Genomic DNA, 112456 nt, shown 5'->3' with positions numbered 1-112456 from the left:
GGCTCATCGGCTGGGACCTGCTCCTGGAGTACACGGCGATCGTCGCCGTGGTCGCCATCGCGGTGTCCGGCTACTTCTCGTACATCCTGGAGCGGGTCGGGATCGACCTGCCGTCCTGGATGCTCGGCGCGCCCGGCACCGGCCCCGGGCACAAGGTCGACCTGTTCGCCGCCGCGCTCTGTCTGCTCCTCGCGTTCGTGCTGTCGCGCGGCACCAAGGAGTCGGCGCGCTTCGAGACGATCCTCGTCGTCGTCAAGCTCGGCATCGTCGCCCTGGTCGTGATCGCGGGCGCCTTCCACATCTCGGCGGGGAACTACACGCCGTTCCTGCCGTACGGGCTCGGCGGCGCGTTCACCGGCGCCGCGACCGCGTTCTTCGCCGTCTACGGCTACGACGCGATGAGCGCGGCCGCGGAGGAGAGCGCCGAGGCGAAGAAGGTGCTGCCGAAGGCGATCGTGATCTCGCTGGGCATCGCCGCCGTCATCTACCTGCTGGTGTGCCTCGTGCTGCTCGGCATGCAGGACTACCGGGACATCGACACGCAGAGCCCGTTCTCCAGCGCGCTCGGCGCCGTCGGTCTCGGCGGGCTCGGCATCGTCGTCGCGGTCGGCGCGATCATCGGCATCACGACCTCCGCGTTCGCCAACATGCTGGCCGTCTCCCGCGTCTGCTTCTCGATGAGCCGCGACGGGCTGCTGCCGCGCTACTTCGCGAAGAACCACGAGAAGCGGCACGTGCCGACGCGGGTGATCTGGCCCGTGGGTGTCGGTTCCGCGCTCATCGCCGGGTTCCTGCCCATCCGGGAGGCCGCCGACCTCACCAACATCGGCATCCTGGCGGCGTTCACCGTCGTCGCGATCGCCGTCGTGGTCCTGCGCCGCACCCGCCCCGACCTCCCCCGCTCCTTCCGCACCCCGCTGGTCCCCCTGGTCCCGGCGATCGGCGTGGCCTTCTCCCTCTGGCTCATCGCCAACTTGGACTGGGTCACCTGGGTGCGCTTCGCCGTGTGGATGGTGCTCGGTCTGATCCTCTACTTCTCCTTCGGCGTCCGGCACTCGGAGGAGAACAAGCCCCGCGTCGCCGCGCAGGAAGACCTGCCGGAAGGGACGGCGTCATGAGCTCGGACAGCGGCACGAACACGGTCGCACGGGACCCCGGCGAGGCCGTGACCGCCGCCGGCGGTGCGGTCGGAGGGTGGGCCGGGGCGGCACCCCGGGAACGGGCGCGGGCCCTGGAGGCGGTCGCCGACGCGCTGGAGGCGGCGCGGGACGAGCTGGTCCCCCTCGCCGACTCCGAGACGCGGCTCGGCACGGCCCGGCTCACGGGCGAGCTGAAGCGCACCGCCTTCCAACTCCGCCTCTTCGCCGAAGAGTTGCGCGAGGGCGCCTACCTCGACGTACGGATCGACCGCGCCGATCCGCGGTGGCCCACCGGGCCGCGTCCCGAACTGCGCCGGTTCCGCACCGCGATCGGCCCGGTCCTGGTGTTCGGGGCGAGCAACTTCCCGTTCGCGTTCAGTGTGGCCGGCGGCGACACGGCGTCGGCCCTCGCGTCGGGCTGCCCCGTGGTCGTCAAGGCGCACCCGGGACACCCCGGGCTCTCCCGCCGCACCGCCGAGATCGTCGGCGAGGCGCTGGCCGAGTCCGGTGCGCCGGACGGCGTGTTCGCGCTGATCGAGGGTGAGCGGGCCGGGGTGGAGGCGCTGCGTCACCCGCTGCTGCGCGCCGCCGCGTTCACCGGTTCCGAGCGCGGCGGCCTGGCGCTGGCCCGGATCGCCGCCGAGCGGCCCGAACCCATCCCGTTCTACGGGGAGTTGGGCAGCGTCAACCCGGTGGTCGTGACCCCGGCGGCGGCTCGGGCACGCGGTGCGGAGATCGCCGAGGGGTACGTCGGGTCGCTGACCCAGGGTGCGGGACAGTTCTGCACGAACCCGGGGCTGCTGTTCGTGCCCGCCGACGGTCCGGTGGACGAGATCGTACGACGGCTGCGGACGGCACCCACCGCGCCGATGCTCGGCGACCGGATCGAGGACGCGTACGTCGCCGGAGCGGACCGGCTGGCCGCGCTGCCCGGGAGCAGGCGGCTGGTGTGGCCGGACGACGGGGAGTCGGCGGCGCCGCGGCTGCTCGGCATGGCGCTGGCGGACTTCGCCGGGGACGTCCGGGCCGCGGCCACGGAGTGCTTCGGCCCGCTGGGCCTGGTCGTGACGTACGAACGGCTCGCGGACGTGGCTGCCGTGATCGCGTCGCTGCCCGGGCAGCTCACCGCCTCGCTCCACGGCGAGCCCGAAGAGGGCGACGCGCTCACGGAACTGGCGGCGGCGCTGGCCGAGCGGAGCGGCCGGGTGCTGTGGAACCAGTGGCCCACCGGCGTTTCGGTCACCCACGCGATGCAGCACGGCGGCCCGTTCCCCGCGACCACCGCGCCGGCCACGACGTCCGTCGGCACCGCCGCGATCGAGCGGTTCCTGCGCCCGGTGGCCTATCAGGCATGGCCGCAGGATCTGCTGCCGCCGGCGCTGCGCGACGCCAACCCGTGGGGGGTTCCGCAGCGGATCGACGGACGCCTCGCTACGTGACGGGGTCCTCCAGCGTCGGGACGCAGGGGGACAGCAGTGGCTCCGTGTGCGCGTCGACGCGGGTGCGGAGTACGTCGACGGTCAGCGCGCGAGCGTCTGGTCGCGCCAGCGGGTGTACTGCTCGTCGGGGTCGCCCGTGTAGGACCAGGGCACGTCGGTGGCGCGGTTGTCGAGCAACTGGAAGACCTCGCCGAGGCGTTCCGTGAGGCCGGCCTTGGTCAGGCCGTGGGCCAGGTGGTTGAGGTCGGCGACGTCCTGGGCGCCGGGGACGCGGTGGGTGATCCACTTGTCCAGCGCGGTCGTCAGGTCGCGGCGCGCCTGTTCGTCGCTCCAGTGGTGGCTCAGGCCGAGCGAGCCGCGGCCCTCCTCGGCGACCCGGTGCCGGTAGTGCTCGGCGCGGGCCACCTGGGTGAGGACGGCGAGCGGGGACCCGTACGGCGCGTAGGCGGCGGCGTCCCAGGCGAAGTTGAGAGCCTGCCCGTAGGAGCCGTGCCAGCGCGCGGACAGGAACCGCAGGGCCTGGTGGTGGCCCTCGCGGTGGTACGGGTCCCGGGCGAGCAGCTCCTTCCACCAGGCGTGCATGTCGGGGTGGCCTCCCGGGTACAGCCGGCCCAGCGCGACCAGCGAGACCCAGGGGTAGGGGTCGGCGGGGGCGAGGGCGGCGGCCCGATGGCAGAGCCAGGCGGCACTGTCCAGCCGTTCGGCGCCCGCGTCCTCCCCGGCCCGCGCGGCGGCGAACATCCGCATCACCTCGGTCTCGGCCCGCAGCACGGCGGCGTCCGGGTTGTGCGGTTCCGAGGCCTGCCAGAGGTCGACGGTGCGCCGCCCGGCCGCCGCGTCGGCGAGCAGCCGGATGCGATGGGCCCGCCGGTCCCAGTCGCCGGGCGTACGGGCCAGCAGGTCCCGGGCGCCCTCCCACCGGCCGAGCAGCATGTCCTGCCGGCCGTCGGCCAGCGCCCGGTCGCCGAACGCCGGGTCGTAGTCCGGTGTGTGCCGCTCGCGGCGCAGCCAACCTGCCATGACGGTTCCCCCTGGATGCGTGGCGTACGGGACGGATCAGAAGTCGGTGAGGACGCCGTCCCTGCGGCCTCCGGCGGCGGCCGTGACCGGCTCCGCACCCTCCAGGGCCTGCTCCGCGGCCTCGACGTCCCGCGGATTCAGCGGCCTCGGGCGGAAGTACGACCGGCCGCCCTGGACCCGCGCGACGGTCACCGGGATCAGGCCCAGGGCCAGCGACCCGAGTCCGATGGCCAGTTGGGCGGTGTTCATGTCCGGGATCGACACGGCGAAGATCCAGACGTTGAACAGCGCGCCGGCCAGCGGCCAGAGCCCGAGCAGCAGCAGCTTGCCGGCCGAGCGCAGCAGCTCGCGGCGGTAGGCGACGACGACGGCGATGCCGGCGAGCGCGTAGTAGAAGGTGATCAGCAGGCCGATGCCGACGAGCGCGTCCTCGAGGATGCCGAACCCCGTGCCCAGTACGGCGATCAGACCGAGGACGAGGACGGAGAGCGCGGCGACGAGGAGCGTCGACATCATCGGCGTCTGCCGCTCGGGGTGGATCCGTCCGAGGAAGGACGGCACGGTGCGGTCGCGGCCCATGGCGAACAGCGTGCGGGTGGCCTGGAGCAGCGTCGTCTCCAGGGTCGCGACGGTGGACAGCAGCAGGGCGAGGACGAGCAGGTCGCCGCCGAAGCCCGGCAGGGCCGCGTCGCCGAAGGCGGTGAGGAAGCCGGCGCTGTCCGCACCCGCGGCCGGTCCGAGCAGGACGTTCGCGCTGACCGCGACGAGGAGGAAGCTGGCGGCGGTGACGAGCAGGCCGATCAGCCCGCCGCGTCCGGCGCCGCCGCGTCCGCGCCGGGTCTCCTCGCTGAGGTTGGCCGTCACGTCCCAGCCCCAGAACAGCGCGCCGGCGATGAGGGCGCCCGCGGTGAAGCTGTGGGCGGCGTCGAAGTGCCCGAAGCCGAACCAGGAGAGGGAGAAGGACGCGGCGTGCTTGCTCCGCAGGAGCGCGGCCACGGCCACGACGACGAGCAGGAGGAGCTGGCCGCCGACGGCGACGGCCCGGGCCCGTGCGCCGAGCCGGGTGCCGAACGCGACCAGGGCCGCGATCAGCAGGAACCACCCGAGGCCGACGCCGGTGGCGAGACCCTCGTTGCGGGCCAGGTCCTCGCCGAACAGGGACAGCGTGGCCGCGCCCGCCGGCTGGGTGGAGGAAATCATGAAGACGGTCGTCGCGACGACCACGGCCCAGCCGCAGAGGAAGCCGAGGAACGGGTGGAGGGTGCGCGCCACCCAGGAGTACGTGGCGCCGGAGTTGACGTCCAGGCGGCCGAGGTGGCGGAACGCGAGCGCGATGCCGAGGGTGGGCACCGCGCAGTAGAGCAGCACGGCGGGGGCGGCGAAGCCCACGGCGGCCATCAGCGCGGGGGCCATGGCCATCGCCGTGTAGGCGGGACCGCAGCCCGCGATCGCGAGGACGACGGAGTCGAACGTCCCCAGACTCCCTGTTCTCAACCCGCTTTTGTTGCTGGCCCCGTTGTGCACCGGTTGCGCCTCTCCTAGACGTCCCTGGCCGTTGTCGGCCGTTCTCGGCCGTTCTCGGCCGCGACGTGAGCCGGATCATGCCCATGACCGGTGAGTAGCACAAGACCAGATCTGCGCTTTCGCGCAGAACGAGGCCGATTCGACGCTTGTTCCGTCGAGTTGATCATCGATGCCTACGGATTTCGTTGTGGCCCTGCATCGCTTTTCGGACGGCTCCCGCTGACCGGGAGCGGGCGTGGCCCGCACCCGGGCCCGCTGCCTAACGTCGCCGGACCACATCCCACCCCGAGGAGTCCGGCCATGTCGTCCGAGTCCACCGCCGGCCTCGCCGAGCGCGTCGCGCGCATCGAGGCGCGGCAGGAGATCGAGGAGCTCAAGTACCGCTATCTGCGGGCCTGCGACCAGAAGGACCCCGAGGGGTTCCGCGCCTGTTTCGTCCGCGAGGGCGCCGACATCGACTACGGGGAGCTGGGCGCGTTCGCGACCGTGGACCAACTGGTCGATCTCTTCCGGCAGATCGCGCTGGCCCGCGACGAACAGGGCCACCGGGTCCTGGACATGCACCACGGCGTGCACCCGGAGATCACCTTCCGCTCCCCCACCGAGGCGACCGGCCGCTGGACCCTGCGGTTCCGCCAGCTGAACCTCGTGGACCGCACGGAGCGGGTGCTGTGCGGCGAGTACGACGACCGGTACGTCGTGGAGGACGGGGCCTGGCGGCTGGCCAGGCACCACTTCCGCAGCCTCTGGTCGCTGACCCGCCCGCTGCCCGAGGGGTACGTCGTCGACGAGGGAGGACTGCTGTGAACGACACCGCCACGACACGCGTCGCGCTGGTCACCGGCACCGGAAAGGGCGTCGGCCGGGGCATCGCCACCGCGCTCGGCGCGCAGGGCTGGACCGTGTACGTCACCGGCCGCGGCGAGCCGGACCCCGGCGGCCCGCAGGCGGAGACCGCGCGCCGGGTCACCGAGGCCGGCGGCGAGGGCGTCGGCCTGCGCTGCGACCACCGGGACGACGCCCAGATCGAGGCGCTGATCGCGCGGATCACGCAGGAGCGGGGCCGGCTCGACCTGCTGGTCAACAACGTGTGGGCCGCGCCCGAGGACATGGCCGGTTTCGAGGACCCGTTCTGGACCCGGCCCGTCGCCGACTGGGAACCGCTGATCGGCGTCGGCCTGCGCGCCCACTACGTCGCCTCCGTCCACGCGGCCCGGCACATGGTGGAGCGCGGCAGCGGACTCATCGTCAACATCTCCTCGTTCGGCGCCCGCGCCCCGCTGCACTCCGTGCTCTACGGCGTCTCCAAGGCGGGCCTGGACAAGATGGCCGCCGACATGGGCCACGAGCTGGCCTCCGCGGGCGTCTCGGCGGTGTCGCTGTGGCCGGGCCTCGTCCGTACGGACGGCCTGGTCGAGGCCGGGGTGGAGGAGGTCGCCGGGTTCAAGCTGGCCGACGCGGAGTCCCCCGAGTTCGTCGGCGCGGTCATCGCGCGCCTCACGGACGACCCCCGGCTCCCCGAGCGCAGCGGCCACACCTTCGTCGTGGCCGAACTCGCCGAGGAGTACGAGGTCACCGAGCCGGACGGCCGCCGGGCCGTCTCGCACCGGGCGGCCTTCGGCGGCGGCCCGCTGTACTGACCGCGCCGTCCGCCCGCTGCGGATTTCGTCGTCCTGCGCTTCGGCTCCGCCGGGGGCGCGTCGGGGGGCCGGGCCGCTTCCCTGTCCGGCCCCCTCGGTCCTTACAGGCCGGGGTACAGCGGGTGCTTGTCGGCGAGCGCGGTGACGCGGGCCTTGAGCGCGGTGGCGTCGTAGGACGGCTTGAGGGCCTCGGCGATGACGTCGGCGACCTCGCGGAAGTCGTCGGCGTCGAAACCGCGGGTGGCGAGTGCCGGCGTACCGATGCGCAGACCCGAGGTGACCATCGGGGGGCGCGGGTCGTTCGGGACGGCGTTCCGGTTGACCGTGATGCCGACCTCGTGGAGGCGGTCCTCGGCCTGCTGCCCGTCCAGGTCGGACTCGCGCAGGTCGACGAGGACGAGGTGGACGTCGGTGCCGCCGGAGAGCACGTTCACGCCGTGCTTGCGGGCGTCCTCGGAGGTCAGGCGCTCGGCGAGGATGCGGGCACCCTCGATCGTGCGCTGCTGGCGCTCCTTGAAGTCCTCGCTCGCCGCGACCTTGAAGGAGACCGCCTTGGCCGCGATCACGTGCTCCAGGGGACCGCCCTGGAAGCCCGGGAAGACGGACGAGTTGAGCTTCTTCGCGAAGTCCTTCTTGGCGAGGATGATGCCGCCGCGGGGGCCGCCGAGCGTCTTGTGCGTCGTGGACGTGACGACATCCGCGTACGGGACCGGGTTGGGGTGCAGTCCGGCGGCGACGAGGCCGGCGAAGTGGGCCATGTCGACCCACAGGAACGCCTCGACCTCGTCGGCGATGCGGCGGAACTCGGCGAAGTCCAGCTGACGCGGGTACGCCGACCAGCCGGCGATGATCACCTTCGGGCGGTGCTCCTTGGCCAGGCGCTCGACCTCGGCCATGTCGACCAGACCGGAGTCGTCGACGTGGTAGGCGACCACGTCGAACTGCTTGCCGGAGAAGTTCAGGCGCATGCCGTGGGTGAGGTGACCGCCGTGCGCGAGGTCCAGACCCAGGATCGTGTCACCGGGCTTGGCCAGCGCGAACAGGGCCGCCTGGTTCGCCGAGGCACCCGAGTGGGGCTGCACGTTCGCGTACTCGGCGCCGAACAGGTCCTTGACCCGGTCGATCGCGATCTGCTCGGTGACGTCGACGTGCTCGCAGCCGCCGTAGTAGCGGCGGCCCGGGTAGCCCTCGGCGTACTTGTTGGTGAGGACCGAGCCCTGGGCCTCCATGACGGCGACCGGAGCGAAGTTCTCCGACGCGATCATCTCCAGGGTCGACTGCTGACGCTTCAGCTCGGCGTCGACAGCGGCGGCGACATCCGGGTCGAGCTCACGCAGGGAGGTGTGCAGCACGAATACTCCTCGGCTCAGAGATACGGAGAACGCAGATGCGCGACTACGGTCAGAGCGCGGCCGCGACCGGCGCGGCGGGCCCGGCGGCGACGGCGGGCGCCGCCGACTGCGCCTCGGCGCGGGACAGTTCGCGCCGGACGCGGGTGAACGGGCGCGGCCGGTTCATCGCGAGGGCGGCCGTCGTGCGGCCCTCCCGCTCGTAGAGCGCGAGGAAGCTGCCCTCCTCGATCGTGCCCTCGACGATGCGCGGCACGTCGCCCTCGCGGCGGCGCCCGGCGAACTGGATGCGCGAGCCGTACTGGTCCGACCAGAAGTAGGGCAGCGGGCGGGCGTGTTCCACCGTGCGGCCCGCCAGGAGGTTGCGTACGGCGACCCGGGGCTGGGCGGTGGCGCTGGTCCAGTGCTCCGCGCGGGCGCCGGCGACCCGGGCCACGTCGCCGACCGCGACGACGTGCGGCAGGGCGGTGACGCAGCCGTCGTCGCACAGGACGCCGTCGTGGACGGCGAGCGTGGACCCGGCCAGCCACTCGGTGTTCGGGACCGCGCCGATGCCGACGACGACCACGTCCGCCGGGAGCACCCGGCCGTCGGCGAGCCGCACTCCGGTGATCGCCGGGTCGCCTTCGAGGGCGGCGACGCCGGTCCCGGTGAAGAGCGTGGCGCCGCCGCGCTCGTGCAGCGTGGAGCAGACGGCGGCCATGTCGGGGCCGAGCTGCGGCAGCAGCGGCAGGGGCGCGGCCTCGACGACGGTGACGTCGTGGCCGAGGGCGACACAGGAGGAGGCGGTCTCGGCGCCGATGAACCCGCCGCCGATCACCACGACGCGCTGCGGGCCGCGCAGCAGGTCGGCGCGGAGCGCGCGGGCCTCGTCGAGGGTGCGCAGGGTGTGCACGCCGGCCGGCGTGGGGCCGGGCAGGCGGCGGGCGCGGGCGCCGGTCGCGATGACGAGGCCGTCGGTGGAGACGGTGCGGCCGTCCTCCAGGAGGACGACGCGGCCACGGGCGTCGAGGCCGCGGGCCCGCACCCCGAAGATCCACTCGGCGCCCAGTTCGAGGGTCTCGGCGTCGTCGGAGAGGGCGAGGTCGCTCTCCTGCGCCTTGCCGGACAGGAAGTCCTTGGACAGCGGGGGGCGGTCGTAGGGGCGGTGCGGTTCGTCGCCGACGATCACCAGCCGGCCGTCGAAGCCCTGGGCCCGCAGTTCCCGGGCGGCGTACAGTCCGGCGAGCGAGGCGCCCACCACGGTCACGGTCCTCATGAGTCTCTGCCTTTCGCGTCCGTCGTGCGGTGTGGTGCGGTGCGCCCGGCGGGGTGTGGAGCTCGCCGTTCCCGGGCGGGGTGCGTCAGGCCGCGGTGGTCGCCTCGGCCGCGGGGTGGACGTGGATCATGCCGTCGTCGACGGTCACCCGGTGCGTGCGGACCGGGCGGCGGGCGGGGGCGCACGTGGGCACGCCCGTCCGCAGGTCGAACGACGCCTCGTGGAGCGGGCATTCGACCAGGCAGCCCTCGAGGAATCCCTCCGAGAGGGAGGCATCCTGGTGGGTGCAGGTGTCGTCGATGGCGTACAGCGAGCCGTCGGTGTGGAACACGGCGATCGGCGGCATGCTGTCGATGCGGACGGACTCTCCCTCGGGGAGGTCTTCAAGGCGGCAGACGGGAATCATGCGTCCCCCTCGTTGTTCTGGACCGACCGGTAACCTATTGTTTCGCATCACGCACTCAAGAGCGCCATGCGCAACAGAATCCGGTCGGGATGCCCGCCGAGTCAAGGGCTTCTCGCAGATGCGGCCCGCCAAGGTGCCGCCAGGTGGTGAGAATTCAGCTATGCCCCACGAGAAGAAGCAGGTCAGGAAGGGTGCAGCGAGTAAGTCCAGCACGGGCGGAAACAGTCGCGTCAGAGCCGTCCGGACGCCCTCCGAGGCGTCCGAGCTCCTGAACCCGGCCCCCGACAAGCCGGCCAAGGGTGCCGCCGGCTCCGTGCAGTCCGTCGACCGGGCGATCAGCGTCCTGGAGAGCCTCGCGCGGCGCGGCGAGGCCGGCGTGACGGAGATCGCCGACGAACTGGGGGTGCACAAGTCCACGGCGTTCCGTCTGCTCGGCGTCCTGGAGAACCGCGGCCTGGTCGGCCAGGCCAAGGACCGGGGCAAGTACTACCTCGGCGCCGCGATGCTGCGCCTGGCGGGAGCCGCGGCGGCACGCCTCGACATCTCCCAGGAGGGCGGCCCGGTCTGCCGCGAACTGGCCGACGAGCTGGGCGAGACGGTGAACATCGCGGTCCTGGACGACGACGCCGCGGTCAACATCATGCAGGCGCGCGGCGCCGCCTCCGTCACCGCGCAGAACTGGCTCGGCCGGCGCACCCCGCTGCACGCCACGTCCAGCGGAAAGGTCCTGCTCGCGCACCTTCCCCCCACTCTGCGCGAGGGCATGGCGGCGCGCAGCCTCGCGCGGTTCACCCCGCACACGATCGTGGGCACTGCGGCGATCCGCGGCGAGCTGGAGACCGTGGACCGGCAGGGGTACGCGATCGCCGTGGAGGAGCTGGAGATCGGGCTCGCGGCGGTCGCGGCGCCGGTCCGTTCGCACGACGGCAAGGTGATCGGCGCCATCAGCGTCTCCGGGCCGGTGTACCGGATGACCGAGGAGCGGCTCGCCGTGATCGCCGAGCACACGGTGGCGGCCGCGGCGGAGCTGTCGCGCCGGATGGGATACGCCTGCTGAGGGCGTCTTTCACGCCGTACGCACGCCGTACGCACGCCGAAAGCGCACGGAACGCATACTGAACGCGGAGTCAGGAAAGCCTGACTCCGCGTTCTTTTCGGTTTCCGCCGCGTTTCCGATGCGCTCTCGCGCGCCGGGGTGCGCCGGGTCGTGCGCCCGCCGGTCTCGCACCTCTTGAGAACAACCTCTTGACGGACCCCCGCCGCGTTCCCAAGATGTGTCTCGTCGTTCCTCATAGCGCAACGATTCGTACGATGCGCAACAGCAAGGGGGTTGGGTCGTGCCACACGAGGTCCGTGCCGTCGTCGCTCTGCAGAAGGGCGCACCCGTCGAGGTGCAGACGATCGTCGTTCCCGATCCCGGACCGGGCGAGGTCCTGGTCAACGTGCAGGCCTGCGGGGTCTGCCACACGGATCTGCACTACCGGGAGGGGGCCATCAACGACGAGTTCCCCTTCCTGCTCGGCCACGAGGCGGCGGGCACCGTCGAGGAGGTCGGCCCCGGCGTCACCGACGTCGCCCCCGGCGACTACGTGGTCATCGCCTGGCGCGCCCCCTGCGGCTCCTGCCGCTCCTGTCGCCGCGGCCGGCCCTGGTACTGCTTCGACTCGCGCAACGCGACGCAGCCCATGACCCTGCTCGACGGCACCCCGCTCACCCCGGCCCTGGGCATCGGCGCCTTCGCCGAGAAGACCCTGGTCGCGGCCGGGCAGGCGGTGAAGGTCGACGCGGCGGCCCGCCCGGAGGCCGCGGGGCTCATCGGCTGCGGCGTGATGGCCGGTTACGGCGCCGCGGTGAACACCGGCAACGTGCAGCGCGGCGACACGGTCGCGGTCATCGGCTGCGGCGGCGTCGGCAACGCGGCGATCGCGGGCGCCTGCCTCAACGGCGCGCGCAAGGTGATCGCCGTCGACATCGACGACAAGAAGCTCGACCAGGCCGAGAAGTTCGGCGCCACGCACACGATCAACTCGAAGGGCACCGACCCCGTCGAGGCCGTGCGGGCGCTCACCGACGGTTTCGGCGTGGACATCGCGATCGACGCGGTGGGCCGGCCCGAGACGTACAAGCAGGCTTTCTACATGCGCGACCACGCGGGCACCTTGGTCCAGGTCGGCGTCCCCGACCCGGAGATGAAGGTCGAGATCCCGCTCATCGACCTGTTCGGCCGGGGCGGCGCCCTCAAGTCCTCCTGGTACGGCGACTGTCTGCCGACCCGCGACTTCCCGTTCCTCATCGACCAGTACCTGTACGGGCTGCTCGACCTGAACGCGTTCGTCACCGAGACGATCTCGCTCGACAAGGTCGAGGCGGCCTTCGAGAAGATGCACCACGGCGACGTGCTGCGCTCGGTGGTCGTCCTGTGACGGCGGCGACCGCCGGCTCCGTGCGCGTCGAACGCGTGGTCACGTCCGGGACGTTCAGCCTCGACGGCGAGACCTTCGACGTCGACAACAACGTCTGGCTGATCGGCGACGACAGCGAGGTGCTCGTCGTCGACGCCGCGCACGACGCGCCCGCGATCCTCGCCGCCGTCGCGGGCCGCCGGATCGTCGCCGTGGTCTGCACGCACGGCCACGACGACCACATCGGCGCCGCTGTCGCCCTCGCGGAGGCGAGCGGCGCCCCGGTCCTGCTGCACCCCGCCGAGCAGGAGCTGTGGCAGACGGTCCACGGCGACCGGAAGCCCGACGCCGAACTCGCCGACGGGATGCGCCTGTCGGTGGCCGGCGCCGAGGTCCGCGTGCTGCACACCCCGGGCCACACCTGGGGCAGTTGCAGCCTGTACGTCCCGTCGCTCGGTGCCGTGTTCACCGGCGACACCCTGTTCCACGGCGGTCCGGGCGCGACCGGCCGCTCCTACTCCGACGCGCCGACGATCGTGGCCTCGATCCGCGACCGGCTGCTGACCCTCCCGGACGACACCGTCGTCCACACCGGCCACGGCGCGCACACGACGGTCGCCGCCGAGCGGCCCCACGTGCCCGCGGCCTGACGCGCGCTCCCGCCTCCCCGGAGGCGGGAGGCCGCCACCTTTCTCCCTGCCGTCCCCACCACCTGAGGAGGGGCATGTCCAGCACGTCCAGCACCCCCGAATCCGCCGCCGCCCGCGGCCCCCGCGTCGTCGTCATCGGCGCCGGCATCGTCGGCTGCTCCCTCGCCGACGAACTCACCGCCCGCGGCTGGTCCGACGTCACCGTCCTCGAACAGGGGCCGCTGCCCGCTCCCGGCGGCTCCACCTCCCACGCCCCGGGCCTCGTCTTCCAGACCGGCCCGTCCAAGACTCTCACCGCGTTCGCCCGGTACACCGTGGAGAAGTTCAACTCCCTGGAGGTGGACGGGCTTTCCTGCTTCAACCCGGTCGGCGGCCTGGAGCTCGCCACCACCGAGGAGCGCTGGGCCGACCTGCACCGCAAGGCCGGCTGGGCCGCCTCCTGGGGCGTGCGCGGCGAGCTCGTCTCCGCCGCCCGCTGCAAGGAACTGTGGCCGCTCGTCGACGAGTCGAAGGTCCTCGGCGGCTTCCACACCCCCGACGACGGCCTGGCCCGCGCCCTGCTCGCCTCCCGCGCGCAGATGACCCGCGCCCAGGAGCGCGGCGCCACCTTCCTGGAGCGCCACACCGTCACCGGCATCGAGCAGGAGAACGGCCGGGTCACCGGCGTCGTCACCGACCGCGGCACGTTCCCCGCCGACCACGTCGTGTCCGCCGCCGGCTTCTGGGGCCCCGTCGTCGGCCGCATGGCCGGCATCGACATCCCGCTGCTCCCGCTCGCCCACCAGTACGCGAAGACGAAGCCGCTGCCGGAGCTCGACGGCGTCAACGACCCGCGCACCGAGGCCTCGAAGCCGATCCTGCGCTTCCAGGACCGCGACCTGTACTTCCGCGAGCACACCGACCGCATCGGCATCGGCTCCTACGCCCACCAGCCGCTGCCCGTCGACCCGTTCGCGGTGCCCGGCTACGACGCGGCCCGCGCCAAGAACATGGACATGCCCTCCTCGTACCCGTTCACCGAGGAGGACTGGGCGCCCAGTTGGGAGGACTGCCGCTGGCTGCTCCCCGTCCTGCGCGACGCGGAGATCGAGGAGGGCTTCAACGGCGTCTTCTCCTTCACCCCCGACGGCATGCCGGTCCTCGGCGAGAGCCGCGACCTGCGCGGCTTCTGGCTCGCCGAGGCCGTGTGGGTCACCCACTCCGCCGGGGTCGCCAAGGCCGTCGCCGAGTGGATGGTCGACGGCAGGCCCTCGCTCGACCTGCACGAGTGCGACCTCACCCGCTTCGAGGACGCCCAGCGCTCCCCCGCCTACGTGCACGACCGGGGCGCGCAGCAGTTCGTCGAGGTGTACGACGTCATCCACCCGCTCCAGACGATGGAGCAGCCGCGCCCGCTGCGGGTCTCCCCCTTCTACGCCCGTCAGCAGGAGCTCGGCGCGCACTTCCTGGAGGGCGGCGGCTGGGAGCGTCCGCACTGGTACGAGGCCAACGCCCGCCTGGCGGCCGATGTGCCCGAGCGCGACGCGTGGGCGGCCCGGCACTGGTCGCCGATCGCGGCGGCCGAGGCACGGGTGACCCGCGAGAAGGTCGCTCTGTACGACATGACGCCGCTGCGCCGCCTGGAGGTCACCGGGCCCGGCGCGCTGGACTTCCTGCAACGCATGACGTCCAACAACCTCGCCAAGAAGCCCGGCGCCGTCACCTACACCCTGCTCCTCAACGAGGCCGGCGGGATCCGCTCCGACCTCACCGTGGCCCGGCTCGCCCCGGCCCGCTTCCAGGTCGGCGCCAACTCCCCCACCGACCTCGACTGGCTGCTGCGGCACGCCACGGACGGCGTACAGGTCAGGGACATCACGTCGGGCACCTGCTGCATCGGTGTGTGGGGCCCGCTCGCCCGCGATCTCGTCCAGCCCCTGACCCGCGACGACTTCTCGCACGAGGGCTTCGGCTACTTCCGCGCGAAGGAGACCTACCTCGGCCATGTCCCCGTCACCGCGATGCGCCTGTCGTACGTGGGGGAACTGGGCTGGGAGCTGTACACCACCGCGGACCTGGGCCTGCGCCTGTGGGACACGCTGTGGGAGGCCGGACAGGAGCACGGCGTCATCGCGGCCGGCCGCTCCGCGTTCAACAGCCTGCGCCTGGAGAAGGGCTACCGCTCCTGGGGCCACGACATGACCGAGGAGCACACCCCGTACGAGGCCGGCGTCGGCTTCGCCGTCCGCATGGACCGCGGCGACTTCGTCGGCCGGGCCGCCCTGGAGGCGCTGCCCGAGCCGCGCCGCAGGCTCACCGCGCTGCTCCTCGACGACCCGGCGGCCGTCGTCCTCGGCAAGGAGCCCGTCCATGTCGACGGCGCCCCCGCCGGGTACGTCACCAGCGCCTCCTACGGCTACACGCTGGGCCGCTGTGTCGCGTACGCGTGGCTGCCGCCGCTGGAGCCGGGCACCGGTGTGCACGTCGAGTACTTCGGCGAGAAGGTCCCGGCCACCGTCGCCGAGGAGCCCCTGTTCGACCCGAAGATGACCCGCATCCGCCGCTGAACCCTCCCCCTGCGATCCCCCCGGAGGCATCCAGAATGTCCCCCACCTATGACGTGATCGTGATCGGCCTCGGCGGCATGGGCAGCGCCGCCGCCCACCATCTGGCGGCGCGCGGCGCCCGTGTCCTCGGCCTGGAGAAGTTCGGCCCCGCCCACAACCGCGGGTCCAGCCACGGCGGGTCCCGGATCATCCGGCAGGCCTACTTCGAGGACCCCGCGTACGTGCCGCTGCTGCTGCGCTCGTACGAGCTGTACGAGGAGCTGGAGCGGGCCACCGGCCGGGAGGTCGCCACGCTGTGCGGCGGCCTCATGCTCGGCCGGCCCGACTCCCGCGCCGTCGCCGGCTCGGTGCACTCGGCGCGGCAGTGGGACCTGCCGCACGAGATCCTCGACGCGCCGGAGATCCGCCGCCGCTTCCCGACCCTGAACCCCCAGGACGACGAGATCGCGCTCCACGAGGCGCGCGCCGGCCTCGTCCGCCCGGAGAACACGGTCGTCGCCCACCTCCAGCTCGCCACCCGCCACGACGCCGACCTGCACTTCAACGAACCGATGACCCGCTGGGAGCCCCTCGCGGGCGGCGGTGTGCGGGTGCACACGGCCGAGAACACGTACACCGCGGGCCAGTTGGTGATCTGTCCCGGCGCCTGGGCGCCGCAGCTGCTCACCGACCTCGGGGTGCCGTTCACCGTCGAGCGGCAGGTCATGTACTGGTTCCAGCCCACCGGCGGCGTCGAGCCGTTCCGCCCCGACCGGCACCCGGTCTACATCTGGGAGGACGTGCGGGGCGTGCAGATCTACGGGTTCCCGTCGATCGACGGCCCGGACCTCGGCGCCAAGGTCGCCTTCTTCCGCAAGGGCACCGAGTGCAGCCCGGAGACGATCGACCGGGAGGTGCACGTCGACGAGATCAACGCCATGGCGGAGCACATGTCCCGCCAGATCCCCAGCCTGCCGGGCACCTTCCTGAAGGCCGCGACCTGCATGTACTCCAACACGCCCGACGAACACTTCGTGATCGCCCGGCACCCCGAGCACCCCGGCTCCGTCACCGTGGCCTGCGGTTTCTCCGGCCACGGCTTCAAGTTCGTGCCGGTGGTCGGCGAGATCGTCGCCGACCTCGCCCTGAACGGCGCCACCGAGCACCCCATCGAGCTGTTCGACCCCAACCGCCTCGCCGCCGCGCCCGCCTGAGGAGTACGCACGTGACGACGTCCCCCGTCGCCCCCAGCCTGGTGTCCACCCTGCCCGGGCGTTACTACACCGACCCCGACCTGTTCCGCCTGGAGCAGGAACGAATCTTCGAGACCATGTGGTTCTGCGCCGTGCGCAGCGCCGACCTCGACAAGCCCGGCGCGTTCCGCACCGTGCAGATCGGCCGGGAGAGCGTCCTGATCACCCGGTCCCGCACCGGTGAACTGCGCGCCTTCCTGAACACCTGCCGGCACCGCGGCGCCCGGATCTGCACCGAGGAGTCGGGCGAGGTGCGCCGCAACCTCCAGTGCCCGTACCACGCCTGGACGTACGACCTCGACGGCAAGCTCGTCGCGGCGCCGAACCTGACGAAGATGCCCGACGTCGACCGCGCGCAGTACGGCCTGGTGAAGGTCGCGCTGCGGGAGTGGCTCGGCTACGCCTGGGTCTGCCTCGCCGACGAACCCCCCTCCTTCGAGGAGACGGTGATCGGCGCGGCCGTGGAGCGCCTCGGCGACGTGGCCGCCATCGACCAGTACCGCACCGAGGACCTGGCGCTCGGCAAGCGCATCACCTACGACGTGGAGTCCAACTGGAAGCTGATCGTCGAGAACTTCATGGAGTGCTACCACTGCGCGACGATCCACCCCGAACTCACCGAGGTGCTCCCCGAGTTCGCGGACGGGTACGCGGCGCAGTACTACGTGGGCCACGGCGCCGAGTTCGGCGACGACGTCAAGGGCTTCACGGTCGACGGCAGCGAGGGCTTCGGCCGGCTGCCGGAGGTCGCCGACGGCCAGGACCGCCGCTACTACGCGATCACGGTCAAGCCGACCGTGTTCGTCAACCTGGTGCCGGACCACGTGATCCTGCACCGCATGTTCCCCGTGTCCGAGGACCGCACGATCGTCGAGTGCGACTGGCTGTACGCCCCCCAGGTCGTGGAGTCGGGCGCCGACGTGTCGAAGTCGGTGGAGCTGTTCCACCGGGTCAACCTCCAGGACTTCGAGGCCTGTGAGCGCACCCAGCCGGCGATGTCCTCGCGCGCCTACCGCGACGGAGGTGTCCTGGTGCCGACCGAGCACCACATCACGATCTTCCACGCATGGCTGACCCGGCAGCTGGGGGTGGACCATGCCTGAGCTGTACATCGACGGCGCGTGGACCTCCGCGCGCGAGGGGCGCGGCCGGGAGATCCGCTGCCCCGCCGACGGTGCGCTGGTCGCCGTCGTCGACGAGGCCGGGCCCAAGGACACCCTGGAGGCGATCGGCGCCGCACGGCGCGCCTTCGACGAGGGGCCCTGGCCGCGCACCACGGCCGCCGAGCGCGGCGATCTGCTGCTGCGCGTCGCGGACCTGCTGGCACGGGACAAGGCCGCGCTCGCCCGCGCCGAGTCCCTCGACACGGGCAAGCGGTTCGTCGAGAGCGAGTACGACATCGACGACATCGTGAACTGCTTCCGGTACTTCGGGCGGCTCGCGGCGATCGACGACAGCCGCGTCGTCGAGACGGGCGTGCCCGACGCCGAGAGCCACGTCGTGCACGAGCCGGTCGGCGTGTGCGCGCTGATCACTCCGTGGAACTATCCGCTGCTCCAGACCGCGTGGAAGGTGGCGCCCGCGCTCGCCGCGGGCAACACCTTCGTCCTCAAGCCGAGCGAGCTGACCCCGCACACCGCGATCCACCTCATGCGGCTCCTGGAGGAGGCCGGGCTGCCGGCCGGCGTCGCGAACCTGGTCCTCGGGGCGGGCCCGGAGGCGGGCGCCCCGCTCGCCGACCACCCGGACGTGGACCTGCTCTCCTTCACCGGTGGCCTGCGCAGCGGACGCCTCCTGATGGCGGCAGCCGCCGGAACGGTCAAGAAGGTGGCGCTGGAACTGGGCGGCAAGAACCCCAACATCGTGTTCGCCGACGCCGACTTCGACACGGCCGTCGACATGGCGCTCACCGCGGTGTTCCTGCACTCGGGGCAGGTCTGCTCGGCCGGGGCGCGGCTGCTCGTGGAGGACGCGCTGCACGACCGGTTCGTGGACGAGGTGGTGCGCCGGGCCCGGGAGATCCGGCTCGGCGGCCCCTTCGACGAGCGGGCCCAGACCGGTCCGCTGATCTCGGAGGGCCATCTGGAGAAGGTCGAGGCGTACGTCGCCCGCGGTGTCGCGGAGGGGGCGGTGCTGCGGTGCGGCGGCGCCCGTCCGGACGGGGAGGCCTACGAGAAGGGCCACTTCTTCCCGCCGACCGTGCTGGACGCGTGCACGGCCTCCATGTCGGTCGTCCAGGACGAGTCGTTCGGCCCGGTCCTGACGGTGGAGCGGTTCACGAGCGAGGACGAGGCGGTGCGTCTGGCCAACGACACGATCTACGGGCTGGCCGGCGCCGTCTGGACGAGCGACGAGGCCAAGGCCCGCCGGGTCGCGGCGGGGCTGCGGCTCGGCACGGTGTGGATCAACGACTTCCACCCGTACGTCCCGCAGGCCGAATGGGGCGGCTACAAGCAGTCGGGCACCGGCCGTGAGCTGGGCCCCGCAGGGCTCGCGGAGTACCGCGAGACGAAGCACATCTGGCGCAACACCCGCCCGGCCCCGCAGGGCTGGTTCGCCTGATCCAGACGTGACTCCCCCACTCAAGGAGACGTCGATGAAGCCGACTTCCCACAGCAGCACCTCTGACGACAGCACTTCTGACGACAGCGAGCTCGCCGAGTTCGGGTACCGGCCCGAACTCAAGCGCACGCTCGGCAGCTTCCACACCTTCGCCGCGGGCATCAGCTACATCTCGATCCTCACCGGCACTTTCCAGCTCTTCTACTTCGGCTACGCGAACGGCGGCCCGGCCTACTGGTGGTCCTGGCCCATGGTGTTCGCCGGGCAGGTCATGGTCGCCCTGTGCTTCGCCGAACTGGCCGCCCGCTATCCGGTCGCCGGCTCGGTCTACAACTGGGCGAAGAAGGTGGGCAATCCGCACATCGGCTGGCTCGCCGGCTGGATGATGCTCCTCGCCTCGGTCGTGTCCATCGCGGCCGTCGCCCTCGCCTACCAGCTGACGCTGCCGCAGATCTCGTCCTTCTTCCAGTTCGTCGGCGACGGCACGGGCACGTACGACGTGGCCACGAACGCCGTGATCCTCGCTTCCGTACTGATCCTTTTCACCACGCTCGTCAACGCGTTCGGCGTGAAGCTCATGGCCACCATCAACACGGCCGGTGTCTTCATCGAACTGATCGCCACCGTCGTCCTCATCGTCCTGTTCGCGGTGCACATCGTGCGCGGGCCGCAGGTGGTGACGCAGACCGCGCACACCGGGGACGGCCAGTCCTTCGGCTATCTCGGCGCCTTCCTCGTCGCCTCGCTGGCCTCCGCGTACGTCATGTACGGCTTCGACACCGCGTCCTCGCTCGGCGAGGAGTCCCTCGACCCGTCGCGCAACGCGCCGCGCGCCATCATCCGCTCGATCGTCGCCTCGTTCGTCCTCGGCGGGCTGATCCTGCTGCTCGCCCTGATGAGCGTCTCCTCGCTGCACGGCGAGAAGCTCTCCTCGGACGGACTGCAGTACGTGGTGCTCGACGTGCTCGGCCCGACGGCCGGCAAGGCCGTGCTGTGGTGCGTGCTCATCGCGGTGACGGTGTGCGCCCTTGCCGTGCACACGGCGGCGATCCGGCTCGCTTTCGCGATGTCCCGCGACAACAACCTGCCCGCGTCCTCGCTGCTGGCCCGGGTCAGCCCGCGCTTCAAGACGCCGGTCGCACCGGCCGTGATCATCGGGGTGCTGTCGCTCGGGATCCTCGTCGTGAACATCCGCCAGCCGCAGATCTTCACGGTCGTCACCAGCATCGGCATCGTGATGATCTACATCGCCTATCTGCTGGTCACCGGGCCGATGCTGGTGGCGCGGCTGCGCGGCACGTGGCGGCCCGCCGACGGCGGCCGGTTCTCGCTCGGCCGCTGGGGCCTGCCCGTCAACATCCTCGCCGTGCTGTGGGGCACGGGCATGACCGTCAATCTGCTCTGGCCCCGCGCGGCCGTCTACAACGCCACCGCGCCGTTCCACTGGTACCTGCGCTGGGGCGCGTTCCTGTTCGTCGGCGTGATCGGCGCCGGCGGGTTCGTCTACTACTGGTTCGTCCAGCGCCACCGCACCTGCGTGCTCGCCGAACACGCCGCGCGGGCCGCCGAGTCCACTCCTCCCTCCCTCCCCGACGCCCACCCGGAAGAGGTCACCACCCGATGAGCACTGAAGCCGGCAACGACGCCACCACAGCCACCGATGTGTTCGACTACGTCGTCGTCGGGGGCGGCACCGCGGGCAATGTCGTCGCGGCCCGCCTGACCGAGGACCCGGACGTCACGGTCTGCGTCCTGGAGGCCGGACCGAGCGACGTCGGCGACGACAACGTGCTGCGGCTCGACCGCTGGATGGGCCTGCTGGAGTCCGGCTACGACTGGGACTACCCGGTGGAACCGCAGTCCAGCGGCAACAGTTTCATGCGGCACGCCCGCGCCAAGGTGCTCGGCGGCTGCTCCTCGCACAACTCGTGCATCGCCTTCTGGGCACCCGCCGAGGACCTCGACGCGTGGGCCGCCGGCGGTTGTACGGGCTGGAGCGCGGCCGACCTGTTCCCGCTCTACCGGCGTCTGGAGAACAACGACGCCCCCGGTGACCACCACGGCCGCTCCGGTCCGGTGAAGCTGCGCACCCTCAAGGGCGCCGACGACCCGTGCGGCACGGCCCTGCTGGAGGCCTGCGCGCAGGCGGGCATCCCGACGGCGCCCTTCAACACGGGGACGACGGTGGTGCGGGGCGCCAACTGGTTCCAGATCAACTCGGACGAGAACAACGTCCGCCAGTCGTCCTCGGTGGCGTACCTCCACCCGATCATGGGCCGGCGCCCCAACCTCTCCGTCCTGACCGGTGTCCGCGCCAAGAAGCTGGTCTTCGAGGGGCGGCGCTGCGTCGGCGCCGAGTACCTCGACCCGGACCAGATCCACACCCGCACGGTCCGCGCCCGGCGCGAGGTCATCGTCTCCTGCGGCTCGATCGACACCCCGAAGCTGCTGATGCTGTCCGGCATCGGACCGGCCGCGCACCTGCGCGAGACCGGCGTCGACGTCCTCGTCGACTCGGCGGGCGTCGGCGAGAACCTCCAGGACCACCCCGAGGGCGTCATCATGTGGGAGGCGAAGCAGCCGATGCCCACGCGGTCCAGCCAGTGGTGGGAGGCGGGCATCTTCTACGACACCGAGCCCGGCCTGGACCGGCCCGACCTGATGTTCCACTACGGCTCGGTGCCCTTCGACATGAACACGGCCCGGCACGGCTACCCCACCACCGAGAACGCGTTCTGCCTGACCCCGAACGTGACCCGCGCCCGCTCCAAGGGCACCGTGCGGCTGCGCACCCGCGACTACCGGGACAAGCCGAAGGTCGACCCGCGCTACTTCACCCACGAGCACGACGTCCGCGTGATGACGTACGGCCTGAAGCTGGCCCGGCGCATCGCCGAGCAGCCGGCCCTCGCCGGCTGGAAGGGCGCCGAGCTGGCCCCCGGCCCGGACGTGCGCACCGACGACGAGCTCCTCGACTACATCCACAAGACCCACAACACCGTCTACCACCCCGCCTGCACGGTGAAGATGGGCGCCGACGACGACCGGCTCGCCCCGCTCGACGCCCGCCTGCGCGTCAAGGGCGTCGAGGGCCTGCGCGTCGCCGACGGCTCGGTCATGCCGGACCTCGTCACGGTCAACCCGTGCATCACGACGATGATGATCGGCGAGAAATGCGCCGACCTCCTCAAGTCCGACCAGCACTGACCCCGCACCACCGACGGCCCGGGCCCCCTGCACGCCGACCGGCGCCAGGGGGCCCGCCCGCGCGTGCCATTTCGCGGGGCGCGTAGTCGGGCCCGGTCCGGGGCGGGCGCGGCGCAGGATGCCCGTATGACGACCGACACGCCCCAGGGCCTCTCCTTCGACCGGGCCGCCGCGCGGTACGCGGCGAGCCGCCCCTCGTACCCGCCCGAACTGCTCACGGTGATCGAGGAGTTGGCGGGGCGGCCGCTGCGCGGGGCGCGGGTGGCCGATGTCGGGGCCGGTACGGGGCTGGGGACCCGGCTGCTTCATGACCGCGGGGCGCGGGTCGTGGCGGTGGAGCCGGGCCCCGGGATGGCCCGTGAGTTCCGGCGCCGGCTGCCGGACGTCCCGCTCGTGCTCGGTGACGGCAACCGGCTGCCGCTGGCCACCGGCTCCGTCGACGTGCTCACGTACGCCCAGGCCTGGCACTGGACCGACCCGGGCCGCTCGGTGCCGGAGGCCCGCCGGGTGCTGCGGCCCGGGGGGGGCGCTCGCGCTGTGGTGGAACGACTCGGACGCGACGGTGCCCTGGATCGCCGACCAGGACGCGCGTCTGCTCCGCCTGTTCGACAGGAACGGCGGAACCGGGCCCGATCCACAGGCCCGGTTCCGCCGGCTGCCCGCCGGGGTCGATTTCGCGACCCGGCAGGTGAGGTGGTCCCGCGAGGTGCCGCTCGACGTGCACCTCGCGAATCTGAGCAGCTTCTCCGACTTCCTCGTGCTCGGCGAGGAGCGCACGGCCGCGTTTCTGGCGGCCGAACGTGCCCTGCTGGCCGAGGTGTTCCCGTCGGGCACCGTCGAGGAGCGCTACGTCGTCAGCCTCGCCGTCGCCCGGCCGTGACGGGTCCGGCCGTCACGGGTCAGCCGGCCTTCTCGACGAAGTCGGTCGTGTAGGTCTTCTTCAGGTCGATCGTGGCGTCCTTCAGGTTCGGGTTGAAGGACTTCAGGACGCGCTGGACCGTCGCGGGGCCGTCGGCCGGCATGCGGCCGTCCTTCGTGAACATGGGGAGGGTGCTCTCGATGGCCTGCGCGTAGAGGCCCTCGCCGCCCTGCGCGTAGTCGCTGGGCATCTTCGCGGCGATCTCCTTCGCGCTGTGCGTGGACATCCACTTGAGGGTGCGGACGAACGCGTTGGTGAGCTTCTGGACGGTGTCCTTGTGGCCGTTCACCCAGTCCGTGTTCATGTAGAGGCTGGAGGACGGGTACAGGCCGCCGAGGGCCTGCTTCGAGCCCTCGGGGGTGCGCATGTCGACGAGGACCTTGCCGAGCTTCTTGTCGAGGATCTGCGCGACGGTCGGGTCGGTGGTCATGCCGCCGTCGATGGAGCCCTTCTGCAGCGCGGAGATGAAGGTCTGGCCCGCGCCGACCGCCACGTTCGTGAACTGGTCGACGGCGACGCCGTCGTGGACGGCGAGGTACTTGGTGAGGAAGTCGGTGGAGGAGCCGAGGCCGGTGACGCCGAGCTTCTTGCCCTTGAAGTCCTTCGGGGACTTCAGGTCGCCCGCCGCCTTGTTGGACACGATCTCGACCTCGCCGGGCGTCTGGGCGAGCTGCACGACGGACTCGACGGACTTGCCCTTGGTCTGGAGGTCCAGGGTGTGGTCGTAGAAGCCGACGACGCCCTGGACGTTCCCGGCGACGAGAGAGGTCGTGGCGTCGATGCCGGCGGGCTCGCTCAGGAGCTCCACGTTCACGCCCTCGTCCTTGAAGTAGCCGAGGCGCTGGGACAGCATCGCGGGCAGGTAGATGACCTTGTCGATGCCGCCGACCATGATCTTGACCTTCTCGCCCTTGCCGCCGCCCCCGCCCTCGGTGGCCTTGGAGGAGACCTCGTCGGCGCAGCCGCTCAGCGCGGTGAGCGCGACGAGGGCCGCGGTGGCGGCCGTCAGACGGACGGTCAGCTTGTTACGGGACATGGGTGCTCCTGAGAAAAGGGGACGGAGGTGCGGAGGGAGGTCAACGGGCTTCCGTGGCGGCCGGCTTCCAGCGGAAGAGTTTGTTCTCGAGGAAGGTGAGCAGCGCTTCGGCGAGTAGGGCGACGACGGCGAGGATGACCATGGCCGCGTAGACGCCGGCGGAGTTGAAGGTGCCCTGGGACGCGGAGACGAGCAGGCCGATGCCCTTGGTGGCGCCGATGTACTCGCCGACGATCGCGCCGATCAGGGCGAAGCCGAAGCTGACGTGGAGGCTGGTGAAGATCCACGAGGTGGCGGCGGGGATGACGACCTGGAAGGTGACCTGACGGTCGCGGGCACCGAGGATGCGGGCGTTGTCGATGAGATGGCGGTCGACCTCGCGGGCGCCCTGGAAGGCGTTGAAGAAGACGGGGAAGAAGACGAGGACGACGGCGGAGGCGACCTTCGAGGCGGGGCCGAGGCCGAACCAGATGAGGAAGATCGGCGCGAGGACGATCCGCGGCAGGGCGTTGAGGACCTTGATGTACGGGCCCATGACGTCGGCCAGGAAGCGGACGCGGCCGAGCGCGATGCCGAGCACGACACCGGCGATGACGCCGACGACCCAGCCGAGCAGGGCCTCGTAGAGCGTGTACCAGATCTGTTCGAGCAGGGATCCCTGCGGCGTTCCGTGCAGGGCCCACTGCTGGATCTGGTCCCAGATCTTCGAGGGCATCGAGAAGTTGAACGGGTCGATGATCCCGGCGCGGGAGAACCACTCCCAGACGCCGAGGACGAACACGAGGACGGCGGCGCGGGCGAGGAGGACGACGGCGCGGCGGCGGCGTGCGGCGCGGGCCCGTTCGGCGGTGCGGGCGGACACCGGGGCGTCCGTCTTCGCGAGCGGTACGGCGCTCGCGGTGGTGTCAGGCGACATGCTGGGCGCCCCTTTCGCGGGTGATGCGGACTTCCTCGCCGAGCGAGGACCAGATCTCGCGGTAGATCTCGACGAAGCGGGGTTCCAGGCGGATCGACTCGACGCGGCGCGGGCGGGGCAGGTCGATGGTGAAGACCTCCTTGACCGTGGCGGGGCCCGCGGTCATGACGACGACCTTGTCGGCGAGGGCGATCGACTCCTCCAGGTCGTGGGTGACGAAGACGACGGAGGAACCGGTGCCGGCCCACAGCTCCATGAGCTCGTCCGACATGAGGGCGCGGGTCTGGACGTCGAGCGCGGAGAACGGCTCGTCCATGAGGAGGATCGACGGGTCGTTGACGAAGGTGGCGGCGAGGGCGACGCGCTTGCGCTGGCCGCCGGACAGCTGGTGCGGGTAGCGGTCCTCGAAGTCGGTCAGGCCGACGCGGGCCAGCCAGGCGCGGGCCCGCTCCTTCGCCTCCGCCTTGGGGACGCCCCGGAAGCGGGGGCCGGCCATGACGTTGGACAGGACGGTCCGCCACGGGAAGGTGGCGTCCTGCTGGAAGACGAAGCCGACCCGCTCGTCGATGCCGCGCACCGGGGTGCCGGACAGCATCACCTCGCCGTCGGTCGGCTCCTCCAACCCGCTGACGAGGGTGAGGGTGGTCGACTTGCCGCAGCCGGTGGGACCGACGACGGCGACGAACTCGCCCTGCTGGACGGTCAGATCGAGATCGTGGACGGCGGTGTGGGAGGCGCCGGAGGGGGTGCGGAAGGCCTTGCGCACCCCGCGCAGTTCGATGGCCGGACTGGAAGTCATGCCGCGGAACTTAGGAAGGGCCGGAGCGCGGCGGAAGTTTTCTCCGGCAACCGCGGATTGTGCGCGTAAAAGGGATTCTGCTCATTGTGCCGACGGCGGCGGCACCGGGTCCCGCCGGAACTCTTCCCAGGTCAGACCGGGCCGGTTACGGTGCGGACACCCTCGCGAAACGTCTGGTCGTGCGGGAAAGTTCCCGAAGGCAGGTGTCAGAAAAGTGGCCCGCTTGCGCATCGGCTGGCCGAGGCAGGTGTTCGCCCAGGTCCTCATCGCCCAGTTGCTCATCACGACCGGGGTGCTGCTGCTCCTCACGGGCCTGTTCCTGCAACCGCTGCGGACCCAGCTCGACGACCAGGCCGAGCATCAGGCGCTGGCCGTCGCGCAGACCACGGCGGCCGACCCGCAGGTCGCACAGGGGCTGCTGACGACGCGGGCCGACGCCGGCGGGCCGGTGCAGCGGCAGGCGGAGCGGACACGGCGGGCCACCGGCGCGCTGTACGTCGTGGTGATGGACCGGCGCGGGATCCGCTGGTCGCACACGGACGCACGGCAGGTCGGGCACCGTGTCTCGACGGATCCCTCGATCCCGCTGCACGGACGGGTCGCCCTGGAGGTCGACCGGGGCACGCTGGGGCGCTCGGCGCGGGCGAAGGTGCCGCTGCGGGACGCGACCGGCGAGGTGATCGGGGCGGTGTCGGTGGGCATCGCGTACTCCGGGGTGCAGGACCGGCTGCTGTCGGCGCTGCCCGGGCTGCTGCGGTACGCGGGGACGGCGCTGGCCGTCGGGGCGTGCGCCGCGTTCCTCGTGGCCCGCACCCTGCGCAAGCGCACGCACGGGGTGTCCGTCGCCGACATCGCGGCGCTGCTCTCGGAGCGGGAGGCGATGCTGCACGCGGTGCGCGAGGGCGTCATCGCGCTGGACGGGCGCGGGCGGGTGCGGCTCGTGAACGACGAGGCCGCGCGGCTGCTCGCGCTGGAGGACGGGGCGGAGGGGCGGGGCCTGGACGAGGTGCTGCCGCCGGGCCGCTCGCGGGACGTGATCGCCGGGGAGGTGACCGGGCGGGACCTGCTGACCGTGCGCGAGAACCGGGTGCTGATCGCGAACCGGATGCCGACCCCCGACGGCGGCGCGGTCGTCACGCTCCGGGACCGCACCGAGGTGGAGCTCCTGGGCCGCGAACTCGACTCCATCAAGGGCCTCCTGGACGCCCTGCGCGCCCAGGACCACGAGCACGCCAACCGGCTGCACACCGTCCTCGGCTTCCTCGAACTCGACCTGACCGAACGGGCGCGCAGCTACGTCGCCGGGCTCACCCGGGCGCGGCGCGCCTGCGCGGAGGAGTTCGCGGAGCGGGTGCGGATGCCGATGGTGTCGGCGCTGCTCGTGGGCAAGTCGGCGATCGCGTCGGAGCGGGGCGTGACCCTGCGCCTGTCCGACCGCACGCACCTCCCGACCGGGCTCATCGACGCGCGGGACGTCGTGACCGTGCTCGGCAATCTCATCGACAACGCGCTGGACGTGGTCGGCGGCGGGCGCACGGCGCGGCCGGTGGTGGAGGTGGAGGCGTTCGTGGAGCGGGACACCGTCGTCGTACGGGTCAGCGACAACGGGCCGGGCGTGCCCGTGGAGTTGCGGGACACGATCTTCCAGGAGGGCTGGAGCACCAAGGAGTCCCCCGCGCACCGCGGGCGCGGGCTCGGCCTCGCCATGGTGCGCAGTCTCGCCGAGCGCTACGGCGGCACCGCGCGGATCGCCGCGCGGGCCGGCGGCGGCGCCGTCTTCACGGTCACCTTCCCCGACATCGTGTCCCGGCCCGCGCCGGCCACCCCGCACCCGTCCGTCCTGGCTGGAGAACCCTCATGATCGATGTCCTGGTGGTGGACGACGACTTCCACGTCGCGGAGATCAACGCCGCCTATGTGGAGAAGACCCCGGGCTTCCGCGTCGCGGGCACGGCCCACACGGCCCTCCAGACCATGCGCCTGCTCGAGTCCCGCGAGGTCGACCTGCTCCTCCTCGACCACTACCTGCCCGACCGCACCGGCCTCGACCTCGTGCGGGCGCTGCGCCGGCAGGGCGTGCGCAGCGACGTCATCATGGTCACGGCCGCGCAGGACGTCGAGGTCGTGGAGGCGGCGCTGCGCTACGGCGTCCTGCACTACCTCGTCAAGCCGTTCACCTTCGACGGCCTGCGCTCCCGCCTGGAGAGCTACGTCGAACTGCGCCGCTCCCTGCGGGACGCGGGCGGCCGCACGGCGCCGGGACAGCAGCGCATCGACCGCATCTTCGGCGCGGTCCGCACCCCGCCGGGCGGCGCCACGCCCCCGGCGAAGGGCTGGTCGGGCCCCACCGCGGATCTGATCTACCAGGTCATCGCCCGCTCCGAGACCCCGCTCTCGGCCCAGGAGGTGGCCTTCCGCGCCGGCCTCAGCCGCTCCACGGCCCAGCGCTACCTCCGCCACCTCCAGGACACCGGCACCCTCCAACTGACCCTCCGCTACGGCGACGCGGGCCGCCCGGAGCACCGTTACCGGGCGAGCGGCACGCTCTGAGCGGAGCGCCGGCGGGTCCGTCTCAGGGCTTCGGGGCGCGGTGGAGCTTGATCTCGCGGTTGACGAAGAGGTGGACGTAGCCGCAGCGCCAGCAGATCAGGCCCGTCGCGGTCTCGTCGGCCCAGGCCAGGTTGAAGAGTTCGCCGCCGGTGCTGTTCAGTTTCACGCCGCGCTCGCGGAACAGGTCGCTCTCGCAGACCTGGCACGTGATCCACATCTCGCCGAGTGAGGCGCGTACGGGCTTGGCCATGGTCGTTCCCCCCCGTCGTTCGGTCCAGCGATCATGCCTTGGGCCCGCGCACCGGTGAAGCCACTTGAGCAACTCCTGAGCTACCGGGGCGGGAAGCGGAACGGGACGCCGAGATGCGTGGCCAGGGCCTGGCCGGCCTCGGTGGCGCGGGGGCCCGGGTTCTCGTGGATCAGTGCCAGGGAGGCTTCGCCGGGCGGGGAGTCGAGGACCGCGACGAGTTCCACGAACCAGTCGTGGACGGTGTCGCCGTCCCAGACGGCCTCGATCGCCACGACCCGGCCGGGGTGCGCGGCGGCGCGGGCCGTGAGGGCGGGGACGTCGAGGGGGTCGGGGCGCCGGCGCTGGACGCGATCGCCGAGCGTCTCGTAGCGGGCGGCGACCACGTCCTGGGCGGCGTTCAGGCCGAGCCCCTCGTGGCGCAGGGCCTCCCAGAGGGTGCGGACCGCGAACAGGAAGCGGTCACGCAGCACATCGGCGTCGACCGCGCGCCGGGTCGCTTCGTCGGCGCGGGCCCACCAGCCCGCGGGGGCCGGTGGGCCCGCGTCGTCGTTCATGCCGCGGATCTTGTCATGTCTGCGGGGCGGTCAGACAGCCGTGCCGTAGACGCCCATCTCGTAGATCGAGTAGCCCCAGGTCGAGTTGCGCTTGACGCCCTGCATGCGGACGTACGAGGCGGCCTCGCCGCCGGTGAGGCGGACGACGTCCGTGCCGCAGGCGGCCGGGGTGCGGGTGGCGGCGGTGGTCCAGTGGACGCCGTCGGCCGAGGTCTCGACGCGGTACTCGGTGGCGCAGGCGCTCTCCCAGGCGAGGGTCACCGCGGCGACCTTCGTCGGGGCGGCGAGTTTGATCTGCACCCAGGAGTCGTCGGCGTAGCCGGAGGCCCAACGGGTCTGGTTCGAGCCGTCGTTGACGTTGGCGGCCTTGAGACGGTCCAGGTTCTGCTCGACGCTGGAGGCGGTGGCGGTGCCCTTGAGCGCGAGGTTCTCGGAGCCGTCCGCGGAGCCCCACAGCTCGATCACCATGTCGGCCTGGACGAGGAACGTGTCGAGGACGCCGTCGGCGACCTTCACGGGCGCCTTGCCCCAGGTGTTGCGGGCGGGGTCGACCTTGACGGCAGCGGCCTGTTCCTGAAGCGCGCGGGCCTGGCCGAGGAGGGTACGGGCGCGGTCCTCGTCACCGTCGAGGCGGGCGGCGAGCGCGTCCAGCATGGTGACGGTGGCCTTGCCCCACAGTGCGGTCGCGTCGAGCCAGGGCCCCGCGTCGGTCACGAACCCGGCCTGCACGGAACCGGCGCGGATGCGCGCGGGCGCCGCCGCGATCTCCTGCGCGTAGGACCGCAGCCCGGCAACGGCCGCGTCCCGCTCCCCCGCCTTCCAGCGGGTCCAGAACTGATCGACGCGGGCGTCGAGTTGCGGCGCCTGCTCCTGCCAGGGCTTCGGTCCGAAGGTGGGCGCGAGGTGCTCCAGGTCGCCGAAGACCCGCAGCGCGCCGGCCGCTTCGCGGTCACCGCCCGCGAGATAGTCCATGGCCTGCTTCCAGGTGGCGTCCGCGTCGTAGGCGCGGTCGTTCCAGGCGAAGGAGGCGGAGCCGAAGACGGCGACCTTGCTGGCGTAGGGCTGGTTCATCGGGTTGGCGACGATGCCGCTGAGGTGCTCGGACAGGCCCGCCTCGCGCTTGTCGTACGGGGCGAGCAGCAGCCGGCCGCTGGTCTGGCCGTAGTCGTTGACCGGGTAGTTGTCCCAGACGAAGACCTTGCGGCCGAACAGCTGGGAGGCGGCGTCGGCCTGCGCGTTGGTGATGGACGGCGGGACGACGTCGGTGCCGGTCCACATGACGACGACGGCCGGGTCGAGCGTGGCGCGCATCGTCTGCTTGTACGCGGTGTCGGTGAGGTCGCCGTACTCGGTGGGCACCATCTGGAGCGGGTGCGCGCCCTCGTGCGTGGCGACGAAGTTCTTCTGGACGTCGTTGAGGAGGTCGACCTGGGCCTTGGCGGCTGCGGCGCGGCCGGGCGCCCCGTACGCGGTCTGGTCGCCCGCGCAGTTCCACTTGGTGTAGCTGATGTCGTCGAGCGGGATGGAGAAGGCCCGCACGCCCAGGTCGTAGACGGCCTGGAGCTTCTTCTTCAGGGCGGCGCGGTCGGCCGGGTCGGAGTAACAGATGGAGCCGCCCGGGGAGACGGCGAAGGTGAAGCGCACGTGGTTGGCGTCGGCGCGCTTCACCAGCTTGCCGAGCTCGTCGACCTTGTCGGCCGGGTACGGGTCGCGCCACTTGTCGCGGTGGTAGGGGTCGTCCTTGGGCGCGTAGACGTAGGTGTTGGCCTTGACGTCTCCGTAGAAGTCCATCTGGTCGAGGCGTTCGGCGGGCGACCAGGGCTGTCCGTAGAAGCCCTCGATGGTGCCGCGCAGCGGCATCGCCGGCCGGTCCTCGACACGGGCGCCCGCGACGCGCCAGACGCCGTCGGCCCGGACGAACAGCTGACGCAGGGTCTGCACGGCGTAGAACTGTCCGGCGGCGTCGGCCCCGGCCAGGGTCACCTGCCGGTCGTCGTCGCGGACGGCGACGCGCAGGGCGTAGCCCTCGGCCGCGTCGGGCGCCTCCGTGTCGCCGAGGGCGGCGGCGATGTCGGGGCGGTCGGCGGGGCCGAGCCGCAGGATCAACTGCCCGTGCGGCAGGGCCGCGCCGGGGGCGAGCACGTCGACGCGGTCGGCGCCGTGGGCCTTCAGTTCGCGCACGAGGCGGTCGCGGGCGGCGGCGTCGGTGCGGTCGTCGGCGACGACGGTGACGCGGCCGGTGACCTCGGCGTCGCCGCCCTCTCGGGCGATCTCCCGGGGCGCGGGTGCGACGGAGGGCAGCGGTTGCTCCGCCGGGCGGGCGTCACGGGAGTCGGGGGCGGCCGTGGCGAGGGGGCCGAGGGTGAGCTGGCCCGCGGTCAGGCCGGTGACGAGGAGAGCGATGCCGAGGAGGGTGCGGGATCTCTTGCCGGAGCGCTTCACGGGCAACACCTGTCGTTTTCTGCTCGGTTGACGAGTTCTCACATCAGATATGCGCAGGGGGCGGCCTGTGCGTCACCGTGGCACAGAGCCCGTAGCATGTCTAGACCTCTTGGTCTAGACCTCCTTGCCGTCCTTGCGGCTCCGCGGCCCGACCGGCAGCCCCTTCGGCTCCTTGATCCGCTTCATGATGATCTGCGAGTTCACCTCGGTGACCCCGTCGAGGGCGGTGAGCCGCTCGATCCACAGCCGCTCGTACGCCGCGAGGTCCGCGACCGCGATCCGCAGCAGACAGCCCGGACTACCGAAGAGCCGGTACGCCTCGATGACGTCGGGGATGTCCTGGAGCGCCCGCTCGAAGGCCTCGACGGACTCCCGGTCGCGGCGCACCTCGATGGAGACCAGCACCTCGAAGCCGCGGCCGACCGCCTCGGGGTCGATGATCGCGCGGTACCCCTGGATGACGCCGTCCTGCTCCAGCTGGCGGACGCGCCGCAGACAGGGGGACGGGCTCAGCCCCACGCGCTGGGCGAGCTCCTGGTTGCTGAGCCGTCCGTCCGCCTGAAGCTCACGCAAGATATCGAAATCAATCCGGTCCATCGCGCAATTATCCACCACGCTACGCGCGCAGAGGCGGCAACTTCGCAATCCAATTGCGCGACGTTCGATTTACCCTTGCGAGGAACCCCCCTGTCACGCGCCCGTGACCCCGCGACCCGTGAGGCAGCCGCCATGGACACCAAGCACATCACCCTCATCAGCACCGGCGGCACCATCGCCAGCCGCTGGCAGGGCACCGGATACGCCGCCGACGCGGGCGGCGACACCGTCCTGGCCAGCGCCGCGGTGCCCGACGGGGTCGAGGTGCGGGTGATCGACCTGTTCAACGTGAACAGCTCGCGGATGACCACCGAGCGCCAGCTCACCCTGCTGCGCACGGTGCGGGAGGTCCTCGCCGACCCCTCGGTCGACGGCATCGTCGTCACGCACGGCACGGACACCCTGGAGGAGTCCGCGTTCCTGCTCGACCTGCACCACGACGACCCGCGCCCGGTCGTGTTCACCGGCGCGCAGAAGCCGCTCGGCGCGACGGACGGCGACGGTCCGGGGAACATGTACGACGCGCTGCAGGTGGCCGCCTCCGTGCGCGACCTCGGCGTGCTCGTCGTCTTCGACGGCAAGATGCACGCCGCGCGCGGCACCGTGAAGACCCAGACCCTCGCGGCGGACGCCTTCTCCGACCCGTCGGCCGACGCGCCGGTGGGCCGGCTCGGCTTCGGGCGGGTCGACGTCCGGCGCGTCCCGGAGCGGCCCGCGCCGCTGGCCGTCCCGGCCGACGGGACCCCGATACCGCGCGTCGACATCGTGATGCACCACAGTGACGCCGACCCGGCGCTGTTCGAAGCGGCGATCGCGGCGGGGGCCCGCGGGATCGTGCTGGTGGCCACCGGGGCGGGGAACGCGACGCCGGAGTTCGTCGAGGCGGTCGGCTCCGCCGTGCGGGCCGGTGTTCTCGTCGCCGTCTCCACGCGCGTGCCGGCCGGGCCGCTGGCCGAGATCTACACCGGGGGCGGGGCCGTGGATCTGGTGGCGGCCGGGGCGGTGCTCTCCGGAGTGCTGCGGGCCGGGCAGACCCGGGTGGCGGTGCTCTCGGCGCTGCTCTCCGAGGGTTCGGCGGATGTCCGGGTGAAGCTCGTGCGAGAGCTGCTCGGCGTGTCCGAGGGGGCCGTGGCCCAGGCGGCGTGACGCCGTAGCTCCGCCGGCTTCTTCGCCGGGTGCGGCTCGCGTCGTGGCTGGTCGCGCAGTTCCCCGCGCCCCTGAAGGCATGCGGCTTCGCCGCGCCTTCATAGAGGGGTGCTGCGCACGCCCTGATGGAGGTGGCGCACGAAGTGCGCACCTCCAGGGGCGCGGGGAACTGCGCGACCAGCCCCCACCGGGGCCGCAGACGGCCAGGCGGGGGGTCAGATCTCGACCGACTCCGTGTTCGGGGCGAGGCTGTCCATGAAGGAGCTGACCGAGAAGACCGCGCGGCCGGCGCCGGCGGGGCCGTAGCCGGGCGGGGACGAGAGGCCGAACTCGTCCATCGTGGAGCGGTACGCGTCGAGCAGCCGGATGTGGTACTCCAGCGGCGCACCCGCGGGGTTCGCCTTGCCGAGCGGCGTCGTCGGCTCGGGGCACCAGGTCGTGAAGCGCGGGGTGATGCCCTGCGACATGAAGAAGCGCAGCCCCTCGGTCGTGGAGGCGATGGCCTCGTCGACCGTCTTGAAGCCGAAGGGCTCGGCCATCTCGACGCCGGCGACGAAGTTCGGGATCACGTTGCGCGCGCCGAAGATGTCGGCCGAGTCGAGGATCCGCTTGTGCCACTCGTCGCGGCCGACGTACCGCTCCTTGCCCGGGCAGTACATCTTGAACAGGTACTCGTCCCACACCTCGTAGTTGGGGTGGTAGATCTGGATGCCGTAGTCCTTGAAGCGCTGGACGTCGTCCTTCGGCAGCGCCTGGGCGACGACCTTGCCGATCCAGCGGCCCGGGAAGTGCTCCTCGATGGCCTTCGCGTACCGCCCGTAGAAGTCCGCCTCGTCGAGCCCCTGCACCTTGGACGTGATGGCGCCGCCGGTGAGGGTGTACGCGGTGGAGGCCTTCGCCGTGTCGTACTGGTCGATGATCGAGAGCGCCTCAAGCACCTCGTCGACGTCCTTCACGCCCGTGTAGGGGCGGCCCGCCGCCTTGTGCTGGCGCCAGTTGTGGTTGATGTCGCAGTACTGGCACTCCTCCTTGGCGCCGAAGTACTGGCAGACGCGGAAGGCGGTCAGGTAGATCAGGTAGCCCCACTGGATGGTGGGGGCCACCTCCATGACCGACTTCCCGTTCGAGAGCTTGTGGCGGTAGTACTCCGGCATCGGGGGGACGCCCACGTCGGCGATGCGCTTGCCGTCGAGGTAGAGGCCGAGCATGCCGTCCTCGTTAGCCGCGACGCGGTACGGAGAGGACGGGTTCACGCGGACCGAGACGACCGTGCGGCGCAGGTCGTAGGGGCCGCCGGTGAGGACGATCTCCTCCGGCGGACGGCGCAGGGCGGCCTCGCCGAGCTCCGGAAGCGTGCCGTGGTCGAACGAGAAGATGAAGTACGACTTGGGCTTGACCTCGCCGCCCTCGTTGTCGCTGAGCGCCGACGGGTCGAACGCGACGCCGCCCCGGAGCAGGTCCTCCTTGAAGACCGCTTCCTTCGGAACGTGCGGGAAGCGCTCCATCAGGTCCTCGACCAGTGCCGTGCGGCTCTCCGCCTTGTCGGCCATCCCGTCCATCCCTGCACCCACTCCTCGTTCGCTGCCGGGCCGTGCTTCGGCCTCTCACGGTATGCCCCCGGTTGTCCCTCAGCCCTGGCGGGTCCCCGCTCGGGCCGTGATGTGCGCCGGTGCGGCGATGCCCACGGGGAGCGCCGGATCCGCTGTGGGGGCGCCCCAGCGGGAGTGCAGGGGCAGCACTCCGGCCCACAGGCCGAGTTCGGCGTCGGGCGAGTCGCCGTCGTCCGGAGGGCCGTCGCTGATCTTGACGGAGGCCTCGGCCAGGGGAAGGGCGAGGAGGGTGGTGGCGGCGAGTTCCTTGCGGCTGGGGCGGCGGGCGTAGTCCCACTGGCCCGGGGCCGTGTGCTCGGTGAGGATGCGCAGGCCCTCGGTCTTCTCGGCGTCGTCGGTGACCTGGCGCGGGGTGCCGTAGATCATCGCGCAGCGGTAGTTGACGCTGTGCTCGAAGACGGAGCGGGCCAGGACGAGGGCGTCGACGTGGGTGACGGTGACGCATATCGTCGCGTCCGGGTCGGCGGCGAGGCTGCGGCTGGCGACGGAGCCGTGGAAGTAGAGGTGGTCGTCGTCGCGTCCGTAGACGGTCGGTACGACCATGGGGACGCCGTCGACCATGACGCCGAGGTGGCAGACGAAACCGGCGTCAAGGATCGCCTCGAGCTCGGAGCGCTCGAAGCGGGCCTTCTCCTTCATGCGGCGCAGGCGGGTGCGGTCGGTCGGGGTCAGGGTGCGGTTCCGGGTGTCGCCCTGGGTGTCGCTGTCGGTGCGTGGCGGTTCTGTGTGGGTCATGCGGCGGAACAGTACCGGGAGCCTCCGGCGGTTGATCATCGGGCCTGGCCGGGGAGTTGAGGCCGACCACTCATCTCCGGCCCGGCATCTCGTGTGACCCGGCGACTCTCGTTGGCCCGCCGCCTGCTCCCACCCTCCCGCCCCCTCCGGGGGCGTCGGCCCGGCGCCCGGCCTCGGGACAGCGCCCCGGCACGGGGTACGCAACCCAGCCGCCCAGGCTCCACCGCCCGGGTCCGTTTCCGGTTGCCCAGGCCCTGGGCCGGCACCCCTGCCCCGGATACGCATTCCGGTCGACCCAGCCTTGGGCAGTCTGCCGCCTGGGGCGGCACGGGTGGGCAAGGCGGCACCCCGGCGCCGGGTGCGCGTTTGATTGGGCGTCCGCTCCAGCGCCGCCGCCGTAGGGGTCCAGCGCCATCGCCGAGTGCCGCACCGTCGTGGCTTGTCGCGCAGTTCCCCGCGCCCCTTACGGGGCGCAGCCACCCCGGCGCCAAGGGCTCGGAGTTGAGTCCCACATGCGGCTCCGCCGCGTGGGCGTGACCAGCAACGACGACGCGGTGGTCGGCTATGGGTCGGGCCCCGACCATGGCGGCACCGGAGCGCGTCGGGACGCACTCTTGCTTCCGGCGCGACACGCCCAGCCCGCAGTCGCCGGGGCGGACGTGCCCCGTCAGGGGGCGCGGGGCTATGCGGCTGCGCCGCGTGGCGCGCGATCAAGGCGAGGGCGGAAGTGCCCCGTGAGGGGCGCGAGGAACTGCGCGACCAGCCACGACGGCGTGGTGGTCGGCGACGGCGTGGGACCCCGACGGCTGTGATGCGTGGAGCGCGATCAAGGCGAGGGCGGAAATGCCCCGTGAGGGGCGCGGGGAACTGCGCGACCAGCCACGACGGCGTGGTGGTCGGCGACGGCGTGAGACCCCGACGGCTGCGACTCTGCATCCGCAGCCCGTCGAAACTACTCACTCTGACGGCGTCGGCCTGACGGGGCACACCCGCCCAGGGCCCACGGGCTGGGCAGGCCCAGTGCCGGGCCGACGCCCCCGGAGGGGGCGGGTGGGTGGGAGCGGGGCCGGGGCCAGGGGCACAGGGTGCGGGCTCACGCTGCTCCCCGCGCCGAGTGCCGGTCTCGTCCGGCGCGGACCTGGTGGACCCTGCTCCGGCCCCTTCCCGGACTCGGCCCGCGTGGGCCTGGTGGAGTCTGCCCCTGCCTCTTGCCGGTCTCGTCCGGCGCGGGCCTGGTGGGGCCTGCCCCTGCCCCTTGCGGGGGCTCGGCCAGCGCGGGCCTGGAGGCTGCCCCTGCCCTTGCAGGGGCTCGGCCCGCGTGGTCCCGGTGGAGCCTGCCCCTGCCCTTGCGGGGACTCGGCCCGTGCGGTCCCGGTGGGGCGCCGGCGCTTCAGGGGGCCGGTGGGTGCCGCCGGACCACCTGGTCGGCGGTCTCGACGTGGGCGCCGGTACCGGAGGGGCTAGCGCTGGGCGGCCTCGTGGCCGGCGCGGCGGCCGAAGAAGGTGCCGTCGCCCAGGGACGCCCCACTGGCGTAGCCCCCCGTGGCGATGCCTGTCGTGGCGCGGCCGGCGGCGTAGAGGCCGGGGACGGGGTCGCCGTCGACGTGGAGGACGCGGCCCTCCGTGTCGGTCGTCAGGCCGCCGAGCGCGAAGCCCGCCGTGCGGGGTCCGAGGTCGACCGCGCCGAGCGGGCCCTTCAGGGGGCGCAGCCAGGCCGCCGCCTTGTGGTGGACGGGGTCGCGGCCCTGTTCGGCGTGGCGGTTGTAGAGGTCGAGGGTCGATTCCAGGGCGCCTTCGGGCAGGCCCATGGCGGAGGCCAGCTCCGTGGGGGTCTCGGCGACGACCGTCGGGGCGGTGCGCAACTGCTCGGCGGCGCGGGTCGCGGCGTCGGCCTCCTCGAAGCCGGTCTCGTCGAGGACGAGCCAGCACCCGTTGCCCTGGTGGAGCAGGGACGCCTGCCCGATGCGGCCCGCATAGGTGTCCTCGTTGATGAAGCGCTGCCCGTGGGCGTTCACGACGATGCCCCGGATCAGGTGCTGGGGGTCCACGCCGACGGCGACCTCGCAGGCGTCGAGATGGCTGACCTGCGCGCCGAGCGCCTGGCCGAGCCGGATGGAGATGCCGTCGTGCTCCTCGACGGCCGCGCCGGGCCGCCCGCTGAGGCGGGGCGTGTGCGCGCCGACCATGGCCTCGTCGTAGGTGAAGGAGCCGGTGGTGAGGACGACGCCGCGCCGCGCGCGGACGTGGAGGGTGCGGCCGAAGGAGCGGGCCCGCACCCCGCACACCCGGCCGTCGGGGTCGACGACGAGACCGTCGACGCGGGTGTCGTAGCGGGCGGTGACGCCGAGCCGGGAGGCGGTGCGCACGAGGGGTTCCATGAGGAGCCGGCCCCGGCCCTGTTCGCCGTGCGGGCCGCCGATGAGCGGCCCCGCGCACGGCAGGTGTCCGCGCGGCGCCGGGTCGGCGATCCCGGTGAACGGGTGGGCGTTCTCGCCGCCCGAGTACATGAGCCCCTCGTCGCCGTACGCCTCCCAGGCCGGCTCGCCGAAGAACGCGGGGCGGAAGGCCACCTGGCAGGTGCCGGTGAGCCAGTCGTAGTGCTCGGGGCTGCCCTCGCTGTAGAGGCCGATCTTGTGCGGGTCGCCGCCGGGGCCGAGCGCGGCGGTGAGGAACGCGGCCATGTTCGCGGGGGTGTCCTCGAAGCCGCAGGCCCGCTGGAGGGCGGTGCCGCCGCCGAGGTAGATGAACCCGCCGGACAGCGCGGCGGCCCCGCCCCAGTCGCCGGCGCGTTCGAGGACGAGGACCTCGGCGCCCTCCTGCGCGGCGGCGACCGCGGCCGACGCGCCCGCGACGCCGTAGCCGGCGATCACCACCTCCGCGTCGGCGTCCCACTCCGGAACCGTGTGCTCGTCGATCGGCCGCATCCGTACGCTCCTGAAGCTGAGGCTGCTCGTGGACGTGCCGGAGGCTAGGGGCCGGGGCGGGTCGGGCGCGGCAGCCGCTCCCGGTCAGCGGGACGTGCGGTCGCCCTCGGGACGCCGCGGGGTCCGTCGCGCAGCGCCCTGGGGCGGTTGACATGATGGTCGGGTGAACTTCCGGTCGATCTATTCCCAAGGTTTCGCCCGCGTCGCCGCCTGCACGGGGCACGCCGCGATCGCCGACCCGCTCGCCAACGCCGAGGCGGTCCTGCGCCAGGCGGGGCAGTGCGCGCGGGACGGCGTCGCGGTCGCCGTCTTCCCCGAGCTGGGCCTGACGGGCTACTCGATCGAGGACCTGCTGCTGCAGGACCCGGTCCTGGACGACGTCGAGGCGGCGCTCGCCGAGGTCGTGGCGGGCTCCGCGGACCTGATGACGGTGCTCGCGGTGGGCGCCCCGCTGCGCCACCGGCACCGGATCTACAACTGCGCGGTCCTGATCCACCGCGGCCGGATCCTCGGCGTGGTCCCGAAGTCGTACCCGCCGAACTACCGGGAGTTCTACGAGCGCCGCCAGATCGCGGGCGGCGACGACGAGCGCGGCGGCACGATCCGGGTCGGCGGCGCGGAGGTGCCGTTCGGCACGGACCTGCTGTTCGCGGCCGAGGACGTGCCGGGGCTCGTGCTGCACGCCGAGGTGTGCGAGGACATGTGGGTGCCGGTGCCGCCGAGCGCCGAGGCCGCGCTGGCCGGTGCGACGGTGCTCCTGAACCTGTCGGGCAGCCCGATCACGGTGGGCCGCGCCGAGGACCGCGGGCTGCTGTGCCGCTCGGCGTCGGCGCGCTGCCTGGCCGCGTACGTGTACTCGGCGGCGGGGCTCGGGGAGTCGACCACGGACCTGTCGTGGGACGGCCAGACGATGGTCTACGAGAACGGCGCGCTGCTCGCCGAGACGGAACGCTTCGCGCAGGGCGACCAGTTCGCGGTCGCGGACGTCGACCTGGACCTGCTGATGCAGGAGCGGCGCCGGATGGGCACGTTCGACGACAACCGCCGTACGCACGCGGCCCGCACCGGCGACTTCCGCCGGATCGGCTTCGAACTGGCGGCGCCCGCGACGGACTTCGGGCTGCGCCGCCGCGTGGAGCGTTTCCCGTTCGTGCCGGCGGACGCCGAGCGGCTCGCGCAGGACTGCTACGAGGCGTACAACATCCAGGTGTCGGGGCTGGTGCAGCGGCTCGGCTCGATCGGCAACCCGAAGGTGGTCATCGGGGTCTCGGGCGGTCTGGACTCGACGCACGCGCTGATCGTGGCGGCCCGCGCGATGGACCGCATGGGGCGCCCGCGCACCGACATCCTCGCGTACACCATGCCGGGCTTCGCGACGAGCGATCACACGAAGTCGAACGCGCACCGGCTGATGGAGTCCCTCGGGGTCACCTCGGCGGAGCTGGACATCTCGGACACGGCGCGACTGATGCTGAAGGAGATGGGCCACCCGTTCTCGGAGGGCGAGCCGGTCTACGACGTCACGTTCGAGAACGTGCAGGCGGGTCTGCGCACCGACTACCTGTTCCGGCTCGCGAACCAGCGCGGCGGCATCGTGCTCGGCACCGGTGACCTGTCCGAGCTGGCGCTCGGCTGGTGCACGTACGGCGTCGGCGACCAGATGAGTCACTACAACGTGAACTCGGGCGTGCCGAAGACCCTGATCCAGCACCTGATCCGGTGGGTGGTCAGCAGCGGGCAGTTCGGCGACGAGGCCGGCAAGACGCTCACCGCGATCCTGGAGACGGAGATCAGCCCCGAGCTGGTGCCCGGCGAGGAGCTCCAGTCGACAGAGTCGAAGATCGGCCCGTACGCGCTGCACGACTTCACGCTGTTCCATGTGCTGCGGTACGGGTTCCGGCCGACGAAGATCGCGTTCCTGGCGTGGCACGCGTGGCGGGACAAGGCGGCCGGTGCGTGGCCGCCCGGCTTCCCGGAGAAGGACCACAAGGAGTACGAGCTCGCGGAGATCCGGCACTGGCTGGAGTACTTCTGCAAGCGCTTCTTCCAGTTCGCCCAGTTCAAGCGGTCCGCGATGCCGAACGGGCCGAAGGTGTCCGCGGGCGGGTCGCTGTCCCCGCGCGGCGACTGGCGGGCCCCGTCGGACGGGAACGCGCGGGCGTGGCTGCGGGATCTGGAGCGCTGGTCGCCGGCCGAGGTCGAGGCCCAGGCCCCAGCCCAGGCCCAGGGGGCACCGGCGCCGGCCGAGCTGTGACCGGTCGGCGGGTGACACCGTGACCGGTCGGCGGGTGACACCGTGACCGGTCGGCGGGTGACACCGTGACCGGTCGGCGGGTGACACCGTGACCGGTCAGGGCGTCGACGCCCTGACCGGTCAGGCGGTGACCTGGAAGGTGCGGCGGTAGGCCTGCGGGGTGACGCCGATCGCCGCGTGCAGATGCCGGCGCAGCGAGGCGCCGGTCGCGAAGCCGACCTCGGCGGCGATCCGGTCCACGGGCAGCTCGCTGGCCTCCAGGAGGTGGCGGGCCCGCTGCACCCGCTGCTGGATCAGCCAGCGCCCCGGGCTGGTGCCGGTCTCCTCCTGGAAGCGGCGGGCGAAGGTGCGCGGGCTCATCCGGGCGTGCGCGGCGAGCTCGCGCAGGGCGAGCGGCCGGTCGAGCCGCTCCAGGGCCCAGGCGCGGGTGGCGGCGGTGCCGGCGTCCGGCTCGGGCGGCACGGGACGCTCGATGTACTGGGCCTGACCGCCCTCGCGCCAGGGCGGCACCACACAGCGCCGGGCGACCTGGTTGGCGACGGCGCTGCCGTGGTCGGCGCGGACGAGGTGCAGGCACACGTCGAGTCCGGACGCGGCGCCCGCCGAGGTGAGCAGGTCGCCGTCGTCGACGAACAGCACGTCGGGGTCGAGCGGCACCTGCGGGAACATGCGCCGGAACACGTCCGTGAGCGCCCAGTGCGTGGTCGCGGGCCGGCCGTCGAGGAGCCCGGCGGCGGCGAGCGCGAAGGCGCCGGTGCAGATGGACACGATGCGGGTGCCGGGCCGGATCCGGTGCAGCGCCTCCAGGACCGCCGCGGGCGGCGCGGTGGTGATCCGGCGCAGGTCGTAGGGCGGGACGACGACGGTGTCGGCGTGGTCGAGGGCCTCGGGGCCGTGCTGCACGGTGATGGTGAAGTCGGCGTTGGTGGAGACCGTGCGGTCGTCCGTCGCCGCGCAGGTGATCACCTCGTACGCCCCGTCGACCTCGGGGAAGACCCGGTTGGGGATGCCCAGCTCGAAGGGGTAGACGCCGTCGAGCGCGAGAACGGCGATCCGGTGCGGCGGGGCGGTCCTGAGGGCGGTGTCGATGACGGCCATGGCACGATCGTATCGCTTGATGACCATCTTGCCATTGCCCGCGCGACGGCACCTCGCGCACCCTTGATCCATGACCGAGAACAAGACGATGCGCGCTGTCCGCCAGGAGACCCTCGGGGGTCCCGAAGTCCTTCACACGACCGACCTGCCCCGGCCGGTGCCGGGCGTCGGGCAGATCCTCGTGGCGGTGCACGCGGCCGGGGTGAACCCGACGGACTGGAAGCACCGCAGGTTCGGGGCGTTCCTCGGCGAGCCGCCGTTCGTGCTCGGCTGGGACGTGTCGGGGACCGTGGAGGCGGTCGGCATCGGCGTCTCCCTGTACGCGCCCGGCGACGAGGTGTGCGGGATGCTGCCGTACCCGTACGGGGCGGGCTCGCACGCCGAGTACGTGACCGGGCCGGCCCGCGCCTTCGTGCCGAAGCCGGCCGGGCTCGGCCACGTCGAGGCGGCGGCGCTGCCGCTCGTGTCGCTGACGGCCTGGCAGGCGCTGGTCGACAACGCGGACGTGCGGCCCGGGCAGCGGGTGCTGGTCCACGCGGCGGCGGGCGGCGTCGGGCACGTCGCGGTGCAGATCGCGAAGGCGCGCGGCGCGTACGTGATCGGCACGGCGAGCGCCGCCAAGCACGACTTCGTACGGGGGCTCGGCGCGGACGAGGTGATCGACTACCGCACCGCGGACTACGTGAAGGAGGTGCGGGACGTGGACGTCGTGCTCGACACCCTGGGTGGCGAGGACCGGCTGCGCTCGCTGGAGGTGCTGCGGCCGGGCGGTGTCCTGGTGTCGATCCTGCCGGGCGGCATGGACGAAGTGACGCGCCGGGCGGAGGAGTTGGGGGTGCGGGCCGTGGACATGCTGGTCGAGCACGACCAGGCGGGAATGTCGGCGGTGGCGGCCCTGGTGGAGTCGGGGCGGCTGCGGGTGCACGTGTCGGGCACGTATCCCCTGGCCGAGGCGGCGCGGGCGCACGCCGAGGGGGAAACGGGGCGGGTGACGGGGAAGCTGGTGCTCAGCGTGCGGCCGTAGGGGTCGCCGCCGGGCGCGGGCGCGTGGGGCCGGCCCCGCGCGGCTTCCCGTACAACGGGCAAGGGAGCGGCGGAAGTTCGACGGGCCCGCTACCGTGTGCCGATGACTGACGCCACCACACCCCGCACCGACGCCGAGGCCTGGCAGCAGGTGCGGGAGCGGATCGACACCACGCGCCCCCACCCGGCCCGCGTCTACGACGCCCTCGTCGGCGGCAGGAACCACTACGCGGTCGACCGGGCGGCGGCGACCAAGGCCCTGGGTCACAACCCGCGCGGCTATCTCGACGTGCGGCACAACCGGGACTTCATGCGGCGCGCGGTGCTGCACCTGACGCGGGATCACGGGCTGCGCCAGTTCCTCGACATCGGCACCGGCCTGCCGACCAAGCCGAACGTGCACGAGATCGCCCAGGGCGTCGCACCGGCGTCCCGGGTCGTCTACGTGGACCACGACCCGGTGGTGCTCGCGCACGCGCGGGCCCTGCTCGCCGGCGGGCCCGAGGGCCGGACCGCCTACCTCGACGCGGACCTGCGCGAACCGGCCGCGATCCTGAAGGGCGCCCGCGCCACCCTGGACCTGGACCGGCCCGTGGCGCTGGGGCTGGCCGCGGTGCTGCACTTCGTGCCCGAGCCCGAGGCGTCCACGATCATGGCCGAGCTGGCGGCGGCCCTGCCGTCGGGCAGCGCGGTGTTCCTCAGCCATCTGACGGCCGACCTCAACCCGGACACGATCCTGCCGGGCCTGAAGGCGACAGGCCTGCCCTTCACGCTGCGCTCGCGAGCCGAGGTGCTGCGCTTCCTCACGGACAACGGCCTGGAGCCCGTCGATCCGGGTGTCGTGCCGGTGCACCACTGGCGCCCGGACGGCACCTGGCGCCACACCGAGCTGGAGGAGGCCGAGGCGGCGGCGCTGGACCCGCTGGAGCGGGCGGCCCGGCGCGGCATCGGTGACGTCCGGGACGAGGACATCAACATCTACGGGGTCGTGGCGCTCAAGCCGTGAGAGCCGCCTCCGTCGTGGCGATGAGCGCCTCGACGGCGGTGTCGTAGATCGCCTTCTGGCCGACGGCGGCGAGCGCGTCGCGGTGGGCCCGGGTCACGGGGTGGTCCCCCTCGGGGGCGCGCGCGTAGACCCGGGTCCAGGCCGTGGCGTCCTTCTCCTGCGCGTCGGGATCGAGGGTGGCGAGGGCCGCCGCGTGCGCGCACAGGCCGAGGCACGTGTCGACGAACGCGCGGTAGAGCAGCACCGCGCGGTCGGGCGCGGCGCCGGAGCGGGCGAACGCGGTCAGCAGCAGCTCCACCGTCAGCTGTTCCGCGGGACCGCCGGTGGTGCGGGCGAAGGTCAGTACGGTGATCGCCGGGTGGGCGGTCTGAACCCGCCAGGTGACCTCGGCGAACCGGCGCAGCGTGTCCTGCCAGGCCTCGTCGTCGGGCACCTCGCCGAGTTCCGCGCGCGACATCTCGATGGTGCGCTCGCAGCAGGCGAGCAGCAGTTCGTCCTTGTCGCGGTAGAGGCGGTACAGGGCCGCGACGTCGACCTCGAGCTCCTGGGCGAGCTTGCGCATCGTCAGGCCGGCCACGCCCTCGCGCGCGGCGAGCCGGAACGCGGCGTCCACGGCGGCTTCCCTGCGCAGCGTCCTGCGCTCACGCCGGCCGGTCTCCTGCTTCGCCATGTCTCGGTCTCTCCTCGGGTCTTCGACCGCCGACCCTAGCAACGCCCCTGCGGCACACCCGCCGGCCTCGGCGACCTCGGCGGCAATGCCGTCAACACCGTTGACAACAGTGTTGCGCATCGGGTTCGGTGTGCCCTCATGAGCCGCCATCTGCGCCTGGCACTGGTCCAGGCAGCCGCCCAGTCCCTGGAGGACTTCGCCGCGGGCCTGCGCCTGCGCATGAAGTCCCCGAACGCCGCCGATCTCGTCGTCTACCCCGAGGCACACCTGTACTCGCTGGGCCTGGACTCGATGTCCGAGGACGAGATCCGCGCGGCGTACGCCGAGCCGCTGGACGGTCCGCGCGGCCGGTTCCTCGCCGGGCTCGCCCGGGAGCTGGGGATCTGGCTGGTGCCGGGGACCGTGCTCGAACAGGCCGAGGACGGCCGGGTGTTCAACACGGCCGTCGTGTACGACCCCGACGGTGAGCTCGTCGCGAGCTACCGGAAGATCTTCACCTGGCGCCCCTACGAACCCGTCGACGTGGGCCGCGAGTTCGTGGTCTTCGACATGCCCGGGTACGGCCGGGTCGGCCTGTCGGTCTGCTACGACAGCTGGTACCCGGAGGTCACCCGGCATCTGGCCTGGATGGGCGCCGAGCTGGTGGTCAACGTCGTCCAGACCCCGACGACGGGCCGCGCCCAGGAGGTCCCGCTCAACGTCGCGAACGCGATCGTGAACCAGGTCTGGGTCGCCAGTGTGAACGGCGCGAGCCCCACCGCGCACGGCCGCAGCCTGCTCGTGGACCCCGAGGGGCACATCCGGGCCGAGACCGTCGGCATGGACGAGGCGACCCTGGTGAGCGTCGTCGACTTCGACCGCGTCGCGGCGGCCCGGAAGTTCGGCACGTCCGGCGACTCCTGGCCCTGGGACCACTTCGCCGAGGGCGACACCCCCCTGGAACTGCCGCTCTACAACGGCCGGATCGACCCGGCGACCTGGCGCCCGGCGATCTCCCCCGAGACCCCGGCGGACCTGCGCCCGGCCGGTCCCCTCGTGCACCGGCGCCCTGCCTCGGAGCGGACCACCTCGGAGAGGACGGCGTCATGAGCGGCGGAAAGCCGGTGGAGCTGACCGGGCGGCTCTCGCTCGCGTCGGTCGTGACGTTCGGGCTCGCCTACATGGCGCCCAGCCTCGTCATGGTGATCTTCGGGGTGATCGCGGCGGAGAGCGCGGGGACGGCCCCGACCGCGTTCGCCGTGGCGACCTGCGCGATGTTCCTCACCGCGCTCAGCTACGCCAAGATGGCGCGCCACCACCCCACTTCGGGCTCTGCGTACGCGTACGCGCGCAAGCTGCTCGGCGCCCCAGCGGGCTTCCTCGTCGGCTGGGCGGTGCTGCTCGACTACCTGTTCCTGCCGATGGTCGCCTGGCTCGTGCAGTCGGTGTTCCTCCACGCCCAGTTCCCGGCGGTGCCGGTGTGGGTGTGGATGCTGCTGAACGCCGGGCTGACGACCCTGGTCAACATCATCGGGCTCGCCCTCACCGACCGGGTCAACAAGGTCCTCACCGCCCTCGCCGTGTTCCTCGTCCTGCTGTTCGTCGCGTACTGCCTGGTCCACCTCGGGCACCACGCCCCGGCCTCCTACACGGCGCCCGTCTGGAACGCGGACGCGAGCCTGGGCGGGGTGTCGGTCGCCGCGGCCGTCGCCGCGTACTCCTACCTGGGCTTCGACGCCGTGACGACCCTGTCCGAGGAGACCCGCGACGCCTCCCGCACCATCCCGCGCGCCGTCGTCCTGGTCGTCGCGATCGGCGGGCTCCTGTTCGCCGGCGTGGCGTACGTGATGCAACTGGTCCACCCGGGCGGGGTGTTCGACGACCCGGAGATCGCCGCGTACACGATGTCCGTCGATGTGGGCGGACAGACCTTCGCGGACTGGACGAACATGGCCGGGATCGTCGGCGGGTTCGCGTCCGGGCTCGCGGTGCAGCTCAGCTCCAGCCGGCTGCTGTTCATCATGGGCCGGGACGGGGTGCTGCCGCGCCGGGTCTTCGGCGTCCTGAACCCGCGTACCGGGACGCCCGTCCTGTGCCTGCTGCTCACCGGCGCGGTCTGTCTGGTGGGCCTGGACATCTCGGTGGCGACGGCCACGTCGTTCATCAACTTCGGCGCCTTCCTCGGGTTCACCGTCGTCAACGTGTGCGTGATCGTCCACTTCGTCCGGCACCGGAGGGCGGCGGCGGGCGGTGCACAGGTCCCCGGGATTCTCGGCGTCCTCGGGTACGTGATCGCGCCGGCGCTCGGCGCCTGCGTCACCGTGTACCTCATGACGCAGCTGAGCGGGGTCGCCCTGACGATCGGCGGCTGCTGGCTGGCCCTCGGCGTCGGCTGGCTGCTGTGGCTGACGCGCGGCTTCCGGCGGCCCACCCCCGAGCTGGGCCTCGTGGACGGCCCGGCGGCGCCGGCGGCCGCGGAGCTATCGTCGGAGGCATGATCCGGAACACCGCCTTCACCGAGGCGCTCGCCGCCGCGCCGCTCGTCCTCGACGGCGGGATGTCGAACCAGCTGGAGGCGGCCGGGCACGACCTGAGCGACGAGCTCTGGTCGGCCCGGCTGCTGGCCGAGGACCCGGCCGCGATCGTCGCCGCGCACCGGGCGTACTACGCGGCGGGCGCGGACGTCGCGATCACCGCGAGCTACCAGGCCACGTTCGAGGGGTTCGCGCGGCGCGGGGTCGGGCGGGAGCGGGCCGGTGAACTCATCGCGTCCAGCGTGCGGCTGGCCCGGGAGGCGGCCGGCGCGGAGCCCGGGGCCGGAGGGCGTCCGCGGTTCGTCGCCGCGTCCGTCGGGCCGTACGGGGCGATGCTGGCGGACGGGTCCGAGTACCGGGGGCGCTACGGGCTGAGCGTCGCCGAACTGGTGGCGTTCCACCGGCCGCGGCTCGACGTGCTCGTGGAGGCGGGGCCGGACGTGCTCGCGCTGGAGACGGTGCCGGACGCGGACGAGGCGGAGGCCCTGCTGCGGATCGTGCGCGGGGCGGGGGTTCCGGTCTGGCTGTCGTACAGCGTCGCCGGCGGGCGGACGCGGGCCGGGCAGCCGCTGGAGGAGGCGTTCGCGCTCGCCGCGGAGGTCGACGAGGTCGTGGCCGTCGGCGTCAACTGCTGTGCGCCCGAGGACGCGGACGAGGCGGTACGGGTCGCCGCGCGGGTCACCGGGAGGCCAGTCGTGGTGTATCCGAACAGTGGGGAACGGTGGGACGCCGTGGCCCGGGGCTGGCGCGGGGAGTCGACGTTCGGGGCGGACCGGGTGGGCGGCTGGTGTGCGGCGGGGGCCCGCTTGATCGGGGGCTGCTGCCGGGTGGGCCCGGACGGCGTCTCCGCCATCGCCGAGACGCTGGCGTCGCGCCGGGCGTGAGGCGGCCGTGGCCGGGCGGCTAGGCATCGGCTCCGGCCGCCCAGGTCACCGCCGCCGCCAGATGCGTGCGGAAGGCCGGGTCCTCGTAGGCGGAGGAGGCGTGGCCCAGGGACGTGTAGAAGACGCGGCCCGCGCCCTGGGGGCGGCACCAGATCAGAGGATGGGCGGGGCCCGTCCGGGCGCCGGAGTAGGAGGACTCGTCCGCGCGGGCCAGGACCCGGACGGACGGGTCGCGCGCAGGGTCCGCGTCGAAGTCGTACCACTCGTCGGTCCAGTTCCAGACGGGCGGAAGGTGGCGCGTCGCCGGGTGGGTGCGGTCGGTGACGAGGACGCGGCCGGGCTGGTACGCCGGGTGCCCCGTGAAGCGCGCCCCGAGCAACTCCCCGAAGTACGGCCACCCGTACTCGGTGCAGGCCGCCGCGTGCACCCCCACGAACCCCCCGCCCCCGTCGACGTACGCCGCGAGCCGTTCCCGCCCCGCGTCCGTCAGCACCTCCCCGGTCGTGGAGAGGAAGACGACGGCCCGCGGACGCGCCCCGAGCGCGGTGGCGAAGTCGTCCGGGTCCTCCGTGTGCCGCACGGTGAACCCGAGTTCCCGCAGGGTCCGGACGGCGACCGGGATGGAGGCGTGCCGGTAGTCCGCGGTGCGGGTGCAGACGAGGATCTCGACCATGACGGGACCTTAGGCCAGGGCAGCGCACCGTGCGGGCCGCGTCCGATTCGTACAAGACCCGTGCCGCGCCCCGTTCCTACGGTGACCGCATGAACGAGAACTCCGTGCGTCTGGACGCCATCGGCGTCGCCACCTCCGACCTGCCCGCCGCACTCGCCTTCTACCGCCGGCTCGGCCTGACCTTCCCCGAGGGCGCCGAGCGGCTGCCGCACGTCGAGGCCGAACTGCCGGGCGGCATCCGGCTGATGTTCGACCCCGTGGACAGCGCGAAGGACCTCGGGCAAGGGCGCGTGGGGCTGGCCTTCCTGTGTACGGGCGGCGCGGCCGGTGTCGACGCGACGTACGCGGAGCTGACCGGGGCCGGGCACCACGGTGAGACCGAGCCGTGGGACGCCGACTGGGGCCAGCGGTACGCGGTCGTACACGATCCGGACGGGAATCAGGTCGATCTGTTCGCGTGGCTGTGAGGCCCGGCCGGTGACCCCGGCGACCCCGTCCCAAAGCCCGGCTGGAACCCGGCCGGGGTGCGGCCCGTCAGGGCTTTCACGTCGCGGGTCAGATGGGCCTGGTCGGTGTAGCCGGCGCGGGCCGCCGTCTCGGCGAGGGGGACGCCCGCGCGGACGAGCGCGAGGGCCCGTTGCAGCCGCAGGACGCGGGCCAGCGTCTTGGGGCCGTAGCCGAACGCGGCGAGGCAGCGGCGGTGCAGGCCCCGCGCCCCGAGGCCCGTCTCCCCGGCCGTGCCGGCGACGGTGCGCCCCGCGTCGAGCGCCTTGACGACGTGCGCGAGCAGCGGGTCGGGCGGCCCGGCGGCGCCCGCGATCCGGGCCGCCTCGGCGGCGAGCGCCGCGCCCGGGTCGGCCGCCGCGTCGATCCGCTCGGTGATCCGGCGGGCCTCGGCGGCGGGCCACAGGGCGGCGAGGTCGACGCGCCGGTCGCGCAGTTCGTGCGCGGGGACGCCGAGGTAGGCGGGCGCGGTGCCGGGGGCGAAGCGGACGCCGGCGTAGAGGCGCCGCGCACCGGGCCCGGCGGCGTGCGCGCGTGTGTCGGGCCCGGCGACGAAGAGTCGGCCCTCGCTCCAGATGAGGTCCATGCAGCCGTCGGGCAGCACCGGCGTCGAGGGCTCCGCGGCGGCGCCCGTCGTGCGGGTCCACAGGACCGCGCCCGGCACCGGACAGGCCCGCTCCCGGTACGGCCCGCTCATCCCCGGTACTCCTGCGGGCTGACCCCGTACTCCCGCTTGAACGCGCTGGACAGGGCGAACGCGCTGCCGTAGCCGACCTGGCGGGCGATCGCGGCGATCGTCAGCCCGCTGTCGCGCAGCCGGTCGGCGGCGAGCGCGAGCCGCCAGCCGGTCAGGTACGTCATCGGGGGCTCGCCCACGAGTTCCGTGAAGCGGCGGGCGAGCGCGGCCCGCGAGACCCCGGCCTTCTCGGCGAGCGCGGCGACCGTCCAGGGGTGTGCGGGGTCGTCCTGGACGAGACGGAGCGCGGGGCCGACGACGGGGTCGCCGAGCGCCCGGTACCAGGCGGGCGCGTCGGCCTCGGGGCGGGAGAACCAGGCCCGCAGCGAGGAGATGAGCAGCAGGTCGAGGAGCCGGTCGAGGACGACGTCCTGGCCGGGTTCGTCGCGGGTGATCTCGTCGGCGACGAGCGGGGTGAGCGGGCACTGCCACACCTCGGTGGGCAGGACGAGCAGCGGCGGCAGCGCGTCGAGCAGCCGCCCGCTGAGCTCGCCGCGCATCTGGTAGGTGCCGATCAGCATCTTCGCCGGACCGTCCGGGGACTCGCCCCACTCGCGTACGCCGAGCGGCTTGTAGCGGCCCACGTGGGCGGGGCCGAGCGGCCGGCACTCCTGGCCGGGGCCGATCTCGGCGCGGGGCGCGGTCGCGGGGTCGTCGCAGCAGACGTACGGGTCGGGGCCGCGGGCGATCGCGATGTCGCCGGGGCGGACGCGGCAGGGCGCGCCGTCGCCGCCGGGCAGGATCCAGGCGTCGCCCTCGACCATGATCATCACGGTGAGGGGTGCCTCGTCGGCGATCCGTACCGACCACGGCGGCTCGAAACAGGCCCGGATCATGAAGGCTCCGCGCGCCCGGGGCCCCTCCAGAAGACCTGCGAGTACGTCCATGGCCCCGAGCGTAGACGGAGGCGTATGGGCGTGAGCGGCTCGCCGATGTTTCCGTGCCCGGGACCGCAGTTGAGTGGAGGCATGACAGCGAACGAGAACGTGATGCGGACGGTACTGGTGACCGGGGCGACCGGTCGGACGGGCGGCCGGGTGGCCGAGGCGGCGCGGGCCGCCGGCCTGGAGGTGCGGGCGGCCTCACGGTCGGGCGCGGTGCGCTTCGACTGGGCGGACCCGGCGACGTGGGACGCGGCGCTGGACGGCGCCGACGGGGCGTATCTGGCGTACCCGTCGGACATCGGCGCGCCGGACGCCGCGCCCGCCGTCGGGGCGCTGGCCCGACGGGCGGTGGAGCTCGGGGTGACGCGGCTGGTGCTGCTCTCGGCGCGCGGCGAGGACCAGGCGCGGCCCGCGGAGGAGGCCTTCCTCGCGGCGGGCGGCCGGGCGACGGTGCTGCGCTGCGCGTGGTTCCACCAGAACTTCAGCGAGGGCCCGCTCGCCGAGCAGGTCGGCGGCCCCGAGCTGGTGTTCGCGGCGCCGCGGGAGCTGCGCGAGCCGTTCCTCGACGTACGGGACATCGCGGACGTGGCGGTGACGGTGCTGCGGGACCCGGCCGGGCGGTGGGCGGGCCGGGCGCTGGAACTGACCGGGCCCGAACTGCTGACGTGGGGCGAGGCGCTGGCGGCGGTCGCGGCGGCGACGGGCACGGAGAAGGCCTACGTGGGCGTGCCGGCGGCGGCGTACGGGGACGCGCTGCGCGGCTTCGGGGTGCCGGAGGAGGAGGTCGGATTCCTGGTGGAGCTGTTCGAGACGCTGCTCGACGGGCGCAACGCGGCGCTGAGCGGCGACGTGGAGCGGGTCCTCGGGCGGGCCCCGCGCCGCTTCTCGGAGTTCGCGGCGCGGGCGGCGTCCGCCGGCGCGTGGAAGCGGGCCTGAGCGGACCGGACACCTAGTCCGTGTCGTGGTCGCGCGGGGTGTCGTGGTTCTGGGGGCCGTCGTGTTTCTGGGAGCCGTCGTGGTTCTGGGGGGCGTCGTGGGGGTGGGGGTGTTCGCGGCGCGTGTGGGTGCGCAGGCGGGACGTCACGTCCTCCGGGGGCAGGAACTTGGACCAGCGCTCGGGGAACTCGGACGGCATGTCGGGGTCGTCGAGGTCGTGCTCGTCGTTGCGGTGCGCGGCCCAGGCGATGAACTCGGCGGCGACGGCCTCGCGGTGAAGCTCGTTCGCCTCACGGGCGGCGGCCGTGGCGACGGACGGCCAGACCCGGTCGATCGCCGCGTTGACCGCGGCGCCGACGAGCACGGCGAACGCCGAGACGCCGATCCACAGCAGGACGGCGACGGGCGCGGCGAGGGAGCCGTAGATCGTGGGGCCCTCGATGGTGTTCGTGAGGTAGAGGCGGAGCAGGAAGCTGCCGGGGATCCACATCGCGAGGGCCACGAGGGCGCCGGGCACGTCCTCGATCCAGGGCGAGCGCACGGGGACGGACACGTGGTAGAGCGTCGTCAGGAAGGAGACGGACAGCACCAGGACGACCGGCCAGTACAGGACCTGCACGACCGTCTCGGACCAGGGCACCAGCGCGATCACCGCGTCCGGGCCCGCGATCATCAGCGGCAGCGCGATCGAGCCGACGACGATGCCCACGAGGAAGAGCAGGAAGGCGAGCAGCCGGGTCTTCACGATGCCGCGCACGCCGTCGAGCCCGTACATCACGGTGACGGTGTCGACGAAGGTGGAGACGGCCCGGGAGCCCGACCACAGGGAGATGAGGAAGCCGATGGAGATGACGTCGGGGCGACCGCCCTTGATGACGTCGTCGAGAATCGGTTCTGCGATCTCCTTGACGCCCTCGTCGGTCAGGACGGTGCGGGACGCCTCCAGGATGTTGTCCCGGACGCCGGCGATGGTGTCGGCGCCGGTCCAGGTGTCGACGTAGGCGAGCAGGCCGACGAGGGAGAGCAGCAGCGGCGGCACCGACAGCAGGGTGAAGAACGCCGCCTCGGCCGCGAGGCCCAGGATGCGGTACTCCATGCACGAGTTGACGGTGTCCTTGAGCAGCAGCCAGGCGGTCCTCCGCTTCGACACGTTCCGGTAGAGAGCTCGGGCCCGGTGGAGACGGCCGGACGGCCGCTGGGGCGATTCACTTGCTGGCTGCACGCCCTAACGTTATCCGGCGCGCGGCAGTGCCCCGCTCCCCCGGTGCCCGGGGCGACGCCCGCCCCGGCGGTAGGTTCGCGGACATGGCAGCGAGCACGCACACGGTGACCAACCAGCCCCCGCCGCTGACGGCGTACGACGTCTTCGGCACCGACCTGGCGCTGGTGGAGGGCCTGGACCGGCATCTGGACCCCGAACTCACGGAGGCCGCGCACCGGGAGCTGACCGAGCTCGGCCGCGCGGCGGGCAGCGCGCAGGTCCAGGAGTGGGCCCGGCTGGCGAACGAGCATCCGCCGGTGCTGCGCACCCACGACCGCTACGGGCACCGGATCGACGAGGTGGAGTTCGCTCCGGCCTGGCACCGGCTGCTCGGCAAAGGTGTCGGTGCCGGGCTCACCTCCGCGTGGGGCCGGCCGGGCGGCCATCTGCGGCGCGCCGCGGCGTTCCTGGTGTGGTCGCAGGCGGAGGCGGGCCATCTGTGCCCGCTGTCGATGACGTACGCGGCGGTGCCCGCGCTGCGCGCCGCCCCGGATCTGGCGGCGGTGTGGGAGCCGCGGCTCGCCTCCGCGGTCTACGAGTCGGGGCTGCGGCCCGCGGGGGACAAGGCGGGCGCGCTGCTCGGCACGGCCCTGACGGAGAAGCAGGGCGGCAGCGATCTGCGGGCGGTGACGACGCGGGCGGAGCCGGTGGGCGGCGAGGACGGGGCGTACCGGCTGACGGGGCACAAGTGGTTCTGCAGCGCGCCGATGTCGGACGGGTTCCTGGTGCTCGGGCGGGCCGCGGACGGGCTGACGTGTTTCCTGGTGCCGCGGGTCCTGGACGACGGCACCCGCAATCCGTTCGCGCTGCAACGCCTCAAGGACAAGCTGGGCAATCGCTCGAACGCGACGGCCGAGGTGGAGTTCGACGGGACGTGGGCGCTGCGGGTCGGCGACGAGGGGCGGGGCCTCGCGACGGTCATGGAGACGGTGGCGGCGAGCCGGCTGGACTGCGCGCTCGGCTCGGCGGCCCTGATGCGGCAGGCGGTGGCGCAGGCGATCCATCACTGCACCCACCGCACGGCGTTCGGCGCACCGCTGGCCGAACAGCCGCTGATGCGCAACGTGCTGGCCGATCTGGCGCTGGAGTCGGAGGCGGCGACGACGCTGGTGCTGCGGCTCGCGGCGGCGCTGGACCGGGCGGAGGCGGGCGACGAGCGGGAGCGGGCGCTGCTGCGGATCGCGGTGCCCGCCGCGAAGTACTGGATCACGAAGCGGTGCACTCCGCTGGTGGCCGAGGCGCTCGAATGTCTCGGCGGCAACGGGTACGTGGAGGAGTCGGGGCTGCCCCGGCTGCTGCGCGAGTCGCCGCTGAACTCGGTCTGGGAGGGCTCGGGCAATGTGCAGGCCCTGGACGTGCTGCGGGCGCTGCGGACCGAGCCGGGCGCACTGGACGCGTTCCTGCTCGAACTCGGCCGGAGCCGGGGCGCCGACCACCGGCTCGACGCGGCGGTGCGGGGCCTGCTCACCGAACTCGGAGACCTGGACGGGGTGGAGGCCCGCTCGCGGCGGCTCGTCGAGCGGATCGCGCTGGTGCTTCAGGGCTCGCTGCTCGTGCGGTTCGCGCCGGACGAGGTCGCGGACGCGTTCTGCGCGGCGCGGCTCGGCGGGGACGGGGGCGCGGCGTTCGGGACGCTGCCGCACGGCGCGGATCTGGCCGGGATCGTGGAGCGGGCGCGGCCCGTGGAGTGACCGGGAACGACCCGGTGGGGGGCACGGGTGCGGGGATGGTGCTGCGCCGACACGGCACCATCCCCGTCCGTCCGTGCCAGTTTCAAACGCCGTACGGTTGTTCGCCAGGGTTGCAGGGGGTTGCAACGTTCCTTCGGAAGTCGCCTCCCCGTACGGCGCGGCGGTGCACGATGGGCGTGCCTCCCCCCAATGGCCCGCACATCTCTCCGTACACGTAGGAATCAGGCATGGACCAGGAGTCGACGATCGACCTGACGCGGCTGTCCGCGATGGACGCGGCGCTCGCGGCGCGGATGCTCAAGGGGGTGCGGGACGCGACGCTGTCGGGGCATCGGCCCCGGGTCAGGCCGCGCCCGGTGATCCACGAGTCCTGGGGGCGGATGCTGCGCGGCGGCGTCGACCCGGACCGCGACGTGCGGCGCGGGCTGCTCGGGGTCGACGAGGTGGAGGAGCGGCGGCAGACCTCGCCGCTGCTGCCGGTGCTGCCCGTGCTGCGGGAGGCGCTGGTCACGGTCGCGGAGGCGGCGCAGCACATCATGGTGGTGAGCGACGCGGACGGCCGGATCCTGTGGCGCGAGGGGCATCCGACGGTGCTGCGCATGGGCGACCGGCTCGGTTTCGAGGTGGGCGCGCACTGGGCGGAGGACGTGGTCGGGACGAACGGGGTGGGTACGCCGCTGGTCACCCGTCGCCCGGTGCAGGTGTTCTCCGCCGAGCACTTCGTGCGCTCGCACCATCCGTGGACGTGCACGGGCGCGCCGATGACCGATCCGCGGGACGGCCGGCTGCTCGGGGTGGTGGATGTGAGCGGCCCGCTGGAGACGATGCATCCGGGGACGCTGTCGTGGGTGCACGCGGTGGCGCAGCTCGCGGAGGCGCGGCTGCGGGAGCGGCATGTGAACGGTCTGGAGCGGCTGCGGGCGGTCGCGGCGCCGGTGCTCGCCCGGATCGGCGGCCGGGCGCTCGTGGTCGACGCGCACGGGTGGACGGCGGCGGTGACCGGGATGCCGCTGCCGGACCGGGTGGCGCTGCCCCGGGCGCCCGCCGAGGGCCCGTGCTGGATCCCCTCGCTGGGGCCGTGCACGCTGGCGCCGCTGGCGGGTGGCTGGCTGGTCCGGCCGCGGCGGTCGGCGGAGCCGCAGACCGCGGTCCGGGTCGTGCTTGATGTGAGCCGGCCCCGTCACTGGTCGGTGCGGGTGTGGGGCGCGGCCGGGTCGTGGACGCACGAACTGAGCCCGCGGCACGCCGAGTTGCTGTATCTCCTCGCGCTGCACCGGGAGGGGCGCACGGCGTCGGGCCTGGCCGAGGACCTGTTCGGCGATCCGGCCCGTACCGTCACGGTGCGGGCCGAACTGTCCCGGGTCCGGCGCTATCTGGGCTGTCTGCTGGAGCACCGCCCGTACCGGTTCCCCGAGGACGCGGAGGTCGAGGTGGTGATGCCCGCCGACCACCGGGATCTGCTGCCGCACTCGACGGCGCCCGCGGTGGTCGCGGCCCGGGGCGGGTTCGCCGGGTCGGGCGCGTGCGGCGGGTAGTACGCTCCGCGCCCATGCTTCGGTTCAGACTCAGGCCCAGGACGGAACGCAGGTACCGCACGCCGCTCGGCGCCCACCAGTTGTGGATGGTGTCGCTGAGCGCGCCGGTGAGCCGGGACCGGGACGCGTCCCGTACGACGCTGTACCCGTTCACGCGGATCGACGACGACAAGGCGCGGCGCTGGCTGGCCGAGCAGTGGGAGATCGCGACGCGAGAGGAGCTGCTCGGGCGGCTCGGCGGGCTCGCCCGCTCCGGGTACCGGGCGTCGGCCCGCGCCCGGTACGGGGTGGAGCCGCTGGCCTGGGACATGGCCCTGTACACGGACATCACGCGGCGCGGCTTCGGCTGCGGGCTGCTCGACGAGGCCGACGCGTGGAACCTGCTGAAGAACGTGGTGCCGCAGCTCGCCCGCACCTACGACTCGTGGCAGGAGTACGGGGAGCACTATCTGCTCGGGCGGCGGATCTGGCGCGAGGACCTGAGCGGCCGGGCGTCGGCGATGGAGGCCCTGCCGGCGCCGCAGACCGTCGCGGACGCGCATCTGGCGGCGCTGCTCGATCCGGCCGACCGGAGGAGCCCCTGGAACCTCGTTCCGTGGGACGCCATCCGGCGGCCGGACCGGCCGGTGGGGCGGTGACTCAGCCGACGTTCAGGGCGCCGACGGAGACGGGGCCCTGGGCGGCGACGGGGTTCCCGGCGAAGTCGCGGGGGCCCGCGTCGGGGTGCGGGGCTCCGGCGCCGATGAGGGGCGAGCCGGGCCGCGGGGTGTAGGCGGCGGCCGCGTCGGCGAGGCCGGTGGCGGTGCCGGGTGCGGTCAGCTGCGGGTCGACGCCGATGCCGCCCGGGTTGTCGGGCACGGAGCCGACGCCGTACAGCGCGTTGTGCGACAGGGTGACGCCGCCGGAGCGCAGAGAGAAGTTCGCGGTGCCGGCGCCCGCCTTCTGCACGACGTTGTCGACGAAGGCGATCTCGTGCCGGTTGGTGGTGTTCTCGTTGACGACGGTCTGGCTGACGCCGTCGCCGATGTAGATCGTGTTGTGCAGGAAGCGGACGTCGGAGAACGTGCCGCGGCAGGTCTCGATGCCGCGGAAGTGGTCGTTCTGGCTGACGTTGAAGCGGATGACGGCGTCGGAGAGGCTGCCGTCGGCGGTGCAGACGAGGAAGAAGCCGCCCGCGTTGTCGTGGCTGTAGTTGTACTGGAAGACGGTCCCGTTCGTGCCCTCGTCGACGTCGTACGCCATGCCGTCGCGGGTGGTCTCGCCGCCGGAGGTGTCGTTGTACTGGAAGACGGTGCCGTCCGCGTTGTACGGCCACATGCCCGCGTTGTAGCCGGCCGAGCGGCGCTGGAAGCCGCGCAGGGTGTTGTGCTCGACGAGGGCGCCGTCGGTGACGGTCATGACGATGCCGTCGCCGCCGAGGTCGGAGAGCGTGTTGCCGCGCACGACGACGCGCGTGGACGGGGTCCAGGCCGGTCCGCCGGGCTTGTAGTCGCTGATGCCGGGGCGCTGGCTCCAGGTGGAGGAGACGCGGATGCCGCCGCGGTCGATGTGGTCGAGGCGGTTGTTCTCGACGCGGACGTCGTCGAAGCGGCTGGGCACGCGGGTGCCGGTGGCGGCGAAGAGGATGCCCTCGGAGCCGTTGGCGTCCTTGGTGTCGTCGCCGAGGACGTCGTGGATCGTGAGGTTCGTGATCCGGTAGTGGGTGCCGGTGCCGTAGTCGTCGAGGAGGACGCGGACGCCGCGGCGCTTGGTGCCGGGGTTCGCCGCGTTGGTGATGTCGAGGTCGGACAGCTCGATCCACTGGGTGTTGCGCAGCAGCACGGTGTCGACGGCGCCGTTGCCGTCGACGACGGGCTTGGCGGCGGCCGGGTCGCCGTAGGCGCCGATCCGCACGGGGGCGCCGGCGCGTCCGGCGCCGGTCGGCGCGAGGGTGCCGGCGCACCGGGTGCCGCGCTTGAGCAGCACGGAGTCGCCGGGTCGCAGCCGCTGCCCGTTGACGGCGGCCAGACTCCGCCAGGGCGTCTTCGCGGTGCCGGTCTCGGGCAGCCCGTCGGGGGCCTGGCAGTCGACATGGTGGACGCGGGGGTCGTCGTGCGGGGCGGCGCCGGCGGCGGGCGCGGTCCCCAGCACCGCCGCCACGCAGCCCGCGGCGGCGAGCACTGCGGTCGTGATCCGTCTCATGCGCCACAGGCTCCCGGCTGCGCCCGCCGGTGGACATGGACAAACGCACCCGGTCCGTGGACATCCGGGCGGGCGAGCCGCCGGGCCGGCCGCGACAGACAGGTCCGCCCCTTGGACAGGTGTCCAAGGGGCGGACCTCAGGGGTGACTGCCGGGGGTCAGACGCCCGGGATGCCGCGGGCGGCGAACGCCGCGCGGACCGTCGACGCCGCCTTCGCGCCGTACATCTTCTCCGCCGTCGCGATCGTCGCCTGCGCGGCAGCCGAGAAGCTCGTGTCGGGGGCGAAGTCGAACTGCGCGTTCACGATGATCCGGTCGGCCGTGCGGGCGCCCAGGGCGCCGCGGATGTCGAACAGGGCCCGCGACCAGATCTCACCGTCCGCGTGCACCTCGCCGACCTTGTCCGCGTACGTCTTGTCGGTGTCGACGCGGCGCAGGCAGTGCGGGGCGGAGGAGGTGTACGAGGTGGAGTCCCAGTCGGCGACGCAGGCGAGGTCCGTCTTGCGCGGCCAGCCGTACTTCGCGTCGGCGTGGTCGCCGACCGCGACGGCGAGGTAGTCGCCGAACGCCTCACCGATCGAGCCGGCCTCCTCGGAGGTGCCGAAGCCGGGGACCTGGGCGTTGTGCACGGCGTGGCCGTACTCGTGGACGATCACCTCGGCGTCCTCGGCGTCGTCGACACCGCCCTTGCCGAAGCGGATCTCGGCCTTCTTGTCGGTGAAGAAGGAGTTGTCCGCACCCCACTGGTTGATGCGGACGGGCTGGGCGCGGTCGTTGGCGCCGCGCAGCTCGCTGCCGAAGCCGAGCGACTGCAGGTACTCCTGCGCCTCGTTGACCCAGAAGTAGGCCATGACCTGCTCGAACTGGTCGTCGTGCCGGGTGTACGTGCCGGCGTCGGCGACCTTCGCGGAGGCGCCCGTGTCCGATCTGACGTAGGCCCATTTACCGGAGAGGCCGCCGCTGGAGTCGAGGTTGCGCAGGGCGGCGGAGGCGTAGGCGGCGTCCGGGATCGCGGACGCGGCGTCCTTGCCGTCGGTCAGGGCCTGGTCGCCGGAGGACTGGACCGGGTTGACCATGAAGACCCGGCCCTGGGGCGCCGCGGGCGCGGCGAGGGCGGGCGAGGCGAGCGTGGAGAGGGCCACGGTGAGGGTGGCCGCGGCGAGCAGACCGCGAGGTGTGCGGTGGGACATCGAACATCCTCCGAATGGATGGGACGTGGGAGGTGACTTGCTGCGCGTCGCGGATCCTCCCGCATCCTGAACACCCTTGGCCAGAGTCTGTCCGACATGATCCGATGAGTGACATGAACAGCAGCACCACCACCGTCACCACCTGGTCGCTCGAACAGACCTCCCCGTCCGATCTGCGCCCCTCCGCCCCGCCCGCGGGAGACACCCTGCGGATCGCGCGCGCGGAGGTCCCCTCCCCCGAGTTCAGCCGCTTCCTGTACGCGTCCGTGGGCGGCGACATCAAGTGGATCGACCGCCTCGGCTGGACGTACGCGCAGTGGGAGGAGCAGCTCGCGCGTCCCGGCGCGGAGACCTGGGTCGCGTACGACCGGGGCACGCCGGCCGGGTACGTGGAGCTGGACGCGCAGGACGACGGCGCCGTGGAGATCGTCTACTTCGGTCTGATCCCGGCCTTCCGCGGACGCCGGATCGGCGGGCACCTGCTCTCGTACGGGATCGCGCGCGCCTGGGACCTGGCGGAGCGGTGGCCCGAGCGGACGCCGACCAAGCGGGTGTGGCTGCACACGTGCAGCCTCGACGGCGAGCACGCGATGGCGAACTACGAGAAGCGCGGCTTCCGTCTCTTCCGGACCGAGACGGCCGAGGAGCCGCAGGTCGTGACGCCCGGCCCGTGGCCCGGCGCCTTCCCGGCGGTCTGAGCCGCCCGCACCGCTCACCCGCCCCACGCCCCCGAGCGCGATACGGGCACAAGGGGAGCTTTCACCCGCCCGCGATGTGACCGGCGCCACCGTCTTCCACAATGCGAGACATTCTCGTCCATATTTTGGACGACGGTGGACCAGGTCCAAAGTCCCGTGCCACGCTTCCGTCATGTCTACAGCTGGAACCGCCTTGGTGAGTCGACGCCACGTCGACTTCGGCCGCATGTCCAGCGCCATCTGTCCGGCGCGCTGACCGCACAGCACCGCCGCGTCTCCCGCTTCACCCGTCACCCCTGCGCACCGCCGCGCCTCAGCGCGAAGTGTGCTGCTCAGAGCCGCCCTCAGCCTTTCTTGAAGGACGTACACCCATGGCTGCCACCCCCGAAAAGCCCGCTACCGCCGCGCCCCGCCGCAAGGTGAGCCGTCACCGCGGCGAGGGCCAGTGGGCCGTGGGCCACCACACGCCGCTCAACGGCAACGAGCAGTTCAAGAAGGACGACGACGGTCTCAATGTGCGGACACGCATTGAGACGATCTACTCCAAGCGCGGTTTCGACTCGATCGACCCCAACGACCTGCGCGGACGCATGCGCTGGTGGGGCCTGTACACCCAGCGCAAGCCCGGCATCGACGGCGGCAAGACGGCCGTCCTGGAGCCGGAGGAGCTGGACGACCGCTACTTCATGCTGCGCGTGCGCGTGGACGGCGGCCGGCTCTCCGTCGCGCAGCTGCGCACCATCGGCGAGATCTCCGAGCAGTACGCGCGCGGCACCGCCGACATCACCGACCGGCAGAACATCCAGCTGCACTGGATCCGGATCGAGGACGTGCCCGCGATCTGGGAGAAGCTGGAGGCCGTGGGCCTGTCCACGACCGAGGCGTGCGGCGACTGCCCCCGCGTGATCATCGGCTCCCCGGTGGCCGGCATCGCCGCCGACGAGATCATCGACGGCACGCCCGCCGTGGACGAGATCCACGACCGCTACATCGGCAACAAGGAATTCTCCAACCTGCCGCGCAAGTTCAAGACCGCGATCTCCGGATCCCCGGTCCAGGACGTGGTCCACGAGATCAACGACGTGGCCTTCGTCGGGGTCGAGCACCCCGAGCACGGGCCCGGCTTCGACGTGTGGGTCGGCGGCGGCCTGTCCACCAACCCCAAGCTCGCCCAGCGTCTGGGCACCTGGGTGCCGCTCGACGAGGTGGCGGACGTCTGGGCGGGTGTCGTCGGCATCTTCCGCGACTACGGCTACCGGCGGCTGCGCACCCGTGCCCGGCTGAAGTTCCTGATGGCCGACTGGGGCCCGGAGAAGTTCCGCCAGGTCCTGGAGGACGAGTACCTGGAGCGCAAGCTGATCGACGGTCCGGCGCCCGCCGAGCCCTCGCAGAAGTGGCGCGACCACATCGGGGTCCACCAGCAGAAGGACGGCCGCTTCTACGTCGGGTTCGCCCCGCGCGTCGGCCGGGTGGACGGCACCACGCTCACCAAGATCGCCGAGCTCGCCGGCGCCCACGGCTCGGACCGGCTGCGCACCACCGTCGAGCAGAAGATGATCATCCTCGATGTCGCCGAGGACCAGGTCGACTCGCTCGTCGCGGGACTCGAGGCGCTGGACTTCCAGGTCAAGCCGTCGCCGTTCCGGCGCGGCACGATGGCCTGCACCGGCATCGAGTTCTGCAAGCTGGCGATCGTCGAGACCAAGGGCCGCGGCGCGCAGCTCATCGACGAGCTGGAGCGCCGCCTCCCGGACTTCGACGAGCCGCTCACCATCAACCTCAACGGCTGCCCGAACGCCTGCGCCCGCATCCAGGTCGCGGACATCGGTCTCAAGGGCCAGCTGGTCCTGGACGACCAGGGCGAGCAGGTCGAGGGCTACCAGGTGCACCTCGGCGGCGCGCTCGGCCTGGAGGCCGGCTTCGGCCGCAAGGTCCGCGGCCTGAAGGTCACCTCGGCCGAACTGCCGGACTACATCGAGCGGGTGCTCAAGAACTTCCAGGCGGAGCGCGAGAACGGCGAACGCTTCGCGACCTGGGCGGCCCGCGCGAGTGCGGAGGCCCTGTCGTGAGCGAGCGTGCCGCCCCCTTCTTCTGCCCGTACTGCGGTGACGAGGACCTGCGTCCCAACGAAGCGGGTCACGGCGCCTGGGAATGCGCCGCGTGCAACCGGGCCTTCCAGCTGAAGTTCCTCGGGCTGCTCGCCCAGGGACTTCAGCGCACCGACGGTGGAGGGGAACAGATATGACGACGGCTCACATCACCTCGGACACGGACGAGTTGAAGGCGCTCGCCGAGCAGGCCGGGCGCGACCTGGAGGACGCCTCCGCCCTGGAGATCCTCCGGTGGGCGACGGAGACCTTCGGCGAGAAGTTCTGCGTGACCTCGTCCATGGAGGACGCGGTCGTCGCACACCTGGCCTCGCGGGCGATGCCCGGCGTCGACGTCGTCTTCCTCGACACCGGCTACCACTTCGAGGAGACCATCGGCACCCGCGACGCCGTCGAGGCCGTGATGGACGTCAACGTCATCACGATCACCCCGCGGCAGACGGTCGCCGAGCAGGACGCCGAGTTCGGTCCTAAGCTGCACGACCGCGACCCCGACCTGTGCTGCGCGATGCGCAAGGTGCAGCCCCTCCAGGAGGGCCTGTCCGGCTACGCCGCGTGGGCCACGGGCCTGCGCCGCGACGAGTCCCCGACCCGGGCGAACACCCCGGTCGTCGGCTGGGACGAGAAGCGCCGCAAGGTGAAGGTCTCCCCCATCGCCCGCTGGACCCAGGACGACGTCGACGCGTACGTCACCGAGCACGGCGTGCTGACCAACCCGCTCCTCATGGACGGCTACGGCTCGGTCGGCTGCGCCCCGTGCACCCGCCGCCTCCTGGAGGGCGAGGACGCCCGCGCCGGACGCTGGGCGGGCCGGGCCAAGACCGAGTGCGGACTGCACGGCTGATGACGACGGCACCAGAGACTTTGGAGAAGCAAGTGACCGGAGCCACCATCTGGCTCACGGGTCTGCCGAGCGCCGGCAAGACCACGATCGCCAACGAACTGGCCGCGACGCTGCGCGCCGAGGGCCGCACCGTCGAGGTGCTCGACGGCGACGAGATCCGTGAGTTCCTCTCGGCGGGCCTCGGCTTCAGCCGCGAGGACCGGCACACCAACGTGCAGCGCATCGGCTTCCTGGCCGAACTCCTCGCCCGTAACGGCGTGCTGACGCTCGTCCCGGTCATCGCCCCGTACGCGGACAGCCGCGAGGCCGTCCGCACGCGCCACCAGGGCGCCGGCACCGCCTACCTGGAGGTGCACGTGGCCACACCGCTCGACGTGTGCTCCGCGCGCGACGTCAAGGGCCTGTACGCCAAGCAGGCCGCCGGTGAACTGAAGGGCCTCACCGGGGTCGACGACCCCTACGAGGTGCCCGAGTCGCCCGACCTGCGCATCGAGTCGCAGAACCAGACCGTGCAGGAGTCCGCGGCAGCGCTCCGCGCGCTGCTCACCGAGAGGGGTCTCGCCGCATGACGACCGTAGCTTCGAACGTCTCCGAGGAGACGGACAGCCCCTACGCGCTCAGCCACCTCGACGCGCTCGAGTCCGAGGCCGTGCACATCTTCCGCGAGGTCGCGGGCGAGTTCGAGCGGCCGGTGATCCTCTTCTCCGGCGGCAAGGACTCGATCGTCATGCTGCACCTGGCGCTGAAGGCGTTCGCCCCCGCGGCGATCCCCTTCTCGCTGCTGCACGTCGACACGGGCCACAACTTCTCCGAGGTCATCGACTACCGCGACCGGGTCGTGGCCGAGCACGGGCTGCGCCTGCACGTCGCCTCGGTGCAGGACTACATCGACCGCGGCGCCCTCAAGGAGCGCCCGGACGGGGTCCGCAACCCGCTGCAGACGGTGCCGCTGACCGAGAAGATCCAGCAGGAGAAGTTCGACGCGGTCTTCGGCGGCGGCCGTCGCGACGAGGAGAAGGCCCGCGCCAAGGAGCGGGTGTTCTCGCTGCGCGACGAGTTCTCCCAGTGGGACCCGCGCCGCCAGCGCCCCGAGCTGTGGCAGCTCTACAACGGCCGCCACGCCCCCGGCGAGCACGTCCGCGTCTTCCCGCTGTCCAACTGGACCGAGCTGGACGTGTGGCAGTACATCGCCCGCGAGGGCATCGAGCTGCCGGAGATCTACTACGCCCACGAGCGCGAGGTGTTCAAGCGCTCCGGCATGTGGCTGACCGCCGGCGAGTGGGGCGGCCCGAAGGACGACGAGACGGTCGAGACGCGGCTGGTCCGCTACCGCACCGTCGGCGACATGTCCTGCACCGGCGCCGTCGACTCCGACGCGACGACGATCGAGAAGGTCATCGCCGAGATCGCCGCCTCCCGGCTCACCGAGCGGGGCGCGACCCGCGCCGACGACAAGCTGTCCGAGGCCGCGATGGAAGACCGCAAGCGCGAAGGGTACTTCTAGACATGAGCACCACCACCGCCTCCGCCGAGGAGCTGGCCGGGCTTTCGGCCACCACCCTGCTGCGTTTCGCGACCGCCGGATCCGTCGACGACGGCAAGTCCACCCTGGTCGGCCGGCTGCTGCACGACTCCAAGTCGGTCCTCGCCGACCAGCTGGAGGCCGTCGAGCACGCCTCGCGTTCGCGCGGCGCCGCCGAGCCGGACCTCGCGCTGCTCACCGACGGCCTGCGGGCCGAGCGCGAGCAGGGCATCACCATCGACGTCGCCTACCGCTACTTCGCGACCCCGCGCCGCCGCTTCATCCTCGCGGACACCCCGGGCCACGTGCAGTACACGCGGAACATGGTGACCGGAGCCTCCACCGCCGACCTCGCGGTCGTCCTCGTCGACGCCCGCAACGGCGTCATCGAGCAGACCCGCCGGCACGCCGCCGTGGCCGCGCTCCTGCGCGTCCCGCACGTGGTGCTCGCGGTCAACAAGATGGACCTCGTCGACTACGAGGAGTCCGTCTTCGCGAAGATCGCCGAGGAGTTCACCGCGTACGCGTCCGACCTGGGCGTCCCGGAGATCACCGCGATCCCGATCTCGGCGCTCGCCGGCGACAACGTCGTGGAGCCGTCCGCCAACATGGACTGGTACGGCGGCCCGACCGTCCTGGAGCACCTGGAGACGGTGCCGGTCAGCCACGACCTCACGAGCTGCCACGCCCGGCTGCCCGTGCAGTACGTGATCCGGCCGCAGACCGCCGAGCACCCCGACTACCGCGGCTACGCGGGCCAGATCGCCGCGGGCACCTTCCGCGTCGGCGAGTCCGTCACCGTGCTGCCCTCGGGCCGCACGTCGAAGATCGCCGGGATCGACCTGCTGGGCAAGGCCGTCGACGTGGCGTGGACCCCGCAGTCCGTCACCCTCCTCCTGGAGGACGACATCGACATCTCGCGCGGCGACCTGATCGTGCCGAGCCACGACGCGCCGGGCACCTCGCAGGACGTCGAGGCGACCGTGTGCCACGTGGCCGACACGCCGCTGACCGTGGGCCAGCGCGTGCTGCTCAAGCACACCACCCGCACGGTCAAGGCGATCGTCAAGGAGATCCCGTCGCGGCTCACGCTCGACGACCTCTCCCAGCACCCGGAGCCCGGGCAGCTCGTCGCCAACGACATCGGCCGCGTCAAGGTCCGCATCGCCGAGCCGATCGCCCTCGACTCGTACGCGGCCTCGCGCCGCACCGGCTCGTTCCTGCTGATCGACCCGGCCGACGGCACCACGCTCGCGGCCGGCATGGCCGGTGAGGCGTTCGCCGCCGAGCCGGAGCCCGCGGTCGCGGACGACGAGGGCTGGGACTTCTGACCGCCATGACCCTCATCGACTACTACGGGACGTTCGCCAAGGAGGGCGGCCGCGTCGGCAGCGGCGCCCTCGGCAGCGGACAGGGCGGGGTCGCGCGATGTGCGTGCTGACGTACGCGCACTGCCTGCGCGCCCTCACCCCCCGCACCCCGTACGCCCTTCGACGACATCGAAGACCTGCCGACCTCCCGGCCGCACCCTGACGGTGTGACCGCCGGGCCAACGAGAGGAAACCCTCCCGTGCCTGCCAACTTCCCTTCCCCGAAGCGACGTTCGCTGCTCGCCCTGACCGTCCTGCCCCTCCTCGCGCTCACCGCGACGGCCTGCGGCTACGGCTCCGACGCCGACAGCACCAAGGAGAACGTCTCCGCGAAGGGCAAGGCCCTCTCCGCCGACTCCGTCAAGATCGGTTACTTCGGGAACCTGACCCACGGCACCGCGCTCGTCGGCCGCCAGCAGGGCCTCTTCCAGAAGGAACTGAAGGGGACACAGGCGAAGTACTCGACCTTCAACGCGGGCCCGGCCGAGATCGAGGCGCTGAACGCCGGCTCCATCGACATCGGCTGGATCGGCCCCTCCCCCGCCATCAACGGCTACACCAAGTCGCAGGGCAAGTCGCTGCGCATCATCGGCGGTTCGGCGTCCGGCGGCGTGAAGCTCGTCGTGAACCCGAAGAAGATCAAGTCGCTGAAGGACGTCAAGGGCAAGCGGATCGCCACCCCGCAGCTCGGCAACACCCAGGACGTCGCGTTCCTGAACTGGGTCGCCGAGCAGGGCTGGAAGGTCGACGCCAACTCCGGCAAGGGCGACGTGTCCGTGATCCGCACGGACAACAAGATCACCCCCGACGCCTTCAAGTCCGGCTCCATCGACGGCGCGTGGGTCCCCGAGCCGACCGCCTCCAAGCTGGTCGCCGAGGGCGGCAAGGCGATCCTCGACGAGGCCGACCTGTGGCCCGGCAAGAAGTTCGTGATCACGAACATCATCGTGTCGCAGAAGTTCCTGAAGGAGCACCCGGACGTCGTCGAGGCGGTGCTGCGCGGCTCCGTGAAGACGAACAAGTGGATCACCGCGCACCCGGACGAGGCGAAGGCGGCGGCCAACAAGCAGCTGGAGCAGGACTCCGGCAAGGCGCTGCCCGCCGAGGTCCTCGACCCGGCGTGGAAGTCCATCGCGTTCACGGACGACCCGCTGGCCGCGACGCTCGACTCCGAGGCGGCGCACGCCGTGAAGGCCGGCCTGCTGGAGAAGCCGGACCTGGCCGGGATCTACGACCTGAAGCCGCTCAACAAGGTCCTCGCGGCCGAAGGCGGCACCAAGGTCGACGACGCCGGACTCGGCACCAAGTAGCCCACTGCCCAACCCAGTTCCCAGGAGGTGACGACCATGGCGACGATTCTCGCCAAGGCTGCCGACTCCGCCGCGGTGGCGGACGGCAAGGCGACCCGGATCGAGCACGTCTCGAAGTCCTTCGCCACACCCGCCGGCCCGCAGCTCGTCCTGGACGACATCAGCCTCGATGTCGCACCGGGCGAGTTCGTCACCCTCCTGGGTGCCTCGGGCTGCGGCAAGTCGACGCTGCTCAACCTGGTCGCGGGGCTCGACGCCCCGTCGGCCGGCTCCATCGCGACGGACGGGCGGCCCGCCCTGATGTTCCAGGAGCACGCCCTGTTCCCGTGGCTGACCGCGGGCAAGAACATCGAGCTCGCCCTGAAGCTGCGGGGCGTGCAGAAGAACGAACGGCGCGAGCGCGCCGAGGAACTGCTCGAACTGGTCCGGCTGCAGGGCGCGTACGGCAAGCGGGTCCACGAGCTGTCCGGCGGCATGCGCCAGCGGGTGGCGCTGGCCCGGGCGCTGGCGCAGGACGCGCGGCTGCTCCTGATGGACGAGCCGTTCGCCGCGCTCGACGCGATCACCCGGGACGTGCTGCACGGCGAACTCACCCGGATCTGGGAGGAGACCCACCTTTCGGTCCTGTTCGTCACGCACAACGTGCGCGAGGCGGTGCGGCTCGCGCAGCGCGTGGTGCTGCTGTCCTCGCGGCCCGGCCGGATCGCCCGCGAGTGGACCGTGGACATCCCGCAGCCGCGGCGCATCGAGGACCCCGAGGTCGCCGAGCTCTCCGTCGAGATCACCGAACAACTGCGTGGGGAGATCCGCCGCCATGGCAAGGACTGAACCGACGGCCACCGCCACGGTGGAGCCCGCCGACACGGTCACCGCGAAGGACGACCTCGCGGGTCTGGAGGCGGGCCTGGACGCGCTGGAGACGGTCCAGTCCGGGCGCACCCCGTTCTCGAAGACGTTCCGCGAGAAGATCTTCCCGCCGCTCACGGCGGTCGTGCTGGTGATCCTGCTCTGGCAGGGCCTGGTCTCGTTCGGCGTCGTCGACGACCCGACGAAGCTGCCGCCGCCGTCGGCGGTGTGGGGCGAGGTCGAGGACGCGTGGCTGAAGGGCGAACTGCTCGGCTACATCTGGACGAGCGTCTCGCGCGGCCTGCTCGGCTTCTTCTTCGCCCTGCTCATCGGCACCCCGCTGGGGCTGCTGGTGGCGCGGGTGAAGTTCGTGCGCGCGGCGATCGGGCCGGTCCTGTCGGGCCTGCAGTCGCTGCCGTCGGTGGCATGGGTGCCGCCGGCCGTGCTCTGGCTGGGCCTGGACAACTCGATGATGTACGCGGTGATCCTGCTCGGCGCGGTCCCGTCGATCGCGAACGGTCTCGTCTCGGGTGTCGACCAGGTGCCGCCGCTGTTCCTGCGGGCCGGGCGGACGCTCGGCGCGACGGGCGTCCGCGGCCTGTGGCACGTCGTCCTGCCCGCCGCGCTGCCCGGCTACCTGGCCGGTCTGAAGCAGGGCTGGGCGTTCTCGTGGCGTTCGCTGATGGCCGCCGAGATCATCGCGAACTCGCCGGACCTCGGCGTGGGCCTCGGCCAGCTCCTGGAGAACGGCCGCACGGCCAGCTCCATGCCGATGGTCTTCCTCGCCATCCTCCTCATCCTGATCGTCGGCATCGTCATCGACCTGCTGATCTTCAGCCCGCTGGAGCGGCGCGTCCTGCGCGGTCGCGGCCTTCTCGTCCGGAGCTGAGCGCGCCATGTCCCGCCCCGTCCTCCTGGTCATCGCCCACGGCAGCCGCGACCCGCGGCACGCCGCGACGGTGCACGCCCTCGTCCGCGAGGCGCGGGCCCAGCGGCCGGGGCTGCGCGTGGAGACCTCGTTCCTGGACTTCAACGTGCCGGGCCCGCTCGGCGTCCTGGAGTCCCTGGCGGCGGAGGGCGTCCGCGACGTGGTCGCCCTCCCGCTGCTCCTCACCCGGGCGTTCCACGCGAAGGCCGACATCCCGGCGGTCCTCCGGCAGGCCCCGCCGTCCCTGCGCATCCGGCGCGCGGACGTCCTCGGCCCGTCGCCGCTCCTGCTGACGGCCCTGGACCGCCGTCTGTACGAGGCCGGTCTCACGCCGGCCGACAAGCCCACGACCGGGGTCGTCCTGGCCTCGGCGGGCTCCACCGACCCGGAGGCGATCGCAGTGATCGCAGATATCGCGCGGGAGTGGCGGCACACCGGTTGGTGCGCCGTGCGGCCTGCGTTCGCCTCCGCATCCCTTCCCCGCACCGAGGACGCCGTCCGCGACCTGCGCGCCCTCGGCTGCGCCCGCGTGGCCGTCGCCCCCTACGTCCTGGCCCCCGGCCGTCTCCCGGACCGCATCGCGGCGGGCGCGACCGACGCGGACGTCCTGTCCGGCGTCCTCGGCCCGGCACCGGAGGTGGCACGGGTGCTGATCGAGCGCTACGAGGAGGCGCTCGCCGGCGAGTTGGCGGCGCTGGGGGCCTGAGGGCGGCCGGGAGACCTGCGGCTATCCTCGGCCCGTGTCGAACACGTCAGGAACAGCCTCAGTGGGCCTCGCCCGGGTGCTGGCCCACTGCGGGGGCGACCCCGCCGCGGCCGTGGACCAACTGGCAGCCGCCATCGCCTCCGCGCCCTCGGACCCCGAGCCCTACTCCGTCCTCGCCGACCTGGTGCGGGACCGGCCCGCCGACCTCGCCGCGGTCGTCGACGGCGGGAACTCCCTGCCCGCCGTCCTCGCGCTGTCGTACGTCAGTTTCCTGCGGGGCGACATGGACACCGCCGCGCTGGCGATGGGCGCGGTCACGGGTGCGCGGCCCGATGTCGCGTGGGCCGACGCCCCCTGGTTCGCCGACGACCGTTTCCTGGGCGCGGTGAGCGCGGACGCCCTCGCCGAGGCCGCGATGCGGACCATGGACCACGGCCGCGACCTGGACACCGACGGCATGCGGGAGCGGGTGCGGCCCTGGCGCGCGGCCTTCGCCGCCGTCGTCGCCGACCGGCCCGCGGCGGAGGCGCTCGCCCGGATGGCGATCATGCTGCGGGCCTGTGGTCTCATCGACGCGTCCCTGGAGTTGTGCGACCGGGCGGACGCCGTCGAGCGGGTGATGTTCACGGAGGTCGTGCGGGCGGGCACGTGGCGCAAGGTGGGGGACACCGAGCGGATGGTCGCCGCGTTCGAGCGGGCCCTCGTCCTCGATCCCGCCAACTGGTCGCTCCATCTCGACCTGGCCGATGTGCGCGCCGAGCAGGGCGACTTCGCCGAGGCCGCGCGGCTGACCGGTGAGGGGCTGCGGCACGAGCCTACGGAGCCCACCCTGCGTGCGGCAGCCGCCGCCTACCGCGCCCGGCACACGGGCGAGCCCGCCGACCTGCGCACGCTCGTCGAGGTCGCGCCGCTGCTGCCGAACCCCGCGTACCGGGACCTGCTGATCGACTTCGCGTGCGCGGGGCCGGGCCTGCCGGCCGAACTCGTGGCCGCCGCCCGGGGACTTCAGGACGCCTGAGCCGGTTCAGCCGCACAGGCGCTCCCCCAGCTCGCTGCGCGCATAACGAACACTGCGCCCGCTGCGGGTGCGCTGGAGGAGGCCCGCGTCGTAGAGGACGGACAGGTGCTGGCTCACCGCGCCGGGGGTGACCGACAGGCGGTGGGCGAGTTCGGTCGTGGACGCCGGGTCGGCGAGGAGGAGCAGGATGCGGGCGCGGGGCACGCCCAGGAGGCGGCTGAGCGCCGCGTCGGTGACCGGGGGCGGGGTCTCGGAGATCGTGGCGCGACCGCGGGCCGGATAGCTGAGCAGGGGCGGCAGCGTGGGGTCGATGTTCGTGTGGGCGCCGAGCGCGAAGAGGGTGGGGATCACGACGAGGCCCCGGCCGCCGATCTCGATGTCGGCGGTGGGCCACGGGTGGCCGTCTCCCTTCTTCCTGATGGTGAGCACCTCGCCGTCCCAGGTGAGCCGCGGGTCGAGACTGGAGAAGAGGCCGCCCGCGCCTTCCTCGGCGAGGACCTTGCCGCGGTGGGCGAGGTCGGCTTCGAGCACCGAGTGCACGCGCGGCCACCAGTCGGGGGCGAGGCAGGTGTGCCAATAGGCGTCCAGGGCCCGGCAGACGCGGTCGAGGAGGCGCTCCGGGTCCGCTAGTCCGTCCCGCAGGACCGGCGGCAGGGCGTGGGCGCCGTACGCGGCGGTGAACTGGGGGCGCAGCAGGGCGGGCGGCGTGGTGCGCAGTTCGGCGAGCTGGCGGGCGAAGACGGGGCGCGGGCGGTCGGGGCGCGGGGTGAGGAAGTCCGGGATCCACAGGCTCGGGGCGATCAGCGCGCCCAGCAGCTCGGCTTCGTCGAGACGGTGGAAGGCGGGGCCGAGCCGGCGCAGCCAGGGGCGCTGGTGCGGGTAGCGGGCGGAGTCGCGCCAGCAGCGCAGGGAGTAGACGGCTTCCTGGAGCGGGGAGTAGGCGAAGGAGGTGCGGGCCAGGTCGCCGACGACGAAACGGAACTCGATCACCCGGTCGCCTCCTCGTGGTGAGGGTTTAGTCAGAGGCTAAAGGAATGTCGCCGGGCGCGGTGCGGCCGGTTCCCTGGAGTCATGACCTCGTCACCTCCGGTCCCCGCCCCCGTGTCCGCTCAGGAACGAACGCCCGCCACCCGCTTCGCCGGGCTCCTGCCGACCGATCCGCAGTTGCTGCGCCTGTCGCTGCTGACGCTGCTCAACGCCTTCGGGCGCGGCCTGTTCTTCCCCGTCAGTGTCCTGTACTTCACCCGCGTCGTGGGCCTCGGCGCCACCTCGGTGGGCGTCGGCCTCACGATCGCGGGCCTGTTCGGCATCGCGGCCGGGGTGCCCGCCGGGCGGGCCTCGGACCGGTGGGGGCGGCGCCCGGTGCTGACCGTCCTGTGGGTGGGGTGCGGGGTGATGCTGGTCGCGTACACGGTGGTCGGCTCGTACGCCGCGTTCCTGGCGACGGCGATCGGCTACGCGGCCCTGTGCCAGGCGAGCATGGGGGTGCGCAACGCCCTGTACACGGACGTGCTGCCGCCGGCGACACGGGTCGAGGGGCGGGCGCATCTGCGGATGGTCACCAATGTGGGCATGGGGGTCGGCGGCGCGTTCGGCGCGCTGGCGCTCCAGGCGGACAGCCGGGCCGGGTACACGGCGCTGATCCTGGTGGACGCCGTCGCGTTCGCGGTGTCGGCGCTGATGGTGCTGCGGCTGCCGGGCGCCGCGGGCCGGAAGGCGGAGCGGGACGCGCCGGTGGGCAGCCGCTGGCGGGCGGTGCGCGATCTGCCGTACCTCGCGGTGACCTGCTCCAACGCCGTACTGGCCTTGCAGTACAGCCTGTTGGAGGTGGGGCTGCCGCTGTGGATCGTGCAGCACACGGACGCGCCGCGCTGGACCGCCGCCCTGCTGATGATCCTCAACTGCGTCCTGGTGGCGCTGTTGCAGGTGCGGGTGACGCGGGGTGTGGAGGACCTGCCGGGCGCGGTGCGGGCGATGCGGCGCTCGGGGCTGCTGCTGGCGCTGTCGTGCGCGGCGTTCGCGTGCGCGGCGGGCCTGTCGCCGATGGCGGCGCTCGGGGTGCTCGTGGTGGGCGCAGTGGTGCAGGTGCTCGCCGAGGTGCTGTCGGCGGCGGGCGGCTGGACGGTCGGCTACGGTCTGGCCGACGCCCGGGCGCAGGGCGTCTATCAGGGCGTGTTCAACTCGGGGCAGGCCGCGGCGACGATGGCGGCGCCCGCCCTGGTGACCGTCACCGCGATCGAGCACGGCCCGCTGGGCTGGGCCGTGCTCGCCGTGCTGTTCGTCGGCGCGGGCCTGGGCATGGCCCCCGCGGTGCTCCGGGCGCGGCGGGACGCCTGGCGCGGTGAGTGACGTCAGCGCGGGTCGCGTCCGCTGAGGGCGAGGGCGCGGGTGAAGTCCGAGGCGCCGTCCGGGAGTTCGACGGCGGCGCCGAAGCCCTCGTACTGGCGGTACATCTCGGCGTTCGCGGAGACCACGTCGAGGATGACGGCGCCGGCGGCGTCCGAGACCTTGAAGTCCTGGCCGGTGGCGTGGGCCACGTCCCAGCCGTGCAGGGCCAGTTCGAGCAGGAGCAGCGCGGCGACCTCGGGTGCGGCCTGATGGGCGAAGCCGAGGTCGATCTCGCCCTCCCACGCGGCGGGTTCGGCCCAGGCGGCGACGGCCCGGTCGAGCTGGGCGGCGAAGGCCGTCGCCCATGCGGGGTCGGTGGTGAAGTCGCGGGCGGTCAGTTCGTCGGGGAGCGCCTTGCGCAGGGCGCGGTGCTCCAGCCCGTGGGAGCCGTAGAGCACCCAGTGGTTGACCAGCGTGCGCACGTCCCAGTCGCCGCAGCCGGACGGCTCCCCGAGCCGGTTCTGCCCGACACCGGCCGCGACGCGGGCGGACTCGGCGGCACACTCGCTCAGATGGGGCTGTACGTTCTCGCGTCGAAGTTCCATGCCGTCGACTCTACGGAGCGCGCCGCGCCGTCTCTTGAACAAACGCGACAGGGGTCAGCGGGCGGCCCGCGCGTCGACGGCCGCGGTCAGTTCGGCGACCGGTGTGGCGCCCGGCGGGCAGCCCTGGCGCGCGGCCTCGTCGGCCCGTTCGCGGAGCACGTCGTTGACGGGCGTGGGGACGCCGTGCTCCCTGCCCAGGCGGCCGATCTCACCGTTGAGCCAGTCGGCCTCGATCGTGCCGGTGCCGCGTCGCAGCGACTGCCAGGAGGAGCCGCCGCCGCGCGGGGTCCCGTCGAAGGACTCGAGCCGGATCCGGTCCCCGCGCCAGGTCCGCTCCTCCTCCGGGGAGGCGTACGGGATGCCGGCGGCGGCGAGGACGGCCTCGCCCTCGGCACGGGCCCGCGCGTACAGGGCCTGGGTGGCGTCGGAGGTCCGCTCGCCGCACAGCGCCTCGATCGCGTTGGAGAGGTTGGCGAGGAGTTTGGCGTACTTCCAGCGCATGACGTCACCGACGACCGGGGCGTCGAGGCGGGAGCGCTTCAGGGCGGCGGCGATCTCCCGCACGATGTCGTCGGCGCCGGCCGGGTAGGTGCCGAGGTGGAGGATGCCGGTGAGCGGGGTGCCGTCGGCGCGGACGATGCCGGGTTCGGCGAACGTGGCGGGGAGCCACACGCACATCGCGTACACGTGCCGGAAGGTCCGCGCGGCGAACCGCTCGCTCGCGACGCCGTTCTGCGCGCACACGAGCGGAATCCGCTCGCTCGCGGTGCCCCCGCCCTCGACGGGGCGGCTGGCCCAGGCGTCGAGCGCGGCGACGCTGTCCTGCGTCTTCACGGCGAGCAGCAGGACGTCGTCGGCGCGCAGGGTGCCGAGGGACTCGGGGCCGTCCACGACCGGGGGCCGCAGGATGTGTTCGCCGTCGGGGGTCCGCAGGCGCAGGCCGTGGGCGCGCAGCGCCTCGTACTGGCGGCCACGGGCGGCGAGGACGACCTCGTGGCCATATTGCGCCAGCCGCCCGCCGATGGCTCCGCCGACCGCTCCTGCTCCGATGATCACGTAGCGCATGGGCCGAGCCTGCCACGGGATTCGGGATCCCGAGTGGTGCCCGATCGGATACGGTCGGAGCATGTCCGCCTCCCCGCGCCCCACCGCGCCCGCGCCGCACCCCGCCCCCGAGTTCGTCCTCGGCGGTGATCTGCCCGTGCGGCGGCTCGGGTACGGCACGGTGCAGCTGGCGGGGCCCGGGGTCTGGGGGCCGCGCGGCACCGACGCGGAGGCGACGGCCGTGCTGCGGCGGGCCGTCGAGCTCGGGGTGACGCTGGTCGACACGGCGGACAACTACGGTCCGGGGCTGGTCGAGGAGCGGGTCGCGGCGGCGCTGCACCCGTACCCGAAGGGGCTGGTCGTCGCCACGAAGGGCGGCGTGGTGCGGACCTCGGCCGAGGCCTGGCACGTGGAGGGGCGGCCCGAGCGGCTGCGCGCGATGTGCGAGGAGAGCCTGCGGCGGCTGCGCACGGACCGGATCGACCTGTACCAGCTGCACCGGTTCGACCCCGAGGTGCCGATGGCCGAACAGCTGGGCGCACTGCGGGAGTTGCGGGACGCGGGCAAGGTGAGGCACGTGGGTCTGGACTCGGTGACGGCCGAGCAGCTGCAGGCGGCGCTCGATCTGGACCTCGTGCCGATCGTGTCCGTGCAGAACCGCTACAACATCCTGGACCGGGTGTCGGAGCCGCTGCTGGAGCTGTGCGAGGCCCGGGGCATCGCCTTCCTGCCGTGGTTCCCGCTGGGCAACGGCAGCCTCACGGAGCAGCCGGAGTGCGCCGCGATCGCGCGGGCGCACGGCGCGACCCCGTCACAGATCGCCCTGGCCTGGCTGCTGCACCACTCCCCCGTGCTGTGCCCGACGCCGGGCACGGGCTCGGTCGCACACCTGGAGGAGAACCTGGGGGCGGCGGCGATCCGGCTGACGCCGCGGGAGCTGGCCAGGCTGGACACGCTCGCTCCCGTGGCGTGAGCTCCTACGACGACGTGGCCTCCGGCGCCGTGAGCTCCACCAGCTTCCGCACGGTGTTCCAGTTGCGGCTGGTGGCGATCAGGCCCCGGTTAAGCGCGGCACTGGAGAGGCGGGCACCGAGCTTCGAGGTGCCGAGTCCGGTGGGCGCGTAGAGATAGAGGGCGCGGTCGCCGAGGCGGAAGTCCTCGGGGGCGTAGGCGGCCGGGTCGACGGCGGCGAAGCGCTCGGGGGTGACCGGCTCGGAGAAGTACGTGACGTGCAGCTGCTTGCCCTCCAACTCGGCTGCGGGGAAAGGGCAGTTGTCGCGCACGGCGGTGAGGTAGGCGTGGTCGCGCACGACGACCTCGACGGTGAAGCCGAACTCGGCCGCGATCGCCGCCTCGATCTCGCGGGCGAGCACGTCGTCGTCGGTGACCGCAGCGGTGAAGGCCGCGTTGCCGCTCTGCAGATAGGTCCGCACGTCGGTGTGGCCCAGGCCCTCGATCAGCGACCGCAGCCGCGCCATCGGAACCTTCTTGGCCTTGACCTTGCCGCCCACGTTGATGCCGCGCAGCAGCGCCGCGTATCGCTTGACCGTCATGCGCACACCCTAAGCGGACCGGGTCCCACGAGACCGAAGCGGCCGCCGTGCCCCGTGGGGGTGAGCACGACGGCCGCCGATCGGTGCAGCCGGGTGTTACTCGACGATCTTCAGGAGCTTGTTCGGGGTGCCCTCGGTCGCGTTCTTGATCGCGTCCGGGGTGGCACCGTCGGTGAGCGCCTTGGCGACGTCGGCCGGGGCGGCGTCCGGGTGGCCCGCGAGGTAGACGGCGGCGGCGCCGACGACGTGCGGGGTGGCCATGGACGTGCCCGAGATGGTGTTCGTGGCGTCGTCACCCGTGTTCCAGTCGGACGTGATGTCCGAGCCGGGGGCGTAGATGTCCACGATCTTGCCGTAGTTGGAGAAGTCGGACTGCTCGTCGTCCTTGGTGGAGGAGGCGACCGTGATGGCCTCCGGGACGCGGGCGGGGCTGGACTGCGAGGCGTCGGACGACTCGTTGCCCGCCGCGACGGCGAAGGTGACGCCGGACGCGATGGACTTCTGGACCGCGGCGTCGAGCGCCTCGTCCGCGCCGCCGCCGAGCGACATGTTGGCGACCGAGGGGCCCTGGTGGTTCTGGGTCACCCAGTCGATGCCGGCGACGACCTGCTCGGTGGTGCCGGAGCCCTGGTCGTCGAGGACGCGGACGGCGACGATCTTCGCCTTCTTGGCGACACCGTGGGCGTCACCGGCGATGGTGCCGGCGACGTGCGTGCCGTGCCCGTTGCCGTCGTCGGCGCTGTCGTCGTTGTCGACGGCGTCGAAGCCGTAGGAGGCGCGACCGCCGAAGTCCTTGTGGCTGATGCGGACACCGGTGTCGATGACGTACGCGGTGACGCCCTCGCCGGCGGAGTCCGGGTAGGTGTACTTGCTGTCGCCGGCGGTGTCCGCCTGGTCGATGCGGTCCAGGCCCCACGACGGCGGGTTGTCCTGAGTCGCGTCGATGTGGAACTTCTTGTTCTGGACGACCTTGTCGACCGACTTGTCGGCGGCGAGGCGCTTGGCCTCGGTCTCCGACAGGCCCTTGACCGAGAAGCCGTTGACGGCGGACTTGTAGTTCCGCGCGAGCGTGCCGCCGTACTCCTTGGCCAGGTCCTTCTTGGCGTCGGCGCCGGCCTTCTGGTCCAGCAGCACGATGTAGCTGCCGGAGACGGCGCCCTTGGCGTCGAGGCCGTAGACCTTGCCCTCGGCGGGGGCGGCGGCGCCGGCGAATCCGCCCGTGAGGACGGTGACGCCCACGGCGGTGGCAGCGGTGGCTATCGCAGCGGTCAGCTTGATGGAGCGGCCACGCTTGTGAGTTGCCATGAAGAGGGGTCTCCTCGTGGTGTGTGGGGGGATGTGACGTTCTGCGCACATGGCAGCGTGCGCGCACGGTTCTACGCGCGTGGGGGCGCGCAAATTCGTGCAACCTCGGTCAATCTCCGGAAGATGTCCCGGGGTTGGGACGAAACCCTGTCCGATTGACGCGACCAGATCAAGGCCTACATACACCTGTGACTTGTTCAACAAGGTTCTGTAATAACAAACAAGACAGATCGGCCAGGCGGCGCAGCAATTCGTGCCAGGACGACAGCACTTGACAGCAAAAGGAAGGGGTCCGCGTCAGGTGACGCGGGCCCCCACTTGTGAAGAAAGCTCCGGGATGAACCCGGGAACGATCCGGGAGAGATCAGGCGACGGCGGACAGTCCGTTCTCCCCGGACTCCGCGGGCTCCCCGTTCTCCCGCCGCTGCTCCGACTCCTCGAACGAGGCGAGGGTGCGGCCGAAGTCACGGGTGGACAGCAGCAGCTTGTAGATGATGGCGAGTTCGAAGACGAGCAGCAGGGCGCCCGCGACGACGGTCGCGCCGATCACCTGGTCGACGAGCGGGCCGATGATGAAGACGGCCATCTGGAACTCGATACCGCTCACCAGGTGCGTGCGGATGCGGTGCCGCAGCAGGAAGGAGCGGAAGCGGAGGTAGATCGGGAAGCGGCTGCGGAACTCCTGGTGCAGGTCCACGACCTGGGCCTTGCGCCGCTTGACGGGCTCCTCCTCGCCGGCCTCCCGCGCCTCGCCGGCCTCCCGCGCCTCGCCGGCCGCGAGGGTCTCCTGCCCCTCCAGGGCCTCCTCGTCGCGCGCGTCCTGCGAGGCGGTGCGCAGGTCCTGCTCGATGTCGGCCTCGGGGTTGGCCCGCAGCAGGTCCTCCATGAACGCGATGCCCGCCGCGTTCTCGGCCCGACGGGCCGCGCGCATACGCGACTTGATCTGCTTGCGCATCGTGTGCCGGGTCTTGAAGATCTCCAGCGAGTTGATGTAACGCAGGCCGTCGAGGAAGACGACGACCACCGCGAGCCACACGTAGACGAGCTCACCGGTGCGGTGGTACTGACCGGCCATCAGCGCCACGGCGCAGGCCATGACGCGGATGCGGTCGAAGATGTAGTCGAGCCAGGCGCCGAAGACGGAGCCCTGGCCGGTGAGCCGGGCGACCTTTCCGTCCATGCAGTCGAGGACGAAGCTCAGGTGGTAGACGACCGCGCCCAGGATCAGCCAGCGCCAGTCCCCCATCGCGAAGCAGGCGGCGGAGACCAGGCCGAGCAGCAGGGCTCCCCAGGTGATCTGGTTCGGCGTGATGCGCGTCCATCGGGCCGTCAGCCGTACGAGCGGCGTGGCGACCGGATCGACGAGCAGCACGGTCCACCAGGCGTCGCGCTTCTTCTGGGTGACGCGACGTACCTCGTGCAACGGTGGTATGTCTCGGGGCATCGTGCCGACCATCTTTCCTTTGTTCAGAACATGTTCACCTCACGCTAGAAAGTGGTTTGAGCAAGATTCAAGAAGCTCGATGTACAACCTTTACCGAGGGGTAACGGTCGTACGGGGCAACCGGATCCAGGAGAGCTGCGAGGCGATCCGTCGTTACCCGAGCGTTATCCGCCCGAGCGGGACCCGCCCCGCTCCGCCGCCGGCTACCGCTGGTACCGCGCCAGGACCAGGTTCCCGTCCTCGACCAGGCGGCGGCGCAGTTCGCCGAGGCCGATCGCGCCGCTGTAGTACTCCTGGAGCGCGGGGGTGGCCACCTTGTCCTTCCACTCCGGATAGCCCCGCACCGACTGGGCCGGGGCCGGGCTCAGGTGGGCGGCGAGGGCCGTGCCGACGGCCCAGCCGTCCTTCGCGGTGCGCAGCGCCGGGTCCTTCAGGGCCTCGGTGCCGGTGGGCGGCATCCAGTCGCCGCGCGCGAGCCGCACCATGTTCTGTGGCCGCAGCAGGAAGTCGATGAACCGCGCGGCCTCCTTCTTGTGCGGGCTGTCCTCGGCGACCGACAGGGTCTGCGGGCTGACGCCCTGGGCGAGCCCGTCGGCCCCGGCCGGGGCGGGCAGCACCTGCCACTCGAAGCCCTTCGGCGCCTGCTGCGCGATCTGCTGGCGGTAGGAGAAGCCGAGCGGGACCATCGCGTACTTCCCGGCGAAGAAGCCGGGCAGGGTGTCGGAGCCGCCCATGCCCAGGGTCGTGCCGGAGGCGCTGCGGTCGCTGTTCACCTGGTCGTGGACGGTTCGCGGCACGACGGCGTCGGCGGCCCCGAAGCGCACCGTGACCTTGCCGTCGGCCCCGCGGTGGAACAGCCGGCCGCCCGCCGAGAGGGACAGGTTGAGGGTCGCCGACACGGGTTCCTTGAGCGGCCAGGCCACTCCGTAGCGGCCCTTGCCGCTGAGCTTGCGCGTGACCGCGCGGAACTCGTCCCAGGTCCACGGATGTGCGGGCGTCGGGATCCGCACCCCGGAGGCCTTCAGCAGCTTCGCGTTCGCGACGAGGACGCGCGGTTCCTGGAGGAACGGCACACCGTACACGCCGTCGCCGAAGGTCGCCGTCTCCCAACTGCGCCGCGGGATGTCGGACTTGAGCCGGGCGGGAAGGTACGGGCGCAGGTCGGCGAGGTAGCCGCCGTACGCGAAGTCGGCGAGGTCGTCGGAGGCGTCGTGGATGATGTCGGGCGCCTCGCCGCCCTCGAAGGAGGTGAGGAGCTGGTCGTGGACGCTGTCCCAACTGCCCTGGACGTACTTCACACGGATGTCGGGGTGGAGCTCGTTCCACTCCGCGACGAGCTGCTTGTTGGCGTCGATGGACTCCTTCTGCCAGGCGAGCGACTGGAATTCGAGGGTGATCCGGCCGCCGCCCGCCCCGTCGCCCGCGTCGCCGGTGCAGCCGGCGAGCAGCAGGGTCAGGGACGCGGCGAGCGCGGTCAGCGTCGTCCGGAGCCCGAGGACGCGGCGGGCCATCACTTCACCGCCCCCGCCAGCAGGCCGCCGGTGATCCGCCGCTGGATCAGCGAGAAGATCAGGAGCGACGGCAGGGTGGCCAGGAACGCGGCGGCGGCGAGCGGCCCGAGGTCGGCGACGCCCTCGGCGCCCAGGAAGTGGGTGAGGATCACCGGCAGGGTCTGCCTCTCGGGCGACTTCATCAGGACCAGCGCGAAGAAGAACTCGTTCCAGGCGGTCACGAACGCGAACAGCCCGGTCGCGACGATGCCGGGCATCAGCAGCGGCGCCGTCACGGAGACGAGGATCCGCAGCCGGCCCGCGCCGTCGACGGCCGCCGCCTCCTCCAGATCGCGCGGCACGGCCCGTACGTAGCCGACGAGCATCCACAGCGCGAAGGGCAGCGCCCACACGACGTAGACCATGATCAGGCCGGGCAGCGCGTTGATCAGGTGCAGGTTCTTGAGGATCAGGAACAGCGGGATGATCACCAGGACGAAGGGGAACGCCTGGCTGACCACGACCCAGCCGGTCGCCGCCCGCGACAGGAACGAGCGGTGGCGGGCCATCACATAGGCCATCGGGGTCGCGATGACGACGGCGATGACGGCGGCCGACACGGCCACGAGCAGCGAGTTCCCGGCGGCGCGCAGCAGCGGCTGCTCGTCGAAGGCCTGCCGGAAGTTGTCGAGGGTGGGGTCCTTCGGGATCCAGGTGGGGTGCAGGCTCGCGAGTTCGCGGGGCGGTTTGAACGCGGTGGAGACCAGCCACAGGAACGGGAAGGCGAGGAAGACCAGATAGGCGAGGAGCGCGAGGTACTGGCCCGCGCGGGCGGGCTTCGAAGTCCGCATCACTGCTCGTCGCCTCCCTTCAGCCGGCCCACGAGATAGAGGGCGAGGAGCACGGAGATCACGGCGACCATGACGCAGCCCATCGCCGCCGCGTAGCCGAACTGGCCGTAGCGGAAGGCCTCTTCGTACGCGAACAGCATCGGCAGGCGGGTCCGGCCGCCTGGGCCGCCGCTGGTCAGGACGTAGACGAGGGCGAAGGAGTTGAAGTTCCAGATGAAGTTGAGCGCGGTGATGGCGAGAGCCACCGGGCGGATAGCGGGCCAGGTCACCGTGCGGAAGCGGCGCCAGGCGCCGGCCCCGTCCATGGCCGCCGCCTCGTGCAGCTCGCGCGGGGTGTTCTGCAGCCCGGCGAGCAGGGCGACGGTGGTCTGTGGCATGCCCGCCCAGACGCCGACGACGATGACGGCGGGCAGCGCGGTGGCGAGGCCGGTCAGCCAGTCCCGGCCGTCGCCGAGACCGAGGTCCGACAGCGTCTGGTTGAGGACGCCCGCGTCCGGGTGGTAGACGAGCCGCCACATGATGCCGACGACGACCTCCGGCATCGCCCAGGGGACGATCGCCAGGGCCCGCGCCAGCCAGCGGAAGCGGAGGTTCTGGTTGAGCAGCAGGGCCAGGCCGAGCGCGAGCATGAACTGCGGCACGGTCACGCCGACGGCCCACAGCAGGCCGATGCGGAACGAGTCCCAGAACAGGGTGTCGTGCAGCAGGTCACGGAAGTTGAGGGCGCCGACCCACTGGGTGGGGTCGGTGCGGCCCGACTGGGCGTCGGTGAGCGCGAGGCCGATCCCGTACAGGAGGGGGCCCACGCTCAGGACGAGGATGGGCAGCAGCGCGGGCAGCACGAGGAACCAGGCGCCCCGGCCGCCCGGGGGTCCGGCGCCGCGGGGTGTGCGGACCGGGCGGTCCGTGGCGGGTCGCTTCACTGTGGTCGCCGTGGTCACCGGTGCGACTCCTTCGGGCCGGTTCGGGCGTGCGGACGGCACGTGCGGCTTCCGGCCGCCCCGGCGGCCCCTCGCCATGACCCTCCATGGCTCTGACATGGCTCTGTCATGGTCGTGACAGCGTCCTGCGACGTCAAGACATTCGGACGAGTGGGAGACTGAGCCCGTATCCCAGGCAGGAAGCGCAGGAGGCTCATGATGGACGAGGCACGGGCACGGGACGTGCTGGCGCGCGCCGGAGTGGTGGACGGACCGGTGTCCGGCGCCCGGCTGCTCGCGCTCGGGGAGAACGCGGTGTTCGCCGCCGGGGACCTCGTCGTCAAGGTGGGCCGGGACAGCGGCACGGGCGGTGCCGAACTGCTCGACCGGGCGCGCCGCGAGGTGGCGATCGCCGGGTATCTGGCCGAGCACGGGGTGCCCGCGGTGCGCGCCGCGAAGGACGAGGTGCTCGTGGTCGACGGACACCCGGTGACCGTGTGGCACCGCATCCCCGACGCGGTGCGGCCCGCCGAGCCGCGCGATCTGGCCGAGCTGCTGACGTCGGTGCACGCGCTGCCCGAGCCCGTCGGTATCCCCCTGCCGCGGCGGGAGTTGCTGGGCGGGGTCGAGCGGTGGCTGCGCCTGGCCGGGGACGCGATCGATCCGGCGGACGCGGACTATCTGCGGGAGCGGCGGGACGGGTTCGCCTCCGCCGCGGCCTCACTCGTCCCGCACCTCACCCCGGGGCCGATCCACGGGGACGCGCTGCCCCGCAATGTGCACATCGGGCCCGACGGGCCGGTGCTCGTCGACCTGGAGACCTTCTCCTCGGACCTGCGCGAGCACGATCTCGTGGTCATGGCGCTGTCCCGGGACCGGTACGGGGTGCCTGCCGCGGCCTATGACGCGTTCGTCGGGGCGTACGGGTGGGATGTGCGGGAGTGGGAGGGGTGTGCGGTGTTGCGCGGGGCGCGCGAGACGGCTTCCTGCGCTTGGGTCGCGCAGCACGCGCCGAGCAATCCGAAGGCGCTGGCCGAGTTCCGGCGGAGGGTGGCGTCCTTGCGGAACGGGGACACCGAGGTGCGCTGGTATCCGTTCTAGGGTCGGCTCTCCCGGCGTGGGCACGGGGCTCCGCCCCGGACCCCGGTCCTCGAACGCCGGACGGGCTGGATTCAGACGACGCTGGGATCCGCGGCGAGCTCGCGTATCGGCCACACCGGGTCCACCGTCGCCGTCTCGTCGCCCTTGCTTCGGAGGAAGGCCTGGAAGTCCGTCGCCCACTGCGCGTACCAGTCCACCTGACGGCGGTGCAGTTCGGCGGGGCCGAGGGCCGCGACCTTCGCGTGGCGCTCGCCTATCGCGCGGGCCAGGCGGGCCGCGGCCAGCGCGTCGGCCGAGGCGTCGTGCGCGGTGTCGAGCGTGACGCCGTACTCCGTGCAGACCGCCTCCAGGTTCCGCTTGCCCCTGCGGTAGCGGTCGACGCTGCGGTCGATCGTGTACGGGTCGACGACCGGGGCGGGGTCGAAGCCGAGCCGCTCGCGCAGCGAGGGCAGTCCGTACCGGGCGAGCTCGGCGGAGAGCAGGGTCAGGTCGAACGTCGCGTTGTACGCCACCACCGGGACGCCCGTGCGCCAGTACCCGACGAGGACCTCGGCGATCGCGTCGGCGACCCGGTCCGCCGGCTCGCCCTCGGCTCTCGCCCGCTCGTCGCTGATGCCGTGCACGGCGACCGCGTCGGCGGGGATAGGGACGCCCGGGTCCGCGAGCCACTGGCGGTGCCCGAGCACCGCGCCGTCCCTGACCTCGATGACCGCGCCGGTGACGATGCGCGCCTCGCGCGGATCCGTCCCCGTCGTCTCCAGGTCGAAGCCGATCAGCAGCTCCCGGTGCCAGCCCATGGCAGCCCCCTTCTCGTGGTGCGTTCCCCCAGTGGCCACCACCTTCGCACGGGCCACTGACAATCGGCCCGGCACCCCGTTCGGGCGGGATCTAGGAGACCGGCCGCGCGTCCGCCCAGGCCTGCTCGAATTCGTCGCGATATGTCACGAAGAGTCCATTCTCCCCCGTGTCGAGGGAACGGCCCGAGCGGACCACGCGGCCCCCGCCGCGCAGGACGAGCACCGGCGCCTCCATGCCGCGGGCGCGCCGCAGATAGGTCTGCACGACGGCGACCCCGTCCGAGCCGTCCCCGTCGACGAGGTACGCGGTGAAGCGCGGAGTCTCGTCGAAGACCTGGATCTCGAAGGCCCCGGGATCGCGCAGCCGGGCCCGCACCCGCCGCATGTGCAGGATGTTCATCTCGACGGCGCGGCTCAACTCGCCCCTTTTGAGCCCCAGTTCCCTTTCGCGGCGTTTGACCGCACTGGAGGCCGGGTTGAGGAAGAGCAGACGGACGCGGCAGCCGGACTCGGCGAGCCGGATGAGGCGGCGGCCGGAGAAGTTCTGCACCAGCAGGTTGAGCCCTATCCCGATGGCGTCGAGGCGGCGGGCCCCGCCGAACAGGTCCTCGGCGGGGAACTGGCGCAGCAGCCGCACCCGGTCCGAGTGGACGGCGACCACGTCCGCGTACCGGTCGCCGACGAGGTCCTCGACGGCGTCGACGGGGAGTCTGCGGGCGGACGGCACGTCCGACCCGGCGCCGAGTATCTCCAGCAGGCGCGCGGAGGCCCGCTCGGCCTGGGCGAGGACGGCCTCGGACAGCGCGCGGTTGCGGGAGACCACATTGCGCGTGACCTCCAGCTCGTCGAGGGCGAGCTCGACGTCGCGCCGGTCGTCGAAGTACGGCTCGAAGCACGGCCAGTGCTGGACCATCAGCTCCCGCAGCTGCGGGAGGGTCAGGAACGACAGGACGTTGTCGTCCGCCGGGTCGAGGAGGTAGCCCTTGCGGCGGCTGACCTCGCGCACGGCGACGGCCCGCTGGACCCACTCCTGCCCGGCGGGCCCGGCGGCGGCGACCACCCAGTCGTCGCCGTGCACGGGCTCGTAGACGGGCCGCAGGACGGCGGCGACGACGGCGCGCAGCCGCTGCTCCACCAGGTTCAGCCAGATGTAGGCGCGGCCGGCGCGCTGCGCGCGCGTGCGCACCTCGCGCCAGGCCTCGGTGCCCCAGTCCAGTTCGGGTCCGATCTGCGAGCCCATGTCCATGGGCCGGGCCAGCGACACCGCCCCGGGCGGGATGTCCACGGCGGCTGCCCCCTGGCCGTCCTGGCCCTCGTGACCCTCGTCGCCTGGGGGCAGCTCCAGCCCTCCCGAGCTCACCCGCTCCGCACCGCCTTCCGCCCCCGAGCCGTTTCGCGCCTTCCCCTCGGCAACGATCAAGGAAGGGTACTCCGGGAGCGGGCGGCGGTGCAGCCCGATGCGGGCGTCAGTTTCTCAACTGCCGCTTCCGGGAACCCCGTTCTGCCCCGCCAGGTCGGCGGGCGTGAGCGGATTCATAGCGGTCACGTCCCTGGGGGCCAGCGAGAAGCCCTGCCAGTGGACCGGCATGGGCTGCTGGTCCTCGTCCCGGGCGATGTGGTGGAACCCTATGTTGACCCAGGTGATCGGATGCGTCAGCGTCTGGCCGCCGACCCACTTGTCCACGCTCGTCCCGCCGCAGTGCGCCGAGGGGTTGTCGCTCGCGTACTGCTCGCACTTGTTGTACTCGGTGAAGTACACGTCGTGCTTGGTGAAGGAGCGCCCCGGGAACTTGTTGGAGCGGCCGGGGACGAACTCGTAGGAGCGGGGGTGCCCGTCCTTGTTCTTGCCGGCCTTGGAGACGACGCGCCACCAGCGCATGTCCTTGACGTCACCGGCGAGTTCCTTGGTGACCGGGGTGCGGGTCGTCTTCGTCTTGGGCGAGCCGTCGCCGACCGGTGAGGTCACCTTGGAGTCGTACTGCTCGACCTTGGCCTTGGGCGAGCCGTCCAGGCCGAAGTTGAGCCGCCAGAAGACGTTGTGGCTGTGGCTCTCCGCGTAGGCGGTGGCGCCCTTGCCGATGGGCCAGCCCTTGCCGTCGGTGCCGTCGTAGTCGTACGGGGAGAGGCTGCCCGTCGCACCGACGTTGGAGGTGATGGTGCCGTCGGAGGAGAAGCGCCACTCGGTGATGTACTCGTACCAGGACGCCTTGTTGACCGTGTAGAGGAGCAGGTCCTTGCCCTGGGCGCTGTAGAGCTTGCCGCTGCCGCCGGTCGACTCGTCGTCGCTGAGCCGGTACGCGTGCCCGCGCGCACGCGTGGTGGCGCAGAGGCCCTTCACGTCGCCGTTGTCGGGGACCTTGACGGTCTTGATGGTGCCGCCGGGGCACTCGGCAGGCCGCAGGTTCTGCAGGGCCTGGCCGAAGTCGGTGCCGGTGATGTCGTCGTACTCGGCCTGGCCGTCGTCGTAGGGGACGTGGACCTGGGCGAGGCGGGCGCTGGTGAGGACCTTGATCGGCGTCGCCTCGCCCTTGGGCTGGTAGCTGACGTCGTCGAGGACGAGCCCCGCCAGCGTGTTGTAGTGCCAGCACATGCGCCAGGTGGTGCCACCGTCGAGGGTCTGCTCGATGCGGTACGCGGCCGAGCAGGCGGGCGCGGCGGCGGCCCGCTGCGGGGCGGCGGGGGCGGCCTGGGCGGTGGGGCTCGTGGCGAGCGCGGTGCCGAGCAGCGCGGTGACGGCGAGGCCGGACAGGGCGAACGCGCGGCGTCTGCGCGGCGCGGCCTGGGTGGGTGTCTCGGGCATGCGGAAGTGCTCCCTCGTGCAGGAGAAGAAGTCGGAGGTCGGGACAGGGCGGTGGGGCCCCGTCCTCAGGAGAGACGGCCGACCGTGCGGTCGCTGAGGTCGACGACGAGGGCGCGCGTGTCGATCCACGGGCCGCTCTTGACCTTGGTGATGACGCGCAGGCAGCGGTGCGTGCCGCACGCGGCGAGGTCCGCCGGCACGTTCGCGACGGTGCCCTTGCGGAAGACCATGCCGCTGAGCTCCAGCTGACCCGGCTCGGTGAGCTTCTTGCCGGTGGCGTCCTTGTAGTCGGCCCGCAGGCCGGCGCCGAGGCGGTCGCCGATCAGCAGCCGGGCGGCCTCGGTCAGTTCGTCCCTGCCGGGCGGCGGCTGCACACCGTGGTCCGTGCTGGTGTCCTCGACCTTGCCGGTGTCGAGGTTGACGGTCTTCGTGACGACCGCGTCGCTCTTGTAGTCGTAGTAGACGACGTCCGCGCGGCGCTGGGCCGCGGCCGCGCCGCTCAGGCGCGGGTCGGTCTCCGTCAGGTTCGTCGACAGGTGCTCCGGGCCCCGGTCGCCCTCGACGTCCAGGGCGTTCCTGCGCAGATTGCCGCCCGCGACCGCGAGCTGCTCCGCGCGGTCGATCTCGGCGTCGGTGAGCGGATCGCGCCCGACGCCCTTCTCCCCCTCCTTCGGTGCGGCCTCGACGGTGCCCTCCGGGGCCACCGCGTCCCGCTCGGCCGCCGCGGCCTTGGCCGCGTCCCCCGCGGCTCCGGCGTCGTCGGGCAGGCTCACACCCACCGCCACGGCGGCTCCGGCGACCGCGAGGGCCACCCCTGTCACCAGCTTGCCCAGATGGCGTCTTGCTAGCGCGCGCACATCTTCCCCCTGCTTCCGCGGTTCCCCGCCGGGCCGCCCAGGGCGGTCCCGGCCTCACGTGGTCGCCCGGTAAGAGGGGTCCAACTCCGGTGTGGTTCCGTCGATTTCGGGGAGATCGGGCGGCAACGTCCGTACCCGCAGGGCGACGAGGAAGGCGAGGGCGGCGGCGGCGCTGCCCACGGTGAACGCGGCGGCGGGGCCGTACGTCTGGGCGAGGCGTCCGGCGACGGCGAGCGTGACGGCCTGGCCGCCGACGAAGGCGCTCGCGGCGACCGTCATGCCCTCGGCGAGCCGTGCGCGCGGCACGGCCCGCTCGGTGAGCCCGAACGCGGTGATGAGGTTCGGGGCGAACAGGGCGCCGAAGAGCGTCACGAAGACGTAGAGGAGCGGCAGGGTGTGCGTCGCGATCAGAGGGAGCGACAGGAGGGCGGCGCCCGCCGTGGCGACGCGCCAGCGCAGCGGGAGGGCGTGGCGCGCGGGCACGGCGGCCATGGACAGGCCGACGACGGCGCTCATGACGCCCATGGCGGCGTAGACGAGCCCGGCCTGGTCCTCGTGGCCGAGCTCCTGGGTGAGCGCGGTGATCCCGGCGCCGAGGCCGCCGAGCAGGACGCCCAGGAGGACGAGTCCGAGCCGTACGAGGTGCACCTGGCGCGGCATGCGGGGACGCCCGGTACGCGCGCGTGACCCTTCGGCGGGCCGGTCGGCGCGGGGCACGGCGGTCGCGGTGGGGTGCAGGGCGAACCAGGTGCCGCAGACCGCGACCAGCAGGGCGGCGGCCCCGAACGCGTGGGCGGGGTGGGCGAGGACGGAGGCGACGCCGACGAGGGCGGGGCCGAGGACGAACGACAGCTCGTCCATCGTCGACTCCAGGGAGAGCACGGCGTCGACCGTCCGCTCGCCGCCGCCCGCGCGGCGGACGAGCGCGACCCCGCGCGCCCGGGCGAGCGGTCCGATGCCGGGGACGGTGGCACCCGCGAGGACGGCGAGCGCACCGAGGAGCGGGGTCGCGAGGTGCTGGAGCGCGCCCAGGGTGTATCCGGCGATCGCGAGGGCGTTGAGCAGCGAGGCGACGAGGACGACGGGCCGCTGGCCCCGGCGGTCGGCGAGCCGTCCGACGACGGGGCCGAGCGCGACCTGCCCGAGCGCGAGGGCACAGGCGACGGCGCCGCCGGTGGCCAGCGAGCCGCTCGTGCGGGTCACCAGGAGGACGCTGCCGAACTGGATCACCGCGACCGGCAGCCGGCCGAGGAAGGACACGAGCGGCAGCAGCCGGCCGGTCGCGGCGAGCACCCGCCGGTACGTGTCGAGGGTGCGCTCCGTGGGGAGGCCGGTGCCGGGCGTCTGCGTGCGGGTGCCGGTCATCGTCCGACGGTAACGACCGCCGTTCGCCCGCACGCATGGGGGAATGACACGAAAGGCGCCCGCGCGGGTACGTAGCTTCGCATGACCCCTCAGCGCGCCAAGGTCCCGACCGCCACGTACCGCCTCCAGCTGCAGCCCGCCTTCGGGTTCGCGTCCGCGGCGCAGGCCGTGCCCCGGTTGGCGGGCCTCGGGGTCTCGCATCTGCACCTGTCGCCGATTCTGGAGGCGGTGCCCGGCTCGACGCACGGCTACGACGTGGTGGACCACGGGCGGGTGCGGGACGAGCTGGGCGGCGAGGAGGGGCTGCGGGCGCTCGCCGCGCGGGCGCACGAGCACGGGCTCGGCCTGGTGGTGGACATCGTGCCGAACCACATGGCGGCGTCCGTGCGGCACAACCGGCCGCTCATGGAGGTGCTCCGGGAGGGGCCCGCGTCGCCGTACGCGCGCTGGTTCGACGTCGACTGGGCGGCGCAGGGCGGCCGGATCATGCTGCCGGTGCTCGGGACGCCGCTGCGGGACGCGCTGGCGGACCTGTGGGTGGACGGGGACGTGCTGCGCTATCACGAGCACGTCTTCCCACTGCGCGACGGCACGCGCGGGCTGCCGCTGCCGCGCCTCCTGGAGGCGCAGTGGTACCGGCTCGCCTGGTGGCGGCTGGCCCGCGCGGAGCTCAACTACCGGCGCTTCTTCACCATCTCGGACCTGATCGCGGTGCGCGTGGAGGACCCGGAGGTGTTCGCGGCGACCCACGCGACGGTGCTGCGCCTGATGGTGGAGGGGGTCGTCGACGGACTCCGGGTGGACCATCCGGACGGGCTCGCCGATCCGGGCGGCTATCTGCGCCGCCTGTCGGAGGCGGCGTCGGGTCACTGGACGGTCGTCGAGAAGATCCTCGCGGACGGGGAGGAGCTGCCCTCCGCGTGGCCGGTGGCCGGCACGACGGGCTACGACGCGCTGCGGCGGATCGACGGCCTGTTCACGGACCCGGAGGGCGCGCAGTCGCTCGAAGGCCACTTCCGGCGTTTCACGGGCGCGCGGGACGACCTGGGCGGGCGCTGGGCGCCCACGGTGCGGCGGGCGGCGCGGCACGTGGTCACGTACGAGCTGGCCACCGAGGTGGAGCGGCTGGTGCGCGAGGCGGCCGCCCTGTGCGCGGCGGACCCCGCGCTGCGCGACCACGCCGTGTGGGCGCTGCGCACGGCGGTGCGCGAACTCCTCCTGCGCGTCCCCGTCTACCGGCCCTACGCGTCCGGGGGCGACGCCCCCGAGACGGTGCTGACCCCGGCGGACGCGACGGCGGCCAAGGAGGTGTTCACGGTGCCGGAGGAGGCGCAAGCGGTCGACACCGTACGGGAGTTGGCGCTGGGGCGGCACGGGCGGGACCCGGCGCACACCGCGTTCCGTGACCGGTTCGCGCAGACGGCGGCGGCGCTGCGGGCGAAGTCGGTGGAGGACTCGGCGTTCTACCGGTACACGCCGCTGCTCTCGGCCCTGGAGGTGGGCGGGGAGCCGGCCGCTCCGGCGGTGACCGCGGACCGCTTCCACGCGTACTGCACGCGCATGCTGCGGGACTGGCCGGACACGTCGACGGCGCTGTCGACGCACGACACGAAACGCAGCGCCGACGTGCGGGCCGCCGTGTCGGTGCTCTCGCAGTGCCCCGACCGGTGGGCGGCGCTGCTCGACGAGGTGACGGCGCGGACCGCGCACGAGGACGCCGAGCGCCCCGGGCCGGGGGCGGCGTGGGCCGCCTGGCAGACGGTGGCGGGACTCGGCCCCGCCGACCCGGAGCGCGTCCAGGAGGCGATGCTCAAGCACGTGCGCGAGGCGGGTCTCGACACGACGTGGACGGAGCAGGACGCGGACTACGAGGAGGCGCTGCGGGCGTTCGTCGCGGCGGGCCCGTGCGGGCCGCCGGGCGAGGCCGTGCTGCGCCTCATGGCGGAACTGCGCCCCCACGTACGGGCGAACGTGCTGGGCGCGGCCCTCGTCCACCTCACGATGCCGGGCGTCCCCGACCTGTACCAGGGCACCGAGCGGGAGTACCGGGCTCTGGTCGACCCGGACAACCGGGCGCCGGCCACGTTCGGGGAGACGGGCGGGGAGGGCGAGGCCTACGGGGACGGGCTGTCGGCGGAGAAGGAGTCGCTCACCCGGACCGTCCTCGCGCTGCGCCGCGACCATCCGGAGTGGTTCGGCGCCAAGGGCACGTACGAGCCGCTGCCGGCGCGGGGCCCGGGTGCGGAGCACTGCGTGGGCTTCACGCGGGCGGGCCGGGTGGCCGTGGCGGCGACGCGTCTGTCCTTGCGGCTCGCGGACGCGGGCGGCTGGCACGACACGGCTCTGCCGCTCCCCGAGGGCACCTGGGCCGAACTCCTGGGCCCGGAGCGGCGGTTCTCGGGGCACGCGCGCGCGGCGGAGCTGTTCGCGGACCGGCCGGTGGCGCTGCTGGTGCGGGTGTGAGGCTCAGTCGAGGTGGACCCGCAGGCAGGACGGGGCGCGGGTGAGGAGACCCTCGGGGACGGGGCGGAAGTCCGGGGCCCAGCGCAGGTGCGGGAGGGCGGACAGCAGGGCGTGCAGGCCCGTCCGCGCGGTGAGCCGGGCCAGCCGGGAGCCGAGGCAGGCGGGCCCGGGGTCGGGCGGGGTGCGGAACAGGTCGTAGCGGTCGGGATCGGGGAACCGTGCCGCGTCCCGGCCCGCCGCGCCGACCAGGCAGGCGACGGTGGCGCCCGCCGGTATCGTGCCGCCGCCCGCCGGGACCGGCGCGAGGGCGTGGCGCAGCACGATGTGCGGGGCGGGGTCGCGGCGCAGCGACTCGGTCCAGGCGGCGTCGGCGAGGGCCGGGTCGGCCCGTACGAGGCCCAGTTGGGCGGGGTGGTCGAGGAGGTTGGCCAGGAGCGCGGCCAGGGCCCCGTCGGTCGCCCGGCCGCCCGCACCGAGCAGCACCGCGACGAGCCCGGTGACGGCGGCGTCGGACAACGGCCCCTCGTCGGAGGGGGCGGCGCACAGCACGGACAGCAGGTCGGTCCCGGGGTGCGCGCGGCGGCGTACGACATGGGGGCGCAGCAGGGTGTGGAGCACGGCGGTGTCGAGTCCGGTGCGGTGCCGCGCGGTGATGTGCGCGGTGGTCTCGTGGGGCAGGCCGAGCGCGGCGACGACGGCGGACGCGGGCAGCCACCGGCAGAACTCGGCGACGAGCTCGGCCTCCTGACGGCTCGCCAGGCGCCGGGCGAGCACATGGGCGGTGCGTGCGGCACCGGCCGCGAGGGCGTCGAGGGCCCGGGCCTGGAGCGCCGGGGAGAGCAGGGCGCGGCGTGCGGCGCGCGGGACGTCCTCGGGGTGGCCGGGGGCGATCCGCGGGCCGGGCCGTTCACCGGCCGGGAGGAACGGGGCGGGGCTGCGCGGATCGACCCGGTGGCGGCCCGCCGCCACGTCTCCCGTACCGCCCGGCGCGAGCGGGGCCAGGCGGGGGTCGGTGAGGGCGGACGTCACGTCGGCGTGCCGGCTCAGCAGCCAGGCGCCGAACGGCTCGTCGTACACGAGGGGGTGCGTGTCGCGCAGACGGCGGTACAGCGGGTACGGATCGCGGGCCACCGCCGGGTCGGTGAGGCTCGGCGGGTGGGGCGCGGTCCGCGCGGCAGACCCGGGCGCGCTCGCGTCCGGTCCGGTGGGGCACAGCACCGGGACACCCCCAGGGCCGGGCGCGCACGGGGCGGCGCGCGAATGCTCCCAGCGCACCACCGCGCCCGGCCCGGCGCAGCCCCCGGCGGGCCGTACGGGTGAGACGGCCACGGCCCGGCACGCCCACGAGGTGCGCGGCAGGTCCACGAAGCGCACGGCCGCGCCACTCGACCCGACACGGACGAACACGGCCAGGCCCGGCCCGGCGCAGCCCCGGCGGGCCGTACAGGTGAGACGGCCACGGCCCGGCACGCCCACGGGGTGCGCGGCAGGTCCACGCAGCGCACGGCGACGCCGGTCGACCCGACGCGGGCGCACACGGCCAGGGCGCGGCGCCGGGGCGCGCCGACGGTGAGCTCGACGCGGTCCTCGCCGACGGCCCCGGTGACGCTGTGGGCCACTCGGCACAGCCCCCGGGTCACGTACTCCTCTCGCACGGGCGGGGCGGTGTCGTGAGGGCCTCGGTGCGCGGAGCGTCGCAGGTCAGGGGGACGGGCGCGTGCTCGGGGTCCGACTCGTGGGCCCTCACGTGCCGGAGGTGGGCGCCGAGCGCCGACGGATCGTCGGCCGGGACGCCGAACCCGCCGACGTGGCCCGGCACACCCACGCTGCCGGAGGCCGTGGGCGAGAGCTTGCTCACCCCCGCCGGACGCGGCCTGCACCAGCGGTGAGGGAAGCGACGGGCCTTCTTGACACCGGCGGCCGGGCGTGGGGTACTGCGGATTGCTGAGGCGGGAGCACCAACGGGGGTGAGTCACCTGACGGAGCAGCGGTACCCCAACGCGGCCGAACTGGCCCGGTCGGCAAGGGAGCTGACGGCTCACCGGCCCGACCTCTGCCGCCTGCGGCAGATCGGCACGTCCCGGGCGGGCCGCCCGCTGCACCTGCTGTCCGTCGGGCACGATCCGCGCACCGTGCTGATCGTCGCGGGCGCGCACGCGAACGAGCCGACGGGCGGCGCCACGGCGCTGCATCTCGCCCGGCGGACCCTGGTGGACAGATCGCTCCGCGAGGACCGGTCCTGGCACTTCCTGCTGTGCGCGGACCCGGACGGTGCGGCCCTGCACCGCACTCCGGCTCCGCGCACACTGCTCGAGTACCACCGGCACTTCTTCCGGCCCGCGGGCGAGGAGCAGCCGGAGTGGTCCCCGTCGGTGCTGCCGCCGGACCGGCTGCCGCCCGAGACGCGGGCGCTGACCGGGATCATCGACGAACTGCGCCCCTACCTCCAGGTGTCGCTGCACGGCACCGAACTCGGCGGCAGCTGGGTGCAGTTGACGCGGGACATCCCCGGTCTCGCGGAGCCGTTCGCGAAGTCGGCGGCGGAGCTGCACATCCCGGTGGAGACGGGCGCGTCCGACGCGGCGGGCTGGCCGGCCTCCGGCCCGGGCGTGCACGTGATGCCGGCGCCGGACGCCCGGGCCGCGTTCCCGAGCCTGCCGGACGACGCCCGGCACTCGACCTGGCACCACGCCCACCGCTACGGCGGCTCGACGGCGATCGTCGAGGTGCCGATGTGGGCCAGCGACCTGGTCGACGACCCGGCCCCGCACCCGGCGCCGGAGCGGGCGATGCGCCGCCTGTCGCAGCGGCTGAGCCAGGACACCCGCCGGGTGGAGGCGGTGCTCGCGCAGGCGCTGCCGCGGCTGCCCGACACCGGGAGCCCGCTGCTGCGGGCGGCGCGCTGGGCTCTGGCCCTGGTGCCGGGTCTCGCGCGGGACTGGGCGCAGCCCCCGCCGCCGGACGCGACGATGGCGTACGTCGGGAGCATCGACGCGTTCGCCCGGCGGCTGCCGCTGCGGGCCGCCGCGATGCTGCTGCGGGTCCTGGAGGAGGCCGGCGACGAGGCGGCGCCCCGGCTCGACGCCCTCGTCACGGACTGGTGCGAGGGGTACGCCGAGCGGTTCGGGGCGCGCTGGGTGCCGGTGGCCCACCAGGTGGAGCATCAGGCGCGGACGACGATCGCGGCGGTGCGCCACGCCCGCGCCGAGGGCGACGTCTGAGCCGCCCCCGGCCGGCCGTGCGTCAGTCGGCGATGCGGAAGACGGAGCCGGTGGAGGCGTACAGCACGCAGTCGCTGGCGAAGTTGCGGGCGTAGGCGACGCGCCGCCCGTTCCACATGCCGTGCGCGTACGCGGTGAGCGGCTTGTAGATCATCGGGCAGGAGGTCTCCTCGTCGACGTGCACACGGTTGATGTCACCGGCGACCTCGGCGAGTTCGGCGCAGGCCGACTCGGTGTGCGGGTGGTCGCCGCGTTCGGCGGTGCAGTCGAGGAGGGCGCTGCTGGTGGCGCCGGTCGGGCCGTCGCCCTGCATGACGGTCACCCGTACCCAGTTCCCGGTGTCGGTGGGCGGGGCGTCCGGCGGCGCCGCGTGCGCGCCGGCGGCGGTCGTGCCGAGCAGGGCGGCCGCGGCCGCCGTGGCCAGCAGGGCGCGGCGCGCCGTCGTGAGCGTGGCCTTGACCATGGGGTGTCACCGTTCCTCGCGTTCGGGAGTGCGCGCGGGCGGGGGCCCGCGATGCATCCCTGACCGCGTCGGCGGGCGCGCCCCACCGGACACGCGGCTCTGTCCCCCGAACGGGACGGCGTGGCGCGTCAGTCGGCGGACAGCCGGAACGACATGTGGCCGAACGCGACCTGGTCCCCGTCGCGGACGACGGCGGCGCCGACGACCCGCCGGCCGTTCACCGACGTGCCGTTCGTGGAGCCGAGGTCGCGCAGCACCCACAGGCCGCCCTGCGAGGTCAGTTCGGCGTGCACCCGGGAGACCGACTCGTGGCTGAGCCGCAGCCGGTTGGCCGGGTCGCGGCCGATGCGCAGCGGGTACGGGTCGCCCTGCCGCGGCAGCATCAGCTTGGGCAGCCGCTCCACGGTCCAGGCCCGGCGCATCCGCACCGTGAACCCGGAGACCGCGCCGACGGCCCCGACCACGGCCCGGGTCCAGCGGCCCTCGGTGCGCAGGTCGGCGGTGAGCGCGTCCAGTTCGTCGGGCCGGCGGGCGGCGAGGGCCAGCTCCATCCGGCGGACGAACGTGTCGTGGGAGAGCCGGCCGAGCGCGACACCGTCCTTGAGCACCTTCAGCGCACGGTCCCGCTCGGCGTCGGAGAGCCGCGCGGGGTGCGTGTGGTGTTCGAACGATGACGTCACACCGCGATTGTCGGGCAGCGGAGGGCGGAGTGTCCAGAAAACGAAATGCGTCGTGTCCGTACCCTGACGATTCGGCGCCGGGCCCGGGTGAATCCACCCCGTGGGGATCATTCCTGGCGCACGATGGATCCCTCGTCACCGTCTGATCGCGAGGAGAACGCTCCGTGCAGTTCGAGGTGTGGGCACCACAGGCCGAGCGGGTCACGCTGCACTGCGAGGGCGCCACGCGCGCGTTGGCGCGGGTGAGCGGGAGAGCCGGCTGGTGGGCGGGCGAGGCGGAGGCGTCGGACGGCGCGCGGTACGGGTTCGCGCTCGACGACGGCCCGGTGCTGCCCGACCCGCGCTCGCGCCGCCAGCCGGACGGCCCGGACGGGCTGAGCGCGGTGGTCGACCACGACCGCTATGTGTGGCGTACGGACGGGGCCGGGCAGGGGCTGCCCGGAGCCGTGCTCTACGAGCTGCACATCGGCACGTACACGCGGGAGGGCACGCTCGACGCGGCTGCCGCGCACCTGGGAGAGCTGGCCGAGCTGGGCGTGACGCACATCGAGCTGATGCCGCTGTGCCCGATGCCGGGGCGGCACGGCTGGGGCTACGACGGGGTCGCCCCGTGGGCGGTGCACGAGCCGTACGGCGGACCCGAGGCGCTGAAGCGCTTTGCCGACGCGGCGCACGAGCTCGGGCTCGGGGTCGTCCTCGACGTGGTGCACAACCATCTGGGCCCGTCCGGGAACCATCTGGCGGCGTTCGGCCCGTACTTCACGGACACGGCGCGCACCCCGTGGGGCGACGCGGTGAACCTGGACGCGCCCGGCTCCGACGAGGTGCGGGACTACTTCGTCGGCAGCGCACTGGCCTGGCTGCGCGACTACCGGCTCGACGGGCTCCGCCTGGACGCGGTGCACGAGCTGCGGGACCGGCGCGCGCTGCCGTTCCTGGAGGAGCTGTCGACGGCCGTGGACGCGCTCGCCGTGGAACTCGGCCGGCCGCTGTTCCTGATCGGCGAGTCCGACCTGGCCGACCCGCGGCTCGTCACGCCGCGCGAGGAGGGCGGGATCGGGCTGCACGGGCAGTGGAACGACGACGTCCATCACGCGGTGCACGCCGCCGTGACGGGCGAACGGCAGGGCTACTACGAGGACTTCGCGCGGGCTCCGATGGCGGCACTGGCGAAGACGCTGACACACGGCTTCTTCCACGACGGCACGTACTCGACGTTCCGGGGGCGGCACCACGGGCGCCCGGTCGACCGGGCCCGGATGCCCGCGCACCGGCTCGTCGCCGCGACCCAGACCCACGACCAGGTCGGCAACCGGGCGCGGGGCGAGCGGCTCTCCGCGCTCGCCGGGCCCGGGCTGCTGGCGTGCGCGGCGGCGCTCGTGCTGACGGGACCGGCCACACCGATGCTGTTCATGGGCGAGGAGTGGGCGGCGAGCACGCCCTGGCAGTACTTCACGGACCACACGGATCCGGCGCTCGCGGACGCGGTGCGCAAGGGGCGGCGGCGGGAGTTCGCGGCGCACGGCTGGGCGGAGGCGGATGTTCCCGATCCGCAGGATCCGGCGACGCGGGAGCGGTCGTGTCTGGACCGCTCGGAGCGGTCGGTCGGCGAGCACGCGCGCGTGCTCGCCTGGTACCGGGAGCTCATCGCACTCCGGCGGGAGCGGGCGGATCTGCGGGATCCGGATCTCGCGGCGGTGCGGGTCGCCTTCGACGAGGCGGGTCGGTGGATCGCCTATCGGCGGGGGGATGTGCGGGTGGCGGTGAATCTGTCCGAGGTGCCGGTGTCGATTCCGCTCGGTCGTCCTGTCGCGCGGGTGCTGGCCGCGTGGGAGCGGGTGGAGGGGGTCGGTGCGGAGGGAGTTCTGACGGTGCCGCCTCATGCGTGCGTGATCGCCGAGGCGCCGTAGGGGGTTGCGCGTTCATCGCGGCTGCGGCTCCGGTGGGGCTTCTCGCGCAGTTCCCCGCGCCCCTGAAATGCAGACCCTTCGGGTCGCATTTCCCCGATCAAGGTGCGGGGCGCCTTTCATCTGGGGAAGGCGCGGCGAAGCCGCAGCCTTTCAGGGGCGCGGGGAACTGCGCGAGAAGCCCCACCGGCCGGTGGTCGAGATCCGGGCGGCGGAGCTACGGCGCGTGGTCGGGAAACCCCGGGTCACTCCGACACCAGCTCAAGAAGAATGGGCTCCCAGGCCCGTTCGACCCCGCGGCCCCAGCGACCCGTCTCCACCCCCCGATCCAGCCCCACCAGCACGTCACAGCGCCCGAGCCAGAGCCCCCGCAGACAGATCCGCGCCCCGCACCCGGCGAGGGTCGCCGCCCGCACCGCGGCCCGCGCTCCCACGGACACGACCAGACCGGCAATGTCCTCGGCCACGTCACCGATCACCGCGTCGCCCCACCCGAGCACCCCGCGCACATGCCCGTCCGCGGCCACCCGCAGCCGCTCCTCCGTGAGCCCGTGATGGATGAGCGCCGCCCCGGACTGCGGCCCGAGCTGGGCGACGGCCCGCGCCGTGAACTGCCGCAGCCGCGCCGCGTCGAACTCCCCCTGCTCGTCGAGCCGTTGTGCCGCGCCTGCGGCCTCCCGGCGTACGTTCTCCAGGGACCGCGGCGCGACGGTGGGCACGCCCAGGGGCACGGCCCGTTCGACGGGGACGGCGCGCAGCCCCGTGAGCAGTCCGGCGAGGTCCTCCTCGCCGAGCGCGGTGACGTCCTGGACCCGGGCCGGTTCGCCGGGCACTCGGGTCTCGACGGCGCAGACGAGCCCGGGCGCCCACTCCCCCGCCGCGACACCGACGGGCAGCGCGACGGGCAGGTGCGGGCGGACGAGGTCGCGCAGCCGCACCTCGCGCCGCAGCCACTGCGATGCCCGCGCGTCCAGCGCGAGCCGCAGCACGTGCCGGTCGCCGACCCACCAGGAGACCACCCCCGCGCCACCGGCGCCGGGCGCTTCGACAGGGCGTACCTCGGCGGTGGCGCCGCCCTCCGGGAGCAGGCTCTTCAGGACGCGGCGCACCGTCTCGTCGGTGGGGACCGGGGTCGGCGGCACGGCGGATCAGTCCACGATCGCCATGTCCCGCGCGGTGGCGTTGAGGCGCCGGCCGCCGTCCGGGGTGACGGTGACGATGTCCTCGATCCGCACACCGAAGCGGCCGGGCAGGTAGATGCCGGGTTCGACGGAGAAGCACATGCCGGGCACGAGCTCCTGCTCCTCCCCCTCGATCATGTACGGGGGTTCGTGCGTGGTGACGCCGATGCCGTGGCCGGTGCGGTGGATGAAGTACTCGCCGTACCCGGCGTCGGTGATGACCTTGCGGGCGACGCGGTCGACGTCCTGGCAGGCGATGCCGGGCCGCACGGCCTCGCAGGCGGCGCTCTGCGCGGCGCGCACGATGTCGTGCACCTCGCGCTCCTCGGCGGTGGGTTCGCCGACGTGCACGGTGCGGCTGGTGTCGGAGCCGTAGCCGTGCTTGAGGCCGCCGAAGTCGAGGACGATCATGTCGCCGCGCTCGATGACCCGCTCGCCCGCCTCGTGGTGCGGATTCGCGCCGTTGGGCCCGGAGCCGACGACGGTGAAGTCGACCTGCGAGTGCCCGAACCGCTTGAGCAGGTCGGACAGGTCACGCGCGATGTCGTTCTCCTTGCGCCCCGCGAAGGCGACCTTCTTGATCTCCTCGTACGTCGCGTCGGCGGCGGCGCCGGCCGCCGCGAGCCGCTCCAGCTCGGCGGCGTCCTTGACGGCGCGCAGCATCGGCAGGGATTCGGTGAGGGACACGTAGGAGCTGTCGGGCAGCGTCTTCTGGAGCCCGAGCAGGTGCATGGCCCAGGCGTTGTCGCTGACGCCGAAGCGGCCCGCGCGGTCCAGCAGCGGGGCCGTGACCTCGTACGGGTTCTTGCCGTCGGTCCAGTCGCGCAGGGTCATCGCGTCGGCGCCGGCGGACCGGGCGGCGTCGGGTGCCTCCAGGGTCGGCACGACGAGCGTGGGCTCCTGGCCCGCGGCGAGGACCAGGAGGGTGAGCCGCTCGGTCTCGGCGGTCACGTGGTAGCCGGTGAGCCAGACCAGGTCGGGGCCGGGTGCGACGAGCACTCCGGCGAGCCCGGCGTCGGCGGCGGACTGCGCGGCACGGTCCATCCGGGCCTTGTAGTCGGCGGCGGTGAAGGGCGCGGGTGTGCCGGTCGTCATGTCCGGTGCCTCCATACGGCGAGCGGTGTCCATCGCGAGATCGTCGCGGAGCGGAACGATACGTCCACGGGCAGCATCCTGCCCGCCCTCACGGGACCGCGCGAGTCCGTTCCCGCACCTGCGGCCCCGAACCCACCCCGACCAACGGTTGATGATTGCCCAACCATTACGACTAATGCTTGAATCGAGCCGACCCGTTAGAAGCACGTCGGAACATATCGGCACGCACCGCGCCGTCTCAGCCCATGGAGGACCTCCCGTCATGCTCGTACTCGCCCAGATCAGCGATCTGCACCTCGACGGCACGCCGCGCGCGACCGAGCGGGCCCGGCGGGTGACGGACCATCTGCGGGCGCTGCCGGGACCGGTCGACGCCCTGCTGGTCACCGGCGACATCGCCGACCACGGCGCCGAGTCCGAGTACGAGGAGGCCGCCGCGCTGCTCGGACTGCGCGGCGGGCCCGCCCTGCCCTTCCCGGTCCTGCCCTGCCCCGGCAACCACGACGTGCGCTCCGCCTACCGCAAGGCCCTGCTGGGCGAGCCCCCGGCGGACGGTCCCGTGAACCGGGCGCACCGGATCGGCGGCGCCGCGCTCCTGATGTGCGACTCCAGCGTGCCGGGCGCCGACGAGGGCGACCTGGACGAGACGACGTACGCCTGGATCGAGGCGGAGCTCGACGCCCTGGACGGCGGCACCCCGGTGCTGCTCGCCTTCCACCACCCGCCTGCCGCCCTGCACCACCCGCTCCCGGACCGCTACCCGCTGGGCCGCCCGGGCCGGCTCGCCCGGCTCCTGGAGCGGCGCCCGGAGATCGCCGCGCTGATCACCGGCCACGCCCACAGCCCGGCGGCGACCTCCTTCGCGGGCCGGCCGCTGCTCGTGGGCCCGGGCGTCACCTGGACCCTGCGCCTTCCCTGGGAGGGCGAGCAGATCGCGGACCGGGACGCGCCGGTGGGCCTCGCCTTCCATGTCCTGGACGACGAGCACCGTCTGACGACCCATTTCCGCACGGTCTGACCCCGGTGCGCCCGGGCCGGAGGGCCTCATGTGACGACGCCGGGCACGACCGTCAGATCCTGCCGCCCGCCGCCCTCGTGACGGACCTTCACGCGCAGCTCGCGGCCGGGCCGGGCGTCCGCGACGAGGGCGGCGAGGTCGCTCGCCGAGCCGATCGTGTCCGCCCCCAGCCCGAGGAGCACGTCCCCGCGCACCAGCCCCGCCGTGTATCCGGGCCCCGGCACATGCACCGCCACGACCAGCGCCCCCGGCCCGCCCGGCGCGTCGACGACCTCCACGCCGAGACTGCCGCGCGCCGCCGCCGGGGCCGGGCCCGGCGCCGACGGTCCGGACGGCCGCGCGGACGCCGGTCCCGACACTCCCGGCACCCCCGACGCTCCAGGCACCCCTGACGGTCCCGGCATCCCCGCCGGCCCCGAGGGCGCCGACTGCTGTGCCTCCCGCATCTCGGCCATCCTGCTCAGCGCGATGACACCGGCCCCGACGGTGCCGAGGCCGATCCCGGCGAGCACCAGGACCACGGCGCAGCACAGCCCGGTCAGCCAGGTGACGAGCCGTCGGCCGCGCCGTCGCGCCGCGTGCGGCCGACGCTTGGGCGGCGACTCCCGGGCCGGGCCGCCGGAACCCCCGGAACCATCAGATCCTCCGGCCGGGCCGGAACCCGGCAGGGACTTGGGACGCAACGCGGTCTGTTCCCTCACTCGCTCGCCTCCGTGGCTCGCCCGTCCCCCCGGCCGGAGCTCTACCCTCCGGGCGGACGCGTCACGTTCCTCGAACGAGTGAGCATGCCGGGCCGTGCTCGATCACGGCCCGGCACGACCGCCCCGCCTATCCCCCGTGACCCCCGTGACCTCCCCCGTGCCCGGCGCCGTGGTCGAACTTCAGCGCCTCCTTCGGCATCACGACGAACGGCCGCATCATCCCCATGTCCTCGTGCTCCAGCAGGTGGCAGTGGTACATGAACCGCCCGTACGCCCCGTCGAAGCGCCCCATGACGCGCAGCATCTGCCCGGGCAGCGCGCGGAAGACGTCCTTGTACCCCTGCTCGTTCGGCGGGAGCGGGACGGCTCCGCCGGGCTCGGGGCGGACCGGCTTCGCCGTGCCGCCCGTCGTCACGTCGAAGCCGGAGACGTCGTACACGTCGCGGCCGAGGATCTGGAAGTCGGCCAGATGGATGTGCATGGGGTGCACCACCGGCGGGTTCACCGCGAGGTTCAGGAAGCTCCACTGTTCATGGGTGCCCTCGGCGAGGGTGAAGCCGAGCCCGTCGTTGAACGTCCGCGCGGTGCGCCGGTACGTCTTCACCGTGCCCTCGGCGTCGGCGACCTGGATGATGCCCTCGGCGGGCAGGCTCAGCCCCTCGGGCTCCTCGATCTCGGTCATCTCCCAGATCTCGGGGTGCCCGCCGCCGCCCTTGGTGGCCGGCGGGGTGAGCACGATCAGCCGGTGCCCGTGCTCGATGTCGTGCGTGAGCCGCCGGAAGGACCCCGAGAGCACCTCGGGCAGGGTGAACGGGTCCGGGGCGCACGAGGTCCCCACGCGGAACTCGAGCACATGCGGGTACGGCACGTCACCCGCCGGATCGGGCACGCCCGGCGCCTCGTTGCGCCCCTTGTTGACGAGGCGGACGCGGCGGCCGGCGAGCGCCCCGAAGTCGATCAGGAGGTCCATCCGCTCGGCCGGCGCGATCGTGAGCACCGGCAGCGCCCCCTCGAAGTCGACCGGCACCGGGCGCGGCAGCAGCCCGCCGTCGCTGCCGATCTGCTGCAGGGCCCCGGGCACGACCTCCCCGTCCTCGTCGACGAGCACGAGGTCGAAGATGCGCGCGTTCGACGCGTTGACCAGGCGGAAGCGGTACCAGGCGGGGTCCACCTCGGCGTACGGCCAGATCCGGCCGTTGACCGTCGTGTACGGGCCGGTGAACGGGATGGAGACCGGCTTGCCCGTCTCCGGGTTCCGGTCCTGGACGATGGCGGTCTTGTGCAGCAGCCGCCCGTTGAGCACCCCGTCCTCGTCCGTGTCCAGGTTCCGGTCGGCGAGCAGGAGCGGTATCTCGCGGTCCCCGGAGGGCAGGCCGAGGGCGTCCTCCTCGTCGTCACGGATCAGGTAGGTGCCGTACAGGCCCGTCTGCACGTTCCACCGCGTGATGTTCATGGCGTGGTCGTGGTACCACCACTGCACCGCCTGGTGGTCGTTCGGATACTCGGCGAGCTGGGCGTCACCAGGGCCCACCGCGTTGTCCGCCCAGCCGTCGTTGCCGCCGCCCGTCTGGGCGCCGTGCAGATGGGTCACGGACCAGGCGGGCAGGGCCGCCACGTCCTCGTTCGGCGGCGCGCCCTCGCGGCCCGGGCGGGTGGTCGGGCTCGGTGCGGCGATGGGCACCTCCACCGCCGTGACCGGGTACGGGCCGCCCTTCGGTATGCGGTTCGTCCACGCGATCCGGACGCGCTGTCCGCGCCGCACCTCGATGGTCGGACCCGGCACCGTGCCCTCGTACCCCCACATGAGGGTCGGCGGGAGCTGCGGGTGCAGCCGCTGCCAGGTGGGGCGCAGGGCGATCTCGGTCTCCCTGCGCACGTCGTCGGCGGCGGGCCGCAGCACCGGCGGCACGGTCAACGGCGCCACGTACGGCGCCAGTTCCGCTCCCCCGGTCCCCGCCCCGGCGGCCGGGTCGGACGCCGTGCCGGACTGCGTGCACTCGATGCTGGTCTGTGTGTGCTCGATGATGTCGGTCAAGGCAAGAACACCCCCGTGTGTTCTCCTGAATTCCCCCGTTGTACGGCCGGTCAGTGGCCGTGAGGCACGCCGTGCGGCGCTCTCACCCCCCTAGACGACCCGAGTTCCGGCGAAGTTCCCTGAACCACCCATTCCGGACGCGAAGTTCCGGAAACCGCCGAGCGGCGGCGCGGGGATCCGGTCCGGTACGAAGCCGTGGGCGCGGCCGGCCAGGTAGTCGGCGCGGTAACGGTCCACCTCGGCGTGCCAGTTGAGGATGCCGGCCGTCCAGTTCCGCAGGTCCTCGACGTAGCCGTCCATCACCGCGCGCGCCTTCCGGGAGAGCCGGAAGTCGTCGTAGAGGACGCGGAGCTCGTGCGCGACGATGTGCTCGAACTGCCGCATCCGCTGGGTCATCAGGTCGTTCACGATCGCGAGCGCCTTCGGGTAGTCGATGCCGAAGAAGGTCTGGACGACCAGGATCGCGTTGTGGATCTCCCCCTCGTACTCGATCTCCTTCTGGTACGAGAACACGTCGTTGAGGAGGCAGGCGTAGTCGACCGCCGCGTTCTCCAGGGCGCGCACCGGTCCGCTGCGGTACACCTCGGGCGGCACGGCGGGGCCGTGGCCCATGCGGCACAGGTTCATCGTGAGGTCGGAGCCGAAGGTGGCGCGGCGCATCTCCAGGTAGTCGACCGGGTCGGGGACCCGGTTCTGGATCTGGTTGGCGAGCTCCCACACCCAGCTCTCCGTCATCACGTCGACGCTCGCCTTCACGGTGCGCCGCTGATCGGGCGTCATGGCGGCGGTGGTGCGCCGCCACAGGTCGATCAGGCCCCGCTCCACGGCGTTGACCGGCACCACCGGCGTCTCGTCGCCCTCGACGGGCATGCAGGCGGACAGCCGGGCCGTGCACGCCTTGGCGGCGGCCAGGTCGCGCCGGTGCCCGAAGATCAGCGGGTAGTAGTCGTCGCCGTACGTGCCCCAGGCCAGCCACTGGGCGTTGAGGTCGAGCGCGTCCGCGTCGCTGTCGGGGGCGATGCCCGCCGCACAGAGCGCGAGGTCGCAGGAGGCCAGCTTGTCCTCGTCCCACACCCCCTCGGACAGGATGCCCGTCCGGTGCGCCCAGGGCACGAGCCGGGCGCGGGCGCCGTCCAGTTCCGGGTTGAGCCGCAGGGTGAACGGCATGTGGATGTCGGGGATCCGGGACGGACCCACCTTCTGGTACGGCACGTGCGTGTAGGCGCGCAGCCGCTGCGCCCCGAGGTCCTTGAGGAGGCCGACCACGTCGGTGGTCCCGGCGCCGATCCCGGTCGGTCCGAACAGGGGCGCGGTGGCGGGCGGCGCCTCCTTGTTCATGTAGCGGCTGGACTTCATGTGCCACTCGTGACCGCCGGACTGCCAGTCCGCCAGCCCCTGCGTGTACGCGGCGACGGCGGCGACCTCGTCCGGGGTGAGCCCGTGCTCGGCGGCGAGCGCGGGCACCTCGGTGAGCGCGGTGTGCTCGAACTGGTGCAGCCGCGAGGTCAGTACGTCGTTGACGGCCTCGGCCGCCTCCTGGGTGGTGCAGCCGAAGAAGGTCTCCAGGACGAGGACGCCGTTGCTGAGCTCCCCCTCGTCGCGCACCTCGCGCTCGTAGGAGAAGAGGTCGTTGCGCAGGTGGACGGCGTCGGAGAACGTCTCCATGAGGACGCGCAGGGGCCGGGAGCGGGCGACGGCGGCGGGGACCTCGGCGGTCGCGTACTCGACGAGTCCGGCCGACCAGGGGGCGCCGCCCACCTTGCGGCGCATCTCGATGTACTCGACGGGGTTGGCGATCCGCCCCTCGTTGATGTTGGACAGCTCCCACATCGACTCGTTGAGCAGGTGCTCGGTCGACTCGGCGAAGCGGCGCCGCCAGTCCAGGGACATCGCGGGCACGGTGCGCCGCCACAGGTCGATCAGGCCCGCCTCGACCGGGTTCTCCGGCTCGGGCACGCGCGTGGCGAGGTCCATCGGCATGAAGAGCGGCAGCCGCTCCAGGTGGTGCTTCCCGGCCTCCCGGTCGTTGGTGCGCTTGAACATGTCGAGGAAGTGGTCGTCGAAGAAGAAGACCCACACGTACCAGTCGGTGATCAGCGACAGGGCGGGGCCGTCGCAGTCGGGATGGGTGTGCGCGCACAGCAGGCCGTAGTCGTGCGCGTCGAGGTCGCTCTGCTCCCAGACGCCGCTTCCTTCCAGCATGCCCATCTCGCGCGCCCACGCGGTGGAGTGGGCGCGCGCCTCGTCGAGGTGGGGGTTGAGCCGCGCGCGGTACGGCATGTAGAAGCGCGGCAGGTGGAACGGCTGCGAGGACGGCTCAGTCATGTGCGCGGCCCTACCCGGGGGCCGGCACCCCCATCCGCGGCAGGGCACATGATCGTCCTATCGCGTGAACGGACGCCTGTTCGGGGCGACTTCGCGGATGCGCCGCGCTATACACGTCCCGTGCCGAAGACGTCCGTACGCCCCGCCCTGTCCCCGCGCCTGCTCGCCGCGGGCCTCGCCGCCGTGCTCGCCCTGGGCGGCGCGGCGCTCCCCGCGTCCGCGTCCGCCGCGCGCGTGCCCCGTACGGCCGCCGCGACCCCGCACGCCCTCACCGACGTCGCCGCGCTCGCGGCGGACCGGCTCGCGCTCGCCGACAAGGTGGCGGCCGCGAAGTACGGGACGCCGGCGCCGATCGACGACCCGGCGCGCGAGCGGCAGGTCCTCGACGACGTGGCCCGCCGGGCGGCGGCGCTCGGCCTCGACCCCGGGTGGGCGCAGGCCGTGTTCCGCGACCAGATCGAGGCCAACAAGCAGGTGCAGCGCGGCCTGTACGCCCGCTGGGACGCGCACCCCGAGGAGCGGCCCGCCGAGCGCCCGGACCTGGCGAAGGAGGTCCGCCCGGCGCTCGACCTCATCACGGTCGCGCTCCTCGACGCCCTGCGCGCGAGCGCCCCCGGCCGTACGTCACCGGCCTGCACGCCCCTGCTGACCTCGGCGGCGCTGCGCGCGGCGCGCACGCACGGGTTCGACGCGCTCCACGCGGACGCGCTGACCCGCGCGCTGCCTTCGGTGTGCGGCTAGTTCGCCGTCCTACGCCCAGTGCGCGGGCCGCTCCAGCCCCTGCGGCACGCGCGTGGTGGCGTCGCCGCGTGCGGCGTTGAGCTGGGCCTGGGTGAGGAAGAGGGCGCCGGTGAGGTCGGCGCCGGTGAGGTTCGCGTCGCGCAGATCGGCGCCGATGAGGTCCGCGTGGCGCAGGTCGGCGCCGGTCAGGTCGGCGGCGACGAGGAGCGCTCCGCGCAGCGTGGCGCCGCGCAGGTCGGCCTTGCGCAGGCGGGCGCCCATGAGGTCGGCGCCCCGGTGGTTCTTCCTGCGGCCCGGCACCTGCGCGCGGACGAGGTCACTGGCCTTGAGCAGCAGCGTGTTGACCTCGTCGCGGATCGCGGGGACATCGGCGGCGAGCAGTTCCTCGGCGCTCGCGCGGGTGAGCCGCTCCAGGTCGGCGCGGGCCCGCTCGGCGTCGCGGTGCACGGGCCGGGCCCGGTCGAGGTCCAGGACGTCGGTCAAGTACCGGAGCAGTTCGTGCAGATGGCGCATGACGGGGAAGACCTCGTACATCTGCCGGGCGGTCTCGGGCCGTTCGCGCCAGCTGACGCCTTCGTAGGTGACCTGGGAGACCTTCTGGCCCGCGCCGAAGCAGTCGAAGACGGTGCAGCCCGGGTACCCGCGGTCGCGCAGCGAGGTGTGGATGCCGCACCGGAAGTCGTCCTGCAGGTTGCGGCAGGGCGAGCCCGCCGCTTTGTTCGCCGCGAAGTCGTGGGACTTGGCGAAGGGCAGCGCGACGCAGCACAGGCCGAAGCAGTCGCCGCAGTCGGCGACCAGATCGAGGCGTCGGCGGGCGGTGTCGGGGGCCTCGGAGGCGGCCGGGTCGGGCGTGGTGCGGGGGGTCTCGCGGGAGGTCACGCCCCCATTGTCGCCGATCGCCCCCGCGCGCCCTCTTGTGGCCTGCGCGGCCCCGCGTCACCGTGGACGGCGTCCGGCACCGCCCCTCATCCCCTCATCCCCGGGAGTCGACGTGGCCTCCTCCTTCGTCCTGCCGCACGCACTGCACGGCGACGGTCCGCACAAGGTGATCGCGGTGCACGGCTGGTTCGCCGACCGCTCCGCCTACGCGCCGGTCGTCCCCGATCTGGACCGTGCGTCCTTCCAGTACGCGCTGGTCGACCTGCGCGGCTACGGGGAGGCGAAGGACACCCCGGGCGCGTACACGACGGCCGAGGGCGCGGCCGATGTGCTGGACCTCGCGGACCGGCTCGGCTGGGAGCGCTTCTCGCTGATCGGGCACTCGATGGGCGGCAGCGTGGCGCAGCGCGTCGTCGCGACGGCCCCGCACCGGGTGCGGCGGCTCGCGGGCGTCTCGCCGGTCCCGGCGTCGGGTCTGCAACTCCCGCCCGAGCAGTGGGAGTTGTTTTCCACCGCGGACACGAAGCCGGAGCACCGGCGCGCGATCCTCGACGTCACCACGGGCGGCGTCCGCCCGGCGGCCTGGCTGGACCGGATGGTGGAGCGCTCCCTCGCGGTCAGCGACGTGAAGGCGTTCCGTGCCTGGCTCGACTCGTGGACCGGCGACGACTTCCACGCCGACCTGGAGGGCTGCACGACGCCCGCGCTCACCGTCACCGGCCAGCTCGACCCGGCGCTGTCGGCGGAGCTGATGCGCGGCACGTGGCTGCGCTGGTTCACCCGCGGCGAGCTCGTCGACCTGGCCGTGTGCGGCCACTACGCGATGGACGAGACGCCGCTCGCGCTGATCCGGGTGGTGGAGGACTTCCTGCGGGCGGACGGCGCGTGAGCGGCGCGGTGCCGGACGTCTTCGACCCGCGGCTGTACGGTCACGGCGTCCCGTACGACCGGTACCGCGCCCTGCGCGACCGGCACCCCGTGTCCTGGCAGGCGGAACCGGCGGTCCTCGGCTGGCCCGAGGGCCCCGGTTTCTGGGCGGTGACCCGGCACGCGGACGTGGTGCGGGTCCTCAAGGACGCGGAGAGCTACTCGTCGTTCCTGGGCGCCACCCAGATCCGCGACCCGGACCCGGCGGACCTGCCGTTCATCCGCGGCATGATGCTCAACCAGGACCCGCCGTCGCACGGCCGGCTGCGCCGCCTGGTCAGCCGGGCGTTCACCCCGCGCCGGGTGGAGGCGTTCGAGAGCGCGGTCCGCGAGCGGGCGGCGTCCCTGCTGGCCAAGGCCCTGGAGCCCGACGGCGCGGACACGGTCGACCTGGTCGGCACGGTCACCGACGACTACGCCCTGCTCAATCTCGCGGACCTGCTCGGTGTCCCGGAGTCCGACCGGGGCCTGATGCTGCACTGGACGCGCCGGGTCATCGGCTACCAGGACCCTGACGAGGCTGTCGATCCTGTCGAGGCGGACGGGGCCACGGAGGGCGGCCCGCCGGTGAACCCGCGCTCCCCGTCGGCGCTGGCCGACATGTTCGCGTACGCCGACGAGCTGGCCGCCCACAAACGCGCCCACCCGGCCGACGACATCATGACGACGCTCGCGACGGACCCTGATCTCACGCCGCCGGAACGGCAGATGTTCTTCTTCCTGCTCACGATCGCGGGCAACGACACGGTGCGCAGCGCGGCCCCGGGCGGTGTGGCGCTCCTCGCCGACGACCCGTCCGGGTACGAGCGGCTGCGCTCGGGCCGGGTCGATGTGACGACGGCCGGGGACGAGCTGCTGCGGCGGCATCCGCCGGTACTGACCTTCCGCCGCACCGCCGCGCGGGACACAACGCTCGCGGGCACGCGCATCGCGCGGGGCGACAAGGTGGTGGTCTTCCACGCCTCGGCCAACCACGACGAGCGCGTCTTCCCGTCCCCCTTCGCCCTGGACCTGACCCGCGCCCCGAACCCGCACGTCTCGTTCGGCGACGGCCCGCACGTCTGCCTGGGCGCCCATTTCGCCCGGCTCCAGCTGCGCGTGCTGCACGAGGAGCTGGGCCGGGCGGCGCCGGAGCTGCGGCTCGCGGAGCCGCCGCGCCGGCTGGTGTCGAACTTCATCAACGGGATCAAGGAGCTCCGGGTGGTCCGGAGCTGACCGGGCTACTCCGTCGGCGTCAGCCGCAGCGAGATCGAGTTGATGCAGTACCGCTGGTCCGTCGGAGTGGCGTAGCCCTCGCCCTCGAAGACGTGCCCGAGGTGGGAGCCGCAGCGGGAGCAGCGGACCTCGGTGCGCACCATGCCGTGCGAGCGGTCCTCGACCAGCTCCACGGCGTCCGAGTCCTTCGGGTCGTAGAAGGACGGCCAGCCGCAGTGCGACGCGAACTTCTCCGTGGACGTGAAGAGCTCGGCGCCGCAGGCGCGGCAGGAGTAGACGCCCTGCGTCGTGGTGTCCGTGTACTCACCGACGAAGGCGGGCTCCGTGCCGGCCTGGCGCAGTACCGCGTACTCCGCCGGGTTCAGCTCCGCGCGCCACTGCTCGTCCGGCTTCTCGACGTCGTACGACATGTGCTCATCCCTCCAGGTGGGTCAGGATCCGCGGGCCGAGGTCCGTGACGTCGCCCGCGCCCATGGTGAGAACGAGATCGCCGGGCTTGGCCATTCCCGCGATCGCGGCGACGGCGGCGTCCTTGTCGGACGCGGCCTGCACGTCGGCGCCCGCGGCGCGGGCCGCGTCGATGATCAGGGCGCTGGTGATGCCCGGGATCGGGTCCTCGCGGGCCGGGTAGATGTCGAGGACGACGGAGGCGTCGGCGAGGGCCAGGGCGTCGCCCATCTCCTTGCCGAGCTCCTGGGTGCGGGAGAAGAGGTGCGGCTGGAAGAGGACGAGGAGGCGGGCGTCGCCGGCGGCGGAACGCATGGCCTCCAGGTCGGCCGTCATCTCGGTGGGGTGGTGGGCGTAGGAGTCGATGACCTGCACGCCGTTCACCTCGCCCTTGAGCTGGAGGCGGCGCTTGACGCCGGTGTACGCCTTGAGCGCGGAGGCGAGGTTGCGGGCGGGGATGCCGAGGGCGACGCCCGCCGCGAGGGCCGCGACCGCGTTGTGCGCGTAGTGGCGGCCGGGGACCGAGACGGTGAAGGTGAGCAGCTTGCCGTCGAGCAGAACCGTCACCTCACTGGTGAGGCCGCGCGGGGTGATCTTGTGGATGCGGATGTCCGAGGACTCCGACTCGCCGTACGTGACGACCTTGAGGGACGTCGTGTCGCGGATGCGGCGGGTGAGCTCGACGGCGCCCGCCTGATCGGCGGCGATGACGAGGGTGCCGCCGGGGACGATCTTCGAGGTGAAGGTCTCGAAGGAGTCGTAGATCTCGTCCATCGACGCGTAGTTGGCGTGGTGGTCGAGCTCGACGTTGAGGATGATCGCGACTTCCGGCGTGTACTTGTGGAAGCTGCGGTCCGACTCGTCGGCCTCGGCGACGAAGATGTCGCCCTCGCCGTGCAGCGCGTTCGAGCCCGGGGCGTCGAGGTCGCCGCCGATCGCGTACGACGGGTTCAGGCCGAGGGAGGACAGGGACACCGCGAGCATCGACGTCGTGGTGGTCTTGCCGTGGGTACCGGCCACCGCGATGGGGCGCAGGCCGTCCATGAGGGCGGCGAGGGCGTCGGAGCGGTGCACGACCGGGATGCCGAGCTCCTTGGCGCGGGCCAGCTCCGGGTTGTCCTCGCGGATCGCGGAGGAGACCACGATCGCGGTGGTGTCCGGGGCGACGTGCGCGGCGTCGTGCCCGATGTGGACCGTCGCGCCGAGCGCGCGCAGGGCCTCGGCGGTCGCGGACTCACGCGCGTCGCTGCCGGCGACGCGGGCGCCGCGCTGGGTGAGGATCTTGGCGATGCCCGACATTCCGGCGCCGCCGATGCCGATGAAGTGCGGTCGGTCCATGGCGGTAGGAAGGCCCGGTGCCATAGGTGTGTCTCCCCTGAGTCCTCTGAGGTGCCGGTGAGGTACCGGCCGTGCCGGGTCCGCGCTCGCAACGACCACGGACCGGCCCCAGCCTATTGC

At 72.9% G+C, this 112456-nt stretch carries 98 protein-coding genes and 1 pseudogene (1 of these 99 only partly in view); 50 read left to right on the top strand and 49 right to left on the bottom strand.

Features of this window, described 5'->3' with window-relative positions; genetic code table 11:
* Together ACZ4E1_RS08920 and ACZ4E1_RS08915 are read left to right on the top strand one after the other, a co-directional pair.
* On the top strand, positions 1 to 1118 hold the 3' portion of the coding sequence (locus ACZ4E1_RS08920; protein WP_467537217.1) for an amino acid permease. 373 nt of this gene lie to the left of the window's left edge; only the last 1118 of its 1491 coding nucleotides appear in the window; its start codon lies beyond the left edge, outside the window; the stop codon is at positions 1116 to 1118.
* The gene (locus ACZ4E1_RS08915) at positions 1115 to 2578 is read left to right on the top strand and encodes an aldehyde dehydrogenase (NADP(+)) (protein ID WP_467537215.1); all 1464 of its coding nucleotides are present in this window, start codon (positions 1115 to 1117) and stop codon (positions 2576 to 2578) included. The genes ACZ4E1_RS08920 and ACZ4E1_RS08915 overlap by 4 nt, the downstream gene beginning before the upstream one ends.
* Positions 2579 to 2659: 81 nt before the next feature.
* Here the strand turns inward: ACZ4E1_RS08915 and ACZ4E1_RS08910 are convergent, their stop codons facing one another.
* Together ACZ4E1_RS08910 and ACZ4E1_RS08905 are read right to left on the bottom strand one after the other, a co-directional pair.
* Complete coding sequence (locus ACZ4E1_RS08910) at positions 2660 to 3598, bottom strand: hypothetical protein (RefSeq protein WP_467537213.1); 939 nt, start codon at positions 3596 to 3598, stop codon at positions 2660 to 2662.
* A 36-nt stretch (positions 3599 to 3634) separates the two neighbouring features.
* Positions 3635 to 5092 (bottom strand): APC family permease, encoded by a 1458-nt coding sequence (locus tag ACZ4E1_RS08905; RefSeq protein ID WP_467537212.1) that lies wholly within the window; start codon positions 5090 to 5092, stop codon positions 3635 to 3637.
* A 330-nt stretch (positions 5093 to 5422) separates the two neighbouring features.
* Between ACZ4E1_RS08905 and ACZ4E1_RS08900 the strand changes: the two genes are divergently transcribed.
* Entirely contained in the window at positions 5423 to 5929 is a 507-nt protein-coding gene (locus ACZ4E1_RS08900) for a nuclear transport factor 2 family protein (protein WP_467537210.1), read from the top strand.
* A complete protein-coding gene (locus ACZ4E1_RS08895; protein ID WP_467537208.1) occupies positions 5926 to 6762 on the top strand; it encodes an SDR family NAD(P)-dependent oxidoreductase in 837 nt (278 codons plus the stop codon). The genes ACZ4E1_RS08900 and ACZ4E1_RS08895 overlap by 4 nt, the downstream gene beginning before the upstream one ends.
* A gap of 101 nt (positions 6763 to 6863) precedes the next feature.
* On the opposite strand, the gene glyA is transcribed toward ACZ4E1_RS08895, so the two are convergent.
* The 3 genes from glyA to ACZ4E1_RS08880 form a co-directional block, all read right to left on the bottom strand.
* Positions 6864 to 8111, bottom strand: coding sequence for a serine hydroxymethyltransferase (gene glyA, locus ACZ4E1_RS08890; RefSeq protein WP_467537604.1), 1248 nt, complete (start codon positions 8109 to 8111; stop codon positions 6864 to 6866).
* A 52-nt stretch (positions 8112 to 8163) separates the two neighbouring features.
* The gene (locus ACZ4E1_RS08885) at positions 8164 to 9369 is read right to left on the bottom strand and encodes an NAD(P)/FAD-dependent oxidoreductase (RefSeq protein ID WP_467537206.1); all 1206 of its coding nucleotides are present in this window, start codon (positions 9367 to 9369) and stop codon (positions 8164 to 8166) included.
* Between the two features lie 85 nt (positions 9370 to 9454).
* A complete protein-coding gene (locus ACZ4E1_RS08880; protein ID WP_467537204.1) occupies positions 9455 to 9775 on the bottom strand; it encodes a bifunctional 3-phenylpropionate/cinnamic acid dioxygenase ferredoxin subunit in 321 nt (106 codons plus the stop codon).
* A gap of 313 nt (positions 9776 to 10088) precedes the next feature.
* Between ACZ4E1_RS08880 and ACZ4E1_RS08875 the strand changes: the two genes are divergently transcribed.
* The 10 genes and pseudogenes from ACZ4E1_RS08875 to ACZ4E1_RS08830 all read left to right on the top strand — a co-directional run bounded on the left by ACZ4E1_RS08875 (position 10089) and on the right by ACZ4E1_RS08830 (position 23254).
* Positions 10089 to 10832, top strand: coding sequence for an IclR family transcriptional regulator (locus ACZ4E1_RS08875; RefSeq protein ID WP_467537602.1), 744 nt, complete (start codon positions 10089 to 10091; stop codon positions 10830 to 10832).
* Between the two features lie 280 nt (positions 10833 to 11112).
* On the top strand, positions 11113 to 12198 hold the full coding sequence (locus ACZ4E1_RS08870) for an S-(hydroxymethyl)mycothiol dehydrogenase (RefSeq protein WP_467537203.1): 1086 nt from the start codon (positions 11113 to 11115) through the stop codon (positions 12196 to 12198).
* Positions 12195 to 12827 carry an MBL fold metallo-hydrolase gene (locus tag ACZ4E1_RS08865; protein ID WP_467537201.1) on the top strand — a complete coding sequence of 211 codons (633 nt, stop codon included), beginning with the start codon at positions 12195 to 12197 and terminating at the stop codon, positions 12825 to 12827. The genes ACZ4E1_RS08870 and ACZ4E1_RS08865 overlap by 4 nt, the downstream gene beginning before the upstream one ends.
* A gap of 74 nt (positions 12828 to 12901) precedes the next feature.
* Positions 12902 to 15373: a GcvT family protein gene (locus ACZ4E1_RS08860; protein WP_467537199.1), complete on the top strand. Its 2472-nt coding sequence runs from the start codon at positions 12902 to 12904 to the stop codon at positions 15371 to 15373.
* Between the two features lie 35 nt (positions 15374 to 15408).
* Complete coding sequence (gene solA, locus ACZ4E1_RS08855) at positions 15409 to 16566, top strand: N-methyl-L-tryptophan oxidase (protein ID WP_467537197.1); 1158 nt, start codon at positions 15409 to 15411, stop codon at positions 16564 to 16566.
* Positions 16567 to 16577: 11 nt separating this feature from the next.
* Entirely contained in the window at positions 16578 to 17708 is a 1131-nt protein-coding gene (locus tag ACZ4E1_RS08850) for an aromatic ring-hydroxylating oxygenase subunit alpha (RefSeq protein ID WP_467537196.1), read from the top strand.
* Positions 17701 to 19167, top strand: coding sequence for an aldehyde dehydrogenase family protein (locus ACZ4E1_RS08845; RefSeq protein ID WP_467537194.1), 1467 nt, complete (start codon positions 17701 to 17703; stop codon positions 19165 to 19167). Before ACZ4E1_RS08850 ends, ACZ4E1_RS08845 begins: the two co-directional genes overlap by 8 nt.
* Positions 19168 to 19201: 34 nt before the next feature.
* A complete protein-coding gene (locus ACZ4E1_RS08840; protein WP_467537192.1) occupies positions 19202 to 20791 on the top strand; it encodes an APC family permease in 1590 nt (529 codons plus the stop codon).
* Complete coding sequence (locus ACZ4E1_RS08835; RefSeq protein WP_467537191.1) at positions 20788 to 22374, top strand: GMC family oxidoreductase; 1587 nt, start codon at positions 20788 to 20790, stop codon at positions 22372 to 22374. The genes ACZ4E1_RS08840 and ACZ4E1_RS08835 overlap by 4 nt, the downstream gene beginning before the upstream one ends.
* Positions 22375 to 22500: 126 nt before the next feature.
* Positions 22501 to 23254, top strand: a pseudogene (locus ACZ4E1_RS08830) (class I SAM-dependent methyltransferase).
* Between the two features lie 19 nt (positions 23255 to 23273).
* On the opposite strand, the gene ACZ4E1_RS08825 reads toward ACZ4E1_RS08830, so the two are convergent.
* From ACZ4E1_RS08825 to ACZ4E1_RS08815, 3 genes are read right to left on the bottom strand one after another with little or no spacing between them, the layout of a single operon-like run.
* Positions 23274 to 24329, bottom strand: a complete 1056-nt coding sequence (locus ACZ4E1_RS08825; RefSeq protein WP_467537189.1) for an ABC transporter substrate-binding protein — start codon at positions 24327 to 24329, stop codon at positions 23274 to 23276.
* 40 nt (positions 24330 to 24369) lie between these two features.
* A complete protein-coding gene (locus ACZ4E1_RS08820) occupies positions 24370 to 25245 on the bottom strand; it encodes an ABC transporter permease (protein ID WP_467537188.1) in 876 nt (291 codons plus the stop codon).
* Entirely contained in the window at positions 25235 to 26044 is an 810-nt protein-coding gene (locus tag ACZ4E1_RS08815) for an ABC transporter ATP-binding protein (protein WP_467537187.1), read from the bottom strand. The genes ACZ4E1_RS08820 and ACZ4E1_RS08815 overlap by 11 nt, the downstream gene beginning before the upstream one ends.
* Before the next feature lie 214 nt (positions 26045 to 26258).
* Here ACZ4E1_RS08815 and ACZ4E1_RS08810 point away from each other — a divergent pair, with 214 nt between their 5' ends.
* Together ACZ4E1_RS08810 and ACZ4E1_RS08805 are read left to right on the top strand one after the other, a co-directional pair.
* A complete protein-coding gene (locus ACZ4E1_RS08810; protein ID WP_467537185.1) occupies positions 26259 to 27905 on the top strand; it encodes an ATP-binding protein in 1647 nt (548 codons plus the stop codon).
* On the top strand, positions 27902 to 28594 hold the full coding sequence (locus ACZ4E1_RS08805; RefSeq protein ID WP_467537184.1) for a response regulator: 693 nt from the start codon (positions 27902 to 27904) through the stop codon (positions 28592 to 28594). The genes ACZ4E1_RS08810 and ACZ4E1_RS08805 overlap by 4 nt, the downstream gene beginning before the upstream one ends.
* A 22-nt stretch (positions 28595 to 28616) precedes the next feature.
* On the opposite strand, the gene ACZ4E1_RS08800 is transcribed toward ACZ4E1_RS08805, so the two are convergent.
* From ACZ4E1_RS08800 to ACZ4E1_RS08785, 4 genes are all read right to left on the bottom strand, one after another.
* The gene (locus ACZ4E1_RS08800) at positions 28617 to 28844 is read right to left on the bottom strand and encodes a hypothetical protein (RefSeq protein WP_467537182.1); all 228 of its coding nucleotides are present in this window, start codon (positions 28842 to 28844) and stop codon (positions 28617 to 28619) included.
* Between the two features lie 80 nt (positions 28845 to 28924).
* Entirely contained in the window at positions 28925 to 29398 is a 474-nt protein-coding gene (locus tag ACZ4E1_RS08795; protein ID WP_467537181.1) for a hypothetical protein, read from the bottom strand.
* Positions 29399 to 29428: 30 nt separating this feature from the next.
* Entirely contained in the window at positions 29429 to 31840 is a 2412-nt protein-coding gene (locus tag ACZ4E1_RS08790; RefSeq protein ID WP_467537178.1) for a beta-N-acetylglucosaminidase domain-containing protein, read from the bottom strand.
* Between the two features lie 114 nt (positions 31841 to 31954).
* Complete coding sequence (locus ACZ4E1_RS08785) at positions 31955 to 32437, bottom strand: Lrp/AsnC family transcriptional regulator (RefSeq protein WP_467537176.1); 483 nt, start codon at positions 32435 to 32437, stop codon at positions 31955 to 31957.
* Positions 32438 to 32569: 132 nt separating this feature from the next.
* Here ACZ4E1_RS08785 and ACZ4E1_RS08780 point away from each other — a divergent pair, with 132 nt between their 5' ends.
* On the top strand, positions 32570 to 33583 hold the full coding sequence (locus tag ACZ4E1_RS08780) for an asparaginase (RefSeq protein ID WP_467537174.1): 1014 nt from the start codon (positions 32570 to 32572) through the stop codon (positions 33581 to 33583).
* Between the two features lie 215 nt (positions 33584 to 33798).
* On the opposite strand, the gene ACZ4E1_RS08775 is transcribed toward ACZ4E1_RS08780, so the two are convergent.
* The 3 genes from ACZ4E1_RS08775 to ACZ4E1_RS08765 all read right to left on the bottom strand — a co-directional run bounded on the left by ACZ4E1_RS08775 (position 33799) and on the right by ACZ4E1_RS08765 (position 38852).
* Positions 33799 to 35133: a radical SAM protein gene (locus tag ACZ4E1_RS08775; RefSeq protein ID WP_467537600.1), complete on the bottom strand. Its 1335-nt coding sequence runs from the start codon at positions 35131 to 35133 to the stop codon at positions 33799 to 33801.
* 78 nt (positions 35134 to 35211) lie between these two features.
* Positions 35212 to 35928: a pyridoxamine 5'-phosphate oxidase family protein gene (locus ACZ4E1_RS08770; protein ID WP_467537172.1), complete on the bottom strand. Its 717-nt coding sequence runs from the start codon at positions 35926 to 35928 to the stop codon at positions 35212 to 35214.
* Positions 35929 to 37388: 1460 nt separating this feature from the next.
* On the bottom strand, positions 37389 to 38852 hold the full coding sequence (locus ACZ4E1_RS08765; protein ID WP_467537170.1) for an FAD-dependent oxidoreductase: 1464 nt from the start codon (positions 38850 to 38852) through the stop codon (positions 37389 to 37391).
* Between the two features lie 163 nt (positions 38853 to 39015).
* Here ACZ4E1_RS08765 and ACZ4E1_RS08760 point away from each other — a divergent pair, with 163 nt between their 5' ends.
* Positions 39016 to 41106 carry an NAD(+) synthase gene (locus tag ACZ4E1_RS08760; protein WP_467537168.1) on the top strand — a complete coding sequence of 697 codons (2091 nt, stop codon included), beginning with the start codon at positions 39016 to 39018 and terminating at the stop codon, positions 41104 to 41106.
* A 120-nt stretch (positions 41107 to 41226) separates the two neighbouring features.
* Here ACZ4E1_RS08760 and ACZ4E1_RS08755 read toward each other — a convergent pair whose 3' ends face one another.
* A complete protein-coding gene (locus ACZ4E1_RS08755) occupies positions 41227 to 42204 on the bottom strand; it encodes a GlxA family transcriptional regulator (RefSeq protein ID WP_467537166.1) in 978 nt (325 codons plus the stop codon).
* Between the two features lie 70 nt (positions 42205 to 42274).
* Here ACZ4E1_RS08755 and ACZ4E1_RS08750 point away from each other — a divergent pair, with 70 nt between their 5' ends.
* Together ACZ4E1_RS08750 and ACZ4E1_RS08745 are read left to right on the top strand one after the other, a co-directional pair.
* Positions 42275 to 43228, top strand: a complete 954-nt coding sequence (locus ACZ4E1_RS08750; RefSeq protein ID WP_467537164.1) for an NADP-dependent oxidoreductase — start codon at positions 42275 to 42277, stop codon at positions 43226 to 43228.
* 102 nt (positions 43229 to 43330) lie between these two features.
* On the top strand, positions 43331 to 44233 hold the full coding sequence (locus ACZ4E1_RS08745) for an SAM-dependent methyltransferase (protein ID WP_467537162.1): 903 nt from the start codon (positions 43331 to 43333) through the stop codon (positions 44231 to 44233).
* Here ACZ4E1_RS08745 and ACZ4E1_RS08740 read toward each other — a convergent pair.
* Entirely contained in the window at positions 44223 to 44903 is a 681-nt protein-coding gene (locus tag ACZ4E1_RS08740; RefSeq protein ID WP_467537160.1) for a TetR/AcrR family transcriptional regulator, read from the bottom strand. The genes ACZ4E1_RS08745 and ACZ4E1_RS08740 overlap by 11 nt on opposite strands.
* Before the next feature lie 138 nt (positions 44904 to 45041).
* On the opposite strand from ACZ4E1_RS08740, the gene ACZ4E1_RS08735 reads away from it, so the two are divergent.
* From ACZ4E1_RS08735 to mmuM, 3 genes are read left to right on the top strand one after another with little or no spacing between them, the layout of a single operon-like run.
* Positions 45042 to 45992, top strand: a complete 951-nt coding sequence (locus tag ACZ4E1_RS08735; protein ID WP_467537158.1) for a carbon-nitrogen hydrolase family protein — start codon at positions 45042 to 45044, stop codon at positions 45990 to 45992.
* Positions 45989 to 47380 carry an APC family permease gene (locus ACZ4E1_RS08730; protein WP_467537156.1) on the top strand — a complete coding sequence of 464 codons (1392 nt, stop codon included), beginning with the start codon at positions 45989 to 45991 and terminating at the stop codon, positions 47378 to 47380. Before ACZ4E1_RS08735 ends, ACZ4E1_RS08730 begins: the two co-directional genes overlap by 4 nt.
* Complete coding sequence (gene mmuM / locus ACZ4E1_RS08725) at positions 47377 to 48300, top strand: homocysteine S-methyltransferase (protein ID WP_467537154.1); 924 nt, start codon at positions 47377 to 47379, stop codon at positions 48298 to 48300. The genes ACZ4E1_RS08730 and mmuM overlap by 4 nt, the downstream gene beginning before the upstream one ends.
* Before the next feature lie 19 nt (positions 48301 to 48319).
* Here the strand turns inward: mmuM and ACZ4E1_RS08720 are convergent, their stop codons facing one another.
* Positions 48320 to 48973, bottom strand: a complete 654-nt coding sequence (locus tag ACZ4E1_RS08720) for a ThuA domain-containing protein (protein ID WP_467537152.1) — start codon at positions 48971 to 48973, stop codon at positions 48320 to 48322.
* Positions 48974 to 49062: 89 nt separating this feature from the next.
* Here ACZ4E1_RS08720 and ACZ4E1_RS08715 point away from each other — a divergent pair, with 89 nt between their 5' ends.
* Complete coding sequence (locus ACZ4E1_RS08715; protein WP_467537150.1) at positions 49063 to 49440, top strand: VOC family protein; 378 nt, start codon at positions 49063 to 49065, stop codon at positions 49438 to 49440.
* On the opposite strand, the gene ACZ4E1_RS08710 is transcribed toward ACZ4E1_RS08715, so the two are convergent.
* Both ACZ4E1_RS08710 and ACZ4E1_RS08705 read right to left on the bottom strand, forming a co-directional pair.
* Entirely contained in the window at positions 49413 to 50174 is a 762-nt protein-coding gene (locus ACZ4E1_RS08710) for a helix-turn-helix domain-containing protein (RefSeq protein WP_467537148.1), read from the bottom strand. The genes ACZ4E1_RS08715 and ACZ4E1_RS08710 overlap by 28 nt on opposite strands.
* Positions 50171 to 51100 carry an AraC family transcriptional regulator gene (locus ACZ4E1_RS08705; protein ID WP_467537146.1) on the bottom strand — a complete coding sequence of 310 codons (930 nt, stop codon included), beginning with the start codon at positions 51098 to 51100 and terminating at the stop codon, positions 50171 to 50173. Before ACZ4E1_RS08705 ends, ACZ4E1_RS08710 begins: the two co-directional genes overlap by 4 nt.
* An 81-nt stretch (positions 51101 to 51181) precedes the next feature.
* On the opposite strand from ACZ4E1_RS08705, the gene ACZ4E1_RS08700 reads away from it, so the two are divergent.
* Positions 51182 to 52033 (top strand): NmrA family NAD(P)-binding protein, encoded by an 852-nt coding sequence (locus ACZ4E1_RS08700; protein ID WP_467537144.1) that lies wholly within the window; start codon positions 51182 to 51184, stop codon positions 52031 to 52033.
* Between the two features lie 13 nt (positions 52034 to 52046).
* On the opposite strand, the gene ACZ4E1_RS08695 is transcribed toward ACZ4E1_RS08700, so the two are convergent.
* Positions 52047 to 53255: a YihY/virulence factor BrkB family protein gene (locus tag ACZ4E1_RS08695; RefSeq protein ID WP_467537142.1), complete on the bottom strand. Its 1209-nt coding sequence runs from the start codon at positions 53253 to 53255 to the stop codon at positions 52047 to 52049.
* Between the two features lie 83 nt (positions 53256 to 53338).
* Here ACZ4E1_RS08695 and ACZ4E1_RS08690 point away from each other — a divergent pair, with 83 nt between their 5' ends.
* The 3 genes from ACZ4E1_RS08690 to ACZ4E1_RS08680 all read left to right on the top strand — a co-directional run bounded on the left by ACZ4E1_RS08690 (position 53339) and on the right by ACZ4E1_RS08680 (position 57158).
* Positions 53339 to 54985 (top strand): acyl-CoA dehydrogenase family protein, encoded by a 1647-nt coding sequence (locus ACZ4E1_RS08690; protein ID WP_467537140.1) that lies wholly within the window; start codon positions 53339 to 53341, stop codon positions 54983 to 54985.
* Positions 54986 to 55212: 227 nt separating this feature from the next.
* Complete coding sequence (locus tag ACZ4E1_RS08685) at positions 55213 to 56520, top strand: GAF domain-containing protein (protein WP_467537138.1); 1308 nt, start codon at positions 55213 to 55215, stop codon at positions 56518 to 56520.
* 14 nt (positions 56521 to 56534) lie between these two features.
* Positions 56535 to 57158 (top strand): DUF1266 domain-containing protein, encoded by a 624-nt coding sequence (locus ACZ4E1_RS08680; protein ID WP_467537136.1) that lies wholly within the window; start codon positions 56535 to 56537, stop codon positions 57156 to 57158.
* Between the two features lies 1 nt (position 57159).
* Here the strand turns inward: ACZ4E1_RS08680 and ACZ4E1_RS08675 are convergent, their stop codons facing one another.
* Together ACZ4E1_RS08675 and ACZ4E1_RS08670 are read right to left on the bottom strand one after the other, a co-directional pair.
* On the bottom strand, positions 57160 to 58701 hold the full coding sequence (locus ACZ4E1_RS08675) for a right-handed parallel beta-helix repeat-containing protein (protein WP_467537134.1): 1542 nt from the start codon (positions 58699 to 58701) through the stop codon (positions 57160 to 57162).
* Positions 58702 to 58858: 157 nt separating this feature from the next.
* On the bottom strand, positions 58859 to 59890 hold the full coding sequence (locus ACZ4E1_RS08670) for a M4 family metallopeptidase (protein WP_467537133.1): 1032 nt from the start codon (positions 59888 to 59890) through the stop codon (positions 58859 to 58861).
* A gap of 113 nt (positions 59891 to 60003) precedes the next feature.
* Here ACZ4E1_RS08670 and ACZ4E1_RS08665 point away from each other — a divergent pair, with 113 nt between their 5' ends.
* The 12 genes from ACZ4E1_RS08665 to ACZ4E1_RS08610 all read left to right on the top strand — a co-directional run bounded on the left by ACZ4E1_RS08665 (position 60004) and on the right by ACZ4E1_RS08610 (position 71240).
* Positions 60004 to 60588 (top strand): GNAT family N-acetyltransferase, encoded by a 585-nt coding sequence (locus ACZ4E1_RS08665; RefSeq protein WP_467537131.1) that lies wholly within the window; start codon positions 60004 to 60006, stop codon positions 60586 to 60588.
* Between the two features lie 371 nt (positions 60589 to 60959).
* Positions 60960 to 62657, top strand: a complete 1698-nt coding sequence (locus ACZ4E1_RS08660) for a nitrite/sulfite reductase (protein WP_467537129.1) — start codon at positions 60960 to 60962, stop codon at positions 62655 to 62657.
* Positions 62654 to 62833, top strand: coding sequence for a hypothetical protein (locus ACZ4E1_RS08655; RefSeq protein WP_467537127.1), 180 nt, complete (start codon positions 62654 to 62656; stop codon positions 62831 to 62833). The genes ACZ4E1_RS08660 and ACZ4E1_RS08655 overlap by 4 nt, the downstream gene beginning before the upstream one ends.
* Positions 62830 to 63540, top strand: a complete 711-nt coding sequence (locus ACZ4E1_RS08650) for a phosphoadenylyl-sulfate reductase (RefSeq protein ID WP_467537125.1) — start codon at positions 62830 to 62832, stop codon at positions 63538 to 63540. Before ACZ4E1_RS08655 ends, ACZ4E1_RS08650 begins: the two co-directional genes overlap by 4 nt.
* Entirely contained in the window at positions 63540 to 64109 is a 570-nt protein-coding gene (gene cysC / locus ACZ4E1_RS08645; protein WP_467537123.1) for an adenylyl-sulfate kinase, read from the top strand. The genes ACZ4E1_RS08650 and cysC overlap by 1 nt, the downstream gene beginning before the upstream one ends.
* Entirely contained in the window at positions 64106 to 65044 is a 939-nt protein-coding gene (gene cysD, locus ACZ4E1_RS08640; RefSeq protein ID WP_467537121.1) for a sulfate adenylyltransferase subunit CysD, read from the top strand. Before cysC ends, cysD begins: the two co-directional genes overlap by 4 nt.
* Positions 65045 to 65046: 2 nt before the next feature.
* Complete coding sequence (locus ACZ4E1_RS08635) at positions 65047 to 66393, top strand: sulfate adenylyltransferase subunit 1 (protein ID WP_467537119.1); 1347 nt, start codon at positions 65047 to 65049, stop codon at positions 66391 to 66393.
* Positions 66394 to 66632: 239 nt separating this feature from the next.
* Positions 66633 to 67742: an aliphatic sulfonate ABC transporter substrate-binding protein gene (locus ACZ4E1_RS08630; protein ID WP_467537117.1), complete on the top strand. Its 1110-nt coding sequence runs from the start codon at positions 66633 to 66635 to the stop codon at positions 67740 to 67742.
* A 36-nt stretch (positions 67743 to 67778) separates the two neighbouring features.
* Positions 67779 to 68570, top strand: a complete 792-nt coding sequence (locus tag ACZ4E1_RS08625; RefSeq protein ID WP_399130137.1) for an ABC transporter ATP-binding protein — start codon at positions 67779 to 67781, stop codon at positions 68568 to 68570.
* Positions 68557 to 69477: an ABC transporter permease gene (locus tag ACZ4E1_RS08620; RefSeq protein WP_467537114.1), complete on the top strand. Its 921-nt coding sequence runs from the start codon at positions 68557 to 68559 to the stop codon at positions 69475 to 69477. Before ACZ4E1_RS08625 ends, ACZ4E1_RS08620 begins: the two co-directional genes overlap by 14 nt.
* A 7-nt stretch (positions 69478 to 69484) precedes the next feature.
* Positions 69485 to 70222: a sirohydrochlorin chelatase gene (locus tag ACZ4E1_RS08615; RefSeq protein ID WP_467537112.1), complete on the top strand. Its 738-nt coding sequence runs from the start codon at positions 69485 to 69487 to the stop codon at positions 70220 to 70222.
* 34 nt (positions 70223 to 70256) lie between these two features.
* Positions 70257 to 71240 carry a tetratricopeptide repeat protein gene (locus ACZ4E1_RS08610; RefSeq protein ID WP_467537110.1) on the top strand — a complete coding sequence of 328 codons (984 nt, stop codon included), beginning with the start codon at positions 70257 to 70259 and terminating at the stop codon, positions 71238 to 71240.
* Positions 71241 to 71246: 6 nt separating this feature from the next.
* Here ACZ4E1_RS08610 and ACZ4E1_RS08605 read toward each other — a convergent pair whose 3' ends face one another.
* Positions 71247 to 72230: an ArsR/SmtB family transcription factor gene (locus ACZ4E1_RS08605; RefSeq protein WP_467537108.1), complete on the bottom strand. Its 984-nt coding sequence runs from the start codon at positions 72228 to 72230 to the stop codon at positions 71247 to 71249.
* 81 nt (positions 72231 to 72311) lie between these two features.
* Between ACZ4E1_RS08605 and ACZ4E1_RS08600 the strand changes: the two genes are divergently transcribed.
* A complete protein-coding gene (locus ACZ4E1_RS08600) occupies positions 72312 to 73589 on the top strand; it encodes an MFS transporter (RefSeq protein ID WP_467537107.1) in 1278 nt (425 codons plus the stop codon).
* Between the two features lie 2 nt (positions 73590 to 73591).
* Here ACZ4E1_RS08600 and ACZ4E1_RS08595 read toward each other — a convergent pair whose 3' ends face one another.
* Together ACZ4E1_RS08595 and ACZ4E1_RS08590 are read right to left on the bottom strand one after the other, a co-directional pair.
* Complete coding sequence (locus ACZ4E1_RS08595; protein WP_467537105.1) at positions 73592 to 74173, bottom strand: TIGR03086 family metal-binding protein; 582 nt, start codon at positions 74171 to 74173, stop codon at positions 73592 to 73594.
* Between the two features lie 54 nt (positions 74174 to 74227).
* Positions 74228 to 75238: a ketopantoate reductase family protein gene (locus tag ACZ4E1_RS08590; protein WP_467537103.1), complete on the bottom strand. Its 1011-nt coding sequence runs from the start codon at positions 75236 to 75238 to the stop codon at positions 74228 to 74230.
* Positions 75239 to 75299: 61 nt separating this feature from the next.
* On the opposite strand from ACZ4E1_RS08590, the gene ACZ4E1_RS08585 reads away from it, so the two are divergent.
* Positions 75300 to 76190 (top strand): aldo/keto reductase, encoded by an 891-nt coding sequence (locus ACZ4E1_RS08585; protein ID WP_467537102.1) that lies wholly within the window; start codon positions 75300 to 75302, stop codon positions 76188 to 76190.
* A gap of 4 nt (positions 76191 to 76194) precedes the next feature.
* On the opposite strand, the gene ACZ4E1_RS08580 is transcribed toward ACZ4E1_RS08585, so the two are convergent.
* From ACZ4E1_RS08580 to ACZ4E1_RS08555, 6 genes are all read right to left on the bottom strand, one after another.
* A complete protein-coding gene (locus ACZ4E1_RS08580; RefSeq protein WP_467537100.1) occupies positions 76195 to 76770 on the bottom strand; it encodes a DUF1697 domain-containing protein in 576 nt (191 codons plus the stop codon).
* A 96-nt stretch (positions 76771 to 76866) separates the two neighbouring features.
* A complete protein-coding gene (locus ACZ4E1_RS08575; RefSeq protein WP_467537098.1) occupies positions 76867 to 78075 on the bottom strand; it encodes a S8 family peptidase in 1209 nt (402 codons plus the stop codon).
* A gap of 364 nt (positions 78076 to 78439) precedes the next feature.
* Positions 78440 to 79519: a CDP-alcohol phosphatidyltransferase family protein gene (locus ACZ4E1_RS08570; RefSeq protein ID WP_467537097.1), complete on the bottom strand. Its 1080-nt coding sequence runs from the start codon at positions 79517 to 79519 to the stop codon at positions 78440 to 78442.
* A gap of 203 nt (positions 79520 to 79722) precedes the next feature.
* Positions 79723 to 81030, bottom strand: a complete 1308-nt coding sequence (locus ACZ4E1_RS08565; protein WP_467537096.1) for an ABC transporter substrate-binding protein — start codon at positions 81028 to 81030, stop codon at positions 79723 to 79725.
* Positions 81030 to 81860: a carbohydrate ABC transporter permease gene (locus tag ACZ4E1_RS08560; protein ID WP_467537093.1), complete on the bottom strand. Its 831-nt coding sequence runs from the start codon at positions 81858 to 81860 to the stop codon at positions 81030 to 81032. The genes ACZ4E1_RS08565 and ACZ4E1_RS08560 overlap by 1 nt, the downstream gene beginning before the upstream one ends.
* Positions 81860 to 82801, bottom strand: coding sequence for a carbohydrate ABC transporter permease (locus ACZ4E1_RS08555; protein ID WP_467537090.1), 942 nt, complete (start codon positions 82799 to 82801; stop codon positions 81860 to 81862). The genes ACZ4E1_RS08560 and ACZ4E1_RS08555 overlap by 1 nt, the downstream gene beginning before the upstream one ends.
* A 198-nt stretch (positions 82802 to 82999) precedes the next feature.
* Here ACZ4E1_RS08555 and ACZ4E1_RS08550 point away from each other — a divergent pair, with 198 nt between their 5' ends.
* On the top strand, positions 83000 to 83881 hold the full coding sequence (locus ACZ4E1_RS08550; protein WP_467537089.1) for a phosphotransferase enzyme family protein: 882 nt from the start codon (positions 83000 to 83002) through the stop codon (positions 83879 to 83881).
* Positions 83882 to 83952: 71 nt separating this feature from the next.
* On the opposite strand, the gene ACZ4E1_RS08545 is transcribed toward ACZ4E1_RS08550, so the two are convergent.
* The 5 genes from ACZ4E1_RS08545 to ACZ4E1_RS08525 all read right to left on the bottom strand — a co-directional run bounded on the left by ACZ4E1_RS08545 (position 83953) and on the right by ACZ4E1_RS08525 (position 89700).
* A complete protein-coding gene (locus tag ACZ4E1_RS08545; RefSeq protein WP_467537088.1) occupies positions 83953 to 84678 on the bottom strand; it encodes an exonuclease domain-containing protein in 726 nt (241 codons plus the stop codon).
* Positions 84679 to 84769: 91 nt separating this feature from the next.
* Complete coding sequence (locus ACZ4E1_RS08540; protein WP_467537086.1) at positions 84770 to 86038, bottom strand: SAV2148 family HEPN domain-containing protein; 1269 nt, start codon at positions 86036 to 86038, stop codon at positions 84770 to 84772.
* 114 nt (positions 86039 to 86152) lie between these two features.
* Entirely contained in the window at positions 86153 to 87478 is a 1326-nt protein-coding gene (locus ACZ4E1_RS08535; RefSeq protein WP_467537084.1) for a copper amine oxidase, read from the bottom strand.
* 65 nt (positions 87479 to 87543) lie between these two features.
* Positions 87544 to 88335 carry a Tat pathway signal sequence domain protein gene (locus ACZ4E1_RS08530; protein ID WP_467537083.1) on the bottom strand — a complete coding sequence of 264 codons (792 nt, stop codon included), beginning with the start codon at positions 88333 to 88335 and terminating at the stop codon, positions 87544 to 87546.
* A gap of 54 nt (positions 88336 to 88389) precedes the next feature.
* Complete coding sequence (locus ACZ4E1_RS08525; protein ID WP_467537081.1) at positions 88390 to 89700, bottom strand: MFS transporter; 1311 nt, start codon at positions 89698 to 89700, stop codon at positions 88390 to 88392.
* Positions 89701 to 89781: 81 nt separating this feature from the next.
* On the opposite strand from ACZ4E1_RS08525, the gene treY reads away from it, so the two are divergent.
* Positions 89782 to 92163, top strand: coding sequence for a malto-oligosyltrehalose synthase (gene treY, locus ACZ4E1_RS08520; RefSeq protein ID WP_467537078.1), 2382 nt, complete (start codon positions 89782 to 89784; stop codon positions 92161 to 92163).
* 3 nt (positions 92164 to 92166) lie between these two features.
* Here the strand turns inward: treY and ACZ4E1_RS08515 are convergent, their stop codons facing one another.
* Together ACZ4E1_RS08515 and ACZ4E1_RS08510 are read right to left on the bottom strand one after the other, a co-directional pair.
* Positions 92167 to 93537: a cytochrome P450 gene (locus ACZ4E1_RS08515; RefSeq protein ID WP_467537076.1), complete on the bottom strand. Its 1371-nt coding sequence runs from the start codon at positions 93535 to 93537 to the stop codon at positions 92167 to 92169.
* 262 nt (positions 93538 to 93799) lie between these two features.
* Positions 93800 to 94021, bottom strand: coding sequence for a hypothetical protein (locus ACZ4E1_RS08510; protein WP_467537074.1), 222 nt, complete (start codon positions 94019 to 94021; stop codon positions 93800 to 93802).
* A 109-nt stretch (positions 94022 to 94130) separates the two neighbouring features.
* Here ACZ4E1_RS08510 and ACZ4E1_RS08505 point away from each other — a divergent pair, with 109 nt between their 5' ends.
* Positions 94131 to 95384, top strand: coding sequence for a M14 family zinc carboxypeptidase (locus tag ACZ4E1_RS08505; protein ID WP_467537073.1), 1254 nt, complete (start codon positions 94131 to 94133; stop codon positions 95382 to 95384).
* A 22-nt stretch (positions 95385 to 95406) separates the two neighbouring features.
* Here the strand turns inward: ACZ4E1_RS08505 and ACZ4E1_RS08500 are convergent, their stop codons facing one another.
* Positions 95407 to 95847 (bottom strand): SSI family serine proteinase inhibitor, encoded by a 441-nt coding sequence (locus ACZ4E1_RS08500; RefSeq protein ID WP_467537071.1) that lies wholly within the window; start codon positions 95845 to 95847, stop codon positions 95407 to 95409.
* A gap of 128 nt (positions 95848 to 95975) precedes the next feature.
* Positions 95976 to 96527, bottom strand: a complete 552-nt coding sequence (locus tag ACZ4E1_RS08495) for an FHA domain-containing protein (protein WP_188336309.1) — start codon at positions 96525 to 96527, stop codon at positions 95976 to 95978.
* Between the two features lie 164 nt (positions 96528 to 96691).
* On the opposite strand from ACZ4E1_RS08495, the gene treZ reads away from it, so the two are divergent.
* Entirely contained in the window at positions 96692 to 98437 is a 1746-nt protein-coding gene (gene treZ, locus ACZ4E1_RS08490; RefSeq protein WP_467537068.1) for a malto-oligosyltrehalose trehalohydrolase, read from the top strand.
* Between the two features lie 242 nt (positions 98438 to 98679).
* Here treZ and ACZ4E1_RS08485 read toward each other — a convergent pair whose 3' ends face one another.
* Both ACZ4E1_RS08485 and ACZ4E1_RS08480 read right to left on the bottom strand, forming a co-directional pair.
* Positions 98680 to 99576 (bottom strand): aminoglycoside phosphotransferase family protein, encoded by an 897-nt coding sequence (locus tag ACZ4E1_RS08485; RefSeq protein WP_467537066.1) that lies wholly within the window; start codon positions 99574 to 99576, stop codon positions 98680 to 98682.
* 6 nt (positions 99577 to 99582) lie between these two features.
* Positions 99583 to 100710: an aminopeptidase P family protein gene (locus ACZ4E1_RS08480; RefSeq protein WP_467537064.1), complete on the bottom strand. Its 1128-nt coding sequence runs from the start codon at positions 100708 to 100710 to the stop codon at positions 99583 to 99585.
* A 262-nt stretch (positions 100711 to 100972) separates the two neighbouring features.
* Between ACZ4E1_RS08480 and ACZ4E1_RS08475 the strand changes: the two genes are divergently transcribed.
* Entirely contained in the window at positions 100973 to 101728 is a 756-nt protein-coding gene (locus ACZ4E1_RS08475; RefSeq protein ID WP_467537063.1) for a metallophosphoesterase, read from the top strand.
* 26 nt (positions 101729 to 101754) lie between these two features.
* On the opposite strand, the gene ACZ4E1_RS08470 is transcribed toward ACZ4E1_RS08475, so the two are convergent.
* From ACZ4E1_RS08470 to cyc2, 3 genes are all read right to left on the bottom strand, one after another.
* Positions 101755 to 102429, bottom strand: coding sequence for a PDZ domain-containing protein (locus tag ACZ4E1_RS08470; RefSeq protein ID WP_467537061.1), 675 nt, complete (start codon positions 102427 to 102429; stop codon positions 101755 to 101757).
* 127 nt (positions 102430 to 102556) lie between these two features.
* Positions 102557 to 104464, bottom strand: coding sequence for an O-aminophenol oxidase PhsA (gene phsA, locus ACZ4E1_RS08465; protein WP_467537059.1), 1908 nt, complete (start codon positions 104462 to 104464; stop codon positions 102557 to 102559).
* 90 nt (positions 104465 to 104554) lie between these two features.
* Positions 104555 to 106789: a germacradienol/geosmin synthase Cyc2 gene (gene cyc2, locus ACZ4E1_RS08460; RefSeq protein ID WP_467537057.1), complete on the bottom strand. Its 2235-nt coding sequence runs from the start codon at positions 106787 to 106789 to the stop codon at positions 104555 to 104557.
* Between the two features lie 120 nt (positions 106790 to 106909).
* Between cyc2 and ACZ4E1_RS08455 the strand changes: the two genes are divergently transcribed.
* Positions 106910 to 107530, top strand: coding sequence for a chorismate mutase (locus ACZ4E1_RS08455; RefSeq protein WP_467537055.1), 621 nt, complete (start codon positions 106910 to 106912; stop codon positions 107528 to 107530).
* Between the two features lie 9 nt (positions 107531 to 107539).
* Here ACZ4E1_RS08455 and ACZ4E1_RS08450 read toward each other — a convergent pair whose 3' ends face one another.
* A complete protein-coding gene (locus ACZ4E1_RS08450; RefSeq protein WP_467537599.1) occupies positions 107540 to 108328 on the bottom strand; it encodes a pentapeptide repeat-containing protein in 789 nt (262 codons plus the stop codon).
* Positions 108329 to 108521: 193 nt separating this feature from the next.
* On the opposite strand from ACZ4E1_RS08450, the gene ACZ4E1_RS08445 reads away from it, so the two are divergent.
* Both ACZ4E1_RS08445 and ACZ4E1_RS08440 read left to right on the top strand, forming a co-directional pair.
* Positions 108522 to 109298, top strand: coding sequence for an alpha/beta fold hydrolase (locus ACZ4E1_RS08445; protein WP_467537054.1), 777 nt, complete (start codon positions 108522 to 108524; stop codon positions 109296 to 109298).
* Positions 109295 to 110551, top strand: coding sequence for a cytochrome P450 (locus ACZ4E1_RS08440; RefSeq protein ID WP_467537051.1), 1257 nt, complete (start codon positions 109295 to 109297; stop codon positions 110549 to 110551). The genes ACZ4E1_RS08445 and ACZ4E1_RS08440 overlap by 4 nt, the downstream gene beginning before the upstream one ends.
* A gap of 5 nt (positions 110552 to 110556) precedes the next feature.
* On the opposite strand, the gene msrB is transcribed toward ACZ4E1_RS08440, so the two are convergent.
* Positions 110557 to 110961, bottom strand: coding sequence for a peptide-methionine (R)-S-oxide reductase MsrB (msrB, locus tag ACZ4E1_RS08435; RefSeq protein WP_467537049.1), 405 nt, complete (start codon positions 110959 to 110961; stop codon positions 110557 to 110559).
* A 4-nt stretch (positions 110962 to 110965) separates the two neighbouring features.
* On the bottom strand, positions 110966 to 112360 hold the full coding sequence (gene murC / locus ACZ4E1_RS08430) for a UDP-N-acetylmuramate--L-alanine ligase (RefSeq protein ID WP_467537046.1): 1395 nt from the start codon (positions 112358 to 112360) through the stop codon (positions 110966 to 110968).
* Positions 112361 to 112456 lie beyond the last annotated feature (96 nt).

Source organism: Streptomyces sp. NPDC025806, from assembly GCF_055558275.1.
This window is presented reverse-complemented; position numbering and strand designations above follow the sequence as displayed.

What these genes read in the sequence shown, in the direction of transcription:
- ACZ4E1_RS08820 (WP_467537188.1), bottom strand. Translation starts at nt 25,245, where the DNA reads ATGTCGCCTGACACCACCGCGAGCGCCGTACCGCTCGCGAAGACGGAC.
- ACZ4E1_RS08620 (WP_467537114.1), top strand. Translation starts at nt 68,557, where the DNA reads ATGGCAAGGACTGAACCGACGGCCACCGCCACGGTGGAGCCCGCCGAC.
- ACZ4E1_RS08775 (WP_467537600.1), bottom strand. Translation starts at nt 35,133, where the DNA reads ATGGCCGACAAGGCGGAGAGCCGCACGGCACTGGTCGAGGACCTGATG.
- ACZ4E1_RS08475 (WP_467537063.1), top strand. Translation starts at nt 100,973, where the DNA reads ATGCTCGTACTCGCCCAGATCAGCGATCTGCACCTCGACGGCACGCCG.
- ACZ4E1_RS08585 (WP_467537102.1), top strand. Translation starts at nt 75,300, where the DNA reads ATGTCCGCCTCCCCGCGCCCCACCGCGCCCGCGCCGCACCCCGCCCCC.
- ACZ4E1_RS08815 (WP_467537187.1), bottom strand. Translation starts at nt 26,044, where the DNA reads ATGACTTCCAGTCCGGCCATCGAACTGCGCGGGGTGCGCAAGGCCTTC.
- ACZ4E1_RS08635 (WP_467537119.1), top strand. Translation starts at nt 65,047, where the DNA reads ATGAGCACCACCACCGCCTCCGCCGAGGAGCTGGCCGGGCTTTCGGCC.
- ACZ4E1_RS08575 (WP_467537098.1), bottom strand. Translation starts at nt 78,075, where the DNA reads ATGGCAACTCACAAGCGTGGCCGCTCCATCAAGCTGACCGCTGCGATA.
- ACZ4E1_RS08685 (WP_467537138.1), top strand. Translation starts at nt 55,213, where the DNA reads ATGGACCAGGAGTCGACGATCGACCTGACGCGGCTGTCCGCGATGGAC.
- ACZ4E1_RS08675 (WP_467537134.1), bottom strand. Translation starts at nt 58,701, where the DNA reads ATGAGACGGATCACGACCGCAGTGCTCGCCGCCGCGGGCTGCGTGGCG.
- cyc2 (WP_467537057.1), bottom strand. Translation starts at nt 106,789, where the DNA reads ATGACTGAGCCGTCCTCGCAGCCGTTCCACCTGCCGCGCTTCTACATG.
- ACZ4E1_RS08730 (WP_467537156.1), top strand. Translation starts at nt 45,989, where the DNA reads ATGAGCGGCGGAAAGCCGGTGGAGCTGACCGGGCGGCTCTCGCTCGCG.
- ACZ4E1_RS08805 (WP_467537184.1), top strand. Translation starts at nt 27,902, where the DNA reads ATGATCGATGTCCTGGTGGTGGACGACGACTTCCACGTCGCGGAGATC.
- ACZ4E1_RS08665 (WP_467537131.1), top strand. Translation starts at nt 60,004, where the DNA reads ATGAACAGCAGCACCACCACCGTCACCACCTGGTCGCTCGAACAGACC.
- ACZ4E1_RS08765 (WP_467537170.1), bottom strand. Translation starts at nt 38,852, where the DNA reads ATGCGGCCGATCGACGAGCACACGGTTCCGGAGTGGGACGCCGACGCG.
- ACZ4E1_RS08860 (WP_467537199.1), top strand. Translation starts at nt 12,902, where the DNA reads ATGTCCAGCACGTCCAGCACCCCCGAATCCGCCGCCGCCCGCGGCCCC.
- ACZ4E1_RS08840 (WP_467537192.1), top strand. Translation starts at nt 19,202, where the DNA reads ATGAAGCCGACTTCCCACAGCAGCACCTCTGACGACAGCACTTCTGAC.
- ACZ4E1_RS08915 (WP_467537215.1), top strand. Translation starts at nt 1,115, where the DNA reads ATGAGCTCGGACAGCGGCACGAACACGGTCGCACGGGACCCCGGCGAG.
- ACZ4E1_RS08735 (WP_467537158.1), top strand. Translation starts at nt 45,042, where the DNA reads ATGAGCCGCCATCTGCGCCTGGCACTGGTCCAGGCAGCCGCCCAGTCC.
- ACZ4E1_RS08880 (WP_467537204.1), bottom strand. Translation starts at nt 9,775, where the DNA reads ATGATTCCCGTCTGCCGCCTTGAAGACCTCCCCGAGGGAGAGTCCGTC.
- ACZ4E1_RS08615 (WP_467537112.1), top strand. Translation starts at nt 69,485, where the DNA reads ATGTCCCGCCCCGTCCTCCTGGTCATCGCCCACGGCAGCCGCGACCCG.
- cysD (WP_467537121.1), top strand. Translation starts at nt 64,106, where the DNA reads ATGACGACCGTAGCTTCGAACGTCTCCGAGGAGACGGACAGCCCCTAC.
- ACZ4E1_RS08700 (WP_467537144.1), top strand. Translation starts at nt 51,182, where the DNA reads ATGACAGCGAACGAGAACGTGATGCGGACGGTACTGGTGACCGGGGCG.
- ACZ4E1_RS08740 (WP_467537160.1), bottom strand. Translation starts at nt 44,903, where the DNA reads ATGGCGAAGCAGGAGACCGGCCGGCGTGAGCGCAGGACGCTGCGCAGG.
- ACZ4E1_RS08600 (WP_467537107.1), top strand. Translation starts at nt 72,312, where the DNA reads ATGACCTCGTCACCTCCGGTCCCCGCCCCCGTGTCCGCTCAGGAACGA.
- ACZ4E1_RS08590 (WP_467537103.1), bottom strand. Translation starts at nt 75,238, where the DNA reads ATGCGCTACGTGATCATCGGAGCAGGAGCGGTCGGCGGAGCCATCGGC.
- ACZ4E1_RS08500 (WP_467537071.1), bottom strand. Translation starts at nt 95,847, where the DNA reads ATGGTCAAGGCCACGCTCACGACGGCGCGCCGCGCCCTGCTGGCCACG.
- ACZ4E1_RS08705 (WP_467537146.1), bottom strand. Translation starts at nt 51,100, where the DNA reads ATGGACGTACTCGCAGGTCTTCTGGAGGGGCCCCGGGCGCGCGGAGCC.
- murC (WP_467537046.1), bottom strand. Translation starts at nt 112,360, where the DNA reads ATGGCACCGGGCCTTCCTACCGCCATGGACCGACCGCACTTCATCGGC.
- ACZ4E1_RS08625 (WP_399130137.1), top strand. Translation starts at nt 67,779, where the DNA reads ATGGCGACGATTCTCGCCAAGGCTGCCGACTCCGCCGCGGTGGCGGAC.
- ACZ4E1_RS08550 (WP_467537089.1), top strand. Translation starts at nt 83,000, where the DNA reads ATGGACGAGGCACGGGCACGGGACGTGCTGGCGCGCGCCGGAGTGGTG.
- ACZ4E1_RS08560 (WP_467537093.1), bottom strand. Translation starts at nt 81,860, where the DNA reads ATGCGGACTTCGAAGCCCGCCCGCGCGGGCCAGTACCTCGCGCTCCTC.
- ACZ4E1_RS08535 (WP_467537084.1), bottom strand. Translation starts at nt 87,478, where the DNA reads ATGCCCGAGACACCCACCCAGGCCGCGCCGCGCAGACGCCGCGCGTTC.
- ACZ4E1_RS08770 (WP_467537172.1), bottom strand. Translation starts at nt 35,928, where the DNA reads ATGACCCACACAGAACCGCCACGCACCGACAGCGACACCCAGGGCGAC.
- ACZ4E1_RS08825 (WP_467537189.1), bottom strand. Translation starts at nt 24,329, where the DNA reads ATGTCCCGTAACAAGCTGACCGTCCGTCTGACGGCCGCCACCGCGGCC.
- ACZ4E1_RS08595 (WP_467537105.1), bottom strand. Translation starts at nt 74,173, where the DNA reads ATGGAACTTCGACGCGAGAACGTACAGCCCCATCTGAGCGAGTGTGCC.
- solA (WP_467537197.1), top strand. Translation starts at nt 15,409, where the DNA reads ATGTCCCCCACCTATGACGTGATCGTGATCGGCCTCGGCGGCATGGGC.
- ACZ4E1_RS08580 (WP_467537100.1), bottom strand. Translation starts at nt 76,770, where the DNA reads ATGACGGTCAAGCGATACGCGGCGCTGCTGCGCGGCATCAACGTGGGC.
- ACZ4E1_RS08570 (WP_467537097.1), bottom strand. Translation starts at nt 79,519, where the DNA reads ATGCCCCGAGACATACCACCGTTGCACGAGGTACGTCGCGTCACCCAG.
- ACZ4E1_RS08545 (WP_467537088.1), bottom strand. Translation starts at nt 84,678, where the DNA reads ATGGGCTGGCACCGGGAGCTGCTGATCGGCTTCGACCTGGAGACGACG.
- treY (WP_467537078.1), top strand. Translation starts at nt 89,782, where the DNA reads ATGACCCCTCAGCGCGCCAAGGTCCCGACCGCCACGTACCGCCTCCAG.
- ACZ4E1_RS08650 (WP_467537125.1), top strand. Translation starts at nt 62,830, where the DNA reads ATGACGACGGCTCACATCACCTCGGACACGGACGAGTTGAAGGCGCTC.
- ACZ4E1_RS08680 (WP_467537136.1), top strand. Translation starts at nt 56,535, where the DNA reads ATGCTTCGGTTCAGACTCAGGCCCAGGACGGAACGCAGGTACCGCACG.
- ACZ4E1_RS08480 (WP_467537064.1), bottom strand. Translation starts at nt 100,710, where the DNA reads ATGACGACCGGCACACCCGCGCCCTTCACCGCCGCCGACTACAAGGCC.
- ACZ4E1_RS08750 (WP_467537164.1), top strand. Translation starts at nt 42,275, where the DNA reads ATGACCGAGAACAAGACGATGCGCGCTGTCCGCCAGGAGACCCTCGGG.
- ACZ4E1_RS08885 (WP_467537206.1), bottom strand. Translation starts at nt 9,369, where the DNA reads ATGAGGACCGTGACCGTGGTGGGCGCCTCGCTCGCCGGACTGTACGCC.
- ACZ4E1_RS08670 (WP_467537133.1), bottom strand. Translation starts at nt 59,890, where the DNA reads ATGTCCCACCGCACACCTCGCGGTCTGCTCGCCGCGGCCACCCTCACC.
- mmuM (WP_467537154.1), top strand. Translation starts at nt 47,377, where the DNA reads ATGATCCGGAACACCGCCTTCACCGAGGCGCTCGCCGCCGCGCCGCTC.
- ACZ4E1_RS08795 (WP_467537181.1), bottom strand. Translation starts at nt 29,398, where the DNA reads ATGAACGACGACGCGGGCCCACCGGCCCCCGCGGGCTGGTGGGCCCGC.
- ACZ4E1_RS08755 (WP_467537166.1), bottom strand. Translation starts at nt 42,204, where the DNA reads ATGGCCGTCATCGACACCGCCCTCAGGACCGCCCCGCCGCACCGGATC.
- ACZ4E1_RS08710 (WP_467537148.1), bottom strand. Translation starts at nt 50,174, where the DNA reads ATGAGCGGGCCGTACCGGGAGCGGGCCTGTCCGGTGCCGGGCGCGGTC.
- ACZ4E1_RS08690 (WP_467537140.1), top strand. Translation starts at nt 53,339, where the DNA reads ATGGCAGCGAGCACGCACACGGTGACCAACCAGCCCCCGCCGCTGACG.
- ACZ4E1_RS08660 (WP_467537129.1), top strand. Translation starts at nt 60,960, where the DNA reads ATGGCTGCCACCCCCGAAAAGCCCGCTACCGCCGCGCCCCGCCGCAAG.
- ACZ4E1_RS08910 (WP_467537213.1), bottom strand. Translation starts at nt 3,598, where the DNA reads ATGGCAGGTTGGCTGCGCCGCGAGCGGCACACACCGGACTACGACCCG.
- ACZ4E1_RS08715 (WP_467537150.1), top strand. Translation starts at nt 49,063, where the DNA reads ATGAACGAGAACTCCGTGCGTCTGGACGCCATCGGCGTCGCCACCTCC.
- ACZ4E1_RS08835 (WP_467537191.1), top strand. Translation starts at nt 20,788, where the DNA reads ATGAGCACTGAAGCCGGCAACGACGCCACCACAGCCACCGATGTGTTC.
- cysC (WP_467537123.1), top strand. Translation starts at nt 63,540, where the DNA reads ATGACGACGGCACCAGAGACTTTGGAGAAGCAAGTGACCGGAGCCACC.
- ACZ4E1_RS08720 (WP_467537152.1), bottom strand. Translation starts at nt 48,973, where the DNA reads ATGGTCGAGATCCTCGTCTGCACCCGCACCGCGGACTACCGGCACGCC.
- msrB (WP_467537049.1), bottom strand. Translation starts at nt 110,961, where the DNA reads ATGTCGTACGACGTCGAGAAGCCGGACGAGCAGTGGCGCGCGGAGCTG.
- ACZ4E1_RS08900 (WP_467537210.1), top strand. Translation starts at nt 5,423, where the DNA reads ATGTCGTCCGAGTCCACCGCCGGCCTCGCCGAGCGCGTCGCGCGCATC.
- ACZ4E1_RS08785 (WP_467537176.1), bottom strand. Translation starts at nt 32,437, where the DNA reads ATGGACCGGATTGATTTCGATATCTTGCGTGAGCTTCAGGCGGACGGA.
- ACZ4E1_RS08800 (WP_467537182.1), bottom strand. Translation starts at nt 28,844, where the DNA reads ATGGCCAAGCCCGTACGCGCCTCACTCGGCGAGATGTGGATCACGTGC.
- ACZ4E1_RS08780 (WP_467537174.1), top strand. Translation starts at nt 32,570, where the DNA reads ATGGACACCAAGCACATCACCCTCATCAGCACCGGCGGCACCATCGCC.
- ACZ4E1_RS08565 (WP_467537096.1), bottom strand. Translation starts at nt 81,030, where the DNA reads ATGGCCCGCCGCGTCCTCGGGCTCCGGACGACGCTGACCGCGCTCGCC.
- ACZ4E1_RS08525 (WP_467537081.1), bottom strand. Translation starts at nt 89,700, where the DNA reads ATGACCGGCACCCGCACGCAGACGCCCGGCACCGGCCTCCCCACGGAG.
- ACZ4E1_RS08745 (WP_467537162.1), top strand. Translation starts at nt 43,331, where the DNA reads ATGACTGACGCCACCACACCCCGCACCGACGCCGAGGCCTGGCAGCAG.
- ACZ4E1_RS08845 (WP_467537194.1), top strand. Translation starts at nt 17,701, where the DNA reads ATGCCTGAGCTGTACATCGACGGCGCGTGGACCTCCGCGCGCGAGGGG.